The organism is Sinorhizobium sp. 7-81, assembly GCF_030124405.1.
GTDB classification, from domain to species: Bacteria; Pseudomonadota; Alphaproteobacteria; order Rhizobiales; family Rhizobiaceae; genus Sinorhizobium; species Sinorhizobium psoraleae.
The window spans coordinates 1-114,170 of sequence record NZ_JASKLT010000012.1 but is presented as its reverse complement, the minus strand read 5'-3'; the positions used below and the strand labels follow the sequence as shown (position 1 = coordinate 114,170).

The 114,170-nt window shown below is 62.0% G+C and carries 100 protein-coding genes and 3 pseudogenes; 44 read left to right on the top strand and 59 right to left on the bottom strand.

Annotated elements, in window-relative coordinates:
- Nucleotides 1-128: 128 nt before the first annotated feature.
- Both QN224_RS27385 and QN224_RS27380 read left to right on the top strand, forming a co-directional pair.
- Nucleotides 129-1,046, top strand: coding sequence for a Ku protein (locus tag QN224_RS27385; RefSeq protein ID WP_283979183.1), 918 nt, complete (start codon nt 129-131; stop codon nt 1,044-1,046).
- An 11-nt stretch (nt 1,047-1,057) separates the two neighbouring features.
- Nucleotides 1,058-1,876, top strand: coding sequence for a Ku protein (locus QN224_RS27380; RefSeq protein WP_283979182.1), 819 nt, complete (start codon nt 1,058-1,060; stop codon nt 1,874-1,876).
- A gap of 375 nt (nt 1,877-2,251) precedes the next feature.
- Here the strand turns inward: QN224_RS27380 and QN224_RS27370 are convergent, their stop codons facing one another.
- The 3 genes from QN224_RS27370 to QN224_RS27360 form a co-directional block, all read right to left on the bottom strand.
- A complete protein-coding gene (locus QN224_RS27370) occupies nt 2,252-2,674 on the bottom strand; it encodes a type II toxin-antitoxin system VapC family toxin (RefSeq protein WP_173514330.1) in 423 nt (140 codons plus the stop codon).
- Nucleotides 2,675-2,700: 26 nt separating this feature from the next.
- Nucleotides 2,701-2,925 carry a type II toxin-antitoxin system Phd/YefM family antitoxin gene (locus QN224_RS27365; RefSeq protein WP_283979195.1) on the bottom strand — a complete coding sequence of 75 codons (225 nt, stop codon included), beginning with the start codon at nt 2,923-2,925 and terminating at the stop codon, nt 2,701-2,703.
- Nucleotides 2,926-3,138: 213 nt separating this feature from the next.
- Nucleotides 3,139-3,321 carry a hypothetical protein gene (locus QN224_RS27360; protein WP_283979196.1) on the bottom strand — a complete coding sequence of 61 codons (183 nt, stop codon included), beginning with the start codon at nt 3,319-3,321 and terminating at the stop codon, nt 3,139-3,141.
- Between QN224_RS27360 and QN224_RS27355 the strand changes: the two genes are divergently transcribed.
- Nucleotides 3,250-3,555: a transposase family protein gene (locus tag QN224_RS27355; RefSeq protein WP_283979181.1), complete on the top strand. Its 306-nt coding sequence runs from the start codon at nt 3,250-3,252 to the stop codon at nt 3,553-3,555. The two genes, QN224_RS27360 and QN224_RS27355, sit on opposite strands and share 72 nt — an antisense overlap.
- Before the next feature lie 475 nt (nt 3,556-4,030).
- The gene (locus QN224_RS27350) at nt 4,031-7,399 is read left to right on the top strand and encodes an adenylate/guanylate cyclase domain-containing protein (RefSeq protein WP_283979180.1); all 3,369 of its coding nucleotides are present in this window, start codon (nt 4,031-4,033) and stop codon (nt 7,397-7,399) included.
- 432 nt (nt 7,400-7,831) lie between these two features.
- Here QN224_RS27350 and QN224_RS27345 read toward each other — a convergent pair.
- From QN224_RS27345 to QN224_RS27320, 6 genes and pseudogenes are all read right to left on the bottom strand, one after another.
- Nucleotides 7,832-8,356 (bottom strand): annotated as a pseudogene (locus tag QN224_RS27345) (RBBP9/YdeN family alpha/beta hydrolase); the annotation flags it as partial.
- 223 nt (nt 8,357-8,579) lie between these two features.
- Nucleotides 8,580-9,254, bottom strand: coding sequence for an HAD family hydrolase (locus tag QN224_RS27340; protein WP_283979194.1), 675 nt, complete (start codon nt 9,252-9,254; stop codon nt 8,580-8,582).
- A 101-nt stretch (nt 9,255-9,355) separates the two neighbouring features.
- Entirely contained in the window at nt 9,356-10,018 is a 663-nt protein-coding gene (locus QN224_RS27335; protein WP_283979179.1) for a metallophosphoesterase family protein, read from the bottom strand.
- A 204-nt stretch (nt 10,019-10,222) separates the two neighbouring features.
- A complete protein-coding gene (locus QN224_RS27330; protein WP_173512444.1) occupies nt 10,223-10,603 on the bottom strand; it encodes a hypothetical protein in 381 nt (126 codons plus the stop codon).
- A 179-nt stretch (nt 10,604-10,782) separates the two neighbouring features.
- Nucleotides 10,783-12,480 (bottom strand): phosphoethanolamine--lipid A transferase, encoded by a 1,698-nt coding sequence (locus QN224_RS27325; RefSeq protein ID WP_283979178.1) that lies wholly within the window; start codon nt 12,478-12,480, stop codon nt 10,783-10,785.
- Between the two features lie 157 nt (nt 12,481-12,637).
- The gene (locus tag QN224_RS27320) at nt 12,638-12,829 is read right to left on the bottom strand and encodes a hypothetical protein (RefSeq protein WP_173512442.1); all 192 of its coding nucleotides are present in this window, start codon (nt 12,827-12,829) and stop codon (nt 12,638-12,640) included.
- Here QN224_RS27320 and QN224_RS27315 point away from each other — a divergent pair.
- The 8 genes from QN224_RS27315 (at nt 12,828) to QN224_RS27280 (ending at nt 22,061) form a co-directional block, all read left to right on the top strand.
- The gene (locus QN224_RS27315; RefSeq protein ID WP_173512441.1) at nt 12,828-13,502 is read left to right on the top strand and encodes a response regulator transcription factor; all 675 of its coding nucleotides are present in this window, start codon (nt 12,828-12,830) and stop codon (nt 13,500-13,502) included. The two genes, QN224_RS27320 and QN224_RS27315, sit on opposite strands and share 2 nt — an antisense overlap.
- A complete protein-coding gene (locus QN224_RS27310; protein ID WP_283979177.1) occupies nt 13,499-14,851 on the top strand; it encodes a HAMP domain-containing sensor histidine kinase in 1,353 nt (450 codons plus the stop codon). The genes QN224_RS27315 and QN224_RS27310 overlap by 4 nt, the downstream gene beginning before the upstream one ends.
- A gap of 151 nt (nt 14,852-15,002) precedes the next feature.
- The gene (locus tag QN224_RS27305; protein WP_283979176.1) at nt 15,003-16,184 is read left to right on the top strand and encodes an HPP family protein; all 1,182 of its coding nucleotides are present in this window, start codon (nt 15,003-15,005) and stop codon (nt 16,182-16,184) included.
- 161 nt (nt 16,185-16,345) lie between these two features.
- Nucleotides 16,346-17,050 (top strand): CerR family C-terminal domain-containing protein, encoded by a 705-nt coding sequence (locus QN224_RS27300; protein ID WP_283979175.1) that lies wholly within the window; start codon nt 16,346-16,348, stop codon nt 17,048-17,050.
- Nucleotides 17,047-18,054, top strand: coding sequence for a secretion protein HlyD (hlyD, locus tag QN224_RS27295; protein ID WP_283979174.1), 1,008 nt, complete (start codon nt 17,047-17,049; stop codon nt 18,052-18,054). The genes QN224_RS27300 and hlyD overlap by 4 nt, the downstream gene beginning before the upstream one ends.
- Nucleotides 18,051-19,796, top strand: coding sequence for an ATP-binding cassette domain-containing protein (locus QN224_RS27290; protein WP_283979173.1), 1,746 nt, complete (start codon nt 18,051-18,053; stop codon nt 19,794-19,796). Before hlyD ends, QN224_RS27290 begins: the two co-directional genes overlap by 4 nt.
- Complete coding sequence (locus QN224_RS27285) at nt 19,793-20,947, top strand: ABC transporter permease (protein ID WP_283979172.1); 1,155 nt, start codon at nt 19,793-19,795, stop codon at nt 20,945-20,947. The genes QN224_RS27290 and QN224_RS27285 overlap by 4 nt, the downstream gene beginning before the upstream one ends.
- A 1-nt stretch (nt 20,948) precedes the next feature.
- Nucleotides 20,949-22,061, top strand: coding sequence for an ABC transporter permease (locus tag QN224_RS27280; RefSeq protein WP_283979171.1), 1,113 nt, complete (start codon nt 20,949-20,951; stop codon nt 22,059-22,061).
- Between the two features lie 5 nt (nt 22,062-22,066).
- Here the strand turns inward: QN224_RS27280 and QN224_RS27275 are convergent, their stop codons facing one another.
- The 4 genes from QN224_RS27275 to QN224_RS27260 all read right to left on the bottom strand — a co-directional run bounded on the left by QN224_RS27275 (nt 22,067) and on the right by QN224_RS27260 (nt 24,412).
- Entirely contained in the window at nt 22,067-22,453 is a 387-nt protein-coding gene (locus tag QN224_RS27275) for a type II toxin-antitoxin system VapC family toxin (protein WP_283979170.1), read from the bottom strand.
- Nucleotides 22,450-22,695: a type II toxin-antitoxin system prevent-host-death family antitoxin gene (locus QN224_RS27270; protein ID WP_283979169.1), complete on the bottom strand. Its 246-nt coding sequence runs from the start codon at nt 22,693-22,695 to the stop codon at nt 22,450-22,452. Before QN224_RS27270 ends, QN224_RS27275 begins: the two co-directional genes overlap by 4 nt.
- Nucleotides 22,696-22,753: 58 nt before the next feature.
- Nucleotides 22,754-23,356: an alpha/beta hydrolase gene (locus tag QN224_RS27265; RefSeq protein WP_283979193.1), complete on the bottom strand. Its 603-nt coding sequence runs from the start codon at nt 23,354-23,356 to the stop codon at nt 22,754-22,756.
- Nucleotides 23,357-23,479: 123 nt separating this feature from the next.
- Complete coding sequence (locus tag QN224_RS27260; protein WP_283979168.1) at nt 23,480-24,412, bottom strand: VOC family protein; 933 nt, start codon at nt 24,410-24,412, stop codon at nt 23,480-23,482.
- A gap of 240 nt (nt 24,413-24,652) precedes the next feature.
- Between QN224_RS27260 and QN224_RS27255 the strand changes: the two genes are divergently transcribed.
- Together QN224_RS27255 and QN224_RS27250 are read left to right on the top strand one after the other, a co-directional pair.
- Nucleotides 24,653-26,479, top strand: a complete 1,827-nt coding sequence (locus QN224_RS27255; RefSeq protein ID WP_283979167.1) for a sensor histidine kinase — start codon at nt 24,653-24,655, stop codon at nt 26,477-26,479.
- Nucleotides 26,476-27,840, top strand: a complete 1,365-nt coding sequence (locus tag QN224_RS27250) for a sigma-54 dependent transcriptional regulator (RefSeq protein WP_283979166.1) — start codon at nt 26,476-26,478, stop codon at nt 27,838-27,840. The genes QN224_RS27255 and QN224_RS27250 overlap by 4 nt, the downstream gene beginning before the upstream one ends.
- A 7-nt stretch (nt 27,841-27,847) precedes the next feature.
- Here QN224_RS27250 and QN224_RS27245 read toward each other — a convergent pair whose 3' ends face one another.
- The 5 genes from QN224_RS27245 to QN224_RS27225 all read right to left on the bottom strand — a co-directional run bounded on the left by QN224_RS27245 (nt 27,848) and on the right by QN224_RS27225 (nt 34,819).
- A complete protein-coding gene (locus tag QN224_RS27245; protein WP_283979165.1) occupies nt 27,848-29,194 on the bottom strand; it encodes a mechanosensitive ion channel family protein in 1,347 nt (448 codons plus the stop codon).
- Nucleotides 29,195-29,512: 318 nt separating this feature from the next.
- Nucleotides 29,513-31,114: an ABC transporter ATP-binding protein gene (locus QN224_RS27240; protein WP_283979164.1), complete on the bottom strand. Its 1,602-nt coding sequence runs from the start codon at nt 31,112-31,114 to the stop codon at nt 29,513-29,515.
- Between the two features lies 1 nt (nt 31,115).
- Nucleotides 31,116-32,252: an ABC transporter permease subunit gene (locus tag QN224_RS27235; protein WP_283979163.1), complete on the bottom strand. Its 1,137-nt coding sequence runs from the start codon at nt 32,250-32,252 to the stop codon at nt 31,116-31,118.
- Nucleotides 32,245-33,168 carry an oligopeptide ABC transporter permease OppB gene (oppB, locus tag QN224_RS27230; protein WP_173512426.1) on the bottom strand — a complete coding sequence of 308 codons (924 nt, stop codon included), beginning with the start codon at nt 33,166-33,168 and terminating at the stop codon, nt 32,245-32,247. The genes QN224_RS27235 and oppB overlap by 8 nt, the downstream gene beginning before the upstream one ends.
- A 52-nt stretch (nt 33,169-33,220) precedes the next feature.
- On the bottom strand, nt 33,221-34,819 hold the full coding sequence (locus tag QN224_RS27225) for a peptide ABC transporter substrate-binding protein (protein WP_269275774.1): 1,599 nt from the start codon (nt 34,817-34,819) through the stop codon (nt 33,221-33,223).
- Nucleotides 34,820-35,577: 758 nt separating this feature from the next.
- Here QN224_RS27225 and fba point away from each other — a divergent pair.
- Nucleotides 35,578-36,624, top strand: coding sequence for a class II fructose-bisphosphate aldolase (fba, locus tag QN224_RS27220; RefSeq protein ID WP_283979162.1), 1,047 nt, complete (start codon nt 35,578-35,580; stop codon nt 36,622-36,624).
- A gap of 124 nt (nt 36,625-36,748) precedes the next feature.
- On the opposite strand, the gene QN224_RS27215 is transcribed toward fba, so the two are convergent.
- The 5 genes from QN224_RS27215 to QN224_RS27195 form a co-directional block, all read right to left on the bottom strand.
- The gene (locus QN224_RS27215) at nt 36,749-38,542 is read right to left on the bottom strand and encodes an ABC transporter ATP-binding protein (RefSeq protein WP_283979161.1); all 1,794 of its coding nucleotides are present in this window, start codon (nt 38,540-38,542) and stop codon (nt 36,749-36,751) included.
- An 8-nt stretch (nt 38,543-38,550) separates the two neighbouring features.
- Nucleotides 38,551-39,588, bottom strand: coding sequence for a glycosyltransferase (locus tag QN224_RS27210; protein WP_283979160.1), 1,038 nt, complete (start codon nt 39,586-39,588; stop codon nt 38,551-38,553).
- 1 nt (nt 39,589) lies between these two features.
- Nucleotides 39,590-40,693: a glycosyltransferase family 2 protein gene (locus tag QN224_RS27205; protein ID WP_283979159.1), complete on the bottom strand. Its 1,104-nt coding sequence runs from the start codon at nt 40,691-40,693 to the stop codon at nt 39,590-39,592.
- Between the two features lie 14 nt (nt 40,694-40,707).
- Entirely contained in the window at nt 40,708-41,895 is a 1,188-nt protein-coding gene (locus QN224_RS27200; RefSeq protein ID WP_283979158.1) for an acyltransferase, read from the bottom strand.
- 399 nt (nt 41,896-42,294) lie between these two features.
- On the bottom strand, nt 42,295-43,119 hold the full coding sequence (locus tag QN224_RS27195) for a MerR family transcriptional regulator (RefSeq protein ID WP_283979157.1): 825 nt from the start codon (nt 43,117-43,119) through the stop codon (nt 42,295-42,297).
- Nucleotides 43,120-43,337: 218 nt separating this feature from the next.
- Here QN224_RS27195 and QN224_RS27190 point away from each other — a divergent pair, with 218 nt between their 5' ends.
- Together QN224_RS27190 and QN224_RS27185 are read left to right on the top strand one after the other, a co-directional pair.
- Complete coding sequence (locus QN224_RS27190) at nt 43,338-44,606, top strand: 4-aminobutyrate--2-oxoglutarate transaminase (RefSeq protein ID WP_283979156.1); 1,269 nt, start codon at nt 43,338-43,340, stop codon at nt 44,604-44,606.
- A 129-nt stretch (nt 44,607-44,735) separates the two neighbouring features.
- Nucleotides 44,736-46,211, top strand: coding sequence for an NAD-dependent succinate-semialdehyde dehydrogenase (locus QN224_RS27185; RefSeq protein WP_283979155.1), 1,476 nt, complete (start codon nt 44,736-44,738; stop codon nt 46,209-46,211).
- A 20-nt stretch (nt 46,212-46,231) separates the two neighbouring features.
- Here the strand turns inward: QN224_RS27185 and QN224_RS27180 are convergent, their stop codons facing one another.
- Together QN224_RS27180 and QN224_RS27175 are read right to left on the bottom strand one after the other, a co-directional pair.
- Nucleotides 46,232-47,410 carry an acetate kinase gene (locus QN224_RS27180; RefSeq protein WP_283979154.1) on the bottom strand — a complete coding sequence of 393 codons (1,179 nt, stop codon included), beginning with the start codon at nt 47,408-47,410 and terminating at the stop codon, nt 46,232-46,234.
- Between the two features lie 4 nt (nt 47,411-47,414).
- The gene (locus QN224_RS27175; RefSeq protein WP_283979153.1) at nt 47,415-48,371 is read right to left on the bottom strand and encodes a phosphate acetyltransferase; all 957 of its coding nucleotides are present in this window, start codon (nt 48,369-48,371) and stop codon (nt 47,415-47,417) included.
- Between the two features lie 334 nt (nt 48,372-48,705).
- Between QN224_RS27175 and htpG the strand changes: the two genes are divergently transcribed.
- Nucleotides 48,706-50,604, top strand: a complete 1,899-nt coding sequence (htpG, locus tag QN224_RS27170; protein WP_283979152.1) for a molecular chaperone HtpG — start codon at nt 48,706-48,708, stop codon at nt 50,602-50,604.
- Nucleotides 50,605-50,766: 162 nt separating this feature from the next.
- Here the strand turns inward: htpG and QN224_RS27165 are convergent, their stop codons facing one another.
- Entirely contained in the window at nt 50,767-51,954 is a 1,188-nt protein-coding gene (locus QN224_RS27165) for a CaiB/BaiF CoA-transferase family protein (RefSeq protein ID WP_283979151.1), read from the bottom strand.
- 11 nt (nt 51,955-51,965) lie between these two features.
- Nucleotides 51,966-53,153 carry an acyl-CoA dehydrogenase gene (locus QN224_RS27160; protein WP_283979150.1) on the bottom strand — a complete coding sequence of 396 codons (1,188 nt, stop codon included), beginning with the start codon at nt 53,151-53,153 and terminating at the stop codon, nt 51,966-51,968.
- 166 nt (nt 53,154-53,319) lie between these two features.
- Here QN224_RS27160 and QN224_RS27155 point away from each other — a divergent pair, with 166 nt between their 5' ends.
- Complete coding sequence (locus tag QN224_RS27155) at nt 53,320-54,276, top strand: LysR family transcriptional regulator (protein ID WP_336621130.1); 957 nt, start codon at nt 53,320-53,322, stop codon at nt 54,274-54,276.
- A gap of 81 nt (nt 54,277-54,357) precedes the next feature.
- On the top strand, nt 54,358-55,485 hold the full coding sequence (locus QN224_RS27150) for an FAD-binding oxidoreductase (RefSeq protein WP_283979148.1): 1,128 nt from the start codon (nt 54,358-54,360) through the stop codon (nt 55,483-55,485).
- A gap of 167 nt (nt 55,486-55,652) precedes the next feature.
- Here QN224_RS27150 and QN224_RS27145 read toward each other — a convergent pair whose 3' ends face one another.
- Nucleotides 55,653-56,582, bottom strand: a complete 930-nt coding sequence (locus tag QN224_RS27145) for a LysR family transcriptional regulator (protein WP_173512409.1) — start codon at nt 56,580-56,582, stop codon at nt 55,653-55,655.
- 393 nt (nt 56,583-56,975) lie between these two features.
- On the opposite strand from QN224_RS27145, the gene QN224_RS27140 reads away from it, so the two are divergent.
- Nucleotides 56,976-57,821: an AraC family transcriptional regulator gene (locus QN224_RS27140; RefSeq protein WP_283979147.1), complete on the top strand. Its 846-nt coding sequence runs from the start codon at nt 56,976-56,978 to the stop codon at nt 57,819-57,821.
- A gap of 88 nt (nt 57,822-57,909) precedes the next feature.
- Here QN224_RS27140 and QN224_RS27135 read toward each other — a convergent pair whose 3' ends face one another.
- The 7 genes from QN224_RS27135 to QN224_RS27105 all read right to left on the bottom strand — a co-directional run bounded on the left by QN224_RS27135 (nt 57,910) and on the right by QN224_RS27105 (nt 63,435).
- The gene (locus QN224_RS27135; protein ID WP_173512408.1) at nt 57,910-58,233 is read right to left on the bottom strand and encodes an EthD family reductase; all 324 of its coding nucleotides are present in this window, start codon (nt 58,231-58,233) and stop codon (nt 57,910-57,912) included.
- Nucleotides 58,234-58,246: 13 nt separating this feature from the next.
- Nucleotides 58,247-59,155, bottom strand: coding sequence for a 2-hydroxyacid dehydrogenase (locus QN224_RS27130; RefSeq protein ID WP_283979192.1), 909 nt, complete (start codon nt 59,153-59,155; stop codon nt 58,247-58,249).
- A gap of 161 nt (nt 59,156-59,316) precedes the next feature.
- A complete protein-coding gene (locus QN224_RS27125; protein ID WP_283979146.1) occupies nt 59,317-60,096 on the bottom strand; it encodes an amino acid ABC transporter ATP-binding protein in 780 nt (259 codons plus the stop codon).
- Nucleotides 60,097-60,116: 20 nt separating this feature from the next.
- Nucleotides 60,117-60,914: a transporter substrate-binding domain-containing protein gene (locus QN224_RS27120; RefSeq protein ID WP_283979145.1), complete on the bottom strand. Its 798-nt coding sequence runs from the start codon at nt 60,912-60,914 to the stop codon at nt 60,117-60,119.
- A 46-nt stretch (nt 60,915-60,960) separates the two neighbouring features.
- Nucleotides 60,961-61,617 carry an amino acid ABC transporter permease gene (locus QN224_RS27115; RefSeq protein WP_283979144.1) on the bottom strand — a complete coding sequence of 219 codons (657 nt, stop codon included), beginning with the start codon at nt 61,615-61,617 and terminating at the stop codon, nt 60,961-60,963.
- Nucleotides 61,618-61,628: 11 nt separating this feature from the next.
- Nucleotides 61,629-62,297, bottom strand: a complete 669-nt coding sequence (locus QN224_RS27110) for an amino acid ABC transporter permease (RefSeq protein WP_283979143.1) — start codon at nt 62,295-62,297, stop codon at nt 61,629-61,631.
- Between the two features lie 115 nt (nt 62,298-62,412).
- The gene (locus QN224_RS27105; protein WP_283979142.1) at nt 62,413-63,435 is read right to left on the bottom strand and encodes a LacI family DNA-binding transcriptional regulator; all 1,023 of its coding nucleotides are present in this window, start codon (nt 63,433-63,435) and stop codon (nt 62,413-62,415) included.
- 338 nt (nt 63,436-63,773) lie between these two features.
- Here QN224_RS27105 and QN224_RS27100 point away from each other — a divergent pair, with 338 nt between their 5' ends.
- The 5 genes from QN224_RS27100 to QN224_RS27080 all read left to right on the top strand — a co-directional run bounded on the left by QN224_RS27100 (nt 63,774) and on the right by QN224_RS27080 (nt 68,890).
- Nucleotides 63,774-64,430 carry a hydrolase gene (locus tag QN224_RS27100; RefSeq protein WP_173512402.1) on the top strand — a complete coding sequence of 219 codons (657 nt, stop codon included), beginning with the start codon at nt 63,774-63,776 and terminating at the stop codon, nt 64,428-64,430.
- Nucleotides 64,431-64,552: 122 nt separating this feature from the next.
- On the top strand, nt 64,553-64,837 hold the full coding sequence (locus tag QN224_RS27095) for a XapX domain-containing protein (protein WP_283979191.1): 285 nt from the start codon (nt 64,553-64,555) through the stop codon (nt 64,835-64,837).
- On the top strand, nt 64,837-66,822 hold the full coding sequence (locus tag QN224_RS27090) for an amidohydrolase (RefSeq protein ID WP_283979141.1): 1,986 nt from the start codon (nt 64,837-64,839) through the stop codon (nt 66,820-66,822). The genes QN224_RS27095 and QN224_RS27090 overlap by 1 nt, the downstream gene beginning before the upstream one ends.
- Before the next feature lie 14 nt (nt 66,823-66,836).
- Nucleotides 66,837-67,286: a DoxX family protein gene (locus tag QN224_RS27085; RefSeq protein WP_283979140.1), complete on the top strand. Its 450-nt coding sequence runs from the start codon at nt 66,837-66,839 to the stop codon at nt 67,284-67,286.
- Entirely contained in the window at nt 67,283-68,890 is a 1,608-nt protein-coding gene (locus tag QN224_RS27080) for an MFS transporter (RefSeq protein ID WP_283979139.1), read from the top strand. Before QN224_RS27085 ends, QN224_RS27080 begins: the two co-directional genes overlap by 4 nt.
- A 455-nt stretch (nt 68,891-69,345) precedes the next feature.
- Here QN224_RS27080 and QN224_RS27075 read toward each other — a convergent pair whose 3' ends face one another.
- The 4 genes from QN224_RS27075 to QN224_RS27060 all read right to left on the bottom strand — a co-directional run bounded on the left by QN224_RS27075 (nt 69,346) and on the right by QN224_RS27060 (nt 74,236).
- Nucleotides 69,346-69,762: a c-type cytochrome gene (locus QN224_RS27075; protein ID WP_283979138.1), complete on the bottom strand. Its 417-nt coding sequence runs from the start codon at nt 69,760-69,762 to the stop codon at nt 69,346-69,348.
- A 335-nt stretch (nt 69,763-70,097) separates the two neighbouring features.
- Entirely contained in the window at nt 70,098-70,466 is a 369-nt protein-coding gene (locus tag QN224_RS27070; protein WP_283979137.1) for a hypothetical protein, read from the bottom strand.
- A gap of 190 nt (nt 70,467-70,656) precedes the next feature.
- The gene (locus QN224_RS27065) at nt 70,657-73,320 is read right to left on the bottom strand and encodes a LuxR family transcriptional regulator (RefSeq protein WP_283979136.1); all 2,664 of its coding nucleotides are present in this window, start codon (nt 73,318-73,320) and stop codon (nt 70,657-70,659) included.
- A 385-nt stretch (nt 73,321-73,705) separates the two neighbouring features.
- Nucleotides 73,706-74,236: a gluconokinase gene (locus QN224_RS27060; RefSeq protein ID WP_283979135.1), complete on the bottom strand. Its 531-nt coding sequence runs from the start codon at nt 74,234-74,236 to the stop codon at nt 73,706-73,708.
- Between the two features lie 183 nt (nt 74,237-74,419).
- Between QN224_RS27060 and QN224_RS27055 the strand changes: the two genes are divergently transcribed.
- Entirely contained in the window at nt 74,420-75,439 is a 1,020-nt protein-coding gene (locus tag QN224_RS27055; protein ID WP_283979134.1) for a LacI family DNA-binding transcriptional regulator, read from the top strand.
- Nucleotides 75,440-75,646: 207 nt separating this feature from the next.
- Nucleotides 75,647-77,848: a copper-translocating P-type ATPase gene (locus QN224_RS27050; protein WP_283979133.1), complete on the top strand. Its 2,202-nt coding sequence runs from the start codon at nt 75,647-75,649 to the stop codon at nt 77,846-77,848.
- Nucleotides 77,849-77,969: 121 nt separating this feature from the next.
- Here the strand turns inward: QN224_RS27050 and QN224_RS27045 are convergent, their stop codons facing one another.
- The gene (locus QN224_RS27045) at nt 77,970-79,535 is read right to left on the bottom strand and encodes a bifunctional aminoglycoside phosphotransferase/ATP-binding protein (RefSeq protein WP_283979132.1); all 1,566 of its coding nucleotides are present in this window, start codon (nt 79,533-79,535) and stop codon (nt 77,970-77,972) included.
- A 250-nt stretch (nt 79,536-79,785) separates the two neighbouring features.
- Between QN224_RS27045 and QN224_RS27040 the strand changes: the two genes are divergently transcribed.
- Entirely contained in the window at nt 79,786-80,619 is an 834-nt protein-coding gene (locus QN224_RS27040; RefSeq protein ID WP_283979131.1) for a universal stress protein, read from the top strand.
- A 184-nt stretch (nt 80,620-80,803) separates the two neighbouring features.
- Nucleotides 80,804-81,223, top strand: a complete 420-nt coding sequence (locus QN224_RS27035; protein WP_283979130.1) for a DUF3775 domain-containing protein — start codon at nt 80,804-80,806, stop codon at nt 81,221-81,223.
- 218 nt (nt 81,224-81,441) lie between these two features.
- On the opposite strand, the gene minE is transcribed toward QN224_RS27035, so the two are convergent.
- The 11 genes and pseudogenes from minE to QN224_RS26980 form a co-directional block, all read right to left on the bottom strand.
- A complete protein-coding gene (minE, locus tag QN224_RS27030; RefSeq protein ID WP_173512391.1) occupies nt 81,442-81,705 on the bottom strand; it encodes a cell division topological specificity factor MinE in 264 nt (87 codons plus the stop codon).
- Nucleotides 81,702-82,517, bottom strand: a complete 816-nt coding sequence (gene minD, locus QN224_RS27025; protein ID WP_269285671.1) for a septum site-determining protein MinD — start codon at nt 82,515-82,517, stop codon at nt 81,702-81,704. The genes minE and minD overlap by 4 nt, the downstream gene beginning before the upstream one ends.
- A gap of 32 nt (nt 82,518-82,549) precedes the next feature.
- The gene (minC, locus tag QN224_RS27020) at nt 82,550-83,302 is read right to left on the bottom strand and encodes a septum site-determining protein MinC (RefSeq protein WP_173512389.1); all 753 of its coding nucleotides are present in this window, start codon (nt 83,300-83,302) and stop codon (nt 82,550-82,552) included.
- A 327-nt stretch (nt 83,303-83,629) separates the two neighbouring features.
- Nucleotides 83,630-84,922: an adenylate/guanylate cyclase domain-containing protein gene (locus QN224_RS27015; RefSeq protein WP_283979190.1), complete on the bottom strand. Its 1,293-nt coding sequence runs from the start codon at nt 84,920-84,922 to the stop codon at nt 83,630-83,632.
- 83 nt (nt 84,923-85,005) lie between these two features.
- Complete coding sequence (locus QN224_RS27010) at nt 85,006-85,290, bottom strand: copper-binding protein (protein WP_283979129.1); 285 nt, start codon at nt 85,288-85,290, stop codon at nt 85,006-85,008.
- A gap of 19 nt (nt 85,291-85,309) precedes the next feature.
- Nucleotides 85,310-85,788 (bottom strand): annotated as a pseudogene (locus QN224_RS27005) (plastocyanin/azurin family copper-binding protein).
- A gap of 39 nt (nt 85,789-85,827) precedes the next feature.
- Nucleotides 85,828-87,177 carry a copper oxidase gene (locus QN224_RS27000; protein ID WP_283979128.1) on the bottom strand — a complete coding sequence of 450 codons (1,350 nt, stop codon included), beginning with the start codon at nt 87,175-87,177 and terminating at the stop codon, nt 85,828-85,830.
- Between the two features lie 14 nt (nt 87,178-87,191).
- Complete coding sequence (locus QN224_RS26995; protein WP_283979127.1) at nt 87,192-88,655, bottom strand: TolC family protein; 1,464 nt, start codon at nt 88,653-88,655, stop codon at nt 87,192-87,194.
- Nucleotides 88,652-88,879 (bottom strand): hypothetical protein, encoded by a 228-nt coding sequence (locus QN224_RS26990; protein WP_283979126.1) that lies wholly within the window; start codon nt 88,877-88,879, stop codon nt 88,652-88,654. The genes QN224_RS26995 and QN224_RS26990 overlap by 4 nt, the downstream gene beginning before the upstream one ends.
- A gap of 89 nt (nt 88,880-88,968) precedes the next feature.
- On the bottom strand, nt 88,969-89,352 hold the full coding sequence (locus tag QN224_RS26985; protein WP_283979125.1) for a hypothetical protein: 384 nt from the start codon (nt 89,350-89,352) through the stop codon (nt 88,969-88,971).
- Nucleotides 89,353-89,569: 217 nt separating this feature from the next.
- Entirely contained in the window at nt 89,570-90,067 is a 498-nt protein-coding gene (locus tag QN224_RS26980; protein WP_283979124.1) for a DUF305 domain-containing protein, read from the bottom strand.
- Nucleotides 90,068-90,317: 250 nt separating this feature from the next.
- Between QN224_RS26980 and phnC the strand changes: the two genes are divergently transcribed.
- The 7 genes from phnC to phnN all read left to right on the top strand — a co-directional run bounded on the left by phnC (nt 90,318) and on the right by phnN (nt 97,430).
- A complete protein-coding gene (phnC, locus tag QN224_RS26975; RefSeq protein WP_283979123.1) occupies nt 90,318-91,160 on the top strand; it encodes a phosphonate ABC transporter ATP-binding protein in 843 nt (280 codons plus the stop codon).
- An 88-nt stretch (nt 91,161-91,248) separates the two neighbouring features.
- Nucleotides 91,249-92,154, top strand: a complete 906-nt coding sequence (phnD, locus tag QN224_RS26970) for a phosphonate ABC transporter substrate-binding protein (protein WP_173512387.1) — start codon at nt 91,249-91,251, stop codon at nt 92,152-92,154.
- A gap of 193 nt (nt 92,155-92,347) precedes the next feature.
- Nucleotides 92,348-93,310 carry a phosphonate ABC transporter, permease protein PhnE gene (gene phnE, locus QN224_RS26965; protein WP_283979122.1) on the top strand — a complete coding sequence of 321 codons (963 nt, stop codon included), beginning with the start codon at nt 92,348-92,350 and terminating at the stop codon, nt 93,308-93,310.
- Between the two features lie 9 nt (nt 93,311-93,319).
- Nucleotides 93,320-94,834, top strand: coding sequence for a phosphonate ABC transporter, permease protein PhnE (gene phnE / locus QN224_RS26960; RefSeq protein ID WP_283979121.1), 1,515 nt, complete (start codon nt 93,320-93,322; stop codon nt 94,832-94,834).
- A gap of 163 nt (nt 94,835-94,997) precedes the next feature.
- Complete coding sequence (locus tag QN224_RS26955) at nt 94,998-95,705, top strand: DUF1045 domain-containing protein (protein ID WP_283979120.1); 708 nt, start codon at nt 94,998-95,000, stop codon at nt 95,703-95,705.
- Between the two features lies 1 nt (nt 95,706).
- Nucleotides 95,707-96,846, top strand: coding sequence for an alpha-D-ribose 1-methylphosphonate 5-triphosphate diphosphatase (locus QN224_RS26950; protein WP_269285685.1), 1,140 nt, complete (start codon nt 95,707-95,709; stop codon nt 96,844-96,846).
- On the top strand, nt 96,843-97,430 hold the full coding sequence (gene phnN / locus QN224_RS26945) for a phosphonate metabolism protein/1,5-bisphosphokinase (PRPP-forming) PhnN (protein WP_283979119.1): 588 nt from the start codon (nt 96,843-96,845) through the stop codon (nt 97,428-97,430). The genes QN224_RS26950 and phnN overlap by 4 nt, the downstream gene beginning before the upstream one ends.
- A 120-nt stretch (nt 97,431-97,550) precedes the next feature.
- Here phnN and QN224_RS26940 read toward each other — a convergent pair whose 3' ends face one another.
- On the bottom strand, nt 97,551-97,919 hold the full coding sequence (locus QN224_RS26940; protein WP_283979118.1) for a helix-turn-helix transcriptional regulator: 369 nt from the start codon (nt 97,917-97,919) through the stop codon (nt 97,551-97,553).
- A 139-nt stretch (nt 97,920-98,058) separates the two neighbouring features.
- Here QN224_RS26940 and QN224_RS26935 point away from each other — a divergent pair, with 139 nt between their 5' ends.
- The 5 genes from QN224_RS26935 (at nt 98,059) to hutU (ending at nt 104,955) form a co-directional block, all read left to right on the top strand.
- Entirely contained in the window at nt 98,059-99,243 is a 1,185-nt protein-coding gene (locus tag QN224_RS26935; protein ID WP_283979117.1) for an MFS transporter, read from the top strand.
- A gap of 445 nt (nt 99,244-99,688) precedes the next feature.
- Nucleotides 99,689-100,930, top strand: coding sequence for an imidazolonepropionase (gene hutI, locus QN224_RS26930; RefSeq protein WP_283979116.1), 1,242 nt, complete (start codon nt 99,689-99,691; stop codon nt 100,928-100,930).
- Nucleotides 100,927-102,462 carry a histidine ammonia-lyase gene (hutH, locus tag QN224_RS26925; protein ID WP_283979115.1) on the top strand — a complete coding sequence of 512 codons (1,536 nt, stop codon included), beginning with the start codon at nt 100,927-100,929 and terminating at the stop codon, nt 102,460-102,462. Before hutI ends, hutH begins: the two co-directional genes overlap by 4 nt.
- Nucleotide 102,463: 1 nt before the next feature.
- The gene (gene hutG / locus QN224_RS26920) at nt 102,464-103,279 is read left to right on the top strand and encodes an N-formylglutamate deformylase (RefSeq protein ID WP_283979114.1); all 816 of its coding nucleotides are present in this window, start codon (nt 102,464-102,466) and stop codon (nt 103,277-103,279) included.
- Nucleotides 103,280-103,281: 2 nt separating this feature from the next.
- A complete protein-coding gene (gene hutU, locus QN224_RS26915; protein ID WP_283979189.1) occupies nt 103,282-104,955 on the top strand; it encodes a urocanate hydratase in 1,674 nt (557 codons plus the stop codon).
- Between the two features lie 39 nt (nt 104,956-104,994).
- Here the strand turns inward: hutU and QN224_RS26910 are convergent, their stop codons facing one another.
- From QN224_RS26910 to QN224_RS26885, 6 genes are all read right to left on the bottom strand, one after another.
- A complete protein-coding gene (locus tag QN224_RS26910; protein WP_283979113.1) occupies nt 104,995-106,212 on the bottom strand; it encodes an MFS transporter in 1,218 nt (405 codons plus the stop codon).
- 76 nt (nt 106,213-106,288) lie between these two features.
- Nucleotides 106,289-107,722, bottom strand: a complete 1,434-nt coding sequence (locus QN224_RS26905; RefSeq protein ID WP_283979112.1) for a M81 family metallopeptidase — start codon at nt 107,720-107,722, stop codon at nt 106,289-106,291.
- Between the two features lie 10 nt (nt 107,723-107,732).
- The gene (locus QN224_RS26900) at nt 107,733-109,652 is read right to left on the bottom strand and encodes a beta-N-acetylhexosaminidase (protein ID WP_283979111.1); all 1,920 of its coding nucleotides are present in this window, start codon (nt 109,650-109,652) and stop codon (nt 107,733-107,735) included.
- Nucleotides 109,653-109,676: 24 nt separating this feature from the next.
- A complete protein-coding gene (locus QN224_RS26895) occupies nt 109,677-110,504 on the bottom strand; it encodes an SDR family oxidoreductase (protein ID WP_283979110.1) in 828 nt (275 codons plus the stop codon).
- The gene (locus QN224_RS26890; protein WP_283979109.1) at nt 110,473-111,336 is read right to left on the bottom strand and encodes a MurR/RpiR family transcriptional regulator; all 864 of its coding nucleotides are present in this window, start codon (nt 111,334-111,336) and stop codon (nt 110,473-110,475) included. The genes QN224_RS26895 and QN224_RS26890 overlap by 32 nt, the downstream gene beginning before the upstream one ends.
- 21 nt (nt 111,337-111,357) lie before the next feature.
- The gene (locus QN224_RS26885; RefSeq protein WP_269285700.1) at nt 111,358-111,747 is read right to left on the bottom strand and encodes a RidA family protein; all 390 of its coding nucleotides are present in this window, start codon (nt 111,745-111,747) and stop codon (nt 111,358-111,360) included.
- A 114-nt stretch (nt 111,748-111,861) separates the two neighbouring features.
- Between QN224_RS26885 and QN224_RS26880 the strand changes: the two genes are divergently transcribed.
- Nucleotides 111,862-112,356, top strand: a complete 495-nt coding sequence (locus tag QN224_RS26880) for a hypothetical protein (protein WP_283979108.1) — start codon at nt 111,862-111,864, stop codon at nt 112,354-112,356.
- A gap of 17 nt (nt 112,357-112,373) precedes the next feature.
- Nucleotides 112,374-113,849, top strand: a complete 1,476-nt coding sequence (locus QN224_RS26875; protein ID WP_283979107.1) for a M81 family metallopeptidase — start codon at nt 112,374-112,376, stop codon at nt 113,847-113,849.
- Nucleotides 113,850-114,052: 203 nt separating this feature from the next.
- Here QN224_RS26875 and purU read toward each other — a convergent pair.
- A pseudogene (purU, locus tag QN224_RS26870) lies at nt 114,053-114,170 on the bottom strand (formyltetrahydrofolate deformylase); the annotation flags it as partial.

Genomic DNA, 114,170 nt, shown 5'->3' with positions numbered 1-114,170 from the left:
TGCGTCGAGATCAGGAGAGCCGGCGCGCGCTCGCAACCTAATCGCCGATTATATCAGCGAAACCGGAACAAAGCGGAAAGTGATTCGGTTGACTCCCTGGATTTGCGAAATGCGTCAGGAGCGAAACAATGGCAGTCGCGGGGCGAGCCCAATGGAAGGGCTACATACGGTTTGGCGAAGTGACCGCGCCTGTGGCGCTTTATACCGCGACGTCGACTTCGGAGCGGATCTCCTTTCACACCGTGAACCGGGAGACCGGCAACCGGGTACGGCGCGAATTCGTCGACAGCGCGACCGGAAAGCCGGTGGAGAAGGAGGATCAGGTCAAAGGCTACGAGCTCGACAACGACAGATACGTCGTGCTCGAGCCGGAGGAAGTCGCCGCCGCGGTTCCGGAGAGCGACAAGACTTTGCGCGTCCAGGCGTTCATTGCCTGTGACGACATCGACAAGGTATTCTTCGACAGGCCCTATTACCTGACGCCCGATAAGATGGGCATCGACGCCTATGCCCTGCTGCGTGAAGGCATGCGGAAGAAGAAAGTCGCCGCAATCGCCCAGACCGTCCTGTTCCGGCGGATGCGCACCGTGCTGGTTCGCACGCACGACAAAGGATTGATCGCCACAACACTGAACTTCGACTACGAGGTTCGAAGCGCGAAAGAGGCGTTCAAGGAAATCCCGGAAATCAAGATCAAGGGCGAGATGCTCGACCTTGCCAAGCACATCATCGGCACGAAGAAGGGGACCTTCTCGGCCGACGAATTCGATGATCGGTACGAAGCGGCGCTCGCAGAACTGGTCAAGGCCAAGCTCGAAGGCAAGACCCTGCCGAAGCGCGCGCCTCCGAAGGTCTCGAAAGCCAGCGATCTGCTGGAGGCACTGCGTGAGAGCGCCGGCATCAAGGCGTCGGCTGAACCGAAAAGGCGTGCCAGCAAGGCAAGCGCGGCCAAGGGAAGATCGAAAGCAACCCGTTCGGCCGCAGCAAAGGCGAAGACAAAGACCGCGGCGAAGAGCGCACCCGCTCAGCGTCGCCGTGCAAGCTAGGGAGGTGAAGGATGGCGCCCCCACGCCCATATTGGAAAGGCTATCTCAAGCTCTCGCTGGTGACCTGCCCCGTTTCGATGATGCCGGCCACAAGCGAATCGGAGAAGGTCCGCTTCCACACGCTGAATCGGAAGACGAACAACCGGGTCGTCTCCAGGTATGTCGACGCTGAGACCGGCAAGGTAGTCGACGAGGACGACGAGGCGAAGGGCTATGAGCGCGGCGAAAACGACTTCCTAGTGATCGAGGATGAGGAACTGGAGAGTGTCGCGCTCGAGAGTGCCAGGACCATCGACATCGAAAAGTTCGTGCCGCGCAACACGATCGAATGGGTCTGGTTGGAGAAGCCGCACTATCTGTCGCCGTCTGACGAGGTGGGTCACGAGGCATTCAGCGTCATCCGCGACGCCATGGAGGCAGAGAAGGTCGTCGGCATATCAAGGCTCGTCATCGGCCGACGCGAGCGCGCCGTGATGTTGGAGCCATGCGGCAAAGGCATCATCGTTTGGACGCTCCGCTATGGCGACGAGGTGAGGGAGCCGGAAAACTATTTTGGCGACATCGGCGACGGCGACACCGATCCCAAACTGATGAGCCTCGTCACATCGCTCATCGAGGAGCGGAGCAAACCGTGGAACCCGGACATGGTCCAGGATCCGGTGCAGGAAAAGCTCAAGGAAATCATAGAGAGCAAGCGCAAGTCGGCAAAGAAAGGCGCAAAACCGAAGGGCAAGGATGAAGAGCCTGCCTACACCGGCAACGTGATCGACCTCATGTCGGCGCTGAAGAAGAGCCTCGAGACGAAGAAGTCCGGCGGCAAGAAGTCATAGGCGCAGATACAGCGAATCTCCCTCGCCCCCGCGAAACCGCATTGACTCTATCACAAACTGGAACATAATAAGAACATTCATCGGTGGTGCGGCGCGGCCCGAAGCCGGAAGAGCCCCACGGCCGCAAGAGTTTCGACGATCAATCCTGAGGTTCGGTCGGCCGCCAGAAGGCCGCCATCCCGCGTCAGACTCGAGACCAGACGTCGACGTATCCTGTAATCAGCTTTCGTGCGGGAGAAGTCTTTAACACGCTTCGAAATCTACGGATCCTCAGCGGGGCCAACATATTTGCGCTGCTGGCCGCCTTCGTCGTCAGGCTGATCGAAATACCAGTATACGCGGTCCTTGACCTTGACCCGAGTGGAAGTGATGCCATCAGCCTTGCCAAGGATCAACAACAACGACGCCAGTGCCCTCGAAGTCTCTAATGTTTCGGGTCACGACGATCATATCGTGGACGAGAGCGGTCGCCGCAATCAGCGCGTCGGCCTCGTTGCGCCGGTCGGGGATGTACAGGTGCGCGCAACGTGTCGCAACCGCATCGTCAACCGGCAGGATACGGCCGGTGAATTCCGGGCGCACATGACTGTCAAGCCAAGAACGCAGCCGAGCGGCTTGTGCGGCGTCCCGGCGCTGCACCCCGAGTACCCCGCGCTCCAGTTCGAGAATCGTGATGGCTGAAAGGAAGAAGCGCGTCGCATCCTCCGCTCCAACCCACGCTGTCACGTTGCTGTCGGCCTTGCCATCGCCGACCTTGCGCAGTTCAGAAACGACGTTGGTATCCAGCAGGTATCTCAAGACAAGTCCACTTCGCGCGGCCCCATTTAAACGCGGGGCGGCTCGAAATCGATCGCCGAGAGGCCAGGCATGGCGAGAGCTTCGACAAGACTGCGGTGCTTGCCCGTCAAGCGCTCAAATTCGTCATAGGCCATTAGGACATGGGAAGGCTTGCCGCGGTCCGTAATGATGACCGGACCGCTTTTTGCCGCCTTCTTGGCGCTACTCACGTCGTGGTTCAGCTCTCGGCTTGAAAGCGCCGTGATGCGCACTGCCACCTCCATGTAGGTAATTACCTACATTTAGCATCAAAGGAAAAAATAACAAGCCAGCGGGAACCGAGCGTGTGCATCAACTCTAATGGAGTTATCCGGCGCCGCATACGACTTGAAGAGCACAGAAGTGATCTGAGCGCTAAGGCCCGCTTTGCGCTTTCAGTGGATTGGAAAGGTACAGCAAGGGCGCCTACGCAAATGCTCAGGATGTCAATCGGCACTGAACTTTGACCCCCGATCGGCATCCAATATTGGCTCTGACTCAGTTTTGATGCGTTGTAACGATGCTGCTTTGCTGGTTTCCACAAAGGAATCAGCCTGATGAGCACCACGTTTCGCACCTCGGATTTGATACCGGCTGGCTTCATCGCCGAAAGCATCACCCACATTCACGATGAGACCTCCATTTTGCTTTCCCGAGCCCACGCTACTGCGGCATGTCCGGCATGCGGACGAATGTCGCGAACGGTTCGTAGTCGCTATTGCCGCGAAGTCGCGGACCTTCCCCTCTCTGGGAAACGCGTCAGGCTGCTCGTGCAGACACGAAGGTTTACTTGTGATGCCGTGCTCTGCGGGAGACAGAGGCAATTCCGTACGAATAGGAGGCGGATCCCCGCTCGAACTTGAAGAGAATGCCACCGACATATCTCCGCGGGCAAAAATGGGCAAATTGCTCGCCAGGCGGCCGGAGATGCTGATGCCTCCATTTTTTCAGGCTTGAGAAGATCTCCAAGGCCCACGCCTTCATGCATTTCAGCGCCAGCCGGTTGAGCACACCAAGACCGGTTGTGGCAACTAATTCTCGTCATGAAAGTGCCCAAGGTAACTGAAACGGCCGCATTCTTACAATAAGCTGCAATCACTCAAATCAGACTGGGCACAGCCTTTCCGATGCTTTCATTCCCGCTCCGGGGATTTAGCTTCACGCGGGCTAATCGCGAACCCGGACGAGCCTTCAGGAAAGGCGGTGGTGGTCGACCACTTGCTGCTCGTGGGACTGAATTGACGAGGACTGACCAGGGCCACAGGTTTAATATCCTCGACTCATAGGGAAAGCGCCTCAGAACAAGCCGAATTCGACCATGTCAGAGGATGCTAGGTCATGCCCGACATCGGAGAATGGCTCGCCAGCATCAGGCTTGAGCAGTATCGCCAAACCTTCTTGAAGAACGGCATCGATCTCGATGTCGTCGACGATCTCACCGATGCCGACCTCAAGGAGCTCGGACTGTCGCTTGGTGACCGCAAGCGTTTTCTCAGGGCGGCCGCGACCCTGGCTCAGCAGTCGCCGCCGCCCACGGCAGCACTCCGTCCCTCCGTGTCACCAATCCACAGCGAGGCGGAACGGCGACAGCTTACGGTCATGTTCTGCGATCTCGTTGGATCGACAGCACTCTCCGCCCGCCTCGATCCAGAAGACCTACGGCAGTCGATCGTTGCCTACCGTGCTTGCGCCACCGAGATCGTCGGCCGGTACGACGGTTTTGTTGCCAAGTATATGGGCGACGGCGTCCTCGTATACTTCGGCTATCCGCAGGCTCACGAGGAAGATGCCGAGCGGGCCGTGAGGGCCGGCCTCGCGGTCGTTGAGGCTGTCGACCGGCTGGATGCGGCAGGCGAACACCTGGCTGTTCGGATCGGAATCGCCACTGGCCTGGTCGTGGTGGGTGACATCATCGGCACCGGCGAGGCCGAGGAATGCAGCGTCGTAGGTGAAACGCCGAACCTGGCGGCCCGCCTACAGACGTTGGCAGGATCCGGCACAGTAGTCATTGCTGAAGCGACGCGCGCACTGCTGCGGGGCCAGTTCAAGCTCGAAAGCATCGGACTGCAGCCGATTAAAGGTTTTTCCGGGGCGGCTGAAGCGTTTCGGGTGCTCGGCGAAGTGCGTGGCGACGACCGCTTCGAGGCCGGTCACGCGACCGTGCTGCCGTTGGTCGGCCGTGACCCGGAACTCGCATTGTTGGTTGATCGCTGGACTCGGGCCAAGGCCAACGAAGGTCAGGTCGTCCTGCTCGAGGGTGAGGCCGGAATTGGCAAGTCGCGTCTCGCCTTGGCCCTTCGCGAGCGTCTCTTTCGAGAACCACACAGGTTGCGCCGCTACTTCGCGTCGCCATACCACGTCAACAGCGCGCTTCGTCCGGTGATTGCCCAGCTTGAACAGGAAGCGGGATTTGAGCGCGAGGATTCATCGGTCGTGAAGCTCGCCAAACTCCAGGCGCTGATCGCGGAACAGGTGGGTGAGCTGGGCGAAGCGCTCCCATTGTTGGCCGAGCTTCTCGGAATTCCCGGCTCCGGCCGCTGTCCAGTGCTGGATCTTGCGCCCCAACAGCGTAAGAACCGAACATTCGGCGTGCTCATGGCCCAGCTTGCCAGACTTGCTGCGAAGCAGCCGGTGCTCCTGGTGCTTGAGGACGCTCACTGGCTGGACGCGAGTAGCCTTGAGCTGTTCGGCTTGTTCGTGAACCACATACGGCAGCTCCCGGCGCTGCTGATCATTACCCACAGGCCCGAGTTCGTCCCGCCTTGGCGTAGTTACCCGCACGTGACAAAGGTGGTCCTGAATCGTCTCGACCGGGTGCACGCACAATCGCTGGTCGAACGGCTGACCGGCGGAAAGCCACTGCCTGCCGGCATGCTCGATTACATCCTGGCCAACACCGATGGCGTACCGCTGTACCTTGAGGAGTTGACCAAAACCATGCTCGAATCTGGTCTCCTGGGAGTGGCCGGCGATCAGTTCGGACGGGCTGCACATATGCCGCAGCTGGCGATCCCGGTAACACTATACGACTCGCTGATGGCCCGCCTCGACCGCCTCGGCAGGGCCAAGGTGGTGGCCCAGATCGGCGCCTGCATTGGGCGCGAGTTCTCCTATGAGCTGATTGCGGCGTTAGCAGTGGTCGATAAGCATGAGCTGCAGAGGAGCCTTGATCAACTGGTTGCTACTGAGCTGGTTTTTCGGCGCGGAAGTCCCCCTAACGCGATCTACAGCTTCAAGCACGCGCTCGTCCGAGATACCGCGTATCAGTCGCTCCTCAAGAGCCGCCGCCGGGAACTACATCGCCGTATTGCGCAGGTCTTCGAAGAACTCGTCCCACATGTCGTGTCCGCTCAGCCGGAGCTCCTCGCCCATCATCTGACGGAGGCAGGAGAGCTGCCGCAAGCCCTCGTGTTTTGGCACCGGGCCGCCGAGCGCGCAAACGAGCGTGCGGCGAACGCTGAGGCCATCGGCCATTTGGCCAAGGCACTCGACCTGCTCGCCCAGATGCCCGAGAGACCGGAGCGCCTTGAGCTTGAGCTGACGCTGTTGATCACCATGGGACGAGTGCTTACCGCCGCGAAGGGCTATGGCCACCCGGAGGTCGAGCGCGTCTACAACCGTGCTCTCAACCTGGCTGAGCGGATCCCGGAAACGCCCAGGCTGTTCCCGGTGCTCCTCGGTCTCACCATTCATCACGCCGTGCGGTCCGAGCTTTCCGCGGCACGGGACCTTGGCGAACGGCTTCTGAGGTTGGCGCAGCAGATCTCGGATCCTGTGCTCGTGGTGGAAGCGTCCTATGCTTTGGGCATTACCTGCTCCTGGCGCGGCGAATTCGCCTCGGCATGGAAGCACTTCGAGCACGGAATCAGCCAGTACGACATCGCCCAGCACCGGGCCCATCTAGCGCTCTATGGACAGGATGGAGGACCGATCTGCCTGTGCCGTGGCGGTATGGCGCTGTGGTATCTCGGCCACGATGACCGGGCGCTGGAGCTGATGGACGAGGCGCTCGCAATGACCTTGAGGCTCGAGCATTTGTTCAGCCGTGCCTATGTGCTGACATGGGCGGCGATTTTGCACGTCCATCGACGCGACATCGCGAAGGCGCAAGAGGCGGCGGAGTTGGCGTTGGCGTTCGCGGCCGAACACGAATTTCCATTCTGGCACACCCAGGGAGTCTTCCTACAGGGGTGGGTCCTGGCGGAGCGGGGCCTGATCGCGGAAGGTATCGAGCGGTTGCGGAACGGGTTGGCTGGGATGCAGGCGATCGGGTCAGGAATGACTGCGCCTTGGGCCATGGGCCTACTCGGGGAGGCGCATGGAAAGGCTGATCGTTTTGCCGAGGGTAGCACCTTGATTGACGAGGCGCTTACCATTGTCGCGCGCACTGGCAACCGCTGGTGCGAGGCGGAGCTGCATCGGCTCAAGGGCGAACTCATATCATCGAGCTCAGAGTGCGATCCTGCCGAAATCGAGGCGTGCTTCCGCCGTGCCCTCGACGTCGCCCGCATGCAAGATGCGAAGATGTGGGAACTGCGCTCGGCGGTGAGTTTGGCCCGGCTTTGGCGAGCACAGGGGCTTAGAGCGCAGGCCTGTGAGCTGCTCAAGCCGCTCCTGGGCTGTCTCTCAAACACCCACGGGACGGTCGATCTTCAGGATGCTCAAGCGGTCCTTGAGAGTTGCGGAGGTGGTAAATTGAGCACTTGAACACTTGCTCCGCTGCAACGACTATGTCGTAACTCCCGATGGAGCGATGATTCTGACTCCGACATATGTTGTTGCAATGTCGCAGCATAAGGAGTCACGCAACGACTGCAACCCGGCTGGGAGCAACCTCAGCCGAGGGGCATCCGACTTTCAGGTTCCCGCCCGGGGCGCTGTAGATCATTTCAGCCGCATCGTTCCAGCCTATCCTCGTCAGATCGTCCTAATTGCCGGTCAACTCGGACTGGACGACTTGCGGGGGAGGCCGGCAAACGTTCGGGTGCTCAGTCGCGAAGCAGGAGCGGAAGGCGTCACTCCCTCCGTTCGGTTCGAAGACAGGTGAGCCTGCGTCAGTCCGGAGCCGGCATCGACAACAGCAAGCGAGTTCCTAAGCTTCCCTGCCGCTGGAGGGTGCGGTTTGAGATCCGCAATACCCTCCAGGACCCTGAGCAGATTATAGCCGTGGGTCCAGCGGCCATAGCCACTCGCAACATTGATGTGTCCCGCGTGCCCCAGGTCGACCAGGCTGCTGCCCCATTTTTCGCAGAGCGACTTCAGGCGAGCGAAGGGCATGTAAGGATCGTTAAGACTACCCACCACAAGGCTTCGAAACGGTAGCGGGCGATTTGGCATGGGTCCGAAGTCGATTGCGCCGGGATGCAGCCGCTCCGTTTCGTCAAGATCACACGGCGCGACCAGAAGGGCACTCCTCACGCGTGTGGCAACGGGCCGGTCTGCCAAGGCTGCTACGAGGACGGAGCCAAGGCTGTGCGCCACCAGGTCGACCGTTTCATATCTCAAGATCTCCGCTTCGAGCGCCCCCCGCCAGCGAGCAAGCCTTGGGTGGTTCCAATCCTGTTGTGCGACCATTGCCGCGGCCGGATGATCGGCGAGCCAATAGCGTTGCCAATGTCCCTCGCTCGAGCCAACCAGCCCAGGAACAATCAATGTCTTTGCCATGTCGTCCGCCTCTCAGCAAAGGTTCGGCCGCCAGTTCGACGGTACAGTTTGCGATTGTGCCCGGCGAGGAATGTCGCGATAAGAAAAGATGGTTTAATGTCTATAAGGTTTATAGAATAACTTCTTACATGACGATGAACGACCGTTCGTTTCGGTCAGCCAATGCCGAAGCGCCGCGCGTCCAACGCACGTCGACGGATGTCATGAATGCAGATATGGCGAGTTAGCGATGAAGCCGATGCAGAGACAACCATCCGTCCTCGCCGAGGCGAGCTTCGACGTCGGCGTAGTGTGCGAGCGTGACATGTGGCGCGTCCGCTGCCGCAACATGAGCGCCGGTGATGACCGCGACTTCGGCCCCCGCGGACGTGCCCGCAAGAATGCCGGCCGGCGCATCTTCGAAGACGAGGCAGTCCTCGGCGCGGACGCCGAGCTTTCCGGCGGCAAGAAGGTAGCCTTGCGGATCGGGTTTGCCGGCAGAGACGTCTTCGCCGGTTATCATTAGCCGCGGCGTCGGGATACCTGCGGCAGCAAGGCGGCGAACGGCAAGTTCAAGCGGTGCCGACGTGACGATCGCCCACTTCTCCGGCGGCAGTGAGTTCAGAAAAGCAACGGCGCCGGGAATTTCGATGATGCCGTCGACGTCTGCAATTTCCGCTGCGGCCAGCTCGCGCGCTTCGAGCTCCGCATCAACGGCGAGGCCAAGTCTGCCGATCGTGTCGACCGCACGCACGCCGTGCACGGACTTCATCAGAATCTCGCGATCAACCCCGTTGCGAACTGCCCAGGCTCCCCAGACCCGTTCGACGACGGCCATCGAGTTGAGCAGTGTTCCGTCCATATCGAACAACAGGGCGGCGAATCTTTTCGTGAAAAGCGACGAATTCAAATGATCCAAGCCAATCCCCCAGGTGATGAATACGAGCGACAGGCGCACAAGTATCGCCTCGCGCGCGGCGGCACAATCCGCTTTCACGCGGATATTACCGGAGCGAGCGTCTAGCCGTCCGCGCTCTCGGTGACGAGAAAGCCGATCGGGCCTCCCGGCTTGTCGTCATCGAAAACGGCGCAGGAAAGCACGCCGCCGAAGACGGCTCCGGAGTCGACATTGGTCCTGTTGCCGACGGTCCTCGGATTGCTTCGGCTCGGTGTGTGACCGTGGCACAGATGCTTGCCCCAGTAGTTGCCGGAATGGTTCGACGGCGTCCTGATCCAAAGCAGGATGTCGTCGCCCTGCTGGTCCAACGGGATGTTCTCGTCGACCCCGGCATGCGCGAAAATGCGATAGCGATCGACGATGATCGACGGCCTCTCCGCCATCCAGACGAGATGGCTCAGGGGTATTGCGCCGCCATAGGAAGCCATGGTCTCGTCGCCGCCGTTCATGAGCCAGGCGCTCATCTCGGCATAGCCTCTCCGCGCAGCCAGCAGCATCTCTTCGTGGTTGCCCTTGAGGGTCAGCCATTCCCAGCCGGCTTTTGTCGGGCCTGCCATGATCCGCTCGACCACGCCACGGCTTTCGGGCCCGCGGTCGATCAGGTCGCCGAGGAAAATGATCCTGCCTCCCGGCACGGAGGATTCAATGCTTGAAAGCAAGGCTTCGAGCTGCGCCAAACATCCGTGAATGTCACCGACTGCAAAGGTGAGACGTCGGGCATTCATGCATCGGATCTCCTGCACTCGTCCAAGGCGGCGTTCTCCGCTGGATGAGCATCGACCGTCGCTGGAAATGGGGGCTGCCAATCTGGAGGCGCCGGCTGTGGGGCACAAGCTCTACCGCATATTTTTCCAGAAGAGAATCCGCTTGTGAAAAATTACACGGGAACTCAAAACGTTACGGCAGCCTTTTCACGTCGCGTGGAGCCTTCAACTGTGCGAAGAGCCCTTCGGGATCGCGGAACTCACGATAGACACCGGGTCGCTTGCAGGAAAGGTATCTTCGAGCCCCTCCTCCAGCTGTTCTTCCATGGCGTGCTGATCGTGAGCCTGGCGCGCGTTGGCGAGAGCGCCTTGCGGGACGGATGGCGATCGCTTGGTCCCGGAGATCGCGAGAAGAGCTTCGTCCGCCCCGATCGCGGCGGCAAGAACCTGTTTTGCCCGCGCCACGACGTTCAACCGGTTGAGGGTGCCCTCGGCGTTCTGCGGGCAGGAAACCGACACGATCTCTCCGGTCGCGCCCACGAATTCGACCGTGAAACCCGTCTTGCCGCCGCGCTCCGCATAGACCTGAATCCCGACGAACTGCATCGATCGATCCTTCCTTCCGCGCTTCTGCCACCAAGGTCACGATGAACTTGATCGGGCGCCCAGCGGCCATTTACGAGAAACCTTCGGATGGCATCCTCGTTCGCCGAGTCTAGCAGATTTGCGCCCCTGCCAACAGCTTGGCGCGGGAACGGGATTGATCGTGTCCCTCTCTTGGCACGTCAGAGCACGCCCGATGCCGTACCAACAACCGGTTGGCTGTCCACGGCGTGGAATCCGGATGCAGGTTTTTGTGCATCGGGGCGTGTGCACGCGGCGAACGCGTCGAGGGCGCGATTGTAGGTCTTGGTTTGCACATCCATCATTCCGAGCACCGTATGGAACAGATTGTCATGCGATCTCGGCTGGTCTTTCTCTTTGGCGAGGCAGTCGGTATCGACCCCCATCGCCGTCTGGTATGGCTTGGAGAACCAGGCGATGAAGGGCACTCGCGTTTGCTCTTTCGGCGCGATGGCATAGGGCGCGCCATGCAGATAGATACCGTTCTCGCCGAGCGACTCGCCGTGATCAGACATGTAGATCATCGCTCCAGCGAGGCGATCCTGATGCTTTTCCAGGAGTTTGGCGACGCTCGCGAGGACATGGTCGGTGTAAAGAATGGTGTTGTCATAGGCGTTGACGATCTCGGCGGTCGTGCAGCGCATCAGTTCCGCCGTGCGGCAATCGGGCGTGAAGCGGCGGAATGCTTCGGGATAACGCCGATAGTAGGACGGCCCATGACTGCCGAGCTGATGCAGCACGATGACGCTGTTTCCTGTCGTAGCGCCAAGCTTGCTATCCAGTTCTCCGAGGAATATTTCGTCGAGGCATTCTCCCCTGCTGCACAGCGGGCTACCCTTCTGTTTGGTCATGCTGGCGAAGCTGATGAGATCGGCGATGCCTTTGCTGCCCGTATTGTTGTCCCACCAGCTTACGGACACGCCGGCGTGGGTCAGGACGTTTACGAGGTTCTCGGTCGAACGCGCCTTCCAGTCGCTGTACTCATCGCGCGGGTAGACCGAAAACATGCAAGGCAGCGAGACTGCTGTCGCCGTGCCGCAACTCGTCGTATTGGAATAATTGACGACGCCGAGCGCCTTCAGTTCCGGATTGGTCTCGCGGTCGTAGCCGTCGAGCGAAAAATTCATCGCTCGCGCCGTCTCACCCGCAACGATGACAACGACCACCGGCTTCCCGGCTTGTGCAATACGGCCACCCTGCCGCGCGTCGGTTCCGAGCGGCTGGACGACGAGATTGCGCTCCCGGTAGGTCGAAAGGCCATAGCGCGCCGCCGCGACGAGCGGCCCGGTAGGATTGAACCTCTTCATCAAATCCGTGTGCTCGCGCAGCACATAGGCAAATGTTGCAAAGTTGGAATAGATCAGACCACCAGCGGCAAAAAGCGCTACAGTAAAGAAAAGAAGATTGACGACAAACTTCAGCAAAAAGCGACGATGACGGACCTTCACCCACGCCACAAGGAGCGAAGGAAGGAGAGCATAGATCACCAGGTGCTGCGCAAGGCTGCCCGTCAGGAAATGACTGGCCTCGGCCGGTGTCGTAACCACGGCATTGCCGATCATGTCCCTGTCAACGATGATACCGAATGCGTCGCCAACATAGGAAGCGGATGCCGATACCAGGATGAAGAAAATCAGCGCCGGCTTCATCAGATATTTGATCGACATCGGGATCAGTATGGCAAACAGCGCCAGGTAGAGCGCGGCACCGAAGAGTAGCAGGCTCGCTTTTGAGCTATCGAAATAGCTCGCTGCACGGTTCCAGAAGGAATTGTTGGTGGCCAGGAGCAAGTAAGCGGCAACAAGGGCGCTCAAGACCACGCTACCGATCTCGGGCCGGCGAATTCTTGAAAAGGTCAAAACACGATCTCCAAAAGGCGAGCCACGGCTCATGACGGATGGAGGCGCGCGCCATCAGCCGTCTTTGCCGGCGTGCGGCCGGATCGTCGCCACGTCGGCCCCCTCCGGCACTACTGCGGGCAAGCTGTCGAAGTCCTGTCGGGAGATGGTTGGAGCTCTACAGCGGGACGACGTCGGCATTTTTTGAAAAATCGGACAGCTGTTTGACAGCTAATACGGTTTGTTTTGCCAAGGCAGCCGCCACCCGGCTCGCACTTTTGCTGCCCTCGTTGAACGTTGGCTCCTCGAGGAAAACCTCATATGATCGATCGCGGCCGTCCGTCGGAAGGCTTGATTTCAGGAACTCCATGCGCCTCCTTCTCGTAGAAGACAGCCCTCGCCTGATCGAACTCGTGGGAGAGACCATGCGTGATGCGGGCTGGCGGCTTGATGCGGTCTCGACCCTTCAGGACGCCGAGGCGGCGATCGCCGCGCGGGAGCATGATCTCGTGCTTCTCGACCTCGGCCTGCCGGATGGTGACGGCCTCGATCTGATCAAGCGGATTCGGCAGGAGCATCCGGGACTGCCGGTGCTGATCATCACGGCCCGCGGGTCGGTCGATGAACGCATCATGGGGCTCGATGCCGGCGCCGACGACTATCTCGTCAAACCCTTCCATCATCGCGAATTGCTCTCGCGGTGCCGGGCCATGCTGAGGCGAAATCCGTACGCTATACAGCCGGTGCTGGAGGCCGGGGCCTTGCGCTACGATCCGGCGACCGCCGACCTTACCTGCGCCGGCGCCACTGTTCCGTTGCCGCCGCGCGAGCGTTCCTTAATCGAGATCCTGATGCGCGAGGTCGACCGCGTCGTTCCGAAGCGCCGGCTCGAGACCGCGCTCTCGGAATATGGACAGGAGATCAGCTCGAACGCGCTGGAGCTTGCCGTTTCCCGAGTGCGTAAACGGCTGCTGCCGCTCGAAAGCGGAGTTCAGATCGAGACCGTGCGCGGAATAGGGTACCTCCTCAGGACGGCTTCATGAAAAGAGCAAATCCGTCGCTGATCGGCATTGTTGCGCGGCGCATCGTCGCCTTTTCATTGCTCGCGATGGCGCTGCAAATCGGCGTAGTCTTCGCCGACTACTGGTTTGACGATGACAAGCTCAGCGTGCTCCTGCTGCAGCAGGAGACAGAGACGCTATCAAGGGCGATCGCGAACCGGGACGGCGTCCTCACCTACGAGCCGGATCATGAATTGCGCGAGCGTTACCTGGAACGCCACGGCCGGGATGGCGCGATCTACCTCCGGGTGCGTACCGCCTCCGGCTCGGTGCTCTTCTCCAATTGCACGACGGAATGCGCCGCACATTTTTTGCCGCTCAGCATCAACGCGCCGAACTTCTGGAAACGGCTGATCGCCCCGGGTAAACCGTTCAGCATCGCCGGCGGCCAGTCCTTCGAGCGCGATGGCGTGCCGGTTCTCGTCGAGCTCGCAATCCTCAAGGACCCGAACGGCTTCATGTACAGCGCCCTGCTTCATGAGATGTTCGATTCGATGATCGTGCCGATGACGCTGATGTTCTGTCTCGTCATCGGCGCGACGATCTGGTCGATACGCAGCGCTCTCCGCCCGGTCGCAGTGGCCGTCAAGGCAGCCGATGCAATCGATCCGCGCGACAGCGGCGCGCGCCTGCCGGCAACCCGAATGCCGCTGGAAATCGAACGTCTTGTCAGCGCGGTCAACCGGCTGCTCGCCCGCGTTGGTGACCTGATACAGTCGCAGAAGGTGTTTTCATCCTCGATCGCCCACGAAATACGGACGCCCGTTTCAATCGCCAAGATGGAACTGAGCCGCATCGCCGATCCGCGTGCCCGCAATGCCGAGCGCGACCTTGACGCCCTCACGCACATCCTCGAGCAACTGACGTCGCTCGCCCGCGCCGATGCCGTCGATCCCTCGGCCTACCAGCGGGCAAGCCTCTCGGTGATCGGAGCGGAGGTTACGGAGACGACGGCGCCGTTCGTTTTCGACCAGGGCAAGTCGATCGAGTTCGCCGACCATGGCACGGCGCCCGTCACCGTTATCCCGGCGCTCGTTGAGAACATGCTGCGCAACCTGATCGAGAATGCCGTCAAGCATAATCCGCCTGGCACCCGCATCGTGGTGACCTGCGGACCCGGCCCGCAGGTCTCGGTGGAAGACAACGGCAAGGGGTTGGTCGACTTGCCGGAACATAACGATGACCTCGGCTACATCAAACGCTCGGGTCAGCTCGGCCTCGGCTTGAAGATCGTCCACCGGATAAGCGCGTTGCACAAGGCGCGAGTCTCAATCGACACCGCGCCCGATCAGGGAACAAAGATCACGATCGATTTTTCTGCGGTAGCCTGACGTCCGCCCGTGAATGGCTCGACCGCTGGACATTTCATAGGCACGATGCATATTTTTTAATCCAGCCCTTTTTTATGGATGCGAATTTCGTGCTCAATCAGCGATCACATGCTATGCGCCTGTGCAATTCTTCCTTTCGCAGCGAGCATGCATGTCCAGGGCCACGGTCTTCTTCCGGCGTTTCGTCCCATCCCTCGTACCGGTCGGCCGATGGGAGCGGCTGCGCTCGTCCTGCGGCGCCCTGCTCGGAATATTGCTGACGGGATTTATCAGCTCGCTCGCCATTGGCGCCGATGCGAGCCTGCCGCTTCTCATTGCCCCGATGGGAGCCTCGGCGGTTCTGCTCTTTGCCGCTCCATCTAGTCCCCTCGCGCAGCCTTGGTCGATCCTCGGCGGCAATGTCGTTTCATCGACAGTCGGCGTAACCTGCGCGCTGTTTATTCCCGATCCAGTTGTTGCAGCCGCGGTTGCGGTTGCGGTCGCCATCGGCGCGATGCTGATGCTCGGTTGCCTTCACCCTCCAAGCGGCGCTGTCGCGCTGACCGCCGTTCTCGGCGGGCCGGCGATACACCAGGCCGGATACGGCTTCGTGCTCTCTCCGGTCGCGGTCAACTCCCTTCTCATCCTTGTCGTCGCGCTCGTCTTCAACAACCTGACCGGCCGTCGCTATCCGCATCTCGCGCCTGCCGCGAACCCGCACAACACGCAGGATCCTTTGCCCAGTCATCGCCTCGGCGTCGTACCGGAAGACCTGCAGTCCGTGCTGGCGCAATATGGCGAGGTCGTCGACATCAGCCCCGAGGAACTCGATACCTTTGTTCACCAGGCGCAGATCCGCGCGTTCGAACGTCGCTCCGGCGAAATCACCTGCGGAGAGATCATGTCGCGTGACGTTGCGACCGTTGCGCCGCAAGCCTCTCTCCGCCAAGCGTGGAAAATGCTGCTCGAACACCGTATCAAGGCCCTGCCGGTCGTAACCGAAAAGGACGGGCTTGTCGGCATCATCACCCAAACAGACTTCATGAAGCACTCGACGCTGACTTCCGACGGCCGGCTGCAGATCGGCCTGCGTCAGCGAATCGGCAATATTATCGGTCTGCCGACCACGGGACCGCGTGTGGTGTCCGACATCATGACGCGACGTGTCCAGTCGGCTTTGCCGGAAACAATGATTGCAAAGCTCGTCCCGCCGATGGCCGACATGGGCCTGCACCATATGCCGGTGGTCGACGCGGACAACGGCGTGGTGGGCATCGTAACGCAGTCCGACCTTATCGCCGCCTTGTTCCAGCGGCGGCTCGACAGCGCCGAGGATTCCCGGAACGTCGCCTGAGCCCGCGGGGCGCCTGACTCTCCTTAAAAGCTAACGCCTTTATCCATTTCGCCTTAATCAGCGCCAGCCGCTTTCCGCGTGCGGGCCGGCCCCTTCACGCCCGCGGCCTGTCACAAATTCATTCGATTGACTTAATCGGTCGAATGAGGTAATTTAAGCGCATGATGAAGGACAACGACCCCACTCCACAGCTCCGAGCCGACCGCGGTGACGTTACCCGGGAGAAGCTCCTCAGCGCCTCCATCGACGTCTTCGGGCGCTATGGCTTCGATGGCGCAACGACCCGCAAACTCGCCGACACGGCGGGCGTCAACCTACAGGCCATCCCCTATTATTTCGGCGGCAAGGAAGGCCTCTATATCGCCGCTGCAGAGCACCTAGCTTCGATCATTGGCGGGCATGTCGCGGATTTGCGAAGCGCCATTCTCACGCGCTTCGAACAACTCGATGCCGATGGAAAGGAAATGGCCCCTGCCGAGGCGCGCGCCCTTCTGACCCAGATGGTCCAGAGAATGATCGTGCTCTTCGTCAGCGAACAATCGGAAAGCTGGGCGCGATTCATCATTCGCGAGCAGATGGAGCCCACCGAGGCTTTTGCGCGCATCTACCGCAGCATCATGCGGCCGATGATCGAGATGGCGCGGCGGCTCATCGGAACCATTCTCGGCGATGATCCCGCCTCCGAGCGCATCCGCCTGAGGACGCTGTCCTTCGGCGGAGGCGTCCTCGTGTTTCGGATGGCCCATGCCGCCGTCTATGCCCAGCTGGAATGGAAAACCGCCGGGCCGCACGAGCTCGAAATCCTGCGCCATCACGCGGCCGAACTCGTTGCCGTGCTCAGCGCTGAGAAGGACCACCAGTCATGAAGAAAATCGCTATCCCCGCCCTCCTGCTCGCCGTTGCTGCGGCCGGGGGCTGGTGGTTCGACCTGCCGGCGCGGCTCGGCTGGGCTGAGGACAATCGCCAGACAGTGCTTTACGGCAATGTCGATATCCGGCAGGTGTCGCTCGGTTTTCGTGTCAGCGGCCGCATCGCGGAGCTTCGTGTCGACGAAGGCGATGCCGTGAAGGCCGGCGACGTGATTGCAAAGCTCGACGCCGAACCATTCGAGCAGGCGGCCGACGCAGCCAAGGCGGAGGTCGAGGCCTTGAGCGCCACGCTTGCCAAGCTCAAGGCAGGTGCGCGGGCGACCGAAATCGCGCAGGCGCGCGCCGTCCATGAAGAGCGCCTCGCCGAGCTGGAAAATGCCAGCCTGGCCTATGAGCGCGCACGGCGACTGCGGCCGAACGGTGCGATCTCCCAGGCGGAACTTGATCAGGCGAGCGCCATGCGCGCCGCCGCTACGGCACGCGCGACCTCGGCGCGCCAGGCTCTGGCGCTGCTCGAAGAGGGTAGCCGCGCGGAAGATATCGCCACGGCGCAAGCGCAGGTGAATGCCGCAACGGCGAAGCTCGCAAGTGCCCGCACATCACTCAAGGATGCCGAGCTCGTCGCCCCAAACGCCGGCGTCGTCCTGTCGCGTGTCCGCGAGACTGGCGCCATCGTCTCCCCGGCGGATAATGTTTATGTGATCTCGTTGACCGAACCGGTCTGGGTCCGCGCCTATGTCGCTGAGCCGGATCTTGGCCGCGTTCATCCCGGGATGAAGGTCAAAGTCACCTCCGACACTGCCCCCAACCGGGCCTATGAGGCGACCGTCGGCTTCATCTCGCCCGTCGCGGAATTCACGCCGAAATCGGTGGAAACGCCTGAACTGAGGACGGATCTCGTCTACCGGCTGCGGCTCGTGGTCACCAATCCCGGCACGAACCTGCGCCAGGGCATGCCGGTCACCATTCATCTCCCGACAGCAGGGGAGACCACATCGTGACCCCCGCCCCTGATGTCGCCCCCTTCGTCAGGTTGACGGGTGTCACCAAGCGGTTCGGTGCTCCGGCGCCTGCCCTCGATGCGATCGATGGTACGATTGCTGGCGGGCGGATCACCGGCCTCGTTGGTCCCGACGGCGCCGGCAAGACGACGCTGATCCGCCTGATGACCGGGCTCATGCTGCCCGATGCGGGCACGGTCGAAGTGCTCGGCTACGACACGCGCACGGATCCGGCGAGCATCCAGGCAGCAATCGGTTACATGCCGCAACGCTTCGGCCTCTACGAAGACCTGTCGGTTCAGGAAAACCTCGACCTTTATGCCGACCTTCGCGGTCTGCCGAAGGACGAGCGCGCTGCTACGTTCGGCGAGCTTCTCGAATTTACCGATCTGGGGCGCTTCACAACGCGCCTTGCCGGAAAACTCTCTGGCGGCATGAAGCAGAAGCTCGGCCTCGCATGCGCGCTTCTGCGCAAGCCGCGCCTTCTGCTGCTCGACGAGCCGGGCGTCGGGGTCGATCCGATTTCGCGGCGTGATCTCTGGAAGATGGTCGAAGACCTTACGGCCGAGGGCATCGGTGTCGTCTGGTCAACGGCCTATCTCGAAGAGGCGGAGGCCTGTGACCATGTCTTCCTGTTCAATCAGGGTCGCTTGCTTTTCGCCGGCCGGCCGCAGGACATGACGGAACGCGTCGAAGATCGCGTGTTTCGTGTAACCGGCATCGAAGGTCGCCGCCGCGAGAAGCTCGCGCGTTTTCTCGATGACGAAGGCGTGGTGGACGGTGTCATCCAGGGCGAGGCGATCCGGCTGGTGATGAAGCCTGGGCTCAAGCCGCCGTTGCTCGCGAAAGAGGACGCCGCGACCGTCCGGCGCACCGATATTGCGCCGCCCCGCTTCGAAGACGCCTTTGTCGACATGCTTGGCGGCGGACCTGGCGGCCGCTCGAAACTCGCCGAGACCCAGCGGCCCTTTGCCGCTGACGAGGGCAAGTCGGTCATCGAGGCGCGCGGCCTGACGAAGCGCTTCGGCGACTTCACCGCCGCCGACAATATCACCTTCGATATCCCGCGCGGTGAGATTTTCGGCCTACTCGGTCCGAACGGCGCGGGCAAGTCGACCACGTTCAAGATGCTTTGCGGCCTGTTGAAGCCAACGGCCGGCGAAGGTCGGGTTGCCGGCTTCGATCTCAGGCGGGATGCGGCGGCTGCACGCAACCGGCTCGGCTACATGGCGCAGAAATTCTCCCTCTATGGTGATCTCAGCGTCATCCAGAATCTGAACTTCTTTGCGGGCGTCTACGGGCTTTCCGGCCCGAAACGGCGCGAGCGCATCGAGCTGATGACTGAGATCTTCGATTTCCGGCCGATCCATGACATGTCCGCCAAGGACCTGCCGCTCGGCCTCAAGCAGCGCTTAGCGCTTGCCTGCGCGGTGCTGCACGAACCGGAAGTGCTCTTTCTCGACGAACCAACTTCCGGTGTCGATCCGATCACACGGCGCGAATTCTGGACCCACATCAACGGCCTCGTGGAAAAGGGCGTGACCGTTCTTGTCACCACCCACTTCATGGACGAGGCGGAATATTGCGACCGTATCTCGCTGATTTATCGCGGCAGATCGATCGCGCTCGGCTCGCCGGATGAGATGAAGAAGCGGGTCGCCAACAAGGACCTTCCGGATCCGACGATGGAAGACGCGTTTATCGCGCTGGTCCAGGGCTCGGAGGCGAAGGAAGCGGCATGAACAGGATCCGCAAGAGCGACGGCCGTGAACAGCGCGCCGGCAGGGCGCGGCGCTTCGCCGCCCTCGTGCGTAAGGAAAGCTACCAGATCGTGCGCGACCCGAGCAGTATCCTGATCGCTTTCGTGCTGCCGCTGATCCTGCTCTTCCTCTTCGGCTACGGCGTTTCGCTCGATACGACGCGGACGCGTGTTGCACTGGTGGTCGAGGAGGTAACGCCGCTGACACGCGATCTCGCCGCAAGCTTTCAAGCGTCACGCTATTTCGCTGTCGTCAACGGCCACGACCGGCGCGAATTCGAGGATGATCTCGTGCTCGGCCGCGTGCGTGGCATTCTGGTTATACCGGCAAGCTTTGCGTCGGACCATGCCGCGGGACGCCACCCGGCAGTCCAAGTGATCGTCGACGGTTCGGATCCGAACACGGCGAATTTCGTGCAGAACTATGCGCAGGGCACGGTCGCCAACTGGGAGCGCCAGCGTTTCACCGAGGGCGTGGGGCGCTCTCCGGCAATCGCCGCCGAACAGCGCTTCTGGTTCAATCCGGAGCTGACGAGCCGCAATTTCCTCGTTCCCGGATCAATCGCCATCGTCATGACCCTGGTCGGCACGTTGCTGACTTCGCTCGTGGTCGCGCGGGAATGGGAGCGCGGGACGATGGAGGCGATGATGGCGACACCCGTCTCCGCCGCCGAGCTCCTTGCCGGCAAGCTCTTGCCCTATTTCATTCTCGGGCTCACGTCGATGACGCTCTGCGTCCTGCTTGCGGTCTTCCTCTTCGGTGTGCCTTTCCGCGGCTCGGTCGCAGCACTTTACGCGCTCTCCGCCACGTTCCTGATGCCAGCCCTCGGACAGGGATTGCTGATCTCGGCAGCCACCAAGAACCAGTTCCTCGCATCGCAGCTCGCGCTGATAACGGCCTTCCTGCCGGCTTTCCTGCTTTCGGGCTTCCTCTTCGAGATCAATTCGATGCCGACCGTTATCCAATGGATCACGTTCATTGTGCCCGCACGCTATCTGATCCCCAGCCTGCAGACGGTGTTTCTGGCCGGCGACATCTGGCCGATGTTCGCGCGTGCGATCGCGATGATGCTTCTTATCGGCAGCGTCTTCTTCGCGCTGGCCGCACGCAGCACCAGAAAGAGGATCGGCTGACATGTGGTGGACACGGTTGAAGGCGCTGATCATCAAGGAACTTCTGGCGGTGCTGCGCGATCCAAAGGGCCGCGCCATCCTGATCGGCCCGCCCATCATCCAGCTGCTCGTCTTTTCCTACGCAGCGACGTTGGAGGTGAAGAACGTCGACCTGATGGTGCTCGACCGTGATACCGGCCATTGGAGCCAGGAACTGGTCCAGCGGATCGGCGGGTCACCGACCTTCCGAACCATTACCCGAGCGAACAACCCGGCGGAAGTCCGGCTCGCCATCGATACCCAGCGCGTGCTAGCCGCGCTGGAAATCGGCCCGACCTTCTCCCGCGACATCGAGGCGGGACGGCCGGCTGAAGTTCAAGTGATCCTCGACGGGCGGCGTTCCAACGCCTCGCAGATCGTTTCCGGTTATCTGGGCCAGATCGTCGGCACGCTCGCCGCGGAAACCCCCGCGGGGAACCGTGCAGCGTCCGACGTGATCAGGGTCGAGGCGCGCAACTGGTTCAATCCCAACCTCACCTTCCAATGGTTCATGGTGCCGAACCTGGTGGCGAGCATTGCGCTTCTGATCGGGCTGATCGTCACGGCTCTGTCGGTCGCCCGCGAGCGCGAGCTCGGGACGTTCGATCAGCTTATCGTGTCTCCGCTCCGCACCCATGAAATCCTTATCGGCAAGCTGATACCGCCGATGATGATCGGGCTCTTCCACATCACGATCTATGTTCTCGCAGCCGTGTTCATCTTTGGCGTGCCGTTGCGCGGCTCGCTCTTCCTGCTTTACGGCAGCGCGATCTTCTATCTCGCCTCCGTCGTCGGTCTCGGCCTGTTCATATCGGCGCTGTCGATGACGCAGCAACAGGCAATCCTCGGAGCCTTCCTGTTCATGGTTCCCGCCATGCTCTTGTCGGGGTTTGCGACGCCGATCGAGAACATGCCGTCCTGGCTGCAGCCGATCACGCTCGTCAATCCGCTGCGTTACTTTCTGGTGATCGTGAAAGGCGTGTTCCTGAAGGATATCCCGCTCGCCGAGGTCGTGCATCAGACCGTGCCGCTCTGCCTGATCGCCGTCGTGACACTTTCTGCCGCCGCCTGGCTGTTCCGTAGCCGGCTGGAGTAGCAAGGTCAGACAAGCCGGATTGGTCCGGGATACTTTCCGACGATCTCGTCCGCGGTGAGCAATGTCACACCCTCGACTATCGACTGGGCGATCAGAATACGATCGAAGGGGTCTTTGTGGATTAGGGGGAGTTGGTCGATTTCTACCGCGTGTGCACTGCTGACGGACAGTTCCTCATAGCCGTTGTCCAACAAGCCACGGCGCAGCAGCCGAGGATCGGCCTCGAAATCAGGGCGCCCGAGGCCGCGCTTGATGGCGATTTCCCAGAGGCTCGCCGCACTGAAAAAGAGGATGTTCTCCCGGCTTTCTATGAGCGCCCGGGCTTCCTGCGGCAACCGGTCGGGAGTACCGGCTACCCAGAGAAGTATGTGCGTATCAAGCAGAATATTCATCCGCCGGTGCCGAAGAGATTTTCAATCTCATCGCTTCCCATACGATCGAAATCGTCCGGCACGACGATCTGGCCGGTCATGAAGCCGAGCCGCTGCTTATCGGTCTCGGAAGGCTGATCGAGGGCAACCACCTTCACCATTGGCTTTCCCGCCTTGGCGATGATGAACGGCTCCCCCCTCGCCGCCTTTTCGACCAGCCGCGACAAATGGGTCTTGGCCTCGTGAATATTGACGGTTTCCACCACTGCCTCCGCTGGGTTGAACTTAGTTTATCAAACTTAGTTCAACCCAGCGTGGCTTTCAAGCTTTCACGAACCGTTCAACCGCAGCAATCTCGTTCTGCCGGATATCATGGCCGCCAGAATGCCACTCAATGGTCACCGCCGCCTTCTGAGCCTTGAAGTAATCGGCGAGCGATTGCGTCAGTGGCGCCGGGCAGATCGGATCGCGCTCCCCGGCGGTAATCAGTATGCCCCGGCCCTCCAGCTTCGGATTGGCTTTCGGCTTGAACGGGATCAGCGGGTGCATCAGCACCGCCCTGTCAAAGACGCCTTCCTCGATCATGACATTGGCAAGGATATTTGCACCGTTGGAATAGCCGAGGCCGATTACCTCCGAGGCTTCATGCTCGGCTGCAAGCGTCTTGGCGAAATTTGCCAGCTTCGTCGTGGCGCGCGCGAGATCCGCCATATCGTAGACGCCCTCGCCGGTGCGCCTGAAGAAGCGCGCCGCGCCATATTCGGATACGTCGCCGCGCGGCGACACGATCGTTGCCTCGGGCAAGAGTTGTGAACCGAAGGTGAAGAACTGGTTTTCGTCTCCTCCGGTACCGTGAAGCACGAAGAGGATCGGACTGCCGGGTTTGCCGGCTTTCAATTTATGCGCATAGCCGTGGTCGACCATTGAACTCTCCTTGACACCCGGCCCGCCCGCGCGGGCGGTGCCATACTTGCTCGTCTCATCAAGCTGCATCGCCCTCCCCCGCGTGAAACGGAGGAGGAATCTCGGCCGCAGCGGAGCGGAAGGTTACGCTTCAAGCTTCTGCAGGTGGCTTTCCAGGATCGGGCGCAGATGCTTGTGCTGCTGCGGCAGTTTCAGTGCCTCGCCGAGATGAGCGACCTCCTCGTCACGGGCAAAACCGGGTTCGTTCGTCGCGATCTCGAAGAGGACGCCGCCCGGCGTCCTGAAGTAGATCGCCCAGAAGTAGTCGCGGTCGATTACCGGGGTGACGTGATAGCCGGTGTCCATCAGCGCCTTGCGTACTTCCAGCTGCTTTTCGCGATTGTCGACCGCGAAGGCAACATGGTGCACGGAGCCGGCGCCTTGCGCCGCACGATTGACGTTCGGCAGCGTTTCGAGATCGACGAGGCTCGCGCTGTTACCGCCGGGCACGATCAGCCGGGTGACGCCATCCTTCCGGTCGAGTTCCTCATAGCCCATGAACTTGAGCAGTTCGGAAGTGGCGCCCTCATCGCGCAACCGCATAGCGACCGAATGGAAACCACGGATCCCGTGGTCCTCGGAAATGCCGCCCTCGGTCCAAGGCGTGCGCGGATCGTCCCTTGCCTCGACCAGAGCGAAGCCGTCGCCATCGGGGCCGGCAAAGTTCAGCCGCTTCTCACCGAAGGTTTCCTCGTCCTTGAGGCCCGTGATGCCAAGCTTGCTCAAGCGATCCCGCCAGAAGCCTAGGGAACCGACGGGAACGGAGAAGACGGTCGTCCCGACCTCTCCGGTGCCGGCGCGACCGCGCGGCATCTGCGGAAACGGGAAATAGGTCATCACGGTGCCGGGCGTCCCGGTCTCGTCACCATAGTAGAGGTGGTAGACGTCCGGTGAATCGAAGTTCACGGTCTTCTTCACGCGACGCAAGCCGAGCGTGCTGGTGAAAAACTGGTTGTTGGTGCGGGCGTCGTCCGCCATCGACGTGACGTGATGCAGGCCCTTGATCTGGTCGAGCATTGTCATATTCCTTTCTGCCCGTCTCCAATCGGGCTCGTTGATGACGCATAAATGCGCTCTTCCCCTCCTTTGCGAAAGGCTGAGGCGGACAAACGCATTGTCAACGCGGCGTTGACATACTCAGCCGCTCGTTGAGAAAAACCGACAGCGATGAGTGACTTGCCACCGGTTGAGCGGATGCCTACCATCGACTAAATCGGTCACCCGAGAAGAACGCATGGAGGAGGAGCCAGGCATTCTGTGAAATATCGTTTCGCGCTTGTGCTCTGCCTTCTGCCATTTATCGCTGTGCTTATTGCCTGGCAGGGCAATGCCATCGCTACTCGCCGCTATATGCAGGAGGCCTCAGCGCAGGCGACGACGACGCTGAGGCTTGCCGTCTCCGCGTTGAGCGGCCACCTCAATCGCTACCAGGCGCTTCCCGCGCTGATCGCGGATCACGATGACGTCAAGGAGCTGGCCACGCGGCCACAGGACCGGCGGCTTCGCGAGAGCGTCAACAGCTATCTGAAGGAGATCAACAAACTCCTCAGGTCCTCCGATATCTATGTCATCACCCCCGATGGCGACACGATCGCTGCAAGCAATTACGACGGTCCCGCAAGCTTCGTCGGGCAGAACTTCAGCTATCGCCCCTATTTCCAGGACGCCCTGAAGGGAGTCCAGTCCCGCTTCTATGCGCTCGGCACGACGTCGCTCAAACGCGGCTATTATTTCGGTTCGCCGATCCACATCGGCAGAGAAATCCGCGGCGTCATTGTCTTCAAGGTCGATATCGAGACGATCGAGGCTTCCTGGCAGGGGGGCGAGTACAAGCTGTTCGTTTCCGACCCTGAAGGCATCATTTTCATGAGCGGCAGTCCGGAATGGCTCTACGCCGGCATCCTGCCGCTCACGCCCGAGCGGCTCGCGCGCACCGAGGCCTCGCGCCGCTATGCTAATGCCGTTCTCCGCCCGTTGCCGGTATCGCGCAGCAGGCTTTTTGATCACCAACTGATGCGGATCGCAACGGGCGATACGAGTCGGGAATACCTCGTTCTTTCGCAATATATGCCGGAAGCCGATTGGACTGTGAACGTGTTGATCGATACGGCGTCGGTGAAGACACAGGCCATGACCGCCGTCGCCGCCGCAATGCTGCTTTGCGGGCTGGCCGGCCTTGCAGTCGCCGTGCTCTTGCAACGCCGTGCGCGCCTCAGGGAGCGCTTGCTGATGCAGGCGCAAGCCCAGAGCGAGCTTGAGCGCCGCGTCGAAGAGCGCACGGCAGATCTCGCACGCGTGAATGCCCAGATCGAGGAGGAGATCGCCGAGCGACGGCTTACCGAACAGCAATTGCGCCAGACCCAGGCAGATCTCATCCAGGCAGGCAAACTAGCCGGCCTCGGCCAGATGTCGGCGGCGCTCTCGCACGAGTTCAATCAGCCACTTGCAGCCGCCAAGACCTATGCCGACAGTGCTGCGCTCTTGATGGAGAGGGGGCGGACGACCGAAGCGAGCGACAATATCAGGCGCATTTCCGGCCTCATCGACCGCATGGCGTCCATCAGCAGGCATCTGCGCAATTTTGCCCGCAAGCCCAATGAGAAGCTTGGCCCCGTGCCTCTCGACGAGGTCATGCGCGACACGATGGAAATCGTGGCGGCTCGGATCAAAGCAGCCAATGCCACGGTGAACATCGACCTCGGGGACGCGCCTCTTGTCGTCCGGGCGGGCTCGGTCCGGCTACAACAGGTGCTCGTCAACGTCATCTCCAACGCCGCCGACGCGGTCGAGGGCCTCAATGATCGTGTAATCTCGGTCAAAGCCAGACGCGAGGGCGACCAGGTCGTGATCACGATCCGCGACCGTGGGCCTGGCGTGGCATCCGCCATTGCCGAACGCATCTTCGACCCGTTCTTCAGCACCAAGGGCGTCGGCAAGGGCCTCGGCCTCGGCCTTTCCATCTCCTACAATATCGTCAAGGATTTCGGCGGCAACCTGACGGTTTCCAACCACGTCGAGGGAGGCGCCGTGTTTCGCATCGAGCTTGCGGCGAGCAGCCGGACCAAGCGGGAGGCTGCCGAATGACCGAAAGCCGGGTCCTGCTCGTCGACGACGAAGAGGAGCTTCGCCATTCGAGCGCCCAGGCACTCGAGCTTGCGGGTTTTCGCGTCGACACGTTCGCCAGCGCCGAACACGCGCTCGAATTCATCGGTTTCAGCTTTTCCGGTGTCGTTATCAGCGACATTCGCATGCCGGGCATGGATGGCATGACCTTTCTGCAGCGCATTCGCGAGATCGACGCCGAGGTCCCGGTCATCCTTGTGACCGGTCATGGCGACGTCCAGCTCGCCGTTCGAGCGATGCGCGAAGGCGCCTATGATTTCGTGGAAAAACCCTTCACGGCGCAAACGCTCGCCGGCACCATTCGCCGCGCGCTCGAGTGGCGCGGTCTCGTGCTTGAAAACCGCCGCCTGAGAGCGGTTGCAGGAAAGCGCGACGACATCGAGCAACGGCTGCCGGGGCGAAGCCAGGCGATGGTCGACCTGCGTTACCGGGTCCGCGCCATCGGCGCATCCGACGCCGATACGCTGATCATCGGCGAAACGGGTGTCGGCAAGGAAGTCGTGGCGCGCGCACTCCACGATCTGAGCAGCCGCGCCAACAGCCCGTTCATCGCCATCAATTGCGCCGCTCTTCCGCAGACGCTGATCGAGAGCGAACTTTTTGGGCATGAGGCCGGGGCTTTTCCGGGCGCGTTGCGACCGCGCTACGGCAAGTTCGAGCACGGACGTGGCGGCACGATCCTGCTCGACGAGATAGGCTCGATGCCCTTCGACCTACAGGCGAAGTTCCTCCGCGTGCTGCAGGAACGGGTCATAACCCGGCTCGGCTCCAACGAGATTGTACCGCTCGACGTACGCTTCATTGCCACGAGCAAAGTCGATCTGGAGCGCGAGGTTGCCGCCGGCCGCTTCCGCGCCGATCTGCTCTATCGGTTGAATGTCGCGACACTGCGGGTGCCGCCGCTAGCCCAGCGCCGTTCCGACATTCCGCTGCTTTTCATGCAGCTTGTGCGCGAATCCGCCGCGCGCTACGGCCGTGATGACGCCGAGATTTCCCCTGCCCTGGCGTCGGAAATCGCCGAGCGCGACTGGCCCGGCAACGTTCGCGAATTACGCAATGCAGCCGAACGCTTCGTGCTCGGACTCGAAGCCGAACAGGACGACGCCGCGTCCACACAGGTGAACGGCGCGCGTCTCGCCGACAAGGTCGCCGCCTTCGAAAAGAACCTTATCGCCGGTGCGCTTACGGTCCATGGCGGGGCTTTGAAGCCTGTCTATGAGGCTCTCGGGATCTCGCGCAAGACGCTCTACGAAAAGATGCAGAAGTACGGTCTCGACAAGAGGCTTCTGACGGCGGACGCATCACGCGAAGACGGCATGTGATCGGCCTTCAAGCCTTTGAGCGGGATCGGGGCTCAGGACCGCATCGCATCTCGCCGTCCCGCTCAAGTGAATCCACAACCTCGACAGGTGTCTTCATGATGATTTCACGATGCGGGAACGGGATTGAGATGCCGGCCGCCTTGAACGCATCCCACAAAGCCATGAGCACCTCGCCGCGGACGTTGGTAAGCCCGTTGCTCGGATCGGAAATCCAGAATCTCAGTTTGAAGTCGAGCGACGATGATCCAAAGGCGGTCATCCAACAGACCGGCTGGGCGTAGACACTGGAAACCCGCGGAATGGTTTTCGCGGCCTCGATCGCTATGCGGACAACCTCGTGCGGATCGCTGTCATACGAAGTGCCGAAGCTGACCTCGATGCGGACATATTCACTGGAAAACGACCAGTTCACGACCTGCTGGGAAATAAAGTCTTCGTTCGGGATGAGATATTCCTTTCCATCTCTCGTGATGACGGAGACGAAGCGGGAGCGTAGGTCGCGGATAGAGCCGAAGGTTTCTCCAAGCGTTATCGTGTCCCCCGGTTTGATCGATTTATCGAGAAGAATGATGATTCCGGATATGAAGTTGGAGACGACCTTCTGCAGGCCGAAACCGATGCCTACGCCGACGGCACCCGAAAAGACCGTGAGAGCGGTCAGATCGATTCCCGTCGCAGACAAGGCAACAGCGCCGGCAAATACAATCAATCCTATCTTGATGAGTTTGCTGATGAGGACCTTGAGCGATGGCGTCAGATCCGCGGACTTCTGTATCCAATGCGATGACATGTTGCCAAAGAGAACGGCCAGCCAGATTAGCGCCGCAGAAAGGACGACCGCCTTCAAAACCAACAACATCGAAAGACGAACCGCACCGAGATTGACGGCCATGCCGTCAAGGGCTGCCTGGATCGTGCGATCCAGTCCAAGGGCGTAAAGTGCAAAATAGAGCCAGCCGGCGACGGCAACGACCCGCGCGAGCGTCTGGTTCCTGATTATGCGCGTGAGCACCGAGATGACAAACCATGCGGCAACGAGCGTGAGGGCTGTAGCCACCATCCACCGGTACGAGGGCCATCCAAATCGCAACAGCACCACATCCGCGATCCACAGCCACACGATCAAAAAGAGCCACCGCAGCCGTCGCATGAAGGCGATGATGACGCGCAGCAGATCGGGGTTTCCCTTGATGGTGCGCGCGCGGGATTCCAATGCCGGCTCTATCCGTTTTGCCAGAAAACCGCAAAGCAGGTAACCGGTTACGATCAGAACGGACTGATAGAGCGTCCATTCGTTCAGAAGAACAGTCTGCAGCCAGGATCCGGCAGCGTTGACCGCTTCTATGAAATCCATCACCTTTCTCGTCGAAATTTCCGCAGGGCAACCCGCGGCGTCGAGTTTTGTATAATCCGAATTTCGGATCATTATTGAAAACTCGGAGCGGCCAAGGATGGTTCCTAACCTGGGCCCTAGCCATGGGGATTTGCGAAAGATTGGTCTGCCGGCGAGAAATTCTCCGGCCCGGTTCTTGTTCGCTTTGCCGGGCTGATTTTCGCCGTCGCGGTGCTGATGACAACGGTTCACCGGCCAGCCGGCCGCTCGAAGCGGGGGCGCCCTGCGCGATAAACGGAGACGCAGTACCCCGCGTCTCCGTAGTTTGAGCTGCGGATCTCAGACGTTAAAGGCGGCGCCGATCAGCGTCTTGGTATAGGGCTCCTTCGGCGCTTCGAAGATCGCGTCCGTTTCGCCCTCCTCGACGATGCGGCCGTTTTTCATCACGATCACATAGTCCGACATCGCCTTCACGACCGAAAGATCGTGACTGATGAAGATGTAGGAGAGCCCATGCAAACGCTGCAGATCGCGCAGAAGCTCGATGACCTGCCCCTGCACCGAGCGATCGAGCGCCGATGTCGGTTCGTCGAGGATGACGACCTTCGGCTTCAGGATCACGGCGCGGGCGATCGCGATGCGCTGGCGCTGGCCGCCCGAAAACTCATGCGGATAACGGTTGCGCGACGCCGGATCGAGGCCGACCTCCTTCAGGGCCGCGATCGCGCGGCGATCCCGCTCGGCCCGGTTGAGCCCGGGTTCGTGCACGTAGAGACCTTCGGTGATGATCTCACCGACCGTCCGGCGCGGTGACAGCGAGCCGTAGGGGTCCTGAAAGACGAGCTGGAGCTCGCGGCGCAGGGGCCGCATGGAGCTCCGGTCGAAACCGGAAATATCCGTCGTACCGAAGCGGTAGTGCCCCTTGCTCGGCAAGAGCCGGAGCAGCGCCCTCCCCAATGTCGACTTGCCGGATCCGGATTCACCGACGATACCGATCGTCTGGCCTCGCCTCAGGCGCAGATTGACGCCATCAACGGCGCGAAACACCCCAGTCGAGCCTCGGAACAACCCGCCACCGATCGCATAGTCGACCGCGACGTCCCGGCCCTCCAGAATGATCGGCGCAGTTTCCGGGGGCGATGCCTTGCGTCCGCTGGGCTCGGCTGCAAGCAGCATCTTCGTATATTCGGCCTTCGGCCGTTCGAAGATGTCAGCCGTCGTGCCGTGCTCGACGACCTCGCCGCGACGCATCACGGCGACGCGCTCGGCAAAATGCTTCACGATGCCGAGGTCGTGCGTGATCAACACGATTGCCATGCCGAAACGCTTCTGCAGCTGCTTCAGGAGATCGAGGATCTGTGCCTGGATGGTGACGTCCAGCGCGGTCGTCGGTTCGTCGGCGATCAGGATATCCGGCTCGTTGGCGAGCGCCATGGCGATCATCGCGCGCTGGCGCTGGCCGCCTGAGAGTTCGTGCGGATAGCTGTCGATGCGCCGAGCGGGCTCAGGGATGCCGACGAGCTCCAGCAGTTCGAGCACGCGCTTGCGCGCCTGCTTGAATGTTCCCCCGCGGTGATGGACGATCGGCTCGGCGATCTGCCGCCCGATCGTGTAGAGGGGATCGAGCGATGTCATCGGCTCCTGGAAGATCATCGTGATCTTCGAACCGCGCACGTCATTCAGCGCCTTTGGCGCAAGGCCGACAAGCTCGCGGCCGCGATAGCGGGCCGAGCCGGTCACGGTGCCGTTCGTCGCCAATAGCCCCATGATGCCCATCATGGTCTGGCTCTTGCCGGAACCGGACTCGCCGACGACCGCCAGCGTCTCGCCGGCGCGGACATCGAGATCGATGCCTTTCACGGCCTCGACAGTGCCGTCCGGTGTCGAAAAGTCCACCTTGAGGCCGCGAACGGTAAGAATGGATTCCTTCATGTCTGCCATGTCAGCGGTCCTTCGGGTCGAGCGCATCGCGCAGGCCGTCGCCGACGAAATTCAGCGAAAACAGCGTGACGACGAAGAAGATGGCCGGGAAGATGAGCAGCCACGGCGCCGACTGGATGTTGTTTGCCCCTTCGGAGATGAGCGCGCCCCAGCTCGTCAACGGCGCCTGCACGCCGAGGCCGAGGAAGGAGAGAAAGCTCTCGAGCAGGATGACCTTCGGCACGACGACGGTGACGAAGACGATCACCGGGCCGATGGTGTTCGGGATGATGTGACGGCGGATGATCTGCCAGTCGGTAAGACCGAGCGCCTGGGCCGCCCCCACGAACTCGCGCCGCTTGAGCGCCAGCGTCTGTCCCCGCACGATACGCGCCATATCCAGCCATTCGACGGCGCCGATCACCAGGAAGATCAGGATGAAACTGCGGCCGAAGAACACGACGAGCACGACGACGAGGAAGACGAAGGGCAGCGAATAGAGGATCTCGACCAGACGCATCATGACATTGTCGACACGCCCGCCGATATAGCCGGAGGTCGCCCCGTAGACCACACCGATGCCGAGCGAGACGAGGCTCGCCAGCAGCCCGACGGCGATCGATATCTGTCCACCGAGCATCACGCGAACGAGCAGGTCGCGGCCATTGGAGTCGGTGCCGAAGGGGAAATATTCGCGATCCACCTGGCCCTCGACCTTAAGGGTGCGGCCATCATCTTCGGTGGCGACGACCTTCGTGCCTTCGAACTCGTTGGCCCTGTCGAAGTACCGCGTCGCGCGCGGGTCGATCGGCTGATCCGAAGGAGAGGTAATCGTGGCAGTGAAGTTTTCGCCCTCGACGTTGAATTCCTTGAGCGTGACGCGGGCGCGGGTCGCCACACCTTCCATCACGTCCTGGAGCGTCGAGGTATCCGGCCGCGGTTCGAGGCTGGGGGCAATCGAGACGTAGGACGGGAACACCTGATCGTAGCTATGCGGCGAGAATAGCGGCCCGACGAAGGAGAAGAGCGCAATCAACACCAGCATCACACAACCGGCCATGGCGGCGCGGTTGCGGCGGAAGCGGAGCGCGGCGAGCTGGAAGAGGCTGCGGCCCTTGGTTTCCGCAGGAACCTCCGGTACGTGGACGATATCAGTCATGGCGAACCCTCGGATCGAGCAGGCCGTAGAGAATATCGACCAGAAGATTGAAAACGATGACGAAGATGGCGATGAGGACGACGGTGCCCATGACCAGAGTGTAGTCGCGGTTGATGGCGCCGAGTACGAAATAGCGTCCGACACCCGGGATGGTGAAGATCGTCTCCACCACGGCCGAACCTGTAAGGAGGGCGGCCGCACAGGGTGCGAGATAGGAAACCACCGGAAGCATCGCGCCGCGCATCGCGTGCGTCACCACGACCGCGCGCGATGGCAGACCATAGGCCTTGGCGGTACGGATGTGGTCGGTGTGGAGCGCCTCGATCATCGATCCGCGGGTCAGCCGGGCGAATACGGCGAGCTGCGGCAGCGCCAGGGCAATCATCGGCAGGATCAGGAAACGGAACGATCCGTCTCCCCAGCCGCCTGCCGGCAGCCACGACAGGACGATCGCGAAAACGAGTGTCAGGACCGGGCCGACAACGAAGTTCGGAACCGTGACGCCGATCGTCGAGACCGCCATGATCCCGAAATCGAGGATGCTGTTTTGCCTGAGGGCTGCAATGGTGCCGGCGATCACACCACCGATGACGGCCAGAAGCAGTGCGTAGAATCCGAGCTCCATCGAGTAGGGCAGGCCCTTGCCGATCAGCTGCGCGACATTGTTGTCATGGTAGATGTAACTCGGGCCGAAGTCGCCCGTCACCGCATTGCTGAGATAGATGAGGTATTGGCGCCAGAGCGGCTGATCGAGGTGGTAGGTCCTCATCAGGTTCTCCATCGTGGAGGGAGGGAGAGGACGCTCGAGATTGAAGGGGCCGCCGGGGGCAAACCGCATCAAGAAGAAGGATATGGTGACGACGATGAACAGCGTCGGCACCGCACTCGCCAGTCGGCGAAGGATGAAGGGGATCATGGATGTGCTCCGAAGGCGACGCGCGGCAGCGGCCGCGCGTCGCCTCAGTTCGTTATTCGGCGACGCTCAGGAACTTGCTCAAATGCGCGTTCGGCCCGTTGTCCTGCCAGCCCTTGACGCGGCTCGAGACGAGCCACAGGTCTGCCTGGGTCAGGAACGGCGCGATCGGCTGTTCCTTCATCAGCAGGGTCTCGGCTTCATGGAGGATCTTCGAGCGTGCCGCCGGATCCTGTTCTTCATAGGACTTCTTCATCAACGCGTCGAATTCGGCGTTTTCGAAGTGTCCGTAGTTGAAGGTCTTGTTGGTGCTGAGGCTCAGCGCCAGGAAGTTTTCGGCATCCGCATAGTCGGCAACCCAACCGGCACGGGCGACGTTGAACTTGCCGCCTTCCTGCAGGTAGGCGTAGTGCGACGACACGTCGAGGTTCACGAGCGAGACCTTGGCGCCGAAGGTGTTCTTCCACATGTCGGCAACAGCCGTTGCAACACGTTCATGGTTCGGGTTCGTGTTGTAACGGATTTCGATGTTCAGCGGCTTGCCGCCCTCGCCGTAGCCGGCCTCCTTCATCAGGGCGATGGCCTGATCTTCGCGGTCGAGCTGAGACAGGTTGGCAAAGTCGGCCTTCGCCGGGTCGCCGTAGCTCTCGATGCCCGGCGGCACCATCGAATAGGACGGCAGCTGCGAACCGCTGTAGATCTCCTTGGCGAGGAAGTCGCGGTCGACCGCCATAGAGAGCGCCCGGCGAACGCGAACGTCGCTATAGGGTTCCTGCCGCGTGTCGAAGGCGTAATAGTAGGTTGCAAGTGTCGGCGAGACGTGGACCTGGTCGCCATACGACTTGCGCAGCCGCTCGATCTGGTCGGCCGAGAAGTTGTAGGCGAGATCCATTTCCTTCGCTTCGAAGCGACGCACCGAGGCGGCCTGGTCATCGATCGGATAGAAGATCACCTTGTCGAGCTTGACGTTGGCGGCATCCCAGTAATTGGCGTTCTTCTCGACCGTCAGGCTGTCGTTCGGCACATGGGCGGCGAGCTTGAACGCACCGTTCGAAACCATCACGCCCGGCTTGACGAAATCGGCGCCGTTCTTCTCTACGCTCGCCTTGCTGACCGGAAGCGCGGTCTGGTGCGCGAGCAGCTCCAGGAAGAATGGCGTCGGGCGCTCCAGAGTGATTTCGAGCGTCTTTTCGTCGACCGCCTTCACGCCGAGCTGGTCGACCGGAACTTCGCCCTTGTTGACCTTTTCGGCATTCTTGATCGGGAAGAGAATGTTGGCGTATTCGGCGGCCGTCTTCGGATCCTCCACGCGGCGGAACGAGAAGGCGAAGTCTTCTGCCGTTACCGGCGAGCCGTCCGACCACTTGGCATCGGCGCGCAGCTTGAAGGTATAGACGGTGCCGTCGTCCGAAAGCTCCCAGGTTTCGGCGGCGCCCGGGACGACCTTGCCTGCGGCGTCGTAGATCGTCAGGCCTTCATAGAGATCCTTGAGGATGAACTCTTCGATGTTGATCGACGTGTGGGCCTGATCGAGCGTCTGCGGCTCGCCGGCGTTACCGCGATGAAGCACCGCTTCCGCAAGTGCAGGGCTTGCGCCGATCAGCAGCGAGCCAAGCAACGCTGCGGCGCTGAGTTTAAGTTTCAGTGAGGTCATTGTTTTTTTCTCCTTCCCCTCGTTTTGGGTTGTGATCGCAGGAGAGAAGGGCAAATTCTCAACAAAGGCAAGGCGCTTTGTGCGGAAAATTGCATCCTTCTCTATAGAACGTCATTTTCATAGACGCATAAGTTGTATTTCGTTTGCGGTGGTTTTCGTCGCTTTTGCGACTTTGGTCAGGCTGGACAGCGATCGCCGGATTGGCAGACTGTAACGTTTTAGATCGGATTCAAACTTCGACACTTCTCCTCCTGGAAACGTCCTGAAAAGGACGCCATGCAAAGTTCGTGAATTGATACGGCACTTTACGTAATATGCGAAAAAATTTGCGGCACCTGTCGCAATCTTTTTGCAACATCATGCGTCCGTGCCGATGGCGCCACTGCGTCAGCGATGTGCGATTTGGTCGCCGGCGCCTATCGTCTGCCACCGACCTGTGCTCCTTTTGCCCGCTCCGTGCGCCACCCTGCCAGCACCACCAGAAAGCGAAAGCCGCGATTTCTGACCATGCAATTTCTCATCCACAGCAAAATCCGCTGACGCACGTCCATCAAGTGCCCGGCCGTGCCGCTGCCCCCGTTGCCAAAAGACCCGCATGAACTATTGTGCCCCTGACTTGGTACGGCAACGTCCATTCCGTCCGTCGGAGAGTGCTCGAAGCGGTCTTCGACGACCTCGCCGAGCGGGCGCTGTTTCAGCCCGTGTCCGCCTATCCATGGCGCCTGGAGTGGAGGCGTCCAGCATCAGGGAGATTTCGAATGGCATTGATCACATTGCGGCAACTGCTCGACCATGCAGCGGAGAACAATTACGCGCTGCCAGCCTTCAATGTGAACAATCTCGAATATATTCAGGCCGTCATGCGAGCCGCCGACGCAACGGACTCTCCGGTGATCCTGCAGGCGAGCCGCGGTGCGCGTGCCTATGCCGGCGACGCCTTCCTGCGCCATCTGATCCTCGGAGCAGCCGAGGAGTATCCGCACATCCCGGTCTGTCTGCATCTCGATCACGGTGACCAGCCGTCCACCTGCATTTCCGCTATCACCAACGGCTTCACCTCCGTGATGATGGACGGTTCGCTCGAAAAGGACGGCAAGACTGTTGCGAGCTACGAATACAATGTCGCGGTAACGGCCGAGGTCGTGAAGATCGCCCATGCAGCAGGCGTTTCCGTCGAAGGCGAACTCGGCTGCCTCGGCAACCTCGAAACGGGTGCCGGCGACAAGGAGGACGGCCACGGGTTCGAAGGCAAGCTTTCCCGCGAGGAACTGCTGACGGATCCGGAGCAAGCCTTCGATTTCGTCTCCAAGACTGGCGTCGATGCTCTTGCCGTCGCGATCGGCACGAGCCACGGCGCCTACAAGTTCACGCGCGAGCCCGACGGCGAGATCCTTTCGATCGACACCATCGCCAAGATCAACAGGCGGCTGCCGAACACCCATCTCGTCATGCACGGATCGTCATCGGTCCCGGCCGACCTCCAGGAGCTTTTCAACGCCTATGGCGGCAAGATGAAGAAGACTTGGGGCGTGCCGGTTGCCGAAATTCAGAAGGCAATTCCGCTCGGAGTCCGCAAGGTCAACATCGACACCGATCTCCGCCTCGCCTTCACCGGCGAAATCCGCAAGCACCATCTGGAGCATCCGGACAATTTCGATCCGCGCAATTACCTGAAGCCCGCGATCGCGCGCATGACCGAGGTCTGCAAGGAGCGCTTCGAGGCATTCGGTGCTGCTGGCCAAGCCTCGAAGATCAGGGTGCTGCGCCTGCCGGAAATGGCCAAGCACTACCTCAAGGCCGCCTGATCAAGGCGGCGGGACCGCGATCGAGGCGCTGCGCGTGGCATCCAGGCGAGCACTTACAAACAACAAAGGTAAAGTTGCGACGCGGTGTGCCTGAAAAGCACGCCGCGTTGCTTTTTTGCCGAGTTCAACCTTGGCGCTCCACGCGCGTCTCGTGTTCGTAGAGCTGATCCATGCTGAGCGAGGCGACGTCGACCAGTGGAGTCTGGCTTTTCACACGGCCGCTGCCGAGCACTACCACGTCGTCGCAGAAGGAAATCGTGCTGCGATGATGGCTGATCACGATGGTCGTGCGCCGGCCGGCCCTTAATCTCAACGTCTCGACGATCGCGGCCTCCGACAAACCGTCGACAGCGTTGGTGGCCTCGTCGAGGATCAGGATTTGCGGATCGCGCACCAGGGCTCGGGCGAGTGCTATGCGCTGCCGCTGCCCCGCCGAAAGGCTCGCGCCCCGATAGCCGACGATGGTGCTGTATCCTTCGGGCAGCTTCTCCACGAAGCTGTGCGCCTCGGCCAGCTTGGCTGCCCGCTCCACGTCGGCGATCGTCGCGTTCTGGCCGTAGGTGATGTTTTCGAAGATGCTGCCGTCGACCAGTTCGAGATCCTGGCTGGCGACGGCGATCTGTCGCCGCCACTGAGAAGGGTCTATTTGATCGAGCGGCACACCATCGATGAGAATGCGTCCTTCATCGGGCTCCACAAATCGGCACAGGAGGTTGACGATCGTGGTCTTGCCGGCGCCCGAACGCCCGATGATCGCCGTCGACCGGCCGCTGCGGATTTCGAACCCCGCGGATTGCAGCACGACAGGGCGAGCCTCCGAGCCCGGATATCTGAAAGTTACCTGTTCGAATTTGATGCGCTCGCGCAAACCGTCGACCGGCTCCCGGCCCGTGGGTGGCCGCGGTTTGTCCGACGAATCCAGGAGCCACCGCACCTCTTCGAGCGATCCGCTCCAGCCCTGAATCTGACTCCAGGACATTTGCAGAGCGCGCATGTGCGGCTGCAGACGGTAGAGCAACACGACAAAGGCGACGATTACCGGAAAGCTCACGCCGACAAACCATGCGCTGACAACCGCCGCCAGGAAAAGAGCGGAATGGAGCACTTCGGTGAGTGGCGGCAAAGCGCCCTGGCGGCTCTGCAGGACGAAGCCGGCCCGGCGAACGGCGTCCGAAGCCGTAGCGAACACCGCCTTTTCGCGCTCTTCCTGACCGAACACACGGATCAGCCGCCCGGCATGCACGAGATGAAGCATTCTGGCGGCGAGCTCGCTGTTGAAGGACGTCACCTCGCGGCTCGGGCCTTTGAGGGTGGCCGACAAGGCGGCATGCGCGAGTTGGACAAGGACGAGGCCAAGTGCGACAAACAGCGTCATCTGCCAGGACAGCAGCAGGAGAAACGCGAGCAGGATGACGGCTGCCGAGCCGTTTACCAGCGCCGCGAGCACCGTCTGTATCGCATCGGAAGCGCGCCATGACTCGTTGGAGATGATGTTGAGCAGGCGACCGGGACTGTGCTGCAGGAAGAATGGATAGCCGATCCTTAAGAGCTGGTCCGAGAGCGCGCTTCGGATCGCGTGGCTCGCCTTCCCGTAAATGAAGGTCGTCAGCAGTGTGTTCGCGAAGGCCAGAATGTTCTTGAGCGTAATCAGAGCGAGAACCACGGCTGTGATCGCCAGCAACCTTTGGCCGTCGTCGAGCCCCGCCCCCACCTGCTGGAAGACCGCGGAGATCCCGTTCAATCCGGCGGCACCCTGATTTCCGGCAATAATACCGAGCATGGGGATGATGAGCCCGATGCCCGCGCCTTCGAGCGCGGCGCTGGCAAGGCCGAGAACCACGACGGCGGGAAGCAGGCGCATTTGCCGCCCCAGCGCGTCGCGCAGTACCTCTAGGCCCGGCAATAGGAATCGCAACATGACGGCTCTCACCTCAATTTTGGCGCCGTCTGGTCAATCTGGCGCAGCTCTTGCGGCCGCGTCGAATTGGTCAGGGCGAGACGTACGAACCTTACAGCGCCGAGCAGGTTCATCGATACGATCGGCCAATGGGATAGCTGGAGTTCCGGATCGAACCTGGCGCCGCCAAGACTTTCTCCGCAAGCTGATCTGACGGTCCAGCAGAAGTGCCTGAGCAACCATGGCGCCTTGAAGAGATGCTTCAGACAAAGACCACCATTGCCGAGGCTATAGCTGCGGTGAAGCTTTTCGATGGCTTCGCGGGCCTTCCGTCCGTGGTGGTGATAGACGGTCATGTCAGGGACGTATTCGACAGGGATATCGAGTTGAAAGGCGCGCACGAGATAGTCGGTATCCTCCGCCGATTGCAGCGGTGCACCGGCCCCGAAACGCTCGTCGAAAGGCCCGACGAGCGCCGCCACATCGCGGTGCATCGTCATGTTGCACCCCAGCACGAAACCGCCGGGATGGACGTCTCGGCTCAATCGCGCAGCAACGCTCGATCGCTTGATCGTGAATGGCAGATCCGACGTGTCGCCGAGTTCGACGCGGCCGCCGCGGATGACGCGCCGTTCACCATCGGCGTAATGCCGCTCGAGATCGCCGAGATAGCCGCCGTCGACTTCGCAATCGTCATCGACGAAAACGAGGATCCGGCCGCGCGCCCGTGCCATTCCCGCATTGCGCGCCGCCGCAAGGCCCGGGCGCGGCTCGGCCACTAGCGTGATGGCGACGGGGGACGCCGCCGCTATTCGAACCAGCTCGTCGGGCGTCCCGTCCGTCGAGCCGTTGTCGACGACGACGAGTTCGCTCGTGACGGCAGCACGTGCAAGACATGCGGTCTCGATCGATCGGATACAGGCGGCAAGCGCCTGAACGCGATTGCGCGTACAGACGATGAAGCTCGCGAACGGCCAGAGCCCACCGGAAATTGAAGTGGTGGTGGTCGGCCGTGCGGCCGCTGCGCCGGGATGCTGCTGCGCTGTTGCAGAACGTTCTGACGCCATCTCAGGCCAAGCCATTCTGATGAAGAACAGTCGCAGCAGGCACCGACTGCAGGTACCGCGCCAGCCGGTCCACCCGCCTCGTGGCGGCGAGCGAAACGCGGCTGCACCACGGCGCGCGTGCCCCCGCGAGCAAACCGTATCGTTCGCGACGCCGGATCAGCCCCCATTTCCGGGTCCAGGTCAGAAACGCATGCGTCAGCTCCGGTCGCTCTTCGTCGGCTATGAGCTGATACAGAAAATAGAAGAAACACAGGGCCCCGTCTTCGTAGGCCTGGCGCACATCCGGCGGTCGAGAGGAAATTTGCCGTTCGAGCGCAAGGACAAATTCGGCAGCATTTCGAACCGTGTCCAGTGTGACCGCCGCACCGATCTCGGCGAGGGCGCTCGTATCGCTGACAAGACGATCCCGTTCGAGGTTTTCGGCCACGATCTTCAAATGCGTCTGGCGCATCTGGCGTTTGTGCTTGCTCGTGACGCTGTCGCCATGAATGCGATAGGCGACCAGTGCTTCGTCGATCATCATCGCGGGGAAGCGATCTGTAATTCGTCTGAACAGATCGAAATCCTCCGCATGCACGTAGCTCGCGTCATAAACGAGCATCTCCCGCGGCACCACGTTTCGATTATAGATCACCGTCGAGTGCATGAAGATCGTGAAGAACCTCGACAATGTGCCCAGGCTTCCCGACCGATAGATCGGGTTGGGCGTACCGCGGAGAATGCGGTTGCCGATCAGCGTGTCGATTCCCGTACCGCAAAGCGCGAGATCGGGCCGTTTTTGGAACAGTGAAACCTGGCGCGAAAAGCGGGACGGATAGGAAACATCATCAGCGTCCATCCTCGCAACAAGATCGCCCCTGGCAAGCACCAAGCCCTCGTTCAACGTCGCGATAAGGCCGCGGTTCTCGCGCGAGACGATGTGGATCCGACCGTCGTCCTTCCGATACCGCTCCAGGATCTCCAGCGAACGATCCCTAGACCCGTCGTCGATAGCGATGATTTCCAGATGCCCGTAATCCTGACGCAGGATGCTTTCGAGCGCCGCCGGAAGATAGGGTTCCGCGTTGTAGACGGGCAGCAGGACAGAGACCAGTGGCGTGGGCATTGTTCAGCTCGCGTTTATTGAAGATCTGAAGTCTGAAGGGATTTGGCTTCGCGCAGGTAAGCCGGGTACTCGCCGTCCCTTGTTCCGTGAATGGCTCCGATCCGATCGCCCGCGTTCGTGAAGGCAGGAACACCTTTCGGTGGCGTCGGGCGGACGTATGGGAAATGGCGCTTCAGTGCGTTTAGCGGCTTTTCGAAGGCGATCCAGGAGACCGATGCGATCAGCAACGTGGCTGCGCCTGCAACCACGAACCGCCCAACTCCCTGCTCGGAGACATTGACGGGAATCCAGGGCTGAGCCTTGACGACCAGTGCGAGCACGATCGCATGAAAAAGGTAGACACCGTAGCTGATGCGCCCGAGAGCCGTCAGTGGTGGAAGCTCGGCCAGCTTGCCGAGATGGCCGTCTAGCCCCCTCGAACAATTGCCCACCAGCATCGTCAGCGGCAAAAGGGGAAAGATTTCGAGCCCGATCCAGGCCAACCACTCCAGTATCGGCGTCAACGACACGGGCCTGAGCCAAAACAGGAAAACGGATGCGCCGAGGAGCGGCATCCAGCTCAATCTCGCCCATTGCGGCCAGGCAACGCTCTTCGATCGGTAGACGGCCAATAGAGCGCCGGAGGCGAGCGCGTCCATTGACGCTGGCGGAAGCAGGTCGCGAGCGAGGGACGGTGTGCCCGTAAATGGCCAATAGAAACGATAGGCGACGGAGCAGGCGATGACGCCGATGCAAATTCCCGCCATCGAGCGCCGCGGGGCGATCAGGACGATCAGCGGCCAGACGACATAGAACTGCTCTTCAATGCTCAGGCTCCAGGTGTGACAGAGGACCCACGGCGTCCACTCGCCGAGCATCGCGTACCAGAAATTCGAAAGGTAGAGCGCGTGCCACGCCAGCACTTCCTTCGAGCTTTCCAAACCGATTAGCCAGACGATGCCCAGGACGGCGAAATAAGGTGGAAAGATGCGCAGCGCCCGGCGCGCGTAAAACGATTTCAGTGCTGTAGCGGGCTCGAAACGGGCATCTTCGCGTGCGTCGAGCAGCAGCCGGGTAATCAGGAAACCGCTCAGCACGAAGAACAACCGCACGCCGATATGGCCCCAATAAGAACCGTCGGCCGCGAAAAAATGTCCATACAGCACCATCGTGACAGCGACGGCTCTGAGCCCATCCAACTGCCGGTCGCGTGCAATCCGCATCGAACATCCCCCTCCGAGTTCAAAATCTTTGCGGGATACTCTCCTGGTGGCACCAGCTCCCTACGCAATCATGATTTTTGCCGCCTGTTTGGTGGTTTGCCCTGTGGCAAGAGCCATGAGTCTATTCAGGTAAATGAATGGTTAAGGGGCGGTATGGGCGACTGTATGAGCGAATAGGGCTAAACTTTGGCAGGTCAGCGCCAAGGAGAATGCATCAGAAACCGGGAAATCTGCAGTGTGTCTTTGCGGCAATATCGGACTAAAGTCTGATTAGACATCTAGGCCATCGGAGCTGCGGCGACATTAGTTGTAGGAAGTTCGACAATACAGCCGACAATCCCGCGCGACGATAAGAATATACTAATTCAACCATCCCGCGCAAGGATGCCGAACCGCCAACTAGAATGTCGGCGGAGTATTGATCCACAGCAGAACGGTCTCGCCATCGTGGCGATTGGACCAGGCATGGCGGCGCCGGCTCTCGAAATAGAGCGAGTCGCCTGGATGCAGATCGTAGAACTGATCGGAGTCCAATATGAATTCGACGTGGCCGGAAAGCACATAGACGAATTCCTCGCCATCGTGCCGATATGCGCCCTCGCTCGATGCGCCCGGTTCCAGCACGAAGCGATGGCAATCCATCTGGTTCTTGCCTTCGGCGAGCAATTGGACCGTCACGCCCGGCGTCGTGCGCGGCCAGTTGCGCCACTCGCCGGCCCTGACAAGCGCCCGCGCCTCAGGCTCCTCTTCCCCGGAGAGGCTGGAAACCGTCGTACCGAAATATTCCGCAAGATTATGGAGAACGGCGACAGAGACGCCCTGCGAGGTCCGCTCCAGGGTGGAAAGCACGGATGCCGCGATGCCGATATCGCTTGCCACCTGCTCCAGAGTCTTGCCGGCGGCATGCCTGAGGCTCCGCAATTTCCGGCCGACCTGGAGATCGACGTTGCTTTCCGGCGCTACAACCGGATTTGCATCGTCATTCGCACCCTCTGCTTCCAAGGCTTCGCGAATGGCAGCGGGGTTCAGGCCGCGCTCGGCACGAAACCAGGAAATGCGTTTCAACCGCGCGAGATCTGCCTCGGTATATTGCCGATGCCCCGTAACCGAACGCTCCGGCACGACGAGCCCCTGCGTTTCCCATAGCCGCAGCGTGGATGGCGACACACCGGCCAGCCTTGCTGCCTCGGCGACCTTGTAGCGTACATTGCCGGTCCCGCTCATCGACCCTCTCTCTGGCATCGCGGCTCGCAGCGATTCCAAGCCATCGGCGCTGCCGGCAATCTAGCCGCCAGGCGCATGGATTTACAAGAAGCGCTCATCAGTGGACGTGTTGTCTTGATCACCAAATTTGATTTGCAATCGATCGGAAAAGATGTACCACTTCCAGAGAAAAGTTGCAGAAAAAATGCAACATATTACTCTCCAACAGGACGACGACGATGACCATCCTCACCGATCGCAAGAATGCAGCCATTTCCCGCGGTGTCGGGATGACCACGCAGATCTACGCCGACCGCGCCGAAAATGCAGAGATCTGGGACAAGGAAGGCAACCGCTACATCGACTTCGCCTCCGGCATCGCCGTCGTCAACACGGGTCATCGCCACCCGAAGGTGATTGCGGCCGTCAAAGCCCAGCTCGACCGTTTCACCCACACCTGCCACCAGGTCGTCCCTTACGAGAATTACGTCCATCTCGCCGAGCGCCTGAACGCGCTCGCCCCCGGCAAGTTCGCCAAGAAGACGATCTTCGTGACGACCGGCGCCGAGGCAGTCGAAAACGCAGTGAAGATCGCCCGCGCCGCAACCGGTCGACAGGCCATCGTCGCCTTCGGCGGCGGCTTCCACGGGCGCACCTTCATGGGCATGGCGCTGACCGGCAAGGTCGTGCCGTACAAGGTCGGCTTCGGCGCTATGCCGGCAGACGTGTTCCACGCCCCCTTTCCGATCGAACTGCATGGCGTCAGCGTCGAGCAGTCGCTGGCAGCGCTGAAAAGGCTGTTCGCGGCCGACGTCGATCCGGCCCGCGTCGCTGCAATCATCATCGAACCGGTGCTGGGCGAAGGCGGTTTCTATCCTGTCCCGACCGCTTTCATGAAGGCGCTCCGCGAGATTTGCGACCAGCATGGCATTCTCCTTATCGCCGATGAGGTTCAGACCGGCTTTGCCCGCACCGGCAAGCTGTTCGCCATGGAGCACCACGACGTGGCTCCGGACCTGACGACGATGGCAAAGAGTCTTGCCGGTGGCTTCCCGCTTGCCGCCGTAACGGGCCGCGCGGAAATCATGGACGCGCCCGGACCGGGTGGCCTCGGCGGCACCTATGGGGGCAATCCGCTCGGCATCGCCGCCGCCCACGCGGTTCTTGACGTGATCGCAGAGGAAAAGCTGTGCGAGCGCGCCGACCAGCTTGGGGGTCGCCTGAAGCAGCGTCTCGCGGCAATACGCGAAAAGGCGCCGGAGATCGTCGATATCCGCGGTCCGGGCTTCATGAATGCGGTCGAATTCAACGACGTGAAGACCAATCTGCCGAGCGCCGAATTCGCCAACAGGGTCCGCCTCATTGCATTGGAAAAGGGCTTGATCCTTTTGACCTGCGGTGTGCACGGCAACGTCATTCGCTTCCTGGCGCCGATCACGATCCAGGACGAAGTCTTCGCGGAAGCACTCGATATCCTCGAAACGTCGATACTCGAAGCGCGCGGTTGACCTCACCCCGAGCGCCCGCTATCGCGGGCGTCCGGCCAATGACGCCGGCTCGGGGTGTGCTACGGCCGCTCCGCAAGAAAACGAAGCGAGGCTCGGCCGGCCGCGGCAGACCTCGCCGGAGGATGCGCCATGGGATTGACAGCCGCACTTAACAAGCACCTTCGCGCGGGCGAACTGTTTGCCGCGCTCGAAAGTGTGACCCGCCCTTCCGCCAAGTGGACCGGCGCGACATTCGACGTCTTCAATCCCTCGACCGGTGAATTGCTCGCAACGCTGCCCGACATGGGAACCGACGAGGCGCATGCCGCGATCGATGCTGCGGCCGCGGCGCAGAGCCTCTGGGCCGCCAAGCCGGCGAAAGACCGAAGCGCGATCCTGCGCCGCTGGCATGATCTGATCGTCGAGCATGTCGATGATCTCGCCGCGATTCTCACCGCCGAAATGGGCAAGCCGTTAGCAGAAGCGAAGGGTGAAGTCCTTCACGCGGCATCCTATGTCGAGTGGTATGCCGAGGAAGCCAAGCGCGTCTATGGCGAAACCTTCCCGGCGCCGGCCAATGACCGTCGGATGCTCGTCATCAAGCAGCCCGTCGGCGTCGTCGGCACCATCACGCCCTGGAATTTCCCGGCCTCCATGGTGGCGCGCAAAATCTCGCCGGCGCTGGCCGCCGGATGCGCCGTCGTACTCAAACCGGCGGAACAGACACCGCTCGTGGCCGGCGCGATGTTCGTGCTCGCCGAAAAGGCGGGCTTTCCGAAAGGCGTCGTCAATCTCATCTACGCCGCCGAAGGCGCCCCCATCGGCCGCGAACTCTGCAGCAATCCCAAGGTCCGCAAGATCAGCTTCACCGGCTCCACCGAAGTCGGACGGCTTTTGATGCGGCAATGTTCCGACCAGATCAAGAAGGTCAGCCTGGAACTCGGCGGCAACGCGCCCTTCATCGTTTTCGACGACGCCGATATCGACGAGGCGGTCGAAGGCGCGGTGCAGGCCAAGTTCCGCAATGCCGGCCAGACCTGCGTTTCGGCCAACCGCATCTATGTGCAATCCGCCGTACACGACGCTTTCGCGGAAAAATTCGTCACCCGCGTGCGCGAACTCACTGTCGGCGACGGGTTTTCTGCCGGCGTCGCGATCGGTCCAATGATCGACAGCCATGCGATCGAGAAGATCGAAGCGCACGTCGCCGACGCCCTGGCCAAGGGCGGAGAAGTACGATGCGGCGGCAGGCGGATCGGCACCAACGGCACATTCTTCGAGCCGACGGTTCTGACCGGCATTTCACATGTTATGCGCGTCGCCCAGGAAGAGACCTTCGGCCCGATCGCCCCGATCATCCGTTTCGAAACGACCGAGCAGGTGGTGGCAGAGGCGAACGATACGATCTATGGCCTCGCCGCCTATTTCTACGCCGAGAACCTGAAGCGCGTCTGGCACGTGGCCGAAGCGCTGGAATACGGCATGGTCGGCATCAATACCGGGCGAATGTCTTCGGAAGCAGCGCCCTTTGGCGGCATCAAGCAGTCCGGTATCGGCCGAGAAGGCTCCCGCCACGGTCTCGAGGACTATCTGGAAATGAAGTATCTCTGCATGGGCAACATCTGAACAAACAGCAGCCTGGCCAATCAGGCCGCATGCTTGTTGATGAGCGCAAGCGTGTGGCGCGCGATCATCAGTTCCTCGTCGGTTGGAATAATGTGCAGGGCAACGCGGTTTTTGGTCGTTGAGATCAATGCGGCGCCCGCCTGGTTCGCCGCCGGATCGAGCTCCGCCCCGAGCCAGCGGAGGCCTTCGACGATGCGTGCGCGGATCGGGGCAGAGTTCTCGCCGACGCCTGCAGTGAAGACGAAGGCGTCGATCCCGCCCAGCGCTGCCGCGAGCATCCCGGCATTGAGTGCGCATCGATAAACGAAATGCGCGACGGCGAGTGCGGCATTGGGGTCGTCGCTCGCCAGAAGTTCGCGCATGTCGCTTGAGAGGCCGGACAACCCCTTGAGCCCGGCGTCATGGTAGAGCAGATCCGAGACCTTCTCGGCGCTCATGCCCTTATGGGTGATCAGATAGAGGACAACGCCCGGATCGAGCTGCCCCGGCCGGGTTCCCATCGGCAAACCGTCGAGGGCGGTGAAGCCCATCGTACTCTCGATGCTGCGGCCGTCTCGCAACGCGCACATCGAAGCGCCGCTGCCGAGGTGGGCGACGATGACGCGGGTCGCTTGCGGCGCTACCTCCCGGAGCCGCTCGGCGACGTATTCGTATGAAAGTCCGTGAAAGCCGTAGCGCCGAATGCCCTGATCATAGAAGTCCCTTGGCAGGGCGTAGCAATCGGTGTGCTCGGTGTGGCCATGGTGAAAGGCAGTGTCGAAGCAGGCGACCTGCGGCACATCCGGGTTGATCTCCATCGCCAGCCGGATCGGTGCCAGGTTGTTCGGCTGATGCAGAGGAGCAAGGTCCTGATAGCTCGCCAGCCGGTCCAATACCGTTGCATCGATCAGGACCGGCCGCGCGTAGTCCGGGCCGCCATGCACGACCCGGTGGCCGATCGCCCGCAGCTTGAAGCCGTCAAGCGTCGAGAGCCAGCGTCTAGCCTCGGCAATGGCGGCCGGAAGGTCGCGGACATTGGCCGCGTCATAGGTCCGATCGATGAGCTGGCTGCCGTCGCCCGCAGTCGCCAGCAGACGCGGCTGCGTCCCGATGCCGTCGATCTTCCCCCGAATATGGCGTTTCAGGTCCGTGTCGGCGATGCCGAAGACCTGGAACTTCAGGCTCGATGAGCCGGCGTTGATGACGAGGATCGCGTCCATGGCGCTATACCGCTATCACCTGCGCCGCTCGTCGCCGTGCCGCGTAGAGCGCGGCGACGGCGCAGGAAGCAAGGCGGGTGCGGATCGAGTCCGCTCGCGAGGTAAGCACGATCGGCACACGGGCGCCAAGGACGATGCCCGCCGCGTCGGCATGGGTGAGGAAAGTCAGGTTCTTGGCGAGCATGTTCCCGGCTTCGAGATCCGGCACGACGAGTATCTGGGCGCGGCCGGCAACCGGCGAATTGATCCCCTTGATGCGCGCCGATTCCGGATCGATCGCATTGTCAAAGGCGAGTGGTCCTTCAAGCAGGCCACCCGTGATCTGGCCACGTTCCGCCATCTTGCAAAGCGCGGCGGCCTCGATCGTCGAAGGAATCTTGGCCGTCACGGTCTCGACCGCCGAAAGAATGGCGACGCGCGGCTCGCCGAGGCCGATGGTGACCCAGAGGTCGATCGCATTCTGCACGATGTCGCGCTTGGCTTCGAGGTTCGGGAAGATGTTGATCGCTGCGTCGGTGATAAAGAGCGTGTCAGCGTGGCCAGGGACGTCCATCACGAAGACGTGGCTGATCCGCCGCTCGGTTCGAAGACCGGTGGCGGAGGCGGCGACTTCGTGCATCAGTTCGTCGGTATGCAAGCTGCCCTTCATCAGGAGCTCGCCCCTGCCTTCGCGGATCAGTGCGACCGCCTTGGCGGCTGCGGCATGGCTGTGCGGCACATCGACGATCTCCCGCTGGCCGAGATCGAGCCGGTGTTCCGCCGCCACGTTACGGATCTTGGCTTCCGGTCCGACCAACACCGGCACGACAAGCCCCATGTCTGCGGCTTCAATCGCGCCGCGCAGCGAGCTTTCGTCGCAGGGATGCGCGACGATAGTGGCCGCCGGCGCCTCGGCCTGCGCAGCGGCGATCAACCGGTCGTATTTGGACGGCTGGGCCGTCAACGCGGTCACCTCGGACATTCCGGAACTCCTTCGCCGACCAGAAGGCGTTCGGTGCCGCCTTCCATCGAGCTTCAGCGCTGGCGCCACTCCTTGTCGCGACCAAGACCGGCTCGCTTCCTCCCTGATTGCAGATAAAAGCAACGCGGCCTCTCGAGCGTTGATTTGCGTCAAAGAAGAAGGCGGCGCGGCAGCGGCACTTTGCGGCATTCGAAGCGGCAGAGCGCGCCGCCCTTATCGGCCTCTATCAGCGCAGGCAGGATTGCACCGAAACGTACCCTCGGCAAGACAACCCTTGAAAATCGGCGCACGGCTTGCCAATTGGGGCAAACCAATCAAGGAGGTTTGCAACGCGATGAGTGAAGTCGAAATGTCCGTCGAAAAACATGTCTTCGAAGCCGATGTGGCGCGGTTGCTCCATTTGATGGTGCACTCGGTCTACTCGGACAAGAACATCTTCCTTCGCGAACTGATTTCGAATGCGGCAGATGCCTGCGAGAAGCTGCGTTACGAGGCGATCGTTGCGCCCGAGCTGCTCGCCAACGATCCCGCGCCACGCATCACGTTGACGCTGGACGAGGAAAAGGCCCGTCTCATCGTCGAGGATAACGGCATCGGTATGAGCCGCGACGAACTGGTCGAGTCACTCGGGACTATCGCCCGTTCCGGCACGCGAGCGTTCATGGAGCGAATTGAAGCCGCTCAGGGCAAGGAAGGCGCGCAGCTCATCGGGCAGTTCGGCGTCGGCTTCTATTCCGCCTTCATGGTAGCCGACAATGTCGACGTGGTTTCCCGCCGCGCCGGCTCCGACAAGGCCTGGCACTGGGCCTCCGACGGCAAGGGCAGCTATACGGTTTCCGCGGTCGAGCTCGCCGATGCGCCGGCGCGCGGCACGCGGATCTCGCTGCATCTCATGGGCGACGCCAAGACGTACACGTCGCGCTGGACTGTCGAGCGGATCGTCAAGGATCAGTCCGGCCACGTGCCCGTGCCGATCTCGATCGTCGAGAAACCCGGCGACGAGCCCGCCCAGGTCGCGGACGGCACAGCTCTCTGGACCAAGCAGAAGAGCGAGATTTCCAAGGAAGACTATGCGGATTTCTACCGCAGCGTCGCCGGGCAGTATGACGAGCCGGCCGTGACCGTTCACTTCCGTGCCGAAGGCCGCCACGAATATACGGCACTCGCCTTCGTGCCAGGCTCCAAGCCTTTCGATCTTTTCGACCCGGATCGCAAGGGGCGGATGAAGCTCTACGTCAAGCGCGTCTTCATCACCGACGAGGCCGAATTGCTGCCGCGTTACCTGCGCTTCGTGCGAGGGCTTATCGATACGGCCGATCTGCCGCTCAACGTCTCGCGTGAGATGATCCAGGAGAGCCCGCTGCTCGCCAGCATCCGCAAGGGGCTGACGAGCCGGGTTCTGACCAGCATCGAGAAGCTCGCGGAAAGCGAGCCGGAAACCTTCGCCAAAGTTTGGGAAGACTTCGGCAGCGTCATAAAGGAAGGCATCTACGAAGATTTCGAACGGCGGGGACAGCTCATCGCGCTCTCACGCTTCCGCACCACCGCTTCGGACGACAAGCCGCGGGCATTGGGCGACTACGTCAAGGACATGAAGGAAGGGCAGACGGCGATCTACTACCTCGCCGGCGACAACCTTGCGCAGCTGAAGGCATCGCCGCAGCTGGAAGGATTCCGTGCCCGCGGCATCGAAGTGCTACTGCTCACCGATCCGGTCGACAGCTTCTGGGTGACCTCGGCGCCGGATTTCGAAGGCAAGCCGTTCAAGTCAATCACGCAAGGGGCCGCCGATCTCGCCGGTATTGCGAAGCAGGAGGCCGACGGTACGACCTCCGCGGAAACGAACCAGACCGTCGCCGAATTCGTGACCTTTGCCAAGGCGGCGCTCGGCAACGCGGTCTCAGACGTGAGGACCTCGGAGCGGCTGACGGAAAGCGCGGTCTGCCTCGTTGCGCCGGAGCACGGACCGGATCGCCAGCTTGAGAAAATGCTGCAGGGAGCCGGCCGCATCGACAGCGCGGCAAAGCCGGTCCTGGAGATCAATCCCGGCCACGCGCTGATCACGGCCATTGCCGCCTGCCCGGCTGAGGACGAGGCCTTCCGCAAGGATGCGGTGAAGCTTCTGCTTGACCAGGCGCGCGTGCTCGATGGCGACAAGCCGGAGGACCCGCGCGCCTTCGCCGAGCGGCTGTCACGCGTCTTCACCCGAGCTTTGAAGAGTTCAGAAACTTAGCGGATATGCCCCTCATCCGGCCTGCCGCCCACCTTCTCCCCGCAAGCGGGGCGAAGGGACTCGCCGCAGCGCCGGCGCCAAAATCCCCTCGCCCCGTTTGCGGGGAGAGGGCCAGGGTGAGGGGCAAAAGCTGCAAACTCGCAACGTGAGGCCTAGCCGGTCTCAGCCTTTTGCTTTCGGGACGGCCATGCCGATCTCGGACAGCACTTCCGTCGTGTGCTCCCCAAGCCGGGGCGCGCCGCGCTCAAGCGAGAGCGACGCGCCGGAAAAACGAAGCGGCGTCCTGACGCCCGGCGAAGTACCGGCCGCCGCGCCGGTATGCGGCGTGTCCACCCGCATCTGGCGATGGAGGATCTGGGGATCGGCGAAGACGTCGGCGACCGTGTTGATCGGGCCGCCCGGCACGCCCACGGCTTCGAGCTTCGCCAGAAGCGCATCCCGCGTAAACCTCGCCGTTTCCGCAGCCAACTCCGGGGTAAGGGTGTCACGATGCTGAACCCTGCCAGCGTTGGTCAGATAACGCGGGTCTGTCGCAAGCTCGGGACGGCCAAGCGCGTCACAGAATTTGACGAATTGCCGGTCGTTGCCGACGGCGACGATCAGGTGGCCGTCGGCGGTAGGGAAAACCTGGTAAGGCGCGATGTTCGGATGGGCGTTGCCGAGGCGACGCGGCGCCTTGCCGGAGACGAGAAAATTCAGCGCCTGATTGGCAAGCACGCCGGTCATGCAATCGAGCAACGCCATGTCGATCTGCTGCCCCTCGCCCGTGCGTTCGCGCTGCACGAGCGCCGCCTGCACTGCGATTACACCGTAGAGGCCGGTAAAGATGTCGGCAAAGGCGACGCCGATCTTCTGCGGTTCGCCATCCGGCTCACCGGTCAGATCCATGATGCCGCTCATGCCCTGAACGATGTAGTCGTAACCGGCGCGGTGGGCATAGGGCCCATCCTGGCCGAAACCGGTCACTGAACAATAGATGAGCCGCGGATTGATCTTCCGGAGGCTCTCATAATCGAGCCCGTATTTGGCGAGACCGCCGACCTTGAAGTTTTCGAGGAGGACGTCGGATTGCGCCGCCAGCCGGCGCACCGCCTCCTGCCCTTCCTCCGTCGTGAAGTCGAGCACGACCGATCGCTTGCCCCGGTTGCAGGCATGAAAATAGGCGGCGTCGAGCTTCTCGCCACCCTCGCCCTCCACAAAGGGGGGCCCCCAGGTTCGGGTATCGTCGCCGGCCGGGCTCTCGACCTTGATCACTTCGGCTCCAAGATCTGCAAGCGTCTGGCCGATCCAGGGGCCCGCCAGAATGCGGGCGAGTTCGAGAACGCGAATGCCCTTCAGTGGGGTTTCCATGGCCGCAACGCTCAGAAGAAGGCCTGGAGCCCGGTCTGGGCGCGGCCGAGGATCAGGGCGTGAACGTCGTGCGTGCCCTCGTAGGTGTTGACCGTTTCCAGGTTCAGCATATGGCGCATGACCTGATACTCCTCGGAAATTCCGTTGCCGCCGTGCATATCGCGGGCCATGCGGGCGATATCGAGCGCCTTGCCGCAGTTGTTGCGCTTGACGATCGAGATCATCTCAGGAGCCATCCGGCCCTCGTCCATCAGCCGGCCGACACGGAGCGATCCCTGCAGGCCCAGCGTGATCTCGGTCTGCATGTCCGCGAGCTTCTTCTGGAAGAGCTGGGTCTGGGCGAGCGGGCGGTTGAACTGCTTGCGGTCGAGCCCGTATTGACGCGCCGCATGCCAGCAGAATTCGGCGGCACCCAATGCTCCCCAGGAGATGCCGTAGCGGGCGCGATTGAGGCAGCCGAAGGGACCCTTGAGCCCCTCGACGTTCGCCAGCAGCGCATCCTCGGCAACCTCGACATTGTCGAGAACGATCTCACCCGTAATCGACGCGCGAAGCGAAAGCTTGCCAGCGATCTTCGGTGCCGAAAGTCCCTTAGCATCCCTTTGCAGGACGAAGCCGCGGATCGCATTCCCATGCGCCTCCGACTTCGCCCAGACGACGAAAACGTCGGCGAGCGGCGCGTTGGAAATCCACATCTTCGAGCCGATCAGCCGATAGCCGCCATCGGTCTTGATCGCTCGTGTCTTCATGCCAGCCGGATCGGAACCGGCGTCCGGCTCGGTCAGACCGAAGCAGCCGATCCATTCGCCGCTGATAAGCTTCGGCAGGTATTTCTGCTTCTGATCCTCGGAGCCGTAGGCGAAGATCGGATAGATGACGAGCGACGATTGGACGCTCATCATTGAACGATAGCCGGAATCGACGCGCTCGATTTCGCGGGCGACGAGACCGTAGGCGACATAGGATGCCCCGACGCCGCCATAGGTGTCCGGCACGGTGACGCCGAGCAGGCCGAGTTCCCCCATCTCACGGAAGATCGCCGGGTCGGTCTTCTCCTCCCGATAGGCCTCGATCACACGCGGCTGCAACTTCTCCTGAGCGTAGGCGCGTGCCGTATCGCGGATCATCCGCTCGTCCTCGCTCAACTGATCCTCGAGCAGGAACGGATCGTCCCATTGGAACTGGATCTTTTCGGCCATGTCTCTCTCCCGTCGTGTTTTTCCGCATGTGGTTATGGCAAGCGGGATCATTCGTTTCAAACGAAATTGAGACACTGACTCATGCGTCTGCGGAATGGACCTTGCGCCCGAGGCGGTTCTGCTGATTATTCGCAAATGCGATACAGAGACCGACACGCCCGCCGCCATGACCAACAATCGCCTCGAACGTTTTGCCCATAATCTCGATTGGAATCTTTTGCGCACCTTCGTCGTCGTCGTCGAGGAGGGCAGCATCACGGCAGCGGCCAACCGGCTGCTTCTGCAGCAGCCGGCCGTCAGCATGGCGTTGAAGCGGCTGGAACAGACCATCGGGCAGAAGCTGATCGACCGCCGGCCGGGCCGGTTCGATCTCACCGAAGCAGGCGAGAAATTGTACGGCCAGTGCCGGGACATCTTTGCGGCGGTAATCCGCCTGCCCAATGTTCTGGAGACCGCCGGGGAAGAGGTGACCGGTCATCTCAACATTCATGCGGTAAGCCATGCGCACAATCCGGCCTGGGACCGGAAGCTCGAAACTTTCTTCCGCCTGCATCCGAAAGTAACGATCTCGATCACCGTGGCAACGACTGTCGATGTACTCAGCGCTGTCGAGCGCAACATCGCGACGATGGGTCTTTGCGACGGGGTGATACCCGACGGACTGAACAAGAGCTTCCATATACGCGAGCGCTACGCACTTTATTGCGGGCGCGACCATCCGCTGTTCGGCGTCGAAGGCATCGATTTCAACGACCTGCGCGGCAATCCCTATATCGCTTTCATTGCCGACGTGCTGGGCGGACAGCACATGAATTCGGTGACCGCCGTTCGCGCAATCGGTTCCTTCGGCCAGCAAGTCAGAGGCGTTTCCTGCAATGTCGAGGAAGTCACGCGGCTGATTTCGGCGAATGTCGGCATCGGCATGCTGCCCGATCACCTCGCAGGCCCTGCGGTCAAGGCCGGGCAGTTGTGGCAATTGCCGCCCTATAGCGACCTTCCGACGACGGATGTCTTTCGCATTTCCAATCCGAACTCGATCCTCAATCCGGCGGAAGCCGCCTTTCTCGCCCATGTCGCGGATACGGAACCGCTGGATCACTGCCTGGCGCATCACCAGGATTGATAACGGCATTTCCCACTATAAATTTGAACGACGCTTCTAGCCTCCTTATGGTCCGCGCGAAGGACGTGAGGAACGGGAAATATGCGGAAATACGATGTGGTCATCATCGGCGGCGGAATTGCGGGATTGTCGCTTGCCTATGTCCTTAGCCCGCACCGGTCGGTTGCCGTCATCGAACGGGAAGACGCGCTCGGTTACCACAGCACCGGTCGCTCCGCCGCAGAATTCGTATTGAGGTACAACGCGACGGAAGTGTGCGCGCTGGCGAGGATTTCCAAGGTTTTCTTCGATCAACCGCCGCAGGGCTTCACGGACGTGCCGCTCTTGAAGCAGCGCGGCGGGGTCATGATCGCGAGCGCCGACAAAATCGAGCGCTTCGAAACCGTTCTGGCCGAGGAACGCGCGTTCACGCCGGAAATCGAGCGCGTGACACCCGCGGAGGCAATCGCTCGCGTCCCGATCCTCAAGCCCGATTATGTCGCTGCCGCTTACTTTGATCCGAACTTCTGGGACATCGAGGTGGAGAACCTGCTCCAGGGCTACGTCAAGGGCGCCCGCCGCAACGGATGCGACGTCCTGGAACGCCATAAGGTCTTGTCGGCCGAATCCGATGGAACTACCTGGGTCCTCAAGACGTCCGCTGGTGAAATCAGCGCGAAAGTTGCAGTCAACGCCGCCGGCGCCTGGGCCGATCCGGTTGCTGCGCTGTTCGGGGTCGACCCGATCGGTATTGTCCCGCATCGGCGTACCGCCATCACCGTCGACCTTCCGGATGGCGTCGACGCGGGAACCCTGCCGGAAATCAACGAGATAGACGAGGATTTTTACATGAAGCCGGAAGGCGGCCGACTGCTCGCCTCTCCCGCTGACGCCACGCCTTGTGAGCCATCCGATGTCCAGCCGGAGGAGATCGACGTTGCCTGGGCAGCACACTACGTGGAAGAAGCCACTACCATCTCCGTCCGGCGGATCGCCAAGAGCTGGGCGGGCCTGCGCAGTTTTTCCGCGGACAAGCTGCCCGTCGTCGGTTTTGCGCCAGGGCGCTCGGATTTCTTCTGGCTTGCCGGCCAGGGCGGCTACGGTATTCTCACTTCACCGGCGCTCGGAGCGCTCGCCGCCAGCCAGCTCACGGGCGCCCCCCTGTCCGAAGAGTTCAGGATCGAAGCGCTTGATCCTCGGGCGTTCTCCCCTGCCCGCTTCCCCAAGTAGGCGCATAACGGAAAGCCGCGGGACGGCATGTGTGCGGCCAAGCGGCAGTGCGAGTCGCAGCGATGCTCTACAAAGAACACGTTTATCTGCAATGCGCTCGGTTCGGGCTAACGCTTTGAAACTGCGCACCGGCCGGAATGCCGTTACGCACATTTCCTGGAATTGCTTCAGATGTCGGAAAGCCCCTCTTCTTCGACGTCGTTGGCGCCCAGCGCCACAAATTGATCCAACAGCCACGAAGCGGCCGGTCCTGGCGGCGTGTCGCGCCGCCAGACGCCGGCGAAGCGATAGATTCCGCCCTTGTGGTCAGGCATGTCGAGCCGCAAAAGCGTGCCGCTTTCCAGGTCGGGCCGGACCAGAGGCAGGGGCATGTTGCCCCAACCAATCCCCTGGCGTAGCAGCGCATGCTTGGCGCCGAGGTCGGCGAGCCGCCAAGTCCGAGGGCTCAGCACCGCAAAATCCTGCCCCGTGGTGAAGAGTGAACGATCGGTCAAGACGAGTTGGACGTGATTTCGCGCCTCTCCCGGCTCGATCCTTTCCATGCGCCCGAGCGGATGGTCGGGCGCGGCCACCGGAACCATGGGCACCGACCCGGCTGCGATGCACTCCACCCCCTCGACGCCCACCGCCAGCGGGCCGGAAATCCCGATCACCGCCTTGCGCTCGAGCACGGCCGCGGTGACCGCACCGAGGGCTTCGACATGCAGGCACAGCGACACCGTGGGAAACGCTTCGGCAAAGGCGCGCAATACCTTGCCGAGCCTTTCCGCCGGCAGCATCACGTCGACCGCGATGTCCACCTCGGCCTCCAAACCGTCGAGCAGTCCCTTCACCTTGGCGCGCAGACCGTCGAGGCCGTGGGCGAGTGCCCGCGCTTCCGCGAGCACGGTTCGCCCTGCGGCCGTCAACTTGGGTTTGCGCGTGCCTTCGCGCTCGAACAACTCGATACCGAGCTGCGCTTCCAGGTTGGCAATGCCGTAGCTGACGACGGAGACGGCACGATTGAGTCGGCGGGCGGCGCCCGCAAAACTCCCGGCATCGACGACGGCCAGGAACACTCGAAGCTGCTCGAAAGTCGGTGTGCCGGGATTGGACATCGTTCAACTTTCTCGAACAAATATGTCTCAATTATCCCACTGTCTAAGCAAGCCCGCAAGCCTGTATACACGGTCCAAGATGGCGAGGCGGCGAGGAAACAGCGGCGCCGGAGCATAAGGAGATCTGTCGTGATCGCGCTGAGACCCTCCGCCGGATACCACCGCAAAGGCTTCCGGCCGCATCCCCACGCTAATCGTGAATGCGCGATAACGGACGACGTGGGGTGGTAACCGCCTTCATCTTCGCCGCGCATTTGGGCCTCAACCGAGGAGGTAGCGGGGAAGCCTTTCCGGATCCTGATCATCTCCACCCGCCAAGAAGAGGCAGCGCTGCGCAACCGCTCGCGGCTAGCTTTTTGTCGCTCGGCTCCTAACGAAGAAGGGAGGAAACTCATGCCAATCGGACCGCAAGTGACGGTACTTCGATCAGACACCATGTCGGTTGCCCATGTTCGCAGCGATCATGTCGGCAAGCAGGAGAGCATCGCAATCCCGAATTCGGACTCGTTCAGCACCATCGTTCAACTTCGCGCGTTCAAGGATCACCGTTTGTGGCAAAACGGGCGGCTGGTGCATGATGGAGGCCACGCGCAGGGGGCATTGTCGATCACAGATCTTGCCGAAGACTGGCGCTGCGAGCATCGCTCACAATTCGACAACATGCGATTTGCGATCGATCGCAAGGTCCTGCAGGCGTTTTTGCGGGACAACGGAAAAGGCGGCCTCTCCCGCCTCAAATGCGAGCCCGGCCAGATCGACCCGGTAGTGCACCATCTTGCCCAGGCGCTCCTGCCTGCTCTTTCAGATCCGCAGAACGCCGACAGCCTGTATGTAGACCACGTCTTGCTTGCCTTGCAGGCCCATCTCGTAAGCCGCTACGGCGGCGTCGACCTCGCCTCCGTTCAGGCGCATGGCCTTTCCAAACATCAACTGGCTGCCGCGACGGCCTATCTTGCAGAACATGTGTCACGCAAAATCGCAATGGCGGAGGTCGCATCGATCTGCGGCCTGTCCACGAGCCACTTCATTCGGGCATTCAAGAAATCGACCGGGCGCACGCCGCATCGCTGGCTGACCGAACACCGAATCCAAAAAGCGAAAGGCCTGATCCTGGGAGAGACACCCATAGCAGAGATCGCCGTCAGTTGCGGGTTTGCGGATCAAAGCCATCTGACCCATGTATTCTCGTCTATCTGCGATGTTTCGCCAGCCGCTTGGCGGCGCATGCAGCGCAAATGACGTTCACCAGTTCGTCGATTTCTTATCCTCTTGTGATGCCGAGAACAGTCAAGATGCCATATGACGTTTGCGCCTGAGGCGCCTCTTCCTAGTCTTGGCTAAGCTCGAACACATGATGATGGATGTGTCCGTCGAACATCTCCAGCAGGCCCTTGGTCATCTCGCGGCTCTCGTAGCGCACAGGTGATTCCAGGGCCTGCGCTAGAGCTTCGCGATCATCGTAGGCGGTGGAAAGGATCATCGCGAACGGCGTCGCTCCCGCATCGCGCTCCACGGCATGGAGAACCCTGACTTCCCGGACGCCCGGAAAGGCCTGCCAAAGCGGCATCAGCTTCTCCGCCACGTAGGCGCGGAATGCCCCCTCACGGCCAGGATGTATCATGCCCTCAAAAAGGGCTTGGCGAACAATCATGATGGTCCCCGCTTCAGTTGACGATATTCGGCGATTTCCCGCCGGCAAAATGGGCGGCGAGATTCGCAAGCACGAGTTGCCCCATGGCTATGCGCGTCTCGACCGTCGCACTGCCCTGATGCGGCATGAGCACGGTATTCGGCGTCGAATAGAATTCGCTGCGGATCTTCGGCTCGTTGACGAAGACGTCGAGCCCCGCACCCGCGATCGTTCCGGATCTCAGCGCCCCGATCAAGGCGTCCTCGTCGATGACGCTGCCGCGCGCGACGTTTATGACGATGCCCTGGCGGCCGAGTGCTTCAAGCACGGAGGCGTCGACGATGTTCTGGGTTGCGGCACTCGCCGCCACGCAGACGGCGAGCACATCGCTGTCACGGGCGAGATCGGCTGGGCCTTCATGGGCCACCCAGTTGACGTCGGTCAGCCTGGAGCGGTTCCAGTAGCGCACCGACATGCCGAAGGCCTCCGCGCGGAGCGCCAACGCGCGCCCGATCTGCCCGAGGCCGAGCACGCCGATCCGCTTGCCCTTCGGGCTATGGCCGAGCGGCAATTGTTCGCCCGCCGCCCAGCGGCCTTCCCGCACCAGCCTGTCACCCTCGCCGAGCCGGCGCAGCACCGCAAGCATGAGCGCGATACCCAGGTCCGCTACGTCATCGGTGAGCACGCCCGGTGTCGTCGTCACGTCGATGTTGCGGCTGCGCGCAAAGGCAAGATCCACCTTGTCCGTGCCGACCCCGTTGATCGCGATAATCCCAAGCGAAGGAAGCTTCTCGATCCAGCCATTGGGCAGACCCGAACCGCCGCCGGTGGCAACCGCGCGAATGGAAGAAAGCGCGGCGTCGAGCGCCGGCTGGTCGCCGGCCTCATAGAGCCTGTGGACCGTATAATCCCGGTAAAGCTCCTCCATGACGAGCGGCATCATTGGCTCTACGAGCAACAAATCTGGTTTCACGTCTAAACTCCAACTATTGCATGTCGCCAAAGAAGCGCGCATCGCCTTCGGGACAACAACATGCATGAAAACAAAGACTTGAAGCGCGTCGAAATTCGCTTGAACGCGACCCGCTTCAGCTGAGTGCGGCGTCAGGAGATCTGGCCGAGGAAGAAGCGTGTGCGCTCGTGTTGAGGGGCACTGAAGAAGGTATCGGGCGTTGCGACTTCGAGGATTTCGCCGCGATCCATGAACACGACGCGATCGGCCACGCTTCGCGCGAAGCCCATCTCGTGCGTCACGCAGAGCATAGTCATGCCTTCGTTCGCGAGATCCACCATGGTGTCCAGTACTTCCTTCACCATTTCCGGATCGAGTGCCGAAGTCGGCTCGTCGAAAAGCATGATCTTCGGATTCATGCAGAGCGCGCGCGCGATCGCCACGCGCTGCTGCTGTCCGCCCGAAAGCTGCGCCGGATATTTCGCCGCCTGCTCGGGGATGCGCACGCGCCTGAGAAACTTCATGGCCGTCTCTTCGGCTTCGGCTTTCGTCACGCCGCGCACTTTCATCGGAGCGAGCGTGCAGTTCTCGAGTACCGTCATATGGGGAAACAGATTGAACTGCTGGAAGACCATGCCGGTTTCCTGGCGGATCAGATCGACATTCTTTCCACCGGCGGTCAGGTCATGACCATCGACGACGATCCTGCCCGAATGAATGGTCTCGAGCTGGTTGATGCAGCGGATCATCGTCGACTTGCCGGAGCCCGAAGGTCCGCAAATAACGATCCGTTCGCCCCGGCCAACGGTCAGGTTGACGTTCTTCAGGGCATGAAAGGACCCATACCACTTGTTCACGTCCTCCATGCGCACGGCCGGATCAGAAGCCCCGCGCGCACCGGGGGCGGAGGCGATTTCGCTTACCATGTTCATCGCGAGGGGCTCCAGTTTTCTTATTTCGCTTTGGTCACGAAGTCCGGCAGCGGAGAACCAAGCCATTTCTCGTGGATGGCGTTGAGCTGACCGTCCGTCTTGACCTTGTCGAGGAAGGCGTTGACGAAGCTCAGCATCTCGCTCGATCCCTTGCGGACGGCGATGCCCTGAACCTGCTGGTTCAAGACGAGCTTCTGATTGAACCGCCCGGGGGCAGCCGCCTCGATCTGCTGGGCGACGACGTTGGACACGCCGATCAGCTCGACCTGGCCGGAAAGCAATGCCTGCACCGCACTGGCATCGTCGTCAAAACGCTGGATGTTGGCGTCCGGCGGCGCGATCTTGGTGACCGCCGTATCCTGCGTGCTGGCGCGCGCCACGCCGATCGTCTTGCCGGCCAGGTCTTCCGGCTTTGCGACTGCCTGATCCTGGGCGCCGAACACGCCGATCGAGATACCAGCATAGGGCTGCGAGAAATCGACGTTCTTGGCGCGCTCTTCGGTGATGCCCAGCGAAGCGACAAGCAGGTCCACCTGGTTGCTCTGCAGATAGGGGATGCGGTTCGGGCCGGTCACGGGCACGATCGTCACCTCGACGCCGAGTTCCTTGGCAAGCAATTTCGCGACGTCCGCGTCATAGCCGTCCGGATTGTTGCTCGCGTCCATAATCCCGAACGGCGGAAAATCGACCAGCATTCCAACCTTGACGGTTCCGGCCGACTTGATCGCCTCCACCGTCTGCGCGGCAGCCGGGGACACGAAACCGGCGAGAAGTGCAGCGCCAAGAACCGACATTGCCATGCGTCTCGAGATATTCATTCTTCCTTCCCTTCTCACATGCCGGCCCTCCCGCCGGCGGGGCCCGTCAACGTGCCGTTGCGCGGGAAAAGCGGGTTTCCATTCGACGTGCGACCAGCGACAGCGGCCAGCACAAGAGGAAATAGATAGCGGCCACCGTGCCGAATACGAGAAATGGGCTGAAGGTCGCATTGTTGATGATCTGCCCTTGCCGGGTCAGCTCGGTAAAGCCGATGATCGATGCGAGCGACGTGCCCTTTATCAGCTGGACCAGGAAGCCGACGGTCGGGGCGACCGCGATGCGGATCGCCTGGGGCAGGATCACGTGGCGCATGGAATGATAGTAGCGCAGGCCAAGCGCCGTCGCGGCCTCACCCTGCCCCTTCGGCACCGCTTCGATGCAGCCGCGCCAGATCTCGCCCAGAAAGGCGCTGGCGTGAAGCGCTAGCGCTATCGTCGCGGCGATCCAGGGGTTGATCGCAAAGCCGAAGATATTCATGCCAAAGAACACCAGGAAAAGCTGCATCAGCAGCGGCGTTCCCTGGAAAACGCGGATGAAACCGGTGGCGAAGAGACGGAAAGCCCGCACTTCGGACACGCGCATCAATGCGATCAACAGTCCGCCGACGCTGCCACCGGCAAAGGCGATGGCCGAAAGCGCAATCGTCCATTGCGCCGCCATAACAATGACGAGGAACTCGTTCCAGCCGAAGACTCTGATCATGGCAGCGCTCCTCAGCGGCTGAGCGGGTATTTGAAGGCCATTTTCTCGACCGCGTAAAACAGCGCGGAGAAGCCGACCGACAAAACGAGATAGATCAAGGTGACCGCGATATAGACCTCGAAGCTCGCGAAGGTTGCGGACTGGAGGTCGTTTCCGGCGGCAGCCAAGTCATCCGCAGAGATGACAGACACGACACTGGTATTCAGCATCAGGTAGATGAACTGGCTGGTGAGCGCAGGATAGACGGTCCGCAGGGCCGGCTTCATGATCACGTAGCGAAAGATCTGCGCCCTCGACAGGCCCAAGGCCCACCCCGCCTCCACCTGGCCCTTGTGGATCGACTCGATGCCGGCACGGATGATCTCCGTGCCATAGGCACCGAAATTGACAACGAGCGCCAGGAGCGCCGCACTGTTCGGCGACAGCCTCAGGCCAAGCGACGGCATGCCGAAGAAGATGAAGAAGATCTGCACGAGGAAAGGCGTATTGCGGATGATCTCGATATAGCCGTCGATCACGGTACGCAGGATCTTCGGCCCGGACGTCTTTCCCCAGGCGCAGACAATGGAGACGACGAGACAGATCAGCATGGCGGCGCACGACAGGCGGACCGTCAGCCAGGCACCGACCAGCAACTGGTCGAAGGACGCCAGGACAGGTGTGAAATTGAATTCGTACATGCCGGGACCTCCTCCCAAACCACCGAGACGGACGTCGCGCCTCCCCGCGTTCACGTCACTTAGATCGATCTAAAAGGTTTCCAGGCGGGCGTCAACCGTGGTGATCGTCAAATTTTCAGTTGGGTCGGCCGCAGGATTGGCGGATGTGCAAGGTCGTGTCGTTCACCAGGCGGCGCGGCGGCAGGGCCGGATCGGCGATCCGTTCGACGAGGAGTCGTGCCGCCATTTCGCCGATAGCGACGGGGCCGGTCGAGACCGAAGTAAGCCTTGGGCGGATCGCCTCGGCGTCCGCCACGTCGTCGAAGCCGATCAGGGAAAGATCGCGGCCGATCGTCAGTCCACAATCCTGAAGTCCCGCAGAAAGACCCAGGGCCACAAGGTGGTTGAAGCATATCACGGCGGTCGGCCGTGTCGCCCGGTCGAAAAGAAGATGGGTCGCCTGGGCGATTTCACCGAGCTGTGTCGGAAAGCGGATCAGCATACTCGGATCGAGACCACGCGACAGCATGGCGTCGCGAAATCCGTCCACGCGTTCCTGATAGGCGGAGTGGACCGGCCCGTGGACGGCAAAGGCAATTCTCTCGTGGCCGAGCGAGGCGAGATAATCCACCGCCTGGCGCATCCCTGTTGCATAGTCGGCCCCGACATAATCCATATCGAAGGAGATGTGGCGCAACACCTGCACCACCGGCATGTCCCAAGCGGTTATCTGCTCGGAGAGCGTCGATTCGGTGTGGGCGGCAGGGCAGAGGATAACCCCATCCACACCGTGTTCACGCATGCGCCGGAGCAGCATTTCCTGTTGCTCGACTCGATCCCCGCTTTTGGCGAGGATGACGACCTTGCCGGTCGCGCCGATGATTTCCTCGATGCCTGACAGGAGCTCCGCGAAGAAGGGATTGGTTAGGTTTGGGACGATGGCACCGATGATCTGGCTGCGTTCGACGCGCAGGCGGGCGGCGCCGATATTGTAGACATAACCGAGGTCCCGCATCGCCTCCTCGACGCGCATGCGCGTCTCGCTGCCAACCAGCGGGCTCTTGCGAAGGACCAGAGAGGCGGTCGCGCGGGAGACGTTTGCATGTCGCGCGACATCGAGGAGCGTAACGCGAGTTTTTTTTCGTTCTTCGGAGGACATTGAATACCGATGGGAAAGGAATGCGTGGAGAGGACTATAGTCGACTACGAGAACCGGGCAAACGCTGCAATCGGAAAGCGGTCGCCGCACATCGCGTCCAAGAGATATCGCCATGATCGCCGGGGGACGTAATGCGCCGCGCCGCCCGGTCGCGAACACATCGTCCTTCCCGGGCGTCTTTGACTTGTCACGCTAAGCTATTTGAATGAGGTTTGCGAAGGTCGACGAAGAAAGATCACCCGCCGAGCAATTTTCGACAATGAGCGCAGTGATCTACAATCAGCATCCTCTCGCACGTACTAGGTTGTGCCCAGTCCTATAACCTTATGGAGGTCTCTATGCCGACGAACGCCACCCCGACCCCCGGTTCTCTTCTGATATCGCCGAAGGATCACACGCTGATCATGATCGATTTTCAGTCGCAAATGGCCTTTGCGACGAAATCGATCGACGCGGTATTGTTGCGTAACAACGCCGCGCTCGTGGCGCATGCCGCCGCGGGCTTTGGTGTATCCACCATTTTGACGACGGTCGCCGAAAAGACCTTCTCGGGCCCGATGTTCGGCGAGATCACCGAGGCCTTTCCGGGCCAGGCGCTGCTCGACCGCACCTCGATGAATACCTGGGAGGACGCGGCTGTCATCAACGAGGTCAACGCCATCGGCAAGCAGCGGCTGGTCTTCTGCGGACTGTGGACCTCCGTCTGCATCGTCGGACCAACGCTCTCGGCGCTCGACCAGGGCTTCGAGGTCTATGTGATCGCCGATGCCTGCGGCGACGTTTCGGACGAGGCGCACGAGCGCGCCATGGACCGCATGGTTCAGGCTGGCGTCCGGCCGATGACCTCGCTGCAATACATGCTGGAACTGCAACGCGACTGGGCCCGCACCGAGACCTACGAGATGACGACCGGCATTGCCAAGAAATTCGGCGGATCCTATGGCCTCGGCATCATCTACGCCAAGAGCATGTTCGGCGCGTCCGAAGGGCACTAAAGCCTCCAAAACCAGGCTTGAGCAATTCCAGGAAATGTGCGCCCGGAATTGCGTAGTTTCAAAGAGTTAAAGCCGTTCCGTCCACGCGCGGAACGGCGCCTCTCGCGGAAAGGACCATGCCTATGAAAATGTACCTGCTGTCGCTTGGCGCCGGGGTGCTCGTGGGCGTCATTTACGGCCTGCTCAATGTTCGCTCGCCGGCGCCGCCGGTTATCGCGCTGGTGGGGCTCTTGGGCATCCTCATCGGCGAACAGGCCGTCCCGGTCGTCAAACGCCTGATATCGGGCAATCCTGTCAACGTTTCCTGGTTCAACAGCCGCTGTGTCCCGCACCTTTTCGGGGAACTGCCGACCGGGGTCGATCACAAGGCTGTGCCCGATCAGCCTCCAACCCGGGGGATTGGCTGATGCCGACCCGGCGCGGCTTTCTGGGAGCGGCGTCCGCCCTGGCGCTCCCCAGCCTGTTTTCACCGGCGCGCGCCGCCGATCCAGTTTCGATTTCAGGAGACAATCCAATGAGCGCCGATCTGATCCTGCATCACGGCCTGGTTACCACGCTCGACCGCACCAAGCCGAATGCAACTGCGGTTGCCATCAAGGACGGCAAGTTCCTTGCCGTCGGACAGGATGCGGAGGTAATGGCCCTTGCGGGCCAGGACACCAAGGTCATCGACCTGAAGGGCAGGCGCGCTCTGCCGGGCCTGATCGACAACCATACGCACGTCATACGCGGCGGGCTGAGCTACAACATGGAGCTGCGCTGGGACGGCATCCGCTCGCTCGCCGATGCTATGGATATGTTGAGGCGCCAGGTGGCGATCACGCCGCCGCCGCAATGGGTGCGCGTGGTCGGCGGCTTCACGGAACATCAGTTCGCCGAGAAGCGGCTGCCGACCATTGAGGAAATCAACGCCGTCGCGCCGGACACGCCGGTCTTTCTGCTCCATCTCTACGATCGGGCGCTGCTCAACGCCGCCGCCCTGCGTGCCGTCGGCTACACCAAGGACACGCCGGAACCGCCCGGCGGCGAGATCACTCGCGACTCCGCCGGTAATCCGACCGGACTGCTGCTCGCCAAGCCCAACGCGACCATTCTCTATGCAACTCTCGCCAAGGGACCGAAGCTGCCAATTGAATATCAAATCAATTCGACGCGTCACTTCATGCGCGAGCTCAACCGGCTCGGCGTCACCGGCATAATCGACGCCGGCGGCGGCTACCAGAAATACCCGGACGACTATGAGGTCGTCCAGAAGCTCGCCGACGACGGCCTGCTGACGGTGCGGATGGCCTACAATCTCTTCACGCAGAAGCCGAAGCAGGAAAAGGAGGACTTCCTCAGCTGGACGTCCACGACGAAATACAAGCAGGGAGACGACTATTTCCGGCACAATGGCGCCGGGGAGATGCTGGTCTTCTCCGCAGCCGATTTCGAGGATTTCCGCCAGCCGCGCCCGGACATGCCGTCGCAGATGGAGGGTGAACTGGAGGAGGTGGTGCGCATTCTCGCCGAGAATCGCTGGCCGTGGCGGCTGCACGCCACCTATGACGAGACGATCAGCCGCGCGCTCGACGTCTTCGAAAAGGTCAGCAAGGATATCCCGTTCGAAGGCCTCAACTGGTTCTTCGATCACGCCGAGACCATCTCCGAGCGTTCGATCGACCGTATCGCCGCGCTCGGCGGCGGTATCGCCGTCCAGCACCGCATGGCGTACCAGGGCGAGTATTTCGTCGAGCGATATGGTGCAGGTGCGGCCGAGGCGACGCCGCCGGTGGCACGCATGCTGGAAAAGGGCGTCAAGACATCGGCGGGGACCGACGCCACCCGCGTCGCCTCCTACAATCCCTGGGTCTCGCTTTCCTGGATGATCACCGGCCGCACGGTCGGCGGCATGCGCGTCTATCCGCAGCGCAATTGCCTCGACCGCGGGACGGCGCTGAGGATGTGGACCGAAAACGTCACCTGGTTCTCCAACGAGGAGGGCAAGAAGGGCCGCATCGAGAAGGGCCAGTTCGCCGATCTGATCGTCCCCGATAAGGACTTCTTCGCCTGCGCGGAGGACGAGATCTCGTTTCTCACGTCGGAGCTGACGGTCGTCGGCGGCAAGGTCGTCTATGCTGCTGGCACCTTTGCCGAATACGACGAAGGCGAGCTGCCGCCGGCCATGCCCGACTGGTCTCCCGTGCGCACCTTTGCCGGCTATGCCGCCTGGGGTGAGCCCGAAGGGGCCGGCAAGCGCTCGCTGCGCCGCACCGCGATCGCGACCTGTGGCTGCGCCAGCAATTGCGGCGTCCATGGACATGACCATGCCGGCGCCTGGACGTCGAAGCTGCCGGTTGCGGATCTCAAGGGCTTCTGGGGCGCGCTTGGCTGCTCCTGCTGGGCCGTCTGAGGAAGGCGCGAACGATGACATCGGCTTCGACGATCGAAAACCGGCTCGCGGCCCGCGCAAGGCCGCTGTTCAGCACACCGGGCTTGCGGTTCGTCGCGCTGCTTGCCCTGTGCTCTGCCTATATCCAGGGGCCCTTGACGAAGATCTTCGACTTCGGCGGGGCGATTGCCGAGATGAACCACTTCGGCTTGCAGCCGGCCCTCTTCTTCGCCGTCGCCGTCATCGTGTTCGAGCTCGCCGCCTCGGCGATGATCCTCGCCGGCTTCTTCCGCTGGCTTGCCGCGCTGGCGCTCGCCGCCTTCACGCTTGCCGCGACCTTCATCGCCCTGCGTTTCTGGGAGCTGCCACACGGGATGGAGCGCTCGATGACGACCAATGCGTTCTTCGAGCATCTGGGTCTCGCCGGCGCCTTCCTGATCGTTGCATGGCAGGACCTTCACGAGCGGAGGGCCGCTCAATCATGACTGACGCTACCGCCCCTTCGAGCGGCTTCGCACCGCTTCGCCAGAAGGTTTTTGCGACGCTCTGGATCGCGACCGTCATCGGCAACACCGGCAGCTTCATCCGCGACGTCGCAAGCGCATGGCTGGTGACTGATCTTTCGCCCGCCCCCGCCGCCGTCGCCATGATCCAGGCGGCGGGCACGCTTCCGATCTTCCTCCTGGCGATCCCTGCCGGCGTACTGTCGGATATTCTCGACCGCCGCAGATTCCTGATCGTCATTCAGCTGGTGCTTGCCGGCGTCAGCATCTGCCTGTTGCTCCTTTCGGCAACGGGGCTCCAGTCGGTCAGTTCGCTGATCGCCTTGACCTTCGCCGGCGGCGTCGGCGCCGCGCTCATGGCGCCGACCTGGCAGGCGATCGTGCCCGAACTGGTCGACAGGAAGGACGTCAAGAGCGCCGTCGCACTGAATTCGCTGGGCATCAACATCGCGCGATCGATCGGGCCGGCGGTGGGCGGGCTGCTGCTCGCATGGTTTGGCGCCGCCGTGACCTATGGCGTCGATGTCATCAGCTATCTTTTCGTCATCGCCGCGCTCGTCTGGTGGAAACGCCCGCCCGATGCCGAGGACGCGCTTTCGGAAAGATTCGCCGGCGCCTTCCGCGCCGGCCTGCGCTACGCCAAAGCCAGCCACGAGCTCCACGTCGTCCTGCTGCGGGCCGCCGTCTTCTTTGCATTCTCGAGCGCGGTCTGGGCGCTGCTGCCGCTGGTTGCCCGCAACCTGCTCGGCGGTGATGCCGGCTTCTACGGCATATTGCTCGGCGCTGTCGGCGCCGGTGCGATCGGAGGCGCCGTCCTGATGCCGAAACTGCGCGCCCGCTTCGACGCCGACAAGCTGCTTCTCGGCGCGGCGGCCGTTACGGCTGCGGTGATGGCAGGGCTCTCGTTCGCACCCCCGCAATGGCTGGCGCCCGTGGTGCTTCTCGCCCTCGGCGCCGCATGGATCACGGCCCTGACGACACTCAACGGCGCCGCGCAATCGATCCTGCCAAACTGGGTTCGCGGACGGTCGCTTGCGGTCTATCTGACCGTGTTCAACGGTGCAATGACGATCGGCAGCCTTGCCTGGGGTCTCGTTGCCGAGGCGGCGGGCGTTCCTCTCACCTTGATCATCGGGGCCGCAGGCCTGTTCACCGTCGGCTTGCTCTTCCACCCGCTCAAGCTCCCGAGAGGCGATGCCGATCTCGTCGCTTCCAACCATTGGCCGGAGCCGCTTACTGCAGAACCCATCGAGAATGACCGCGGCCCGGTGATGATCCTCATCGAATACCGGGTCGCAAGAGAGGACAGGAATGGATTCCTCGACGCCATCCATCGCCTGTCGCAGGAGCGGCGGCGCGATGGCGCCTATAGCTGGGGCGTGACCGAAGACGCGGCCGATCCCGAACGGATCGTCGAATGGTTCATGGTCGAGTCCTGGGCCGAGCACCTCAGGCAACATCGGCGCGTTTCCAAGGCGGACGCCGATGTCCAGAAGGATGTCCTCCGCTTCCAGCAGGGACCTGAGGCGCCCGTGGTGCGCCACTTCATCACCGTCAACCAGGCGCCCGACAATCGTCGCGGTTAGAGCAGGCAAATGGTCACTGCATGTTTCCGTAAATCGTAGCCGATTTAAGGATAAAAACATGCGCCGATTCAAAGTGCTACAGCGTCCTTTGCGCGTCTAGACGCGCGGCGCTGTAGTCGCCAACCATCGGCTTCAGGATGTCAGAAGCAAATAGAGACCGTAAAACAACGCGGCCTGCGTGATGAGCGACAAGATGATCATAAGTGCAAGATAAAAAAGTCGCGTATTCAACATCGATAGCAGCTCTTCCCCTCCGGCGGCTGTCGTTAGGCATTCTAAAAATTAGCAGGCCGACGGGTCGGCAAGAATTGAATTTATAGAACTGCATCTATTCCAAAGTTTGCATGAGAAACGTGGCGACCGGGAACCCGGGCAGTATTCGCAGGCATTGCCAAGACCGGTCTTTCCAGGACGAAATACCCGGAATCGGGATTGCCCCGAGCTTCGAGGCGGTTTTACGGCTCCAGCCTTTTAGGCCGCCCGCGGCCGAGCGCGCCGTCGGCGCGGGCCTGCAGATAGGCATAGATGTCATCGATATAAGGAGCGAAATTGGGATCGTCGGCGAACCCTCTCATGAGCGAGGTGCCGCTACTGCTCTGGCCGTCGCGAACGACGCGCCTGAACTGCTCGATGTCACGCGGTCGGTCGACGAGAGAGGACGCGAAAGTCGAGCCGACTCCGTCGGGGCCGTGGCAATGGTTGCAGCCGGCATGGTAGCGCCGGTAGCCGTTATAGGTGCGCGCATCGACCTTGCCGTCGACGACCCGAAAGAACTTGTCAGCCGCTGCGGCCTCCTGGAAATATCCCCCGGAAACGACCGTAAAACCCCAGACGACGATGGCGAACAGAACCGGGTGCCGCAATGGACGCATCTTCCGCTGCCTCGAAGGCGCTTCGCGGCCGGGCAAGCCGGATGTGATCGGTTCGGGTCTGCGCAAGCGATCTCAGGTCCTCAGATCCGGCAAGAGCCTCCACCGCTGCACGAAATAGCGGGGATGTTGCTCGATCCAGTGCGCGACTAATGGCTGCGCCTGCATGAAAGCCGCACCAGGATGTGCGGCCAAATCCCCGACAATCTGCTCGCGGACCTCGCAGGCCTGGGGTGCATCCGCCAGACAGACCAACATAACGAGTGTATAGAGCATCGTGTCCCCCGTTTGCCGAAGCTCTTGCCTTGGTAGGCGCCTGGAACTAGCCAGGAGGATCGTTACTCCTCTAGTACAGCGCTGGTCGCAATGTTGTCGATTGGAGCTACGCCGGGTTCGCGCACGGAAAGAACGTCGCCATCACGCGTGATCTCGAAATCGGCTGACGGCTGGCCGACGGCTTGAGGCACGGAGATCATCAGACGCTGCCCGGGCCCGAGCGTGGAAACGAAGCGGATCGGCTGCGCTTCCCCCCCGGAGGCCACGGTCGCAACCACTCGGTAGCCGTCTTTCTCGACCGTGTAATAGACAGCACCATCAAAGCGGCCGAGGTGAATGCTGTGACCGTTTCCCGGCGCCAGATCCGACGCCGTGGCAACGCTCGTTGTGGCGAGCAAGGCCATTGCAAATGTCGTAGAACGCCTGGTCATCGCTATTCCTCCTCCGCGAGCCATCGACTGTCTGTATTTTGAATAGTATGTCCCCATCGTCACCGTGCAGTCTGTTCCCATGGTGACAAGGTCAGCCTATGCGGCGAGAAGCTCAGGCACATCGGTGCGATCGCCCAATTTCCTGGCGACCGATCCCCTAAATTTCACGAGCTTGCCTATTTTTCGACAATCACAGAGCGTCGGCCGCTGACAGGAGCCATGGCTCGCCGCGCAGGCGCAGGAGGACTTCCATCCGGTTGGCGGCGTTGAATTTGCCGAGCACCGCGGAAACCTGATGCTCGATCGTGCGCGGCGATCGCGACAAGCGCTGGGCGGCTTCCTTGTTGCTCATGCCCGCAGCGATCAAGGCGAGCACTTGTTGTTCGTGCCGCGTCAAACCGAGCGGGTGACGGCGAGCGGCCCCGTATGGCCCTCTACGCGTTTTCGGCAGCTCGCCCGCAACACCCAGGCGTTGCGCCTGCTTTCGCGCAAGCGCAGCCGCCGGACGCGCCTCCAACGACTCGAAGATCGTGACGGCGCGAGCCAATGCCTGCCCGGCATCGGCTCCGCGAACCTGCATCAGGGCAAGCGCCGCTTCATAGGGAAGTCCGAGGCGATCCCATTCCCTTGCTGCCACCAGCGGATCGCCGCCAAACTCGGCAGACCACCGCAAAGGAATGCCTACCGTCGTTGCCGGCAGCGGTGTGGGCATATCGCATTGCCGCCACCAGACTGCCAGTTCGCCGAAATCCCACGGACGGAAGTTGTCGAGATCCATCGCCGCAACGGCACTCAACTGCTCATGGCCGGCGCCACGGTCTTCGGCAAGCCAGGCCGCCTCGGCCAGAGCCAGGCGGACCGGCACGATCCGCTGGGGCTCGCCGGTCGCCAATCCCTCCTGGAGCGCCTGCTGGAGAAGCTCCAGGCTGCCGGGTTCGCCCAGTCGCACGCGCACCCTGCCGAGTACGGTGAGAGCCGGCAGGTGCATGACCATCGGCAGGCGTTCCAGATTCATGACGCCCTGGGCAATGATCTCGGCTTCGCGAAAACGGCCCTGCTCCATGCGGAGCTGGGCTTGCCGGCCGAGCAGGTATTGCGCTGCTGAATCGAGATCGTGCCTGGTGGAGAACGCAATGCCTTCGGCGAGCAGGCGTTCGGCCAAGGCGAAGTCCTTGGACACCACCGCGCATTCCGCGAAGTTGGTGTAGGCTCGTGCAGCATGGTCATGAAATCCGTGCTCGAGCGCCAAGGCCAAACTTTCCTCCAGCCGCTCGCGGCCGCCCGGACGGTCGGCAAAAAGCAGCGCGGTGCCGACATTGTTCAAGGCGTGAACGCGTGTTTCGATCTCGCCCAGGCGGTCGGCGAGCGAGATCGCGCGCAGCCCCCACTCGATCGCTTCGTCAAAGCGATAGTGCAGCATATGGAGCTGAGAGCGCGTGCTATAGGCCATTGCCAGCTCCGATCCGGGCGGCAGACTCTCGGCTTCGCGTATCGCCTGGTCTGCGTAGTCCTCCGCCGGCTGGCCCTCGCCGCGGCGCCAATGCAGGCGCGACAGCCTGCGCAGATTAAGACCGACCTTGTCGTTGCGTCCGAGTTCGCGCCAGATCGCGATGGCGCGATGATGCGCCTCGATCACCGGTTCGTAGACAAGCAGCGCCAGTCCCGCCTCGTAGGCCCAGTCCTCGTAAAGCTGCGCGGCCAGTTCCGGTGTGGCTTGCGTGACATATCTGAGAGCCGTCGCCAGATATGAGACCGCCTCCCCATGGGAGCCGAGGCGCGCCGCGCGAGCCGCAGCTTGTGGTGCGAGTTCGAGAACGCGCGCCCCGTCATCGGCGCCGGCGGCGTGGTGCAGCCGGCGTGAAAGCAAGGCGGACGCGTGTGCCGTGAGGAGCTGCGATATTGCCGCCTCCACCTTTGCATGGAGCGAGCGCTGGACGCTAGGGGGCAGCCGATCGAGCGTCGCCTGCCGGGCAAGTTCATGTCGAAACGTCAGGGCGCCCTGGTCGTCTCGACGCAACAATCCGCGCGCCACGCATTGGTCCACAAGTGCTTCGGCCTCGACACCGAGCAAAGTCCGGATCAGCCAAGGCTCTACGCTGCCCGGCACGATGCTCATAACCTCCAGCACTTCACGCTCGCCCGCAGTCAGCCGGGAAAGGCGCGCCCAGACCGCATCGCGTATGGAATCCGGTACGCGCCCTGGCTCGGTCTCACCGCTTGCCAAAAGCTCCGTGATGAAAAAGGGATTACCCTCCGTAACGCGATAGAGATCGGCGGCACAGCGGCCCGCCTGCCCGGCCAATACCGCCACAGCTTTGGGGGACAGCGGTTCAAGCGCTATGCGCGCGACCGACGCGGACGGCAGATCGCCGAGCACATGCGTCAGGGGGTGATCGGCGCCGATTTCATCGTTGCGCAGACTGAGCACCAGCACGGTGCGAAGTAGGGAAATGCGGCGCCCGAGATATTTCACGAAGTCGAGCGTCGCGTTGTCAGCCCAGTGCACATCCTCGAAGATGAGTACGATCGCATCCCCGGCTTGCTGGAGTGCGTTCAACAGTGCCGGAAAGAGCCGTTCCGGCGGAGCGGCCTGATCGAGCAGGGCTGCCACGCGCGCATCGAGCAATTGCCCCATGTCCTGCAAAGGCCCGAGCGGGCACGGGGTGAAAAGTGCCTCGCACCAGCCCCATAGTACCCGGCAACCATTATCCGCATGCTCCGCGAACTCGCGCAGGAGAGAGGTCTTGCCAATCCCGGCTTCGCCTTCGAGCAGCACGATGCTGCCGTGTCCGGACGCCGCGTTCCGCACTGCGGTCAGCAAAGCTTCGAGTGGACCCTCTCGATCGAGCAGCATCATGAAACCCCCTCGCGAGTATAACAAGAAGATCAGCTTTGCACGATAAGGTTTGCGCGAGTTTAGGGCGGCGTTCCGTCAATAATTGATATTACTTTTGACTTTTCGCGACGGAGATTCCGAGTAATCCTCTTGCGGTTGCTCCGGCCCTCCACACTGAAACCGGAGCGCGCGCAGGTTTGAGTACACCTGAATTATTACCGCTCGCGAACCGCAGGTTCGCCGAAGGACAATTTCTAGCCGAGCCGCAATGTTGGGCCGGATCATCACATCCGCTCGATCACACGCGTCAGGAATAGATGAGCTTTCCCAACAGGATCAGACAACCAGCGACAACAACAGGATCAGCACAAGGCCGCTTTTAAATACCGTCGCTTGAAAGATTTCAGGTACCAGCCGTTTCGTTGGCCCCTCGCCACCATTGAACGGCCTGTTCGGCGATCGCCTCCAAGGGCAGACTTGCATCGACTGCAAGTGTCAGCGGTTCCTGATAGGGGGGCTCGAGCGTCTGGTACTGGCTTTGAACGAGACTTGCCGGCATAAAATGACCCGGACGCTTGCCAACGCGTTCCGCCGCCACGTCGCGTGCCAGATCCAGAAAGACAAAGCCAAGCCGCGGCTCACCCTGCCGTAGCAGGTCACGGTAGCTTTTTCTGAGCGCCGAACAGGTGAGAACCGGGCGCTCCCCGGCGGCAAGTGCCGCGGCGACTTCCTCGCTGAGGCGGCAAAGCCAGCCGTGCCGATCTTCGTCGGTGAGGGGTACGCCGGCGCTCATCTTGTCAATATTGGCGGTGGGGTGAAAAGCATCGCCCTCAATCAAGCGACCGCTGTACAGAGCGGCAATGGCGGCGCCGACGCTGCTCTTTCCGCAGCCCGCCACACCCATCACGACAATACCGCGTATTTGCTCAGCCATAGTCTCCTCCCAAGACAGCGCTGTCTCAGCCTGATAAAAACACCTCCATGCCCATGGGCACGGAGGTGACTGGAATCAAAATCCCGGGAATCGCCGGTCAATCTCCTAGCGGCGAGATCATATTCCTCGTAAGGTAGCGCTGTCTTATCGAAGCGGATTCTTATTGGCAAGCCTCAAACCACGATGCGCAAAGATCCCTCCCGCGCCACCGGCCGTCCGACACTTGCCGAGGTTGCGCGAATTGCTGGCGTCTCGCAGATCACAGCCTCGCGCGCGCTGCGCGACGTTCCGACTGTCGATCCGGGATTGGTGTCGAAGATACGAGAAGCCGCGAAAGCGCTGGGCTATGTGCCGAACCCGGCCGCGCGGACGCTGGCCTCGGCGCGCAGCCAATCGGTCATCGTGCTCGTTCCCGCACTCTCGAACCAGCTGTACATCGAAACGCTCGAGGCCATTCACAATGTTCTTCGCCCACGCGGCTACGAGGTCCTGATCGGGAATTTCCACTATTCCCGGGAGGAGGAAGAGGAGCTCATTCGCAACTATCTTGCCTTTCAGCCTTGCGGGATCCTGCTCACCGGCTTCGATCGCACGGAGGCATCCCTGCACCTGCTCGAAGCGAGCAAGGTTCCTTGCGTCCACATGATGGAACTCACGCAAGCCGAAGACGTCTTTTGCGTTGGTTTCTCGCAGGAGGACGCCGGAGCCGTCGTGGCGCGGCATCTTCTAGCGAGGGGAAAGCGCCGGCTCGCCTACGTCGCCGCTCAGCTCGACGCCCGCGTCTTGCAACGCGGCGAAGGGTTCAAGCGTGCACTCGCCGAAGCGGGCGTGCTGGATCCGGCGCTGGAAATTATGGTGCCGGAAGCCTCGTCCGTCGGACTCGGTGGCGAGCTCTTCGGCAGGCTGCTGCGCCAGCATCCGGACGTCGACGGCATCTTCTTTTGCAACGATGATCTCGCATATGGCGCGATCTTTGAAGCCCAGCGCCAGGGCATAGCGGTCCCGGATCGAATTGCTTTCGTTGGCTTCAACGACCTGCCGATGTCGGCTCATATCGTTCCGCGGCTGACCTCGATCCGCACCCCCAGAGAAGCTGTCGGCAAACATGCGGCGCACTTGATGCTGGCACTGCTTGCGGGCGCTGAAGTTCCCGACAGGACGGTCGACCTGGAATTTGAACTTGTTGTTCGCGAGAGCAGCTGACAGGGACTCGTGTCGAGGCGAACATCGCGAGCGCTGGTCTCTCCACGGCCATCGCGTGTATCATACAGCCTCCGGAATGATGTCCTGCAACAGCTCTCGGGACGGCCGTCGAACACTGCTACGCTGCGCGCCGACGAGCTCCGACCTTCCGATCTCGGGGATCTGCGGCATGCTCCCGACGGACGTTCACCAATGGAGTCGTATCCAATGGGCGATCACAAGCATCATCATCATCACGTGAAGGAGAGCGCCGCGGGGCCAGATCGCGGTGCAGGTCCGGAGACGAAAAAGGCTGAAGGCGTCGTCTATACCTGCCCCATGCATCCGCAGGTGCGCCAGATCGGACCGGGCAATTGCCCGATCTGCGGCATGGCGCTTGAGCCGGAAGTGGCGACGGCGGATACCGGGCCGAGGGCCGAACTCGTCGACATGAGGCGCAGGTTCTGGATCGGACTGGTGCTGACGATACCGGTGCTTGTCCTCGAGATGGGCGGGCACCTCACCGATCTGCACATGCTGTTTGGGCCGCGGACATCGAACTGGCTGCAACTCCTCCTCGCAACACCGGTTGTCCTGTGGGCGGGCGCGCCATTCTTCGAGCGGGCATGGCGATCCATCGTCAACCGGCGCCTCAACATGTTCACGCTGATCGCGATGGGAACGGGCGTTGCCTGGCTCTACAGCGTGGTCGCGACCGCGGCCCCCGGCCTGTTCCCCACAACCTTCCGCGCAGCCGATAGCTCGATCGCGGTCTACTTCGAGGCCGCCGCCGTCATTACGGTGCTTGTGCTGCTCGGACAGGTGCTGGAACTGCGGGCGCGCGAACAGACGGGAGGTGCTATCCGTGCGCTTCTGGATCTCGCACCCAAGACAGCGCGCCGCATCCGCAGCGATGGTAAAGACGAAGATGTGCCGCTCGAAGCCGTCGCCGTCGGGGACCGGCTGCGGGTCCGCCCGGGCGAGAAGATCCCGGTCGACGGCACCCTGATGGAGGGGCGCAGTTCGGTCGATGAATCGATGATCACGGGAGAATCGATGCCCGTCACCAAGGAGGCTGGCGCCAGCCTCATCGGCGGCACGATGAACCGTACGGGCGGTTTCATCATGGAGGCGGGGAAAGTCGGGAGCGATACCATGCTGTCGCAGATCGTGCGCATGGTTGCGGATGCGCAGCGCTCGCGCGCGCCGATCCAGCGTCTCGCCGACGAGGTCTCCGGCTGGTTCGTGCCCCTCGTGATCGCGATTGCCGTCATCGCGTTTGCTACGTGGATGGCGATCGGACCCGAGCCGCGCTTCGCCCACGGACTTGTCGCCGCAGTTGCCGTGCTCATCATCGCCTGCCCCTGCGCTCTCGGCCTCGCCACCCCGATGTCGATCATGGTCGGAGTCGGACGGGGCGCCCGTCTCGGCGTGCTGATCAAGAACGCCGAAGCCCTGGAACGCTTCGAGAAGGTCGACACGCTCGTGGTCGACAAAACCGGAACCCTGACGGAGGGCAAACCCAAAGTGACGTCGATCGTGGTTGCGGACGGGTTCTCCGAAGCCGAATTGCTGCGTTTGGCCGCCACCCTGGAACGCGCAAGCGAGCATCCGCTCGGCGCGGCAATCGTAGAGGCCGCCAATGAACACGGCCTGGACCTTGGCGAGGCAGAAGATTTCGATAGTCCGGTCGGTAAGGGCGTGACCGGCTCCGTCGACGAACGCAAGCTCGTCATCGGCAGCCATCGGATAATGACCGAAGAAAAAGTGGACGTTTCCGCTCTCAAGGAAAAGGCGGAGGCTCTACGAGGCGAAGGCGCCACTGTGATCTTTGTGGCTGTCGATGGCGAAGTCGGCGGACTAATCGCGATCTCAGACCCGATCAAGTCGACGACACCCGCTGCCGTACGGGCGCTGCTCGGTGACGGTGTGCGGATCGTCATGCTGACCGGCGACAACAAGACCACCGCCTATGCCGTCGCCAAGAGGCTTGGCATCAAGGAGGTCGAGGCTGAAATCCTGCCGGAGCATAAAAGCGAAATCGTCGCGCGCTTGCGCCGCGAGGGTCGGATCGTCGCCATGGCCGGAGACGGGGTGAACGACGCCCCTGCCCTTGCCGCGGCCGATGTCGGCATCGCGATGGGCACGGGAACGGACGTCGCGATCGAGAGCGCCGGAGTAACGTTGCTGAAGGGCGATCTTCAGGGCATCGCACGGGCACGGCAGCTCAGTCGCGCCACGATGAAGAACATCCGGCAGAATCTGTTCTTCGCCTTCATCTACAACGCTGCAGGGGTGCCCGTTGCCGCCGGCGTCCTTTATCCGCTCTTTGGGCTTCTTCTGTCGCCGATCATCGCGGCCGCGGCCATGGCGCTGTCCTCCGTCAGCGTCATCGGTAATGCTCTAAGACTAAGAAGAGCGCGGATATAGTTGGAAGTGGACAGCGCGGAATTGCGACGTTTCAAATGGTTAGATCGCTTTTCTAAAGCACTTCAACATTCTTGAAACGATGCAATTCCGGGCACCTTTAAGCACTTCCTGCTATTGTTTTTTAAGGCTCCTTCGAAGGCGCAGGTCGCGCTTGTGTCTGTGCCGGCTTTTGCGGAAGGCTCAAAATCTCCAGAGCGACTTGTTGCGCGCCTCGAGCGGCGTCGAGCCGCGGCCAGGCTGTCTCACCGCTGCCGCGCGCCAGTTGTCCTGACAGGACCTCGAGGTTTGCATCCGAAGGCCCACCGCTTCGAGAGGCAACGCGATCACGCAAGAGCGCCGGCGCGGCATCCAGCCAGACGGCCGTGAACGGGACACCAAGCTTCCGGGCAACCTTTTCCATCAGGTTGCGATTGCCCGCCCTGTCGAAGACCGCATCGACGATCACCGTGCCTCCTGCAGTCAGGATCGAGCGGGCACGATGCGCCATCTCGCGATAGACCTTTTCCGATATTTCGGGACGGTAGGCAGAAGGCGGTAGTCTGGTTTCCGCGGGAACACCGTGCATGGCCTTTCTGATGCGATCGCTTTCGACAATTCTGGCGCCGGGCGGCGCACCGATCTGGGCAGCCAGTGTCTCTGCCACCGTCGTCTTGCCAGAGCCGCTGAAGCCCCCGATGGCGATCAGCCGCGCCGGCACGGGTTTGATCAGCGCGAGCGCCAGATCGAAGTAGGATCTTGCTTCGGCAATGAGTTTCGCCGACGTTTTCCCGCTTTCCTCCGCCTGCGTGGCGGTGACGTGCGCTCTGACGGCCGCGCGAATTGCCATCAGGTACGGCAGAAGCACGAATCCGTCCTCGTCGTCCGCACCGTCCAGGTAGCGATTCATGACCAGATTGGCGAGTTCCGGGAAACCGCGGTGCCAGAGATCCATCAGCAGAAAGGCAAGATCGTAAAGCGTGTCGATCGTGGCGATCTGATCGTTGAACTCGATGCAGTCGAACAGCCGCGGCAAGCCATCGAACAGACAGATGTTGCGCAGGTGCAGATCGCCATGGCAGCGCCGGACCTTTCCGGCAGCTTCGCGACGGTCGAGCGATGTCGCGTGACGCGCGAGTTCCCGCTCGAACGCCAGGTTGAACGCGGCGAGTTCGTCCGGCTGGAAGACCTTGCTCGTCGCAAATCCCGCGGCATTGATGCGAAGGACCGCGCCAATATTGGCGGCACCTCCCCCTTCATGAACCACCGGCGCCGCGCGATGGAAGCGCGCGATCATCTGCGCAGCCAGTGTCATGAGCTCGGGGGTCAACCTGCCCTCGACCGCCATTCGATCGAACAGCGCTTGCTGCTCGAAACGCGTCATTTCCACGACTGACTCCGTCAACTCCCCGTCGCCATCAAAAGCCAGAGAGCCATCCTTCTCGCGGGTAATTCGCCGGACGCCGAGATAGAGCCCTGGCGCAGTCGCAGAATTCAGCTCCACTTCCTTCCGGCAGGCTTCGAGCCGCAGCGCGGCCGTCGAGAAATCGACATAGGGCAGCTTGACCGCACGCTTCAACTTGAAGGCCCGCTGGCCGACAAGGAAGATACGGGAAATATGCGTCTCCATCGTTTCGATCGGCTCGGTCGCGCCATGAGAAGCGGGAGCGCTCAGAAAGGTGACCACCGCGGTCTGGTCTTCCGCTATCATGTATGGTCTCCTGTTTTCATTCACCGCGTCATGGAACGCCGTTTCAGGATCGGCCTCATTGACGTCGATCAACCACGGCAGGACCACCGGGAGCAACGGCAAGCCCGCGGGATAGCCCGCAAGGCGGCGGAAGCCACGGCACGATCGATCGGCGTGCCCGCGCGGCTTGATACCGCGCAATGAAGGATGCGTTTCCTCGCTTAAGCTGACAACCGGAAAGCGCAACCAACTCTTCAAGGGAGTAACGCTCATGTCCTTCAAGACGATCCTTACCGTCATCGGAGTCGACAATTCCGACAACGATCTGCAAACGGCAGCCGATCTCTGCGGCCAACAGGGTGCCCATCTTTCCGTCCTCGTCGTTGCGATGGCTCCTCCACCGCCGATCGGAGAATATGTGTCCGCTTCCACAATATGGTTGGAACAACGCGATCGCGACCGTGAAACGCTTGAGACAGCCGTAGAACATGCTCGCCAAATAGTTTCGCGCACCGGTAACTCCTTCGACATCGATGGCATCTACGCAGAGGCCGGAACGGCGGATCGCGAGATTGGCGACCGCGCGCTCTACGCTGATCTTGTGCTAATAGGATCAAGCGTTCTGCAGCACGCGGATCTAAAGCGGCAAGTGATCAACGGCAGCCTCTTTCAGGCAATGCGCCCGGTCATGCTTATCCCCGGCGACAAGCGGCCAAGTCTTCGACCGAAGACGGTCTTGCTTGCGTGGGACTCCCGCGCGGAAGCCGCACGCGCGGCGCGCGAGGCGCTCGAAATCATGACGACGGCGGCCGCGGTCCATGTAACCCTGGTCGATCCGGAGGCATCTTCCGCGAAAAGTGGCGAGGAGCCCGGCGCCGATGTCGCCGCCTATCTCACCCGCCACGGCATCAACGTGACGGTCGATAAACTGCCGAGTGCGGGCCGTCCTGTCGCGAGCGTGTTGCAGCAGCATGCCGTCGACATCTCCGCCGACATGATCGTCATGGGGGCATACGGGCATTCGCGGGTGCGCGAACTGATCTTCGGCGGGGTTACTAAAACGATGCTCGACGATGCCGCCATCCCCCTTTTCATGGCCCGTTGAGTGTGCCGAGCCGCTAAGGTCAGCCGCCGCCGGGCTGAGAACTGCGACCCGCGTCAGGATCACCACCGAGACAGGAAGGGTCTGGTAAAATTGGCGATCCCGGACGGGAGCGATACTCTTCGGAATGACACGTCTGCGCTCCGGACGGAGATGATAGCAGACGACGCAAGTTGGAGGATCACCAATGAGCGAAGCTTGGGACCTGTCGATTTCACCCGAAAAAGTCTGCTATTTCATAGTCAAGGCCCGCGAATTCGACGTCAAGGATGGGATGACGGAACCCGATCCGGCATCCAATGCCACGGATGATAACATGGCCTCGGTGCTCGAGGACCAACCGGACGATCCCGTCGAGGCTGAACTTGCGAGCGCCATCTGGGCGCTGAACGAAGACGAGCAGATCGACCTGGTGGCCTTGGTGTGGGTGGGCCGCGGCGACGGTAAGTTGGAAGACTGGGACGACATCCGTGCTCAGGCCGCCGAGGCTCACAACAACCGAACCGGCGCCTATCTTCTCGGGATACCACTGCTGGCGGATTACCTGGAGGAGGCACTGGCGGAATTCGGAGAGTCTTGTCAGGACTACGAAATGGGGCGCCTCTAGGGTTTCTTTCGCGCCCTGCCATAGGCGGTACGCGCCAGTCTCGCTGCGTCGATGGCGATCCGGCGATTGCGCATCAGCGCACAATCGACAGGCGTTGACCCACGGACCACCGACGGTGGGAACGTCTTGGCCTTGATGCCTTCGGTGGCCGCGTTGCCGAGCAGGTGTCTCGGCCGCTCTTCGCCGGCCGAGACTTCATTGAAGGCCTTGTGGCCCTATCAGGCCGCGCGCACACCCGCGTTGAGCGGGATCTCGATATCGACCTCCAGTGTCGACACCTGTTCGCCGCGGTCCATCTTCACGTTCACCTTGTCGCGGTCGACTTGGACGTGCTTGGCGATCACCGCGAGGATTTCCTCCCGCAGTTGCGCGACCAGGTCCGAGTGACCGACCGAGGCCCGCTCATGCGCGAGCAGGACCTGCAGGCGTTCGCGCGCCGTCGGCGCCGAGGTCTGCTTGTTAAAGAAGCGGAATATGCTCATGCTGCCCTCCGTCCGAATATCTTGCCGAACAGGCCGCGCTTTTCGCCCGGAATGGTGATCGGCACCGTTTCGCCGGCGAGCCGGCGTGCGGCGTCGAGGTAGGCAAGCGCCGGGGCGCTGCGATTGTCGGCGAGTGTTACCGGCGCGCCGAGGTTGGAGGCGCGCAGAACATCCATGCTCTCGGGCACGATGCCGAGCAGCGGGATCGACAGGATCTCAAGGACGTCGTCGACCTTCAGCATGTCGCCCCGCTCGGCCCGGGCTGCGTCATAGCGCGTGAGCAGCAGGTGTTTTTCCACCCGCTCGCCGCGCTCGGCCCTTTCCGTCTTGGCGTCGAGGAGACCGATGATGCGATCCGAATCGCGGACCGACGAGACTTCCGGGTTGGTGACGATCACGGCGATGTCGGCGTGGCGCATGGCAAGTGTGGCGCCGCGTTCGATCCCCGCCGGGCTGTCGCAGATGATCCAGTCGAAGTGCTTCTTCAGCTCGGCCATCACCTTTTCGACGCCCTCGGCCGTCAGGCTGTCCTTGTCGCGGGTCTGCGATGCCGGAAGCAGGAAGAGCGTTTCGAGCCGCTTGTCGCGGATGAGTGCCTGCGGCAGCTTGGCGTCGCCTTGTATGACATTGACCAGGTCATAAACGACTCGCCGCTCCGCGCCCATGACCAGATCGAGATTGCGCAGGCCGACGTCAAAATCGACGACCACCGTCTTCTCGTTTCTCTGCGCCAATGCCGCACCGAGTGCGGCGGTAGACGTCGTCTTGCCGACGCCGCCTTTACCCGATGTAACCACGATTACTTTCGCCATCTTGCACTCCTGTTTCCCGGCCGGCAGCCGGCTCAGTTTAGTCTCTCTGCCATGATTGAATCGCCTTCGAGCCAGAGCTGCACGGCCTGCCCGCGAAGGTGTGGCGCCATGTCGTCGGCCGTCTTGTAGACGCCGTCGATTGCCAGCAATTCTGCTTCAAGCTTGCGGCAGAAGATGCGCGCCGAGGCATTGCCCACGGATCCTGCGAGCGCCCGTCCCCGCAGCGTCCCGTAGATGTGAACCGAGCCACCGGCAATGATTTCCGCGCCCGACGCAACCGACCCGACGACGGTGACGTCACCTTCGGGAAAGATCACCGACTGCCCGGAACGGACCGGCTCCTTGATGATGATCGAGGGCATTGCCCTGACCACCTGCGGCTCGGGGCGAAGGGCAGGTTCTGCCGGCTTGCCCTGACCGGATTTCGCCGATTCGGCGGCCTGTTCGGCCGACGGAACCTCGAAATCCGGAGCGGGCCGGCCGCCCTTCATCGCCGGGGGCATGCCCGGCTCGAACAGCGATGGGCGCCCGCCTTCGATCCCCATGATGCGCACGTTGCGTTTCGCGAGTTCGCCGATCAGGTCTTTCAACCGCGCTCGGTCGATCTCGATATCTTCCACGTCGAGGACGACCGGCCTTCCCAGGAAGAAGCCCGCGGAACGCGAAGCCAAGTCGTCGAGCCGGGTAAGCCATCCCTCGAGAGGCAGCTCCGGAGAAAGCACGAGCGCCAGGAATGAGCGGCCCTTGATACGGATCGAGCGAGTATCTGTTAGCACTTTGGTCATCTACGTTAATTTTCGGTTGCCAAGATTTACGTGAACCGTGGTTAACAAATGGTTAATCGCGGCACCCTGCATGAAGCTGGAGAGCCGGATTTGACGGCGGAAAAACGTCATTGGAGGCGTGAGGGAACGCGTGGCAAGAACGATGAATTGCCGCTGCAGCGGCGATCTCGGCGTCGGACGCTCGCTCAGGTCGCGTCGGGAATCGCTGGCACTCATTCGTCCCGAAATTCAGCGCCCTTCGATTCGCCGCCCGCGATCGCCGACGAATCGCCGGCGCTTGCTTGCAGGGCGAGGTAGCCGCCCTGCAGCGGACGCCTACTCACATTGTCAGTCGGTCGCGGCCATGCCGCCGCTGGTGCGGCGCAGCTCTCTCGCTCCGGGCTCCCGACGCAGATAAGAGAGATCGACGGGAAGCTGCCTCCCGGGCAGCGAAACGCCGCACTTCGAAATCCACATGGCGGGCGGTACCGGTTCTCGCAGCCGCGCCAGCAGTTCCGACGAGACCACAAGAGGGGCGTCGAGCGACTTGGCCAGTATCTCAAGTCGTTGCGCCACGTTCACCGCGTCGCCGATCACCGTGAACTCGCTGTGACAGCCGCTGTCGAGGACACCGCCGACGACGGTGCCATAGTGCAGCCCAATTGCAGCATCGAGAACGGGATAGCCATTCCGAGCGGCCTGCCTCCCCCAGTCGGCCAGTGCGTCGACCAGGGCGAGCGCGCATACGAGCGCCCGGTCCGCATCGTCTTCCGCGGACCGCGGCTGTCCGAAAACGGCCATGACACCGTCGCCGATGAACTTGTCCACCGTCCCGCCAAAGCCGAAGATTGTCTGGGAAACGAGCTGGCGATATTCCGCGAGAACGGACGCCAGCTCCCGGGCGGACACAGTTTCGGCGAAGCTGGTGAAGTCGCGCAGGTCGACGAACATGATCGCCGCGTTTCGGCGCTCCAGCCCGACGGTTTCGCCGCGCTCCTGTAATTCCGAAACAATGAACGGCGAGAAGAAACGCGAGAGATTGAGGCGCCGCTGATCCGCTTTCAGTGCCTCTTTGCGCGTCCGGTCGTGATCCCGCGCAAGCAGGTACATCGCGAAGGCGGTGAATCCAAAGCTCACGGTTAGGCCAAGATCCTGATTGAAGAAGGACGTAAGCAGCGACACGGCATCGGCCATGTGGTTCCTGACGGCCGTGATCGCCAGCATGGACACCCAGGCGACGAGGACGATGGCGGCGAAGACGAGCACCAGACGGCGTTCGAGCTTCAGGCCGACGTTCACGAGCAGGATGAAAGCCACCATCAGGCTCGTGGTCGTCAGGTGATGGTTCTCGGTCACCGGTCCGGCGATGATTTGCGCGTAGAGGATCAGCGCGACCAGCAGGGCGTCGAGAACGACGAACAGAGTCTTGAGCCAGGAGCGGCCGGGGATATATCGCGCGGTCGCGACCGCGGCGATGCTGATGATGAAACAGCTGACGACTGCGACAACGTGCGTGCCCGCGCGCCCCTCGTTGCCCGCAAGCAGGACGTTTGCGAGCAGTATGGCGAACGCAACGAACCGCAGGAGGATCGAGCGGATTTCTCTTGCGAAGTCCCATTCAGGATGAAACGAAGACGTCATATCGAAACGCATAGGCTAGGTTTTCCCCGTCTGTCCGGAGGATGGACGGACGCGACCACGTTTGCGGACGCGTCCTTTCGTCTTTACTTGACTTCAGTAACGGTAAGCTTGCCGCCAACGCGCTCGGCGACGAACTCAATGTTCGCGCCTTCCTTCAGCTTCTCCAGGATGGCATCGTCCTGGACGCGGAACACCATGGTCATCGCGGGCATGTCGAGGCTCTTCAGTTCCTCGTGGATCAGCGTCACCTTCTTCGCCTTGGCGTCGACCTTCTTGACGGTACCCTTGGTGATCTCGGCGGCGAGAGCGCCGTAGGCGGAACCTATGGCGAGAGCGGAGGCCAGGGCAAGTTTGATCAGCGTTTTCATATCAGCTCCTTTCGAATAATTATTTTCCGGCGACAGTGACGTCGCCATGCATGCCCGCGTCGTAATGGCCGGGGACGAGGCAGGCGATCTTGAACGTGCCGCCGTTGGTGAACTTCCAGATGATCTCGCCGGACTCTCCGGCGGCGAGGCGGATGGCGTTCGGATCGTCGTGTTCCATCTCCGGGAACTTCTCCATCATCGCCCTGTGCTCCACGATCTTGTCCTCCTGATCGAGCACGAACTCGTGGTCGAGTTCGCCCGCGTTCTTGACCACGAAGCGACGGTCTGGCCCTTGCGGACCTTGAAGGTCGAGGGCGTGAAAATCATCTTGCCGTCGTCCGTCTCGTTCATCGTGACCTGGATCGCTTGGGCGGCGTTGGCTCTCTTGCCGGGTTCGCCGACAGCCATTGCCTTGTCGTGCCCGCCTGCGTGATTGCCGGAGGCGAGCGCCGGCGTGGCGAGCGCGGCGACGAGAAGTCCAAAGATTTGAGCTTTCATGGTGTCGTCCTTGAGTTGGTTGAACATCGGCATTCGGGATCACCCGTGGTTTGAATGCTTCGGCGTGATCCGGGTCTTCGCGTCCTTGGTCTTGGTCCAGTCGGGAAGCTCGCCCGTCCATTCCCAGGCCTGGGTGCCTGGTGGGTTTTCGTACCAGCCGGGATCGGCGTAATCGCCCGCCGAGATGCCCTCGCGCACTTTGACGACCGAGAACATGCCGCCCATCTCGATGGGCCCGTGCGGACCCCAGCCGGTCATCATCGGGATGGTGTTTTCGGGGATTTCCATCTCCATCTCGCCCATGTCGGCCATGCCTTTGGTGCCCATCGGCATGTATTCCGGCTGGAGCTTCTTGATCTTCTCGGCGACCTTCGTCTTGTCGACGCCGATGAAGGTCGGGATGTCGTGCCCCATCGCGTTCATCGTGTGGTGCGACTTGTGGCAATGGATCGCCCAATCGCCAACGTATTTGGCATCGAACTCGTAGGCGCGCATCGCACCGACCGGGATGTCGATGCTGACCTCCGGCCAGCGCGCCTCCGGGCGCACCCAGCCGCCGTCGGTGCAGGTGACCTCGAAGTCGTAGCCGTGCATGTGAACCGGGTGGTTGGTCATGGTGAGATTGCCGACCCGGACGCGCACCCGGTCGTTCTTGGAAACGACGAGCGGGCTGATGTCCGGAAACACGCGGCTGTTCCAGCACCACATGTTGAAGTCGGTCATTTCCATGATCTTCGGCAGGTAGGAGCCGGGATCGATGTCATAGGCGTTGAGAAGGAAGACGAAGTCGCGGTCTACCGGCATGAACGTCGGGTCCTTGGGATGGACGACGAAGAAGCCCATCATGCCCATCGCCATCTGGACCATTTCGTCGGAATGCGGGTGGTACATGAAGGTGCCCGACTTCACGAGGTCGAACTCATAAACGAAGGTCTTGCCGACCGGGATGTGTGGCTGCGTCAGGCCTCCGACGCCATCCATGCCGGACGGCAGGATCATGCCGTGCCAGTGGATCGTCGTACGCTCCGGCAGCTTGTTGGTGACGAAGATGCGCACCCGGTCGCCTTCGACCGCCTCAATGGTAGGGCCCGGCGACTGCCCGTTATAGCCCCAGAGATAGGCGGTCATGCCTTCCGCCATCTCGCGCTCAACCGGCTCGGCGACGAGGTGGAACTCCTTGACACCGTTGTTCATCCGGTAGGGGAGCGTCCAGCCGTTGAGCGTGACGACGGGATTGTAGTCTGGCCCAGAAATCGGCTTGAGGGGCGGCTGCGTCTGCGCCGTCTCCATCACAGCCGCCTCCGGCAGCCCCATGTTGGAGGTCTTCGCCCAGGCGGCGGTCGACACCAGCGCGGCACTCGCGCCGAGTAACTGTCTTCTGTTGAACATCGTCTGTTCCTTTCTCAGTGGCCGCCACCGCCGCTTTCGGCGGCAGCCGCAACTTCCGTTCCCCCGGCGGCCGCACCCGCGCCGCCGCCGTAGATGGCGGGGGCGAGATTGGCCTCGGCCAGCCAGAAGTCGCGCTTGGCGTTGACGGCAAGCAGGTTCGCATTGACCTTCTCGCGGCTGTCGGCGAGCAGCTCGAAGGTGTTGGTGATCATGGCGTTGTAGGTGAGGAGAGATTCCTCCTCGATCTTGGTGCGCAGCGGCACGACGCTGTTGCGGTAGTGCCGAGCGATATCGTAGTTCGCGCGATAGGCCTGGTAAGCGGAGCGCGCTTCGGAACGGATGTTGACGGCCTTTTCCGCCAAAAGATTCGCCGCCCGCATATAGGCGAGTTCCGCCTTGCGCATCCGGGCCTTGCCGCTGTCAAAAATCGGGATGACGACCTCGAGTTCCGCCTGGCCGGTCGTCTCGGTCTTAACCTCGCCGTCCTCCTTCTCCCGTTCCGTCTCGAAGCCGGCGAGAAGCTCGAGGTCTGTGACGTAGCGGGTCGCTTCCGTCAGCTTGTAGGACTTGGCCGTTGCTTCCAGGTCGAGCTTTGCCATCTGCAGGTCGACGCGCCGCTGCAACGCTTCCGCCTCAATCAGATCACGCTTCATCAGACCCTTCGGCAGGGAGGGCAGACGGTTCGGAACCTGATAGTCGATGCCTGAGCCCCAGAGCCCCATCAGTCGCGTCAGCTCTTCCTTGGCGAGCCGCGCCTCCAGCCGCGCCTTTGACGTCTGTCCCGCCAACTCAGCGTAGAAGACGTGCTCGCGGGCCTGACCTTCTTTCGTCAGCGCGCCGCTCTTGCCGAGTTCCTGTGCAAGTTCGGAGGCCGCATCCGCCGCGGCCTGCGCCTGGTTAAGCTGGCCGACCGTTTCCCAGGCCGCGACGGCATTGATCCAGGCGCGACGGGTATCAGCGGCGAGCCGCAGTGTGCGCAGCGCCGCGTTCAACTGCGCCTGCCGGAAGCGGGTGTCTGCGATGGCAATGTTCCGGTCTCGCGTGGCGAGCGCCAGGATGTTGTTGGCGATCATGCCTTCGACGGTCTTGAACGCTTCGAGCCCCGGTGTGCCGATGCCCGTAAGCCCGACAGAGACGGTCGGATTGACGAGCATAGTGGACTGCCAGGCGTCGGCGGCCGAGTCGCCGAGGTCCGCATAGGCCGCCTGCAGACCCTTGTTGTTGAGAAGCGCCACCTGAACCGCCGTCTCGACATCGACCGTCTTCTTCGCCATCAGTGTCGTCACCCGGTCGGAGACGGCGCGGGCTTGCTCTTGGTTCTGCACCCAGACGGTCTGCTTGCCGGTGGCCTCGGCCATTTTCGCCTCGACAGAGGCGAACCCAGCATTGTTCGCCGCATACTCTTGGGTCGAGACACAGCCGCCGAGCATCAGCGGAAGGCCGAGCACTGCAGTCAGTTTCAAGTTGTTTCTGATCATGACGCGCCTCCCTCCGGAGACTGCGCGTCATTCTGGTCGCGCCACCGTTTGGGATCGACCGGGACACGGTGGGTGTAGCCCGAGACCGGGCTCGTATATCTGAGGGGGCGGACTCCTGCCTGGGAGGCGGCAAGATCGCCCGAAGCAATGATATCGGGAGGCAATGTGGCAGCGCATCCGCTGGCAAGCAGCGGCAGTGCGACCACGAAAAACAAAGGTCTCATGGTTATATCCGAATAGGAGATTGCAGCGGCGTTCGAGCAAATCACGCTCGCGAACGCACGGATTCGACCCGCAAACGGGTGTGCCCTACTCAGATATTCGGGGGGCGGTGCAGCGTCGGGAGTTTGCCTGTGGCCTGGGCGTCGTCGACGAACTCGCGGATGGAAGCAACGCGCGGACCGCCGACCGGGTTAGCGTCGGTTACAATGGCCATGCTGAAGCAGAAGCCTTGGCAGCAGTCGGTCTTCGCCAGCTTCTGGGCGTCGTCAGGGGAGGACTGGTCGTGATCGCCATGCAGATGGTCGCCACTCGCGACCTCGTGGTGCTGGTGGACGGATTGGGAGATTTCGAGATCGGGCCACGCCCCATGCGTTGCGGCGGAGGCGGTCGGCACGGAGTATCCCGCCAGTGACACGACAATCGCCAAGCGGATCAGAATCAGCATCTTCTGCAATGTGATTCGAAACATACCCATGCCTCACTGGACTAACATCGGTCCCGACGTTGTCAATTATCGGTTCGTATAGATGAACGACTCGCGCCTATCACACGGCATCGCAGCGGCCCGGTCGCGCCGTCGATGCCATGCTGACTATCGGTGTAAGGGTTCCAACGATGGTAAGGTCAAGCGGGAAAAATGGCCAATGGCCGGATTGGAGATTCTTGGCGGGTCGTGCCCTGCCGCCCGTCAATCAGCGGGATTTGCCCAGTCTCGCTCTAATCGCGTCCATTTGCTCGATTTCCCTGCGCTGCCCTTGGGAGATTTGATTGCACAGGTCGACCAGCTCCTCGTCCGCGAGATTTGCTTCACGACACATCAGAATCGCTCCCGAATGATGCGGGATCATAGAGGCGATGAACTGACGGTCGTCGATCAGAGCCTGCATGCGCGTTCCCGCAAACGCCACAACGAAGAGGGCAACGAGGCCGAGATAAAGGCCCACGTTCAGGCCCCTGTTCCTGTACATCCCGCTCATGGTCGCGAGCATGATGATGCCCATTGGAGCGACCATCGTCAGCGCCATGTAGAACGTGTTGAGGTTATTGCGGAAATCGGCCCAGCTGTCGATCATGGAGAACATCACGAAGTACATCACGACCAGACTGAGAACCATGTTGACGGCGAACATCAGGTACTGGTGGGCCGCCGTGTCATGGTGCTGCATCGGCTCCTTGCCCCGATCTTTCATGACGATCCTCCGCTTGCTGCAATCCTCGACAGCCGTAGCAACCGGGGGGAACGCTCGTTCGTTCCAAAAGGCTACCAGGTTTCTGACCTTGCAAGCCGGTATCTCTCTCTGATCGATTTGAAGAGCCCCGCCTACTCGCGGCTGTGAACTGTTACAGAAACGACAAGAAACTGACATTTGGCGTTCATGAAGCGCCGATATGGCAGGTGTCATACCGATGACCGGTCCCCCTAAAAAGGAACTGCTGCCAATGTTTCAGTTGAAGAATGTAACCCGCCGGTTCGGCACGAAAACAGCCGTCAGCTCGGTTACCTTCGACATCCCGCAGGGACAGATGGTCGGCATCATCGGCCGCTCGGGCGCCGGCAAGTCGACGCTGCTGCGCATGATCAACCGGCTGGTAGATCTTTCGTCCGGTTCGATCGAATTCGGCGGCACGGAAGTGTCCTCGCTCCGTGGTGCGGCGCTACGCAACTGGCAGCGCGACTGCGCCATGATCTTCCAGCAGTTCAACCTCGTGCCGCGTCTCGACGTGCTGACAAATGTCCTGCTCGGCCGTCTCAACCACCGTTCGACGGCTTTAAGCATCCTCAACATGTTCACGCGTGAAGAGCGGATCATGGCGATCGGGGCGCTCGAACGCCTTGGCATCGAGCAGACGGCGTTGCAGCCGGCAGGCACGCTTTCCGGCGGCCAGCAGCAGCGCGTTGCGATCGCCCGCGCCCTGATGCAGCAGCCGAAGGTGCTGCTTGCCGACGAGCCGATCGCTTCACTCGACCCGCTCAACGCCAAGATCGTCATGGATGCGCTGCGCGACATAAACGAGCGCGACGGCATCACCGTCATCACCAACCTGCACACACTCGACACCGCGCGGAACTACTGCGAGCGGATCATCGGCATGGCGCATGGGCGGGTCGTCTTCGACGGGCAACCGAAGGACCTGACCGCCTCGGCGGTCGCCGAGATCTACGGTGCGGACACCGCAATCGAGGAATCGATGACCTCGACAAGCATCAATATTCCCGCGGCAGCCCCGCAGGAACAAACGGCATCGGCCGGCTTCAAGCCGCTGGCACTGGCCGGCCTCTGAGGCACGCCAGGATCGAAGGCCCGCGTCAAGGGCACCCCTTTTGACCCATAGTGACCCGGCGCGGCCGGATAAACGGGAGATAAACATCATGTTGAAGAAAGCTCTTTTGGGCGCTGTTGCCCTCTTCGCCCTCGTCGGCCAGGCCCAGGCCGAAGACCTCAAGGAATTCCGCATCGGCATCCTCGGCGGCGAAAACGAAGCCGACCGCCTGCGCAACTTCCAGTGCCTGGTCGACAAGCTGCCAGCCGCGATCGGCGTTGAAAAGGTTTCGCTGTTCCCGGCCGCCGACTACGACGGCGTCATCCAGGGCCTGCTCGGCGGCACGCTCGACTATGCCGAACTCGGCGCTTCCGGCTATGCCAAGATCTACCTCGCCAAGGCAGACGCGGTCGAGCCGATCCTGACGACGGTTCAGACCGACGGTTCGACCGGCTATCATTCGATCATGGTCGCCCGCAAGGATTCGGGCATCACCAAGCTCGAAGACCTCAAGGGCAAGAAGCTCGGCTTCGCCGATCCCGACTCGACCTCGGGGTACCTCGTTCCGCTCGTCACGCTTCCGGAAGCCATTGGCGGGCCGGTCAAGGAATATTTCGGTGAAACCGGCTTCGGCGGCGGTCACGAGAACCTCGTCCTCGAAGTCGTGAAGGGCACCTTCGATGCCGGCACGACCTTCGGTTCGGGCGTCGGCGAATTCAAGGACGGCTACACCTCGGGCAACCTGCGCAAGATGGTCGACAAGGGCATCCTCGACATGAACGACCTCGTCGAGCTCTGGAAGTCGCCGCTGATCCCGAACGGCCCGATCGTCGTACGCACTTCGATGAACGACGACATGAAAGCGAAGTTCAAGCAGTTCATGATGGACCTGCCGAAGACCGACGCCGCCTGCTTCTCGGCGATCCAGGGTGGCGACTTCACGGGCTTCACCGAAGTCAACAGCGATTTCTACAAGCCGATCATCGACGCCCGCAAGGCAACGATCGGCGGCTGATCGCCAAGGCATTCAGATACACGCTGGCCATGTTGCAGCGCCGCACAGCGGCGCTGCAACGAGTTTGAGCTGCTGCATGATTTTATCCTTAGATCGAGTTCGACTTAGAAATCATGCAGTAGCGGCCAGCGTTTGATTGTCTGGAACTGCCACAAGCATCCACCTCAAGAGGCCGGCACACGCCGGAAACCCCATGGCCACTTCCGTGCTTTCCCGGCAGCTCAGCGAGAGCGGCGCTCTTGTGGAGCGTCACTGGCAGGAGCTCAATGCCCGCCGCCGCCTTTACACCTTCCTGGGTCTGGCATTACTCGCTCTGACGCTCTGCTCCTCGCTCTGGTTTGCGAACGGATCGAATGCCGGCAAGTTCTTCGACCGCCTCCCGCATATCTTCGATTTCGTCGGAGACTTGATGCCGCGCGATGCCATGGAGATCGTCCGTGCCATGTTCGACCTGCCCTCGCCCTATGACGACGGCAGCTTCAAGTACAACTATCCGGATGGCCGGCTTTATCTCACCGACAGCCTCTACATTCCCGAATACTTCCACAAGATGCTGGAAACGGTGAACATCGCCATCTTTTCGACGGTGCTCGGCGTCCTTTTCGGCTTCCCTCTCTGTTTTCTTGCCGCGCGCAATCTGATGCCCAATCCCTGGATCAGGGGCATTGTGCGCCGCTTCATGGAAGTCGTGCGTGCCTTCCCGGAGGTGGTTATCGCCGGCTTCTTCCTGGCCATCCTGTCGCTTGGCCCCATTCCGGCGATTGCGGCGGTGTCTATTCATACCATCGGCGCGCTTGGCAAATTGTTCTTCGAGGTCGTCGAGAATGCCGACATGAAGCCGGAGGAAGGCTTGCGCGCCGTCGGCGGCAATTGGATAGAGCGGGTCTGGTTCGGTATCGTCCCGCAGGTTCTTCCGAATTTCACCAGCTATTTCCTGCTCCGCCTCGAAATCAATGTGCGCGCCTCGACGATCATCGGCGCCGTCGGCGGCGGCGGTATCGGGGAGCTCCTGCGCCTGTCGATCGGCCAGGGCCACGAGGCGAAAACGCTCGCGATCGTGATGCTCCTGTTCACGACGATCTTTGCGGTCGACCAGGTCTCCGCATGGCTCCGCCGGCGCCTCGTTGGTGACCAGGCCTTTCAGCTTGCCCAATAGGAGTGCATCATGACCGCCTCGACCAAGCCTAGCACTCTTGAAATGGAAGCCATAGCGGCCCGCCATCCGCACCTGCTGCAGTCTTCTTCCGAAAAAAGGCTGAGGACTGCGCTGATCGGCGTCGGCGTGCTGCTCTACATGGCTTTCTGCTGGTGGTTCTTTTCGATCGGCCATGTGCTTGCCAACGCCAATTGGGGCATCGCCGGCACCTATCTCGCCGATTGGGTCACCTATGAGGTCCGACCGGAGATCGAGATTGCGGCCGATGGCACCATGACCGTCTCCTATCAGCGCAATTCGCCGCTCGGCTCGAATCCCGACCCCGATTGGGTCACCCTCGAGAAGAAGACCGTGACCCGGACGATCGAGGCGCCCGCCGCTGTTGAGGTGTCGAAGCCGAAGGCGAGTTCATCGTTCAGTTTCATGGCGCCGAATGCCGCGGTCGGCGGTACCCAAGCGGCGCAGGCGCAGGACCGGGTCGAGACCCGCAGCGAAGGGGTCGTAGCGCGCGCGCTCGTTACTTACGATCGCTCGACGCATATCGAAGTTGCCGATCGCGTGGTAAAGGCGACGCACGGTGGTGAGACGCTGACAATCACCGTCGACGGCGCCGATAAGGTGACGCCGCAGGGTCCCCTGCCCCGCTGGGCTACGCAGAAGCGGCCGGGAGAGAAGATCACGCTTTCCTTCGGCTTGACGGGCTGGGCCGAGGTCGAAGGCGACGAAGTCTCGGTCCGCAATCGTTTCTTTGGCTGGGCGAACTTCCTCTTCGACACCAACTCGCCGTTCTTCGGAAAGCCCTATGGCGAAGTGGCATCGCTGATTGTCTCCGGCGAGCGGATCGATCCGGCACGCTCCAACCTTTCGCTTGCCTGGAACAACATTCTCTACAATGCGGAGTGGCAGCATCTCGACGTCTGGACGAAGCTCCTGCAGACGATCGTCATGGCATTCGTCGGCACGCTGTTCGCATCGCTGATCGCCTTTCCCCTCTGCTTCCTCGCTGCACGCAACATCACGCCGAACCTTTTCGCCAACCAGCTCGTCAAGCGCTTCTTCGATTTCTTGCGGTCGGTGGACATGTTCATCTGGGCGCTTTTCTTCACGCGCGCCTTCGGACCCGGACCGCTCGCCGGTATTTCGGCTATCTTCGTCACGGATACCGGCACGCTCGGCAAGCTCTACTCCGAGGCGCTTGAAAACATTGACGACAAGCAGCGCGAAGGCGTGAAATCGGTCGGCGCCACCCCGCTTGCGGTGCAGCGCTTCGGCGTGCTGCCGCAGGTTCTGCCAGTCTTCGCAAGCCAGGCGCTCTATTTCTGGGAGTCGAACACGCGTTCGGCGACCATCATCGGCGCGGTCGGCGCCGGCGGCATCGGGCTCAAGCTGTGGGAGGCGATGCGGACCAACTCCGATTGGGAAAATGTCGCCTATATGGTGCTTTTGATCTTGATGGTTGTCTTCTTTTTCGACAGCATCTCAAACGCGTGCCGCTCGCGACTGATGGGGCGCAAGGCGCATTAGGTCTCGGGTCGTTTCAACCGGAGGTCCCCATCCCGCTCCGACCCGATTTGCGTTTATCACCGAAGTCATCATGATGTTGTCACGCAAATCGGCTAGCTGCGCATCGCACCCTGCGAACCATCGCCCCGCCTACGATGGGCAGTCGATACAGAAAGTGAGACTCGTGCGTTATGCAATCTACTTCGCGCCGCCGGCCGATGACCGGTTGACGCAGACCGCAGCCCGTTGGCTTGGCCGCGATGCCTTTATTGACGGAGCTTTGAGTTGGCCGGAAGTCCCCGGGCTCGGACACGACGATCAGATTGCGTTGACGGCAGATCCCCGGCGGTACGGCTTTCACGGAACGCTGAAGGCGCCGTTCGATCTCGCGCAAGGCAAGAGCGAAGCTGATCTGCTGGCGGCCTTCGACGAGTTTGCGGCGGAGATCGACCCCTTCGAAGTGCCGCGGATCGTGTTGCACGAGATCGGCCCCTTTTTCGCACTGGTCTCGGCCAAGGACTGTGCCCCCCTTCGGAATCTCGCGGAGCAGGCCGTCCGTCGTTTCGAGCCGTTCCGGGCGCCGCTGACGGATACCGATGTTGCTCGCCGCAATCCGGAAAGGCTTACGCAACGTCAACGGGAGTATCTTACGACATGGGGCTACCCTTACGTCTTCGAGGAATTCCAGTTCCATTTGACGCTGACGGGGCCGGTGCCCGTCGAGACGCGCTCCGTGATGCGCGAGACGCTCACCGCTGCGTTTGACGCGTTCATTGGCAAGCCGCTCGACGTCTCGACGGTCGCGCTCTTCGTAGAGCCCCATCGCGGCGCCCCCTTCACCGTCCATTCCTTATTGCCGCTTGGCGGCGCGTCCCAACGAAAGATCGCATGAGATGAGCAAAGAACAGGTTTTGAGCAACGCCCGCATCGTTCTCGAGGATAGAATAGTCAACGGTTCCGTCCTTATCCGCGACGGCCGGATCGCCGATATTTCGGAAGGTACGATGAGCACGGGCGAAGACTTCGAAGGCGACTACCTGCTGCCCGGCCTGATCGAGCTCCACACCGATCATCTGGAGGCACATTATTCTCCGCGCCCGGGCGTACGCTGGCTGAAGATCGCAGCGATCCAGGCCCATGACGCGCAGGTCGTCACGTCCGGCATCACTACGGTCTTCGATTGCCTGCGTCTGGGTTCGGACGAGGACGGCGGCTTCCAGAAGGGCGAGATGCGCAGCATGGCCGACGCCCTGGCGCAGGCCAAGACGGAAGGCCGCCTGCGCGCCGACCACCTCATCCATCTGCGCTGCGAGGTTTCGACCTCCGACGTCCTCGATCATTACGAGGATTTCCGAGAGGACCCGCAGGTTCGGCTCGTTTCGCTGATGGACCACGCGCCGGGACAGCGCCAATTCCAGACGATGGAGCAGTACACGCTCTACTACAAGACGAAGCGCGGCCTTTCGGACGAGGCTTTCGCCGAGTTCGTCGAGCGTCAACAGGCGCTTTCCGCCCGTTACGCCGCGCCTCATCGCACGGCGCTGGCGAAGGCCTGTGCCGCACGCGGCATTACCGTTGCAAGCCATGATGACGCGACGATCGAGCATGTCGAAGAGTCGATCGGTTACGGCATCCGGCTTGCGGAATTCCCGACGAGCTTCGAGGCGGCGGAAGCCTCCCATCGCGCGGGCTTGAGCGTCTTGATGGGTGCGCCGAATATCGTGCGCGGCAAATCGCATTCCGGCAACATCGCCGCCCGCGATCTCGCCGAGCGCGGCGTGCTCGACGTGCTTTCCTCCGACTATGTTCCCTTCAGCCTCATCCATGCGCCTTTCGTTCTGGCCGATGAGGTCGAGGCGATCGATCTTCCCCAGGCGATCGCGATGGTCACGGCCACACCGGCGCGCACCGTTGGTCTCGACGATCGCGGCCGGATCGCCGTTGGACTGCGCGCCGATATCGCGCGTGTTCATCGTCCACAGGGCATCCCGGTTGTTCGCTCCGTCTGGCGCGAAGGACGGCGTGTCGCATGACCGCTCCGAGAAACAACCGTGGGACGCTTGTCGTCGTCGTCGGTCCGAGCGGCGCCGGCAAGGACAGTGTCATGGGCTTTGCCGCCTGCCATTTCGCACAGCGCCCCGATGTCCTGTTCGTGCGCCGCGTGATCACGCGTCCGTCGGATGCCGGCGGCGAAGTGCATGAAAGCGTATCGGCCGTGGAGTTCGACGAGATGAAGCGAAACGGTGCCTTCGCCGTCTCGTGGCACGCGCATGGTCTGAGCTATGGCATCCCGAAGGACATCGCAGGCAAGGTCGCGAGTGGCATGACGGCAATCGTCAACGGCAGCCGCGCGGCCCTCCCCGCCATTCGCGCGGCGTTCGGCGACATCGCAGTCGCCGTCATCACGGCCGATGCGCCGATACTGGCCAAGCGGCTTGCCGAACGGGGACGCGAAAGCGAAGAGGATGTGCTGCGCCGGCTGGCGCGGCAGACACCCGATGTCATCACCGGCCCGGATGTGACGGTGATCGACAATAGCGGCCGGCTCGAGATCGCCGGAAGCCGTTTCGTCGCGCTCGTCGAGCGCTACTGCTCCGAGATTCCACATCCCGCGTGAGCAAAGGAGCGGCTGCGCGCGAGCAGCCTCTTCGCTCCGTCTGTTGGCCGGAAACGCCACCTGCTCCGGAACATCCGCGGGACCGCGCCGCCGAGATCAATGCCTCTGCGGAAATGGCCGTCACGGATCGCGTTGCACCAGCGCCTCCTCTGCGGCTTCTTCGATCTTCTTCACCATGGGAAGATTCACCGCGGCTGCGATGATAGAATCGAGCAGGCCGGGGAAGCGGCTATCGAGCTCGTCTCTCCGCAGCGTGATCAGCCGGCTGGTGCCGGAGACCTCGGTGCGGGTGATCCCCGCCTCGCGCAGCTTGGCCAGATGGTAGCTGATATTGGTCTTGGACCCGAAATTCGTGAAGTTCAGGCACATCGTCGGCTGCCCCTTGCGGCGGGCGAGATAGCCGACAATCGCCAGCCGTGTTGGGTCGCCCAGAGCGGCGAGCACGTTGGACAGAGTGATCTGATCGGCATTGGGATGGGGTAAGGTCATGGCTCGAAAGTAGCTGGCTGGTATCCTGGTTCGATGCGGCTTGCCCGCCGCTTACGGAGGGCTAGTAGAACGACTGCATATTGACATCGCAATCGATCAAGTTCAATAGTTCAATAAGTTTTGAACAAAGGATCCCCCCATGGACAAGCGCCTTATCTGGCTCGCTGTCGGCTCCTTCACCATGAGCACGGTCGGCTTCGTCTTTTCGAGCCTTTTGCCGTCGATTGCGGCGGACACGCACACGACCGTTCCGCATGCGGGTCACCTGATCACCGTGTTTTCGCTTTCCTATGCCATCGGCGCGCCGCTGGTTTCGGCACTGGCCGGGGCGGCTGACAGGCGGCGGCTGCTGGTCGCTGCAATGCTCGCCTTCGTGCTGGGCAACGGCATTGCCGCGACAAGCGTCTCCTTCACCACCCTCCTGCTTGCCCAGATCGTGATGGGAATGGCGAGTGGGCTGTTTGCTGCCACCGCCCAGGCGACAGCAGTTTCCCTGGCCGGGCCGGAGCACCGCGCGCTGGCGATCTCGATCGTGGTGGGCGGCACGACATTCGCGGTGGCGCTGGGTGCGCCTCTTGGCGCGCTGATCGCTACTGTCTGGGGCTGGCGCGGCACGTTCGGTGCGGTGGCACTGCTCGGGCTCGCCTGCGCCATTGTGCTATGGCTGCGCCTGCCGCGAGGCCTCAGCGGAACCAAGCTGACGCTTTCCGAGCGCCTTGCTGCCATTGGCCGTCCGGGCGTGGCATCGTCGCTGATGGTGACGTTTCTCTATCTCACCGGCGCCTTCGTGATCATCTCCTACCTCGCGCCGCTGGCGATCGACGGTGCGGGGCTTTCACCAATGTCGCTGCCTGGCCTGCTGCTCGCCTTCGGCGTCGGCGCTGTGATCGGCAATCTTTCCAGCGGCTATCTGGCCGACCAGATCGGCGCGACGCGCATGGTCGTGCTTTCGCTGATATCCGCGCTTATCGTGTCGCTGGTGATCGCCTTCGGACTGCATTTCCTCGCGCCCAACCTGGCCGGCCTGCTGCTCATCGGCATCATGTTGCCTTGGGGCATCATCGGCTGGGCATTCCCGCCGGCGCAGGCGAGCCGCATCGTCGGCTTCGCACCGGACGTGGCGCATCTGACGCTGTCGCTCAATGCCTCGGCGATCTATCTCGGCATTGCCGGCGGCACCGCGATCGGCGGGCGGGTGCTGGAAAACCTGGCCGCAGCCGACCTCGGCTTCTTTGCAGCGCTGTTTCCGGTCGCCGCGCTCGCCGTGCTCTATGTTGGGCTGCGCTCCTACCGGCGGCGTTTCGCCGCTACCCCGGCGGAATAGACCAGGAAAAGTTGCAGCGGTTTTCCGTCCGGTAATTGCGCAATTCGATGCTGGGTTCAACCCGGCATGAAGCTGGTGCCCAGAGTACGCGGGTGTCCGAGTCGAGCCGAACCGCTCGTCTCGGACACCGTGCTTTCGAACGCATAGACCAAGGCGAGGAATCGAAGCGGGCGGAACCCGCTCGCTTCCCGGCTCGATGCCGTAGCGGGGGCGCGGCCGATCCCGCTGCTCGGATTGCAGCACACAGCCTCACCGGTGACGCATCGCACACCAACCGACAGCCGCTACCTCTGGCGCCTGCGCGGAAACCTCCTCCTTGCGGCCGATCACGCTATGTTTCCAAGCTCCCGGCAGAACCAGCACTTTCGTGTGGTGACGCCGTGATTTTTCGCTTGTCACACTGATATTATGTATATACATTATAGCGAACGAAGGGCGGTGACCAATGGACGGAAACGCGAATTCGGGCAGAATCAGCCTCTGGCGCAATGCGCGCCTCGCCACGCTTCGCGAGGATCTGGGGCCGCTCGGCATCATCGAGAACGGCGCCGTGGCCACACGCGGGGACCGGATCATGTATGCCGGCTCCGAGAATGACCTGCCCGCGGACCTCTCCCGGGCCGATGAAGTCTTCAATTGCGAAGGCCGCTGGATGACGCCGGCGCTCATCGACTGCCACACCCACATCGTCCATGGCGGCAACCGCGCGCGTGAGTTCCAGATGCGGCTCGAAGGCGCCACCTACGAGGACATCGCGCGCGCCGGCGGCGGCATTGCCTCGACGGTGAAGGCGACCAATGCCCTGTCGGTCGAACAGCTGGTAGAAGCCGCGCTTCCTAGGCTCGATTCCCTGCTGGCGGAGGGGGTCGCGACGGTCGAGGTGAAGTCCGGCTACGGGCTGAATATCGACGCCGAACTCAAGATGCTGCGGGCGGCGCGCCGACTGCAAACGTTGCGCCCCGTGCGCATCGTCACGAGCTATCTCGCCGCCCACGCGACACCGCCCGAATACAAGGGCCGCAACGGCGACTACATCAGCGACATCGTGCTGCCCGGCCTGCAGCGTGCGCATTCCGAGGGCATCGTCGACGCGGTTGACGGCTTCTGCGAGGGCATCGCCTTTTCCCCCGCCGAGATCGGCCGGGTGTTCGACGCCGCGAAGGCGCTTGGCCTGCCGGTCAAGCTTCACGCCGAGCAGCTTTCGGATCTCGGCGGCGCCAAACTCGCGGCCTCCTACAGCGCGCTGTCGGCCGATCATCTCGAATATCTCGACGCAGACGGCGCGGCCATCATGGCAACGGCCGGAACGGTTGCCGTTCTTCTCCCCGGCGCTTTCTACACACTCCGGGAAAAGCAACTGCCGCCGGTCGAAGCGTTGCGCGCCGCCGGCACGCGCATCGCCATTGCGACGGACTGCAACCCGGGAACTTCTCCGCTGACCTCGGTGCTTCTCACCATGAACATGTCGGCGACGCTCTTCCGCCTGACCGTCGACGAATGCCTCGCGGGTGTCACACGTGAAGCCGCACGCGCGCTCGGGATCCTCGACAAGACCGGCACGATCGAAGTCGGCAAGTCCGTGGACCTCGCGATCTGGAACATCGATGAGCCTGCCGAGCTTATCTATCGGATAGGCTTCAATCCGCTGCATCAGCGCATCTTTAAAGGCGAAAGAATCGGCCAATGACTATCGTACTTAAGCCAGGCTCCGTTCCGCTCAAGGATCTGGAGACGATCTACTGGACCCGGGAACCGGCACGCCTCGATCCCGCCTTCGACGCCGCCATTGCCAAGGCTGCCGCTCGCATCGCCGAAATCGCCGCCGGTAATGCGCCGGTTTATGGCATCAACACCGGCTTCGGCAAACTTGCCTCGATCAAGATCGACAGTGCCGACGTGGAAAGGCTGCAACGCAACCTCATCCTGTCGCATTGCTGCGGCGTTGGTGCGCCTCTGCCGGAAAACATCGTCCGGCTGATCATGGCGCTGAAGCTCGTTTCGCTCGGCCGCGGCGCTTCGGGCGTTCGCCTTGAACTTGTCCGCCTGATCGAGGCGATGCAGGAACGGGGCGTGATCCCGCTGATCCCGGAAAAGGGTTCGGTGGGCGCATCGGGCGACCTTGCGCCACTTGCGCACATGGCAGCCGTGATGATGGGCCACGGAGAAGCGTTCTTCGATGGTGAGCGCATGCCGGGCGGAGCCGCGCTTGAAAAGGCCGGACTTTCGCCCGTGACGCTCGCCGCGAAGGAGGGCCTCGCCCTGATCAACGGCACACAGGCGTCCACCGCCCTGGCGCTCGCCGGGCTCTTCCGTGCCCACCGCGCCGCGCAGGCGGCGCTCATCACCGGGGCGCTTTCGACCGATGCCGCAATGGGATCGTCCGCACCCTTCCATCCCGATATCCACACGCTGCGCGGCCATCGAGGCCAGATCGACACCGCTGCGGCTCTTCGCCAATTGCTCGAGGGATCCGAGATCCGGCAGAGCCATATCGAGGGCGATGAACGCGTGCAGGATCCCTACTGCATCCGTTGCCAGCCGCAGGTCGATGGCGCTTGCCTCGATCTCCTGCGTTCGGTTGCCGCGACGCTCACGGTCGAGGCAAACGCCGTCACCGACAACCCGCTGGTGCTTTCCGACAACTCCGTCGTCTCCGGCGGCAATTTCCACGCCGAACCGGTGGCTTTCGCCGCCGACCAGATCGCGCTCGCGGTCTGCGAGATCGGCGCCATCGCGCAGCGCCGCATCGCACTTCTCGTCGATCCGACGCTCAGCTACGGTCTGCCGGCATTCCTGGCCAAGAAACCGGGGCTCAATTCGGGTCTGATGATCGCCGAGGTTACGTCCGCCGCACTGATGTCGGAGAACAAGCAACTCTCGCATCCGGCTTCCGTCGATTCGACGCCGACATCCGCCAACCAGGAAGACCACGTATCGATGGCCTGCCACGGCGCACGCCGCCTGCTGCAGATGACCGACAACCTGTTCTCGATCATCGGCATCGAGGCCCTGACGGCCGTCCAGGGTGTAGAATTCCGGGCACCTCTGACGACCAGCCCCGAGCTTTCGAAAGCCGTGGCTGCCGTGCGCAGCGTGTCACCGACGATCGAAGAGGACCGCTATATGGCTGACGACCTAAGGGCGGCCGGCGAGTTGGTCGCTTCCGGCACTCTCAATGCTGCCGTCTCCGCCGGCATCCTCCCGAAACTGGATGTCTGACATGGCGGTTTTCGAAATCCGGCAAGGCACATCACCCGTGATCCTTGGCTTTCCCCATACGGGCACCGACGTGCCCGCAGAGATCTGGGCGCGGCTGAACGACAACGGCCGCATCCTCGCCGATACAGACTGGCATATTCACGAGCTCTACGAAGGGCTTCTGCCGGATGCCACCACCGTGCGCGCGACCTTCCATCGCTACGTGATCGACGCCAATCGCGACCCGGAAGGCGTAAGCCTTTATCCCGGCCAGAACACAACCGGCCTCGTGCCGGAGACCGACTTCGACGGCGTATCGATCTGGAATGAGGGTCAGGCACCGACAGAGGCCGACATTGCGACGCGACTTCGCGATTTCCATGCTCCCTATCACGCGGCGCTCGCCGCCGAGATCGAGCGCGTGAAGGCGACCCATGGCGTGGCGGTGCTCTACGACTGCCACTCGATCCGCTCGCATATTCCGTTCCTCTTCGAAGGGACGCTGCCCGACTTCAATGTCGGCACGGACATGGGGAAGACCTGCGCCGCCGAAATAGAAAGGGCAACGGCAGAAATCGCCGCGTCGGCAGAGGGTTACACCAGTATCTTGAACGGTCGCTTCAAGGGCGGCTGGACCACCCGTCACTATGGTCGGCCCGAAACGGGTGTCCACGCGATCCAGATGGAACTTGCACAGGCGACACACCTGGCGACCGAAGCGCCGCCCTTCTCGCTGGATTCCGCCAAGGCCGAACGGCTTCGCGGCCATCTCAAAACCATTCTGAAACGCATCGAAGCAACAGCATTCGACCTCAAACTGACAGGGAGCGAGGCATGAACATGAACAATCCGCGCCACAATATTCGCGAGGTCCGCAGCCCGCGCGGAACCGAGATCAGCGCCAAGAGCTGGCTGACGGAGGCACCGCTCCGCATGCTGATGAACAACCTCGACCCGGATGTTGCCGAGAACCCGCACGAACTCGTCGTCTATGGCGGCATCGGCCGGGCGGCCCGCACCTGGGCGGACTTCGACCGGATCGTCGCGACGCTCAAGGATCTCAACGAAGACGAAACGCTGCTCGTCCAGTCCGGCAAGCCGGTCGGTGTCTTCTGCACCCACAAGGACGCCCCGCGCGTGCTGATCGCCAATTCCAACCTCGTGCCGCGCTGGGCGACCTGGGACCACTTCAACGAGCTAGATCGGAAGGGTCTCGCCATGTACGGCCAGATGACCGCCGGCTCCTGGATTTATATCGGCACCCAGGGCATCGTCCAGGGGACCTATGAGACCTTTGCTGAAGCCGGCCGCCAGCACTATGGCGGAAACCTGAAAGGCAAGTGGGTGCTGACCGGTGGTCTCGGCGGCATGGGCGGCGCGCAACCGCTCGCCGCTGTCATGGCTGGCGCCTGCTGCCTTGCCGTCGAATGTAATCCGGACTCGATCGATTTCCGCCTGCGCACCCGCTATCTCGATGCCAAGGCCGAGACGCTGGACGAGGCCATGGAAATGATCGATCACTGGACCAAGGCAGGCGAAGCGAAATCCGTCGGCCTGCTCGGCAATACGGCGGAAATCCTCCCGGAAATGGTCCGCCGTGGCATTCGGCCGGACATGGTCACCGACCAGACCTCCGCCCATGATCCGGTCAACGGCTACCTGCCAAAGGGCTGGACGATGGGCCAGTGGAAGGAAAAGCGTGTCAACGACCCGAAGGCCGTCGAAAAGGCGGCACGCGCATCGATGCGCGAGCACGTAGAGGCGATGATCGCCTTCCAGAACATGGGCGTCCCCACCTTCGACTACGGCAACAACATTCGCCAGATGGCCAAGGAAGAAGGGCTCGAAAACGCCTTTGCCTTCCCGGGCTTCGTGCCGGCCTATATCCGCCCGCTCTTCTGCCGCGGCATCGGCCCGTTCCGTTGGGCGGCACTGTCGGGCGACCCGGAGGACATCCGCAAGACCGACGCCAAGGTGAAAGAACTGCTGCCGGACAACAAGGACCTCCACAACTGGCTGGACATGGCCAGGGAGCGCATCGCCTACCAGGGCCTGCCGGCACGCATCTGCTGGGTTGGCCTCGGCGACCGTCACCGCCTCGGCCTTGCCTTCAATGAAATGGTTCGCAATGGCGAGCTGAGTGCTCCGATCGTCATCGGCCGCGACCATCTCGATTCCGGCTCCGTCGCTTCGCCGAACCGCGAGACCGAAGCGATGAAGGACGGTTCCGATGCCGTTTCCGACTGGCCGCTCCTGAACGCGCTCTTGAACACGGCCTCCGGCGCGACCTGGGTCTCGCTCCACCACGGTGGCGGCGTCGGCATGGGCTTCTCGCAGCATTCGGGCGTCGTCATCTGCTGCGACGGCAGCGAGGACGCCGACCGTCGCATCGAGCGCGTATTGTGGAACGACCCGGCGACGGGCGTCATGCGCCATGCCGATGCCGGCTACGACATTGCGCTCGATTGCGCCAAGGAGAAGGGCCTGCGCCTGCCCGGCATTCTCGGGAACTGACGAAAGACGCGGGAGGCCGTCTCGGTCTCCCGCTATCCTTTACTGCGAGATGGAAACCGTCCTGCGGCGGGCGCCGTCGAGTAACAACAGCAAGGCGCAGCCTGCAATCCCCGCAGCCGCACCAAGCAGTGCTGTTCCGGAATAATCGCTGATGCGGGTGCCGAGCGCGAAAAGCGCCGCACTGAGCGCTCCACCCAGAAAGATGTTCACCGCAATCAACGAGCTTCCGAGCCCCGGACGGTCGGCAATCAGGTCTTGCAGGTAGGTGATCGGGATGCTGATCAGCGCTGCCGCACCGAAGCCGCTGATGAGCGTCAACGCATAAATATGCCAAGGCCGGGATGAAAAGCCGAGCAGCGCCATATAGACGACGTAGATTGCCGTTCCAAGCGCAAGTGCGTCGATATAGTTGAGGCGATACTGGATCCGTCCCCAGACCAGAATGAAGATCACCTCCAGCAGCGCCACGACACCGACGACGATGCCGATATCGGTGGCCGAGCCGCCGGCAGCACCGGTGACGATCAACGGCAGCACCGCCGCGTTGACATGCAGCGTCGAGCAGATGAGCGCCATGGCGGCAAGCCGGGCAAGAACACGCGGCGAAAGAATTTCGGCGAAGGACGCCAGATAGGAAAGCCGCTTGCTCAGGACAGGATCGCCCCCGCGCTGAGCCGGCAGCAGGAAGAACACCAGCAGCAGATTGGCGATACAGCCGAGGCTCGCCAGCAGATAGGCGGGCAGCATACTGCCCCGCGCCGACAGCACGAAGCCGACCAATCCCGGAACCAGAACCCACGAGAGCGATATGGCCGCCCTCACCCCGGAATTGACCGCTGCCGCATCCTTTCCGCCCATGCCGTTCGCGGCGGTGCGGACATTGGCGAACAGGAGCGAGTTGAGTGCGCCGTAGATCGGCAGCAGCAGCAACGTGGCAACGACGAAACTCGACTTCGTCGGCAGGGCGTAGACCAGGCCGTAGCCGACCGCGCCAGAGAGAATGACCGCCAACATCAGCGTCCGGTAGTTACCAACGCGATCGGCAACGATGCCGACGGTGACGCTGACGGTGACATTGACCAGCGCCGCAACGAAGATCAGAGCCGAATAGAAACCGTCGCTCAAGCCAAGCTCGGTGATCCCGACCACTGACTGATAGGGCGAGGTCGCGGCACCCGAGACGCCGAAAAGAAAGATGGCAAGCACACTCGCCCGAATGGCCGGGTTGCGCATGGCAAAGAGCAACGAGGAAGACATGGTTCAATCCGCGAGTGCGAAGTCTTGTGAGGGGGACCGCCAGACGGGCGGTCGTTGCGGGAAGGCTGGCTTTGAATCAGGTCCAACGAGCCGAGAAGCGCGCCCTTGGCTCGAAATCAAAACCGCGGTCGAACGGGAAGACCGGCCGCTGGCGGCGTACGCTCGTGAGATTCGCGATGTCCTGATTGACGACGCCGTCCGTCAGCGCCATCAGGTTGGGATTGGCAATCGGCGCAAGCTCCGGCGAAAGATAGCCGGACTTGACGACGAGTAGGCGCACGGTGCTCGGATCGAGACCGAGGCGGCGGAAGTCCTCGATGTTGTGGTATGGACGCCGGCGCGCCGACATCACCACTTCGATCTGGCCAACACGGATGACCGCCTGGCGCTCGGAAAGCGGTCCCGGATCGTCCAACCGCACGACAGTCGCCGTGACCTCCGCCACGGGGCTCGACGGGTCGAGGCTGCCGCCGAGCCTCAAAGCCAGCGTCGTGCCTTCGCCGGCCGCGAAACAGGCGTCTACAGCCGGCCGGTCAGCGATGCCGGAAATCAGTGCGTCCCGCCAGCCGCGCGCGAGAAGCGCCCTCAACACGTCGGCTCGGTCGCCGACGCCGCCTCCGGTGGGGTTGTCCCCGGAATCGGCGAGGATCACGGGCCTCGTTGCCGTCTCCTCGGCAATGTCGAGCATCGCTTCGAGCGGCCCCGTGACCGGACCGAACCGGAAATTCTCCCGCTCGTTCCAGTAGCTTGTGGCGATTTCCTCCGCCGCCTTCGAGGCGACCGCCTTGTCCGAACCGGTCACGACTGCGCAGGCGGTCGCCCGCGGCTCGTCCGCCCAGACGTAGCCCACCATCAGGTTGGCATCGAGAATACCGGGACGCGCATCGAAGTCCGGCAGGCGCCGGTAAAGGCTTCTGGCAGGTTCATCTTCCGTGGACGTGCATTCCCCCGGCAGCAGCAGCGGCACGGGCGCCCAGGCAACGCCTGGCCGCGTTCCCGTCCGCAGCGCCTCCACTAGCATCGACCAGGCCCGGACCATCGTCTCGCGCGTATCGATGTGCGGCGCGGTGCGGTAGCCGGCAAAAATGTCGATCTGGTCGATGATCTTCTGGCTTACATTACCGTGGAGATCGTAGCTCGTCGCGATCGGGCAATCGGGGCCGACGACTGCGCGGGCAGCCGAAATCCAATCGCCCTCGGCGTCGTCCATACCGTCCACCTTGATCGCCCCGTGCATCGCCAGATAGAGGCCGTCGAGCGGCAGCGCAGCGCGAAGCCGCTCCAGGAATTCCGTCTTGAAGGCGTCGTAAGCCCCGCGCGAAACGGGACCGCCGGGCACGGCCCGTGCATGAAGGAGAGAGACATGCTCAACGCCGTCGGCCTCAAGAAAACTGAAATAGTCCGCTTTCAGGAGCTCAGCTCCCCTCAGCACCCGAAAGTCCTCGACCGTCATCAAGACAGGCGAATAGGTGCTGCATTCCGTATGGATACCACCGACGGCAATCCGCATGGCTACAAACTCACAAGATGGGGCTTAGAGGGGCGATCGCGGCAAAACGCAGCCAGTCCTTTTGCGCCTTCGGCGTCCAGGCCGCTTCGGCGATGGCGGAGAGACGCGGGAAGACGAGGCGGTTGAAGTAGCCGCGCGAGAGGAAATGCTCCGACCAGATGCAGGCCTGCACGCCCTTCATGCGGTGCTTCAGCTCCTCGGGGAATTCGCCTTCCGCCTCATAGGCATAGGTGTGCGCCGGCGTTGCCGTGCCGGCCCAGCTCGCGCCCGGCTCCTGGAAGGCTTCGGCCTGCGCCATGTCGAGGTAGTAGGCCTGCCCCGGCGTCATCACGACGTCGTAACCTTCGCGCGCCAGTTCGATCCCGACCTTGGGATTCTCCCAGGCCATCAGGAGCGTGCCTACCGTGCCGACGCCACCGCCATGGGCGACCTCGTTCCAGCCGACGAGCTTGCGGTCGCGCGCCGTCAGCATCTGCTTCACTTTTTTGAGGAAGTAGGACTGCAGCGCGAAGGTGCCGGAAATGCCTTCCCGTTCCATGAGCTTGCGCGCCAGCGGCGAGGCAAGCCATGAACCATTGGCCACCTCGTCGCCTCCGACGTGGATATATTGGCTCGGGAATAGCTCGACCATTTCGTCGAAGACCTTTTCGAGGAATTCGTAGGTGAGCGGAATCGCCGGATTCAATGCGTTGTTGGGGTAACCCTGGACCGAATGATAGCTTTCCGGGGCCTCCTGTCCATCGGAGAGCTCCGGCAGGGCGACGAGCGCGGCCGTGCTATGGCCGGGAATGTCGATCTCCGGGACGACCTCGACATTGAGCGCGCCGGCATGGCCGACGATCGCCCTCACCTCGTCCTGGCTGTAGAAGCCGCCGACCGGTTCCGCACCGTTGCCGAGTTGCGGCAGCATCGGCTCGTCCGGGCCGCGAAGCACACCGAGCGTCGTCAGCGTCGGATAGGCCTTGATCTCCAGCCGCCAGGCTTCGTCATCCGTCAGATGCCAGTGGAAGATGTTGAGCTTGAACCATGCAAGGATATCGATGAGCCGCATGACGTCGGCGGTCGGATAGAACTGGCGGGAGACGTCGAGATGGCAGCCGCGCCAGCCGTAGCGGGGCCGGTCGGAAATCGTACCCGACACGGGAAAGCGGAACTTGCCCCCTTCCCTGCGCGGCCCATCAAGCAACTGCGCGAGCGTCGTCAGACCATATTGCCGGCCGGCAGCTGCCCCGTATTCGAGGCGGATTTCCCGCTCGGAGAAGGCCAGCGTGTAGCCCTCGGGATCGAGATCGGGCCTCGCGGCGAAGACGATCGCGCGACCCTGTGGGGATGAGGCGAGCGTGAAGGGCGCGTGACCTCCTTGGAAGAGACGATGAAAGAGCGCCAGCACCGTGTCGACCGCCCTGATCTCATCCTTGCTGCTCCCGGATGCCGGATAAAGAACAACCGGAAATCCATCGCCCGGCACGGCGTCGATCTTCGCCGGCCAAGGCTGCAAGGCGAAGGGCAGGACGAGCTTGCCTTCCGGCAGGCGTTGCGGCGGCGGTTCGCTGGCCGCCCCTTCCAGCAGCACGTCGGAAACGGCCACCGGCACATGCCGGCCGTCGGAAAGCGTCAGATAGGCCGATTTTGCGCCATCCGTGCAGTGTTTCGCCTGCCGGTGCAGCCCGCTGATCGTAAAGGTCCAGCTTTCGCCCGCGCCAAGGACAAATCCCTTTGGCGGTGCGAATTCGTGGAAATTGGCATTGCGGCGCAGAAAGACGGCGTTCTCGCAAGCGGCAGAATCGATGACGCGGGTCAGCGATGTGTAGACGAGGCGAAAGTCGCTGAGAGGGTCGTCAGTGAGGTTGACGAGGGTGAAGGTGAAGCGTCCGAATGGGCCGCCATCCGGTTGCCAGGCAGATTCGAGGCGATAAAAAACCGGCTGCATGAGCGTCCTCCCGATATGGCTTTGTCAGTAATGGCTGGACTGGGAAAAGGTGCGCGCGAGTTCGGCCTGGCCTGCGGTAAGCCCGCAATCGACCGGCAGGCAAACGCCGGATATGGCGCTGGCCAAGGGGCCTGCCAGGAACTGGACGGCATTGGCGACATCCTCCGGATCGACGATGCGATGCAGCGGATACCAGCGCTTCGCCTCTTCGAAGATCTGCGGGTTGGCGGCTGCGCGTGCTTCCCAGGCCTGGGTGCGCACGGTGCCAGGCGCCACCGCATTGGCGCGGATACCGAATTTACCGTATTCGACCGCGATCAGCCGGGTCAGATGCAGGAGACCGGCCTTTGCGGCGCTATAGGCCGGGTGGCCGAAGACATTCATGCCGTTGACGGATGCGATGTTGACGACCGATCCTCGGCTTTCCTTCAGCATGTCCTCGACAGCCCGGAAGCAAAGGAAGGCCGCCTCGAGGTTGAGCGCATTGTCCATGCGCCAGATCTCCGGCGTCGTGTCGTGCAGGCTGACGGCGCGCGCCGCACCGGCATTATTGACGAGCGTGCGCACGGCTCCGAGCGATCCGGCCGCCGCCGCCATCGAGGCGACACTCGCGGCATCCGTGACATCGCAGGCGATGGCTGCGAAACGGTCCTGCGCGCCGAGGTCGCGCGCGACCTTCTCCGCCGCATTTCCATCGATGTCCGCGAGCACGACCACCTCGTGATCATCGGCAAGGCGCCTCGCAATCGCGCGCCCGATATCGCCGGCCGCTCCGGTGACGATCGCTACGGATTTCTTGGTGCGGGAATCGTTCGGCACATCAGTCTCCGAGAAGCTGGCGATCGTCGCCATCCCTGTGCACCACCAGTTGCTGTTTGATCCGCCTCAGCGTCGTCGTCGCCTGCAGTTGGACGCGGTAGGCGACGAGACTGGCGATGATATCAAGCAGGGCTAGGTAGGCGATGCGCGTGGATGTCGGGCGGTAGATGTTGTTGCCTTCCGGCAGGTCGACCGGCACGGCGATATCGGCCGCGAGCGCAACGGGACTGCCGCTCTGGGTCAGCGCGATCGTCGGAACCTTGGCTTCGCGGGCGAGCGTGAAGGCACGCACGAGCTCCGCATTGCGCCCCGAGAAGGAAGAGCCTATCAGCACGTCGGTCGGCTTGGCCGCGGCCGCCATCATCAACTGCATGCTGTGATCGGAACTCGAGGTGATGCGCAGGCCCAGGCGAAAGAGGCGGTTCTGCAATTCGCTGGCGATCATCGACGAATTGCCGCCTGAACCGAAGGCGTAAATCATTTCCGCACTGGCGAGCCGCTCGGCGGTCTCTTCGATCGCGGCGAGATCGAGCGAGCGATGCAGAAGGAAGAGTGCGTTCTGCGCCTTGGTAATGATGTCCTGCGCGACGTCGGCCGGTTCCTGGCTCTTCGGCTCGGGCTTCAGATACCGCATGCCGATATAGGCCGTACGTGCCAGTTGCACTTTGAAGTCGGAAAAGCTCTCGCAGCCGAGCCGCCGGCAAAAGCGGGTCACCGTCGGCGGCGACACGTCGGCCTTGCCCGCAAGCTCGATGATCGAGGCGTTCACGGCAAATTCGAAATCATTGAGCAGGATATCGGCAATGCGGTTCTCCGACTGGGATAGCCGCCCCTTCTCCTCCTGCAATGTCGCGAAAATATCCATCGAACGCCCACCCCTTTATTCTCAGGCGTTCTTCGGCTTGTAGGCGACGCAGTCGATTTCAACCTTGCAGTCGACCATCATCGAAGACTGCACGCAGGCGCGCGCAGGAGGATGAGCGCCGAAATACTCCTGATAGATCTTGTTGAAACTCCAGAAATCCCGCGGATCATCCAGCCAGACGCCGACCCTCACCACGTGTTCGACACCGTAACCGGCCTCTTTCAAAATGGCCAGCAGATTGCCGATCGCCTTGTGCGTCTGGGCGACGATATTGCCGTCGATAATCTCGCCGTTCTCCATGGCGACCTGACCGGAGACATGCAGCCAGCCATCAGCCTCAACAGCGCGCGCGAACGGCAGCGGTTTGCCGCCCGCTCCGACCTGCTCGGCGCCATAACGCTTGATAGACATGAAGAACCTTCTTGCAAATTATTTTCTTTATGCGTTGACAAGTGACCATAGAATACGGATTTTGGCCAGAGAAAATCCTCATTTATGAAAAGAATTTCAATCCAAGGCAAAACAATGCGGGATCCCTTCCAGAATCCGTTCCCCACATCAGATCCTGCCCGGCATTCGATCTGGGACATGCTGGTGACACGCGATATCGACGCTTTTCTTGCTGCGGATTGGTCGCTGGTCGCGGAAGATTTCGTCGAGGATGGCTTCATCGGCATCGACGCAAGGCGGGAAACGAGCCCGGACAATTGGCGCCTGTCCTTCCCGTCACTTGCCGCTTACCGGGACGAGTGGGTGCGGCAGGCGAAGGACTTCGCCGGCCAATCCTTTGCCGAGGATCCACGGGCGGCGATTTTCGCCACCACCACGCTCGAAGATATCGAGATCAACGCCGACCTGGCGCTGGCACGCAAGAAATTCGACGGCGGCCTGAAGAAGACAGACGGCAGCTATGATGTGATGAAGTGGCAGACCGTCTATTATTGCCGGCTGCATCATGGCCGGTGGAAAATCTGCGGGTTCACCGGCTATCTGCCCAACCCGATGGGACCGAGGGCCTAGGCAAAAAGGCGACAGCATTGCGTATCTTCACGGCGGCCCTGGCGACCGAGACCAACACCTTCTCTCCAATCTGCATCGACAAGCGCGCCTTCGAGGCCTCGCTCTATGCACCGCCGGGCGCCCATCCGGAAACGCCGACGCTCTGCACCGCACCAATCACCGTCGGCCGGCAAGTCGCGGCCGAAAAGGGCTGGCAGCTGATCGAGGGGACGGCCGCCTGGGCGGATCCCGCCGGTCTCGTCAATCGGCAGACCTACGAAGACCTGCGTGACGAGATCGTCGACCAATTGCGGGCAGCCCTTCCCGTCGATGCGGTGGTTCTCGGATTGCACGGCGCCATGGTCGCGGACGGCTACGAGGATACGGAAGGCGATCTGCTGGCGCGCATCCGCGAAATCATCGGGCCGGATGTGCTCCTTTGCGCCGAACTCGATCCGCATAGTCATCTCACTGACAAGCGCGTCGCGGCGGCTGACTTCTTCGTTTTCTTCAAGGAGTTCCCGCATACGGATTTCGTCGATCGCGCCAAGGATCTGTGGCGGATCGCCGTCGATACGCTCGAAGGACGCGTCAAGCCGGTGATGTCGGTTTTCGACTGCCGGATGATCGACGTGTTCCCGACGTCACGTGAGCCGATGCGCAGCTTCGTCGACAAGCTTATGCAGATCGAGAAAGACGACGCGGATGTACTGTCGCTTTCGGTCGTTCACGGTTTCATGGCGGGCGACGTGCCGGAGATGGGCACGAAGATGATCGCGGTGACAGACGGCGCCCGGGAAAAAGGCCAGGCGCTTGCCAGCGCCCTCGGCCTGGAACTCTTCGCCAAGCGCGGCACGTACCGCATGCCGGAGATCGACGAACGCCGGGCCGTCGCGGAGGCAATCGCCGCGACTGCGGGTCCAGTCGTGATCGCCGACATGTGGGACAATCCCGGCGGCGGCACGGCGGGCGATGCGACGGTGGTGCTCGAAGAACTGCTCGCCAGCGGCGTTGCAGACGCGGCGATCGGCACGATCTGGGATCCGATGGCGGTACAGATCTGCATGGCCGCCGGTGAAGGCGCCGAGATCCCCCTGCGCTTCGGCGCAAAATCCGCGCCCGGTACCGGCAGTCCGATTGACGGAACGGTCAAGGTTATAAACCTGGTGCGAAACGCCGAAATGCGGTTCGGCGAAAGCTTCGCGCCCTTCGGCGACGCGGCACACATATGTTACCGCGGCATCGACATCATCCTGAATTCCACGCGCGCGCAGAGCTTCGACCCGAGCCTTTTCTCCGTGATGGGCATTGATCCACGGTCGAAGAAGATCCTGGTCATCAAATCGACGAACCATTTCTTCGCCTCATTCTCAAAAATCGCGTCGAAAATCCTCTATTGCTCGGCCGGGACGCCCTACCCCAATGATCCGGCAAAGACGCCTTACCGGCGCGCGCGGCGCGACATCTGGCCAATAATCGCGGACCCGCATACGCCGAAAAGAGGAGCGGCCTGAGTATTGAGCGGAAGCATGGGCGGTTTGCGCCCTCATCCCCGCTGCCGCGACCTTCTCCCCGCCAGCGGGGAGAAGGGAGTTGTGGCACCGCTCAGTCCCCTCTCCCCGCCTGCGGGGAGAGGGTTAGGGTGAGGGGCTATTGCTCGCCTCCCGCATCTCTTCATGAGAGACTATAGCCGCCGAATGCGGCGAGGCAGCCGGCGTCAGCCCATCCGCTCCGACGCATAGCTTCCCGGGCTCGGCGGGAAGACGACGACGCGGTTGCCGTTGATGAAGCAGCGGTGGTGGATGTGGGCGTGCACGGCCCGGGCCAGCACCTGG

What these genes read in the sequence shown, in the direction of transcription:
- QN224_RS27385 (WP_283979183.1), top strand. Translation starts at nt 129, where the DNA reads ATGGCAGTCGCGGGGCGAGCCCAATGGAAGGGCTACATACGGTTTGGC.
- QN224_RS27380 (WP_283979182.1), top strand. Translation starts at nt 1,058, where the DNA reads ATGGCGCCCCCACGCCCATATTGGAAAGGCTATCTCAAGCTCTCGCTG.
- QN224_RS27355 (WP_283979181.1), top strand. Translation starts at nt 3,250, where the DNA reads ATGAGCACCACGTTTCGCACCTCGGATTTGATACCGGCTGGCTTCATC.
- QN224_RS27350 (WP_283979180.1), top strand. Translation starts at nt 4,031, where the DNA reads ATGCCCGACATCGGAGAATGGCTCGCCAGCATCAGGCTTGAGCAGTAT.
- QN224_RS27335 (WP_283979179.1), bottom strand. Translation starts at nt 10,018, where the DNA reads ATGAATGCCCGACGTCTCACCTTTGCAGTCGGTGACATTCACGGATGT.
- QN224_RS27330 (WP_173512444.1), bottom strand. Translation starts at nt 10,603, where the DNA reads ATGCAGTTCGTCGGGATTCAGGTCTATGCGGAGCGCGGCGGCAAGACG.
- QN224_RS27315 (WP_173512441.1), top strand. Translation starts at nt 12,828, where the DNA reads ATGCGCCTCCTTCTCGTAGAAGACAGCCCTCGCCTGATCGAACTCGTG.
- QN224_RS27320 (WP_173512442.1), bottom strand. Translation starts at nt 12,829, where the DNA reads ATGGAGTTCCTGAAATCAAGCCTTCCGACGGACGGCCGCGATCGATCA.
- QN224_RS27310 (WP_283979177.1), top strand. Translation starts at nt 13,499, where the DNA reads ATGAAAAGAGCAAATCCGTCGCTGATCGGCATTGTTGCGCGGCGCATC.
- QN224_RS27305 (WP_283979176.1), top strand. Translation starts at nt 15,003, where the DNA reads ATGTCCAGGGCCACGGTCTTCTTCCGGCGTTTCGTCCCATCCCTCGTA.
- QN224_RS27300 (WP_283979175.1), top strand. Translation starts at nt 16,346, where the DNA reads ATGATGAAGGACAACGACCCCACTCCACAGCTCCGAGCCGACCGCGGT.
- hlyD (WP_283979174.1), top strand. Translation starts at nt 17,047, where the DNA reads ATGAAGAAAATCGCTATCCCCGCCCTCCTGCTCGCCGTTGCTGCGGCC.
- QN224_RS27285 (WP_283979172.1), top strand. Translation starts at nt 19,793, where the DNA reads ATGAACAGGATCCGCAAGAGCGACGGCCGTGAACAGCGCGCCGGCAGG.
- QN224_RS27280 (WP_283979171.1), top strand. Translation starts at nt 20,949, where the DNA reads ATGTGGTGGACACGGTTGAAGGCGCTGATCATCAAGGAACTTCTGGCG.
- QN224_RS27275 (WP_283979170.1), bottom strand. Translation starts at nt 22,453, where the DNA reads ATGAATATTCTGCTTGATACGCACATACTTCTCTGGGTAGCCGGTACT.
- QN224_RS27265 (WP_283979193.1), bottom strand. Translation starts at nt 23,356, where the DNA reads ATGGTCGACCACGGCTATGCGCATAAATTGAAAGCCGGCAAACCCGGC.
- QN224_RS27260 (WP_283979168.1), bottom strand. Translation starts at nt 24,412, where the DNA reads ATGCTCGACCAGATCAAGGGCCTGCATCACGTCACGTCGATGGCGGAC.
- QN224_RS27250 (WP_283979166.1), top strand. Translation starts at nt 26,476, where the DNA reads ATGACCGAAAGCCGGGTCCTGCTCGTCGACGACGAAGAGGAGCTTCGC.
- QN224_RS27245 (WP_283979165.1), bottom strand. Translation starts at nt 29,194, where the DNA reads ATGGATTTCATAGAAGCGGTCAACGCTGCCGGATCCTGGCTGCAGACT.
- QN224_RS27240 (WP_283979164.1), bottom strand. Translation starts at nt 31,114, where the DNA reads ATGGCAGACATGAAGGAATCCATTCTTACCGTTCGCGGCCTCAAGGTG.
- QN224_RS27235 (WP_283979163.1), bottom strand. Translation starts at nt 32,252, where the DNA reads ATGACTGATATCGTCCACGTACCGGAGGTTCCTGCGGAAACCAAGGGC.
- oppB (WP_173512426.1), bottom strand. Translation starts at nt 33,168, where the DNA reads ATGATCCCCTTCATCCTTCGCCGACTGGCGAGTGCGGTGCCGACGCTG.
- QN224_RS27225 (WP_269275774.1), bottom strand. Translation starts at nt 34,819, where the DNA reads ATGACCTCACTGAAACTTAAACTCAGCGCCGCAGCGTTGCTTGGCTCG.
- fba (WP_283979162.1), top strand. Translation starts at nt 35,578, where the DNA reads ATGGCATTGATCACATTGCGGCAACTGCTCGACCATGCAGCGGAGAAC.
- QN224_RS27215 (WP_283979161.1), bottom strand. Translation starts at nt 38,542, where the DNA reads ATGTTGCGATTCCTATTGCCGGGCCTAGAGGTACTGCGCGACGCGCTG.
- QN224_RS27210 (WP_283979160.1), bottom strand. Translation starts at nt 39,588, where the DNA reads ATGGCGTCAGAACGTTCTGCAACAGCGCAGCAGCATCCCGGCGCAGCG.
- QN224_RS27205 (WP_283979159.1), bottom strand. Translation starts at nt 40,693, where the DNA reads ATGCCCACGCCACTGGTCTCTGTCCTGCTGCCCGTCTACAACGCGGAA.
- QN224_RS27200 (WP_283979158.1), bottom strand. Translation starts at nt 41,895, where the DNA reads ATGCGGATTGCACGCGACCGGCAGTTGGATGGGCTCAGAGCCGTCGCT.
- QN224_RS27195 (WP_283979157.1), bottom strand. Translation starts at nt 43,119, where the DNA reads ATGAGCGGGACCGGCAATGTACGCTACAAGGTCGCCGAGGCAGCAAGG.
- QN224_RS27190 (WP_283979156.1), top strand. Translation starts at nt 43,338, where the DNA reads ATGACCATCCTCACCGATCGCAAGAATGCAGCCATTTCCCGCGGTGTC.
- QN224_RS27185 (WP_283979155.1), top strand. Translation starts at nt 44,736, where the DNA reads ATGGGATTGACAGCCGCACTTAACAAGCACCTTCGCGCGGGCGAACTG.
- QN224_RS27180 (WP_283979154.1), bottom strand. Translation starts at nt 47,410, where the DNA reads ATGGACGCGATCCTCGTCATCAACGCCGGCTCATCGAGCCTGAAGTTC.
- QN224_RS27175 (WP_283979153.1), bottom strand. Translation starts at nt 48,371, where the DNA reads ATGTCCGAGGTGACCGCGTTGACGGCCCAGCCGTCCAAATACGACCGG.
- htpG (WP_283979152.1), top strand. Translation starts at nt 48,706, where the DNA reads ATGAGTGAAGTCGAAATGTCCGTCGAAAAACATGTCTTCGAAGCCGAT.
- QN224_RS27165 (WP_283979151.1), bottom strand. Translation starts at nt 51,954, where the DNA reads ATGGAAACCCCACTGAAGGGCATTCGCGTTCTCGAACTCGCCCGCATT.
- QN224_RS27160 (WP_283979150.1), bottom strand. Translation starts at nt 53,153, where the DNA reads ATGGCCGAAAAGATCCAGTTCCAATGGGACGATCCGTTCCTGCTCGAG.
- QN224_RS27155 (WP_336621130.1), top strand. Translation starts at nt 53,320, where the DNA reads ATGACCAACAATCGCCTCGAACGTTTTGCCCATAATCTCGATTGGAAT.
- QN224_RS27150 (WP_283979148.1), top strand. Translation starts at nt 54,358, where the DNA reads ATGCGGAAATACGATGTGGTCATCATCGGCGGCGGAATTGCGGGATTG.
- QN224_RS27145 (WP_173512409.1), bottom strand. Translation starts at nt 56,582, where the DNA reads ATGTCCAATCCCGGCACACCGACTTTCGAGCAGCTTCGAGTGTTCCTG.
- QN224_RS27140 (WP_283979147.1), top strand. Translation starts at nt 56,976, where the DNA reads ATGCCAATCGGACCGCAAGTGACGGTACTTCGATCAGACACCATGTCG.
- QN224_RS27135 (WP_173512408.1), bottom strand. Translation starts at nt 58,233, where the DNA reads ATGATTGTTCGCCAAGCCCTTTTTGAGGGCATGATACATCCTGGCCGT.
- QN224_RS27130 (WP_283979192.1), bottom strand. Translation starts at nt 59,155, where the DNA reads ATGATGCCGCTCGTCATGGAGGAGCTTTACCGGGATTATACGGTCCAC.
- QN224_RS27125 (WP_283979146.1), bottom strand. Translation starts at nt 60,096, where the DNA reads ATGAACATGGTAAGCGAAATCGCCTCCGCCCCCGGTGCGCGCGGGGCT.
- QN224_RS27120 (WP_283979145.1), bottom strand. Translation starts at nt 60,914, where the DNA reads ATGAATATCTCGAGACGCATGGCAATGTCGGTTCTTGGCGCTGCACTT.
- QN224_RS27115 (WP_283979144.1), bottom strand. Translation starts at nt 61,617, where the DNA reads ATGATCAGAGTCTTCGGCTGGAACGAGTTCCTCGTCATTGTTATGGCG.
- QN224_RS27110 (WP_283979143.1), bottom strand. Translation starts at nt 62,297, where the DNA reads ATGTACGAATTCAATTTCACACCTGTCCTGGCGTCCTTCGACCAGTTG.
- QN224_RS27105 (WP_283979142.1), bottom strand. Translation starts at nt 63,435, where the DNA reads ATGTCCTCCGAAGAACGAAAAAAAACTCGCGTTACGCTCCTCGATGTC.
- QN224_RS27100 (WP_173512402.1), top strand. Translation starts at nt 63,774, where the DNA reads ATGCCGACGAACGCCACCCCGACCCCCGGTTCTCTTCTGATATCGCCG.
- QN224_RS27095 (WP_283979191.1), top strand. Translation starts at nt 64,553, where the DNA reads ATGAAAATGTACCTGCTGTCGCTTGGCGCCGGGGTGCTCGTGGGCGTC.
- QN224_RS27090 (WP_283979141.1), top strand. Translation starts at nt 64,837, where the DNA reads ATGCCGACCCGGCGCGGCTTTCTGGGAGCGGCGTCCGCCCTGGCGCTC.
- QN224_RS27085 (WP_283979140.1), top strand. Translation starts at nt 66,837, where the DNA reads ATGACATCGGCTTCGACGATCGAAAACCGGCTCGCGGCCCGCGCAAGG.
- QN224_RS27080 (WP_283979139.1), top strand. Translation starts at nt 67,283, where the DNA reads ATGACTGACGCTACCGCCCCTTCGAGCGGCTTCGCACCGCTTCGCCAG.
- QN224_RS27075 (WP_283979138.1), bottom strand. Translation starts at nt 69,762, where the DNA reads ATGCGTCCATTGCGGCACCCGGTTCTGTTCGCCATCGTCGTCTGGGGT.
- QN224_RS27070 (WP_283979137.1), bottom strand. Translation starts at nt 70,466, where the DNA reads ATGACCAGGCGTTCTACGACATTTGCAATGGCCTTGCTCGCCACAACG.
- QN224_RS27065 (WP_283979136.1), bottom strand. Translation starts at nt 73,320, where the DNA reads ATGCTGCTCGATCGAGAGGGTCCACTCGAAGCTTTGCTGACCGCAGTG.
- QN224_RS27060 (WP_283979135.1), bottom strand. Translation starts at nt 74,236, where the DNA reads ATGGCTGAGCAAATACGCGGTATTGTCGTGATGGGTGTGGCGGGCTGC.
- QN224_RS27055 (WP_283979134.1), top strand. Translation starts at nt 74,420, where the DNA reads ATGCGCAAAGATCCCTCCCGCGCCACCGGCCGTCCGACACTTGCCGAG.
- QN224_RS27050 (WP_283979133.1), top strand. Translation starts at nt 75,647, where the DNA reads ATGGGCGATCACAAGCATCATCATCATCACGTGAAGGAGAGCGCCGCG.
- QN224_RS27045 (WP_283979132.1), bottom strand. Translation starts at nt 79,535, where the DNA reads ATGATAGCGGAAGACCAGACCGCGGTGGTCACCTTTCTGAGCGCTCCC.
- QN224_RS27040 (WP_283979131.1), top strand. Translation starts at nt 79,786, where the DNA reads ATGTCCTTCAAGACGATCCTTACCGTCATCGGAGTCGACAATTCCGAC.
- QN224_RS27035 (WP_283979130.1), top strand. Translation starts at nt 80,804, where the DNA reads ATGAGCGAAGCTTGGGACCTGTCGATTTCACCCGAAAAAGTCTGCTAT.
- minE (WP_173512391.1), bottom strand. Translation starts at nt 81,705, where the DNA reads ATGAGCATATTCCGCTTCTTTAACAAGCAGACCTCGGCGCCGACGGCG.
- minD (WP_269285671.1), bottom strand. Translation starts at nt 82,517, where the DNA reads ATGGCGAAAGTAATCGTGGTTACATCGGGTAAAGGCGGCGTCGGCAAG.
- minC (WP_173512389.1), bottom strand. Translation starts at nt 83,302, where the DNA reads ATGACCAAAGTGCTAACAGATACTCGCTCGATCCGTATCAAGGGCCGC.
- QN224_RS27015 (WP_283979190.1), bottom strand. Translation starts at nt 84,922, where the DNA reads ATGACGTCTTCGTTTCATCCTGAATGGGACTTCGCAAGAGAAATCCGC.
- QN224_RS27010 (WP_283979129.1), bottom strand. Translation starts at nt 85,290, where the DNA reads ATGAAAACGCTGATCAAACTTGCCCTGGCCTCCGCTCTCGCCATAGGT.
- QN224_RS27000 (WP_283979128.1), bottom strand. Translation starts at nt 87,177, where the DNA reads ATGTTCAACAGAAGACAGTTACTCGGCGCGAGTGCCGCGCTGGTGTCG.
- QN224_RS26995 (WP_283979127.1), bottom strand. Translation starts at nt 88,655, where the DNA reads ATGATCAGAAACAACTTGAAACTGACTGCAGTGCTCGGCCTTCCGCTG.
- QN224_RS26990 (WP_283979126.1), bottom strand. Translation starts at nt 88,879, where the DNA reads ATGAGACCTTTGTTTTTCGTGGTCGCACTGCCGCTGCTTGCCAGCGGA.
- QN224_RS26985 (WP_283979125.1), bottom strand. Translation starts at nt 89,352, where the DNA reads ATGGGTATGTTTCGAATCACATTGCAGAAGATGCTGATTCTGATCCGC.
- QN224_RS26980 (WP_283979124.1), bottom strand. Translation starts at nt 90,067, where the DNA reads ATGAAAGATCGGGGCAAGGAGCCGATGCAGCACCATGACACGGCGGCC.
- phnC (WP_283979123.1), top strand. Translation starts at nt 90,318, where the DNA reads ATGTTTCAGTTGAAGAATGTAACCCGCCGGTTCGGCACGAAAACAGCC.
- phnD (WP_173512387.1), top strand. Translation starts at nt 91,249, where the DNA reads ATGTTGAAGAAAGCTCTTTTGGGCGCTGTTGCCCTCTTCGCCCTCGTC.
- phnE (WP_283979122.1), top strand. Translation starts at nt 92,348, where the DNA reads ATGGCCACTTCCGTGCTTTCCCGGCAGCTCAGCGAGAGCGGCGCTCTT.
- phnE (WP_283979121.1), top strand. Translation starts at nt 93,320, where the DNA reads ATGACCGCCTCGACCAAGCCTAGCACTCTTGAAATGGAAGCCATAGCG.
- QN224_RS26950 (WP_269285685.1), top strand. Translation starts at nt 95,707, where the DNA reads ATGAGCAAAGAACAGGTTTTGAGCAACGCCCGCATCGTTCTCGAGGAT.
- phnN (WP_283979119.1), top strand. Translation starts at nt 96,843, where the DNA reads ATGACCGCTCCGAGAAACAACCGTGGGACGCTTGTCGTCGTCGTCGGT.
- QN224_RS26940 (WP_283979118.1), bottom strand. Translation starts at nt 97,919, where the DNA reads ATGACCTTACCCCATCCCAATGCCGATCAGATCACTCTGTCCAACGTG.
- QN224_RS26935 (WP_283979117.1), top strand. Translation starts at nt 98,059, where the DNA reads ATGGACAAGCGCCTTATCTGGCTCGCTGTCGGCTCCTTCACCATGAGC.
- hutI (WP_283979116.1), top strand. Translation starts at nt 99,689, where the DNA reads ATGGACGGAAACGCGAATTCGGGCAGAATCAGCCTCTGGCGCAATGCG.
- hutH (WP_283979115.1), top strand. Translation starts at nt 100,927, where the DNA reads ATGACTATCGTACTTAAGCCAGGCTCCGTTCCGCTCAAGGATCTGGAG.
- hutG (WP_283979114.1), top strand. Translation starts at nt 102,464, where the DNA reads ATGGCGGTTTTCGAAATCCGGCAAGGCACATCACCCGTGATCCTTGGC.
- hutU (WP_283979189.1), top strand. Translation starts at nt 103,282, where the DNA reads ATGAACAATCCGCGCCACAATATTCGCGAGGTCCGCAGCCCGCGCGGA.
- QN224_RS26910 (WP_283979113.1), bottom strand. Translation starts at nt 106,212, where the DNA reads ATGTCTTCCTCGTTGCTCTTTGCCATGCGCAACCCGGCCATTCGGGCG.
- QN224_RS26905 (WP_283979112.1), bottom strand. Translation starts at nt 107,722, where the DNA reads ATGCGGATTGCCGTCGGTGGTATCCATACGGAATGCAGCACCTATTCG.
- QN224_RS26900 (WP_283979111.1), bottom strand. Translation starts at nt 109,652, where the DNA reads ATGCAGCCGGTTTTTTATCGCCTCGAATCTGCCTGGCAACCGGATGGC.
- QN224_RS26895 (WP_283979110.1), bottom strand. Translation starts at nt 110,504, where the DNA reads ATGGCGACGATCGCCAGCTTCTCGGAGACTGATGTGCCGAACGATTCC.
- QN224_RS26890 (WP_283979109.1), bottom strand. Translation starts at nt 111,336, where the DNA reads ATGGATATTTTCGCGACATTGCAGGAGGAGAAGGGGCGGCTATCCCAG.
- QN224_RS26885 (WP_269285700.1), bottom strand. Translation starts at nt 111,747, where the DNA reads ATGTCTATCAAGCGTTATGGCGCCGAGCAGGTCGGAGCGGGCGGCAAA.
- QN224_RS26880 (WP_283979108.1), top strand. Translation starts at nt 111,862, where the DNA reads ATGCGGGATCCCTTCCAGAATCCGTTCCCCACATCAGATCCTGCCCGG.